Origin of the sequence: Mucilaginibacter sp. OK268 (assembly GCF_900103125.1) — a bacterium.
Taxonomy (GTDB): Bacteria; Bacteroidota; Bacteroidia; order Sphingobacteriales; family Sphingobacteriaceae; genus Mucilaginibacter.
The window spans coordinates 115,343-230,685 of sequence record NZ_FNJV01000003.1; the positions used below are offsets into that span (position 1 = coordinate 115,343).

Annotated in this window: 89 protein-coding genes and 1 other RNA gene (2 of these 90 running past the window's edge); 65 read left to right on the forward strand and 25 right to left on the reverse strand. The window is 40.4% G+C overall.

Annotated elements, in window-relative coordinates; all coding sequences use genetic code 11:
- The 3 genes in view from BLR84_RS10975 to BLR84_RS10985 are tightly spaced (at most 5 nt apart) and all read left to right on the forward strand, a layout consistent with a single transcriptional unit that may run on beyond the window.
- Positions 1-472, forward strand: partial view of a VCBS repeat-containing protein gene (locus BLR84_RS10975; protein WP_176852028.1) — the final stretch only. Its footprint begins 2,804 nt before the window's first position; 472 of the gene's 3,276 nt are visible here — the last part of the coding sequence; the start codon falls outside the window, past its left edge; it ends in the stop codon at positions 470-472.
- The gene (locus BLR84_RS10980; RefSeq protein ID WP_090467883.1) at positions 472-1,809 is read left to right on the forward strand and encodes a vanadium-dependent haloperoxidase; all 1,338 of its coding nucleotides are present in this window, start codon (positions 472-474) and stop codon (positions 1,807-1,809) included. The genes BLR84_RS10975 and BLR84_RS10980 overlap by 1 nt, the downstream gene beginning before the upstream one ends.
- 5 nt (positions 1,810-1,814) lie before the next feature.
- Complete coding sequence (locus tag BLR84_RS10985; protein WP_090467885.1) at positions 1,815-3,365, forward strand: FG-GAP repeat domain-containing protein; 1,551 nt, start codon at positions 1,815-1,817, stop codon at positions 3,363-3,365.
- Positions 3,366-3,489: 124 nt separating this feature from the next.
- On the opposite strand, the gene BLR84_RS10990 is transcribed toward BLR84_RS10985, so the two are convergent.
- The 5 genes from BLR84_RS10990 to BLR84_RS11010 form a co-directional block, all read right to left on the reverse strand.
- Positions 3,490-5,766 carry a GH92 family glycosyl hydrolase gene (locus BLR84_RS10990; RefSeq protein WP_090467887.1) on the reverse strand — a complete coding sequence of 759 codons (2,277 nt, stop codon included), beginning with the start codon at positions 5,764-5,766 and terminating at the stop codon, positions 3,490-3,492.
- 72 nt (positions 5,767-5,838) lie between these two features.
- Positions 5,839-7,941, reverse strand: a complete 2,103-nt coding sequence (locus BLR84_RS10995) for an alpha-L-fucosidase (protein WP_090467889.1) — start codon at positions 7,939-7,941, stop codon at positions 5,839-5,841.
- Between the two features lie 9 nt (positions 7,942-7,950).
- On the reverse strand, positions 7,951-10,245 hold the full coding sequence (locus BLR84_RS11000; RefSeq protein ID WP_255366915.1) for a family 20 glycosylhydrolase: 2,295 nt from the start codon (positions 10,243-10,245) through the stop codon (positions 7,951-7,953).
- 13 nt (positions 10,246-10,258) lie between these two features.
- Complete coding sequence (locus BLR84_RS11005) at positions 10,259-12,940, reverse strand: glycoside hydrolase family 2 protein (RefSeq protein ID WP_090467893.1); 2,682 nt, start codon at positions 12,938-12,940, stop codon at positions 10,259-10,261.
- A gap of 90 nt (positions 12,941-13,030) precedes the next feature.
- The gene (locus BLR84_RS11010) at positions 13,031-14,461 is read right to left on the reverse strand and encodes an alpha-L-fucosidase (RefSeq protein ID WP_090467895.1); all 1,431 of its coding nucleotides are present in this window, start codon (positions 14,459-14,461) and stop codon (positions 13,031-13,033) included.
- A gap of 180 nt (positions 14,462-14,641) precedes the next feature.
- Between BLR84_RS11010 and BLR84_RS11015 the strand changes: the two genes are divergently transcribed.
- The 5 genes from BLR84_RS11015 (at position 14,642) to BLR84_RS11035 (ending at position 22,777) form a co-directional block, all read left to right on the forward strand.
- Positions 14,642-15,289, forward strand: a complete 648-nt coding sequence (locus tag BLR84_RS11015; RefSeq protein WP_176852029.1) for an RNA polymerase sigma-70 factor — start codon at positions 14,642-14,644, stop codon at positions 15,287-15,289.
- Positions 15,290-15,340: 51 nt separating this feature from the next.
- On the forward strand, positions 15,341-16,426 hold the full coding sequence (locus BLR84_RS11020) for a FecR family protein (RefSeq protein WP_143013883.1): 1,086 nt from the start codon (positions 15,341-15,343) through the stop codon (positions 16,424-16,426).
- A 215-nt stretch (positions 16,427-16,641) separates the two neighbouring features.
- Positions 16,642-19,959, forward strand: a complete 3,318-nt coding sequence (locus BLR84_RS11025; RefSeq protein ID WP_218128301.1) for a SusC/RagA family TonB-linked outer membrane protein — start codon at positions 16,642-16,644, stop codon at positions 19,957-19,959.
- Positions 19,960-19,969: 10 nt separating this feature from the next.
- Positions 19,970-22,150, forward strand: coding sequence for a glycoside hydrolase family 3 protein (locus tag BLR84_RS11030; RefSeq protein WP_255366916.1), 2,181 nt, complete (start codon positions 19,970-19,972; stop codon positions 22,148-22,150).
- A gap of 297 nt (positions 22,151-22,447) precedes the next feature.
- On the forward strand, positions 22,448-22,777 hold the full coding sequence (locus tag BLR84_RS11035) for a hypothetical protein (protein WP_090467900.1): 330 nt from the start codon (positions 22,448-22,450) through the stop codon (positions 22,775-22,777).
- A gap of 12 nt (positions 22,778-22,789) precedes the next feature.
- Here BLR84_RS11035 and BLR84_RS11040 read toward each other — a convergent pair whose 3' ends face one another.
- The gene (locus BLR84_RS11040; RefSeq protein WP_090469209.1) at positions 22,790-23,488 is read right to left on the reverse strand and encodes a uracil-DNA glycosylase family protein; all 699 of its coding nucleotides are present in this window, start codon (positions 23,486-23,488) and stop codon (positions 22,790-22,792) included.
- 95 nt (positions 23,489-23,583) lie between these two features.
- Positions 23,584-25,212 carry a carboxylesterase/lipase family protein gene (locus BLR84_RS11045; protein WP_090467901.1) on the reverse strand — a complete coding sequence of 543 codons (1,629 nt, stop codon included), beginning with the start codon at positions 25,210-25,212 and terminating at the stop codon, positions 23,584-23,586.
- A 131-nt stretch (positions 25,213-25,343) separates the two neighbouring features.
- On the opposite strand from BLR84_RS11045, the gene BLR84_RS11050 reads away from it, so the two are divergent.
- The 16 genes from BLR84_RS11050 (at position 25,344) to BLR84_RS11125 (ending at position 42,063) form a co-directional block, all read left to right on the forward strand.
- Positions 25,344-26,075, forward strand: a complete 732-nt coding sequence (locus tag BLR84_RS11050; RefSeq protein ID WP_090467903.1) for an NUDIX hydrolase — start codon at positions 25,344-25,346, stop codon at positions 26,073-26,075.
- Between the two features lie 126 nt (positions 26,076-26,201).
- Positions 26,202-27,056, forward strand: coding sequence for a VOC family protein (locus tag BLR84_RS30365; protein ID WP_255366917.1), 855 nt, complete (start codon positions 26,202-26,204; stop codon positions 27,054-27,056).
- A 77-nt stretch (positions 27,057-27,133) separates the two neighbouring features.
- Positions 27,134-27,358, forward strand: a complete 225-nt coding sequence (locus BLR84_RS30245) for a hypothetical protein (protein ID WP_218128302.1) — start codon at positions 27,134-27,136, stop codon at positions 27,356-27,358.
- Entirely contained in the window at positions 27,346-27,681 is a 336-nt protein-coding gene (locus tag BLR84_RS30250) for a dihydrofolate reductase family protein (protein ID WP_218128303.1), read from the forward strand. Before BLR84_RS30245 ends, BLR84_RS30250 begins: the two co-directional genes overlap by 13 nt.
- 81 nt (positions 27,682-27,762) lie before the next feature.
- Entirely contained in the window at positions 27,763-27,984 is a 222-nt protein-coding gene (locus tag BLR84_RS11070; RefSeq protein ID WP_090469215.1) for a hypothetical protein, read from the forward strand.
- Positions 27,985-28,045: 61 nt separating this feature from the next.
- Positions 28,046-28,438, forward strand: coding sequence for a VOC family protein (locus BLR84_RS11075; RefSeq protein WP_090467904.1), 393 nt, complete (start codon positions 28,046-28,048; stop codon positions 28,436-28,438).
- 467 nt (positions 28,439-28,905) lie between these two features.
- Complete coding sequence (locus BLR84_RS11080) at positions 28,906-29,292, forward strand: response regulator (RefSeq protein ID WP_090467906.1); 387 nt, start codon at positions 28,906-28,908, stop codon at positions 29,290-29,292.
- Positions 29,273-30,361: a sugar transferase gene (locus BLR84_RS11085; protein WP_090467908.1), complete on the forward strand. Its 1,089-nt coding sequence runs from the start codon at positions 29,273-29,275 to the stop codon at positions 30,359-30,361. Before BLR84_RS11080 ends, BLR84_RS11085 begins: the two co-directional genes overlap by 20 nt.
- A gap of 5 nt (positions 30,362-30,366) precedes the next feature.
- Positions 30,367-31,047, forward strand: coding sequence for a TolC family protein (locus tag BLR84_RS11090; RefSeq protein ID WP_090467909.1), 681 nt, complete (start codon positions 30,367-30,369; stop codon positions 31,045-31,047).
- 2 nt (positions 31,048-31,049) lie between these two features.
- Positions 31,050-33,215 (forward strand): exopolysaccharide transport family protein, encoded by a 2,166-nt coding sequence (locus BLR84_RS11095; protein ID WP_090467911.1) that lies wholly within the window; start codon positions 31,050-31,052, stop codon positions 33,213-33,215.
- Between the two features lie 204 nt (positions 33,216-33,419).
- Positions 33,420-34,940 carry an O-antigen ligase family protein gene (locus BLR84_RS11100; RefSeq protein WP_090467913.1) on the forward strand — a complete coding sequence of 507 codons (1,521 nt, stop codon included), beginning with the start codon at positions 33,420-33,422 and terminating at the stop codon, positions 34,938-34,940.
- A gap of 4 nt (positions 34,941-34,944) precedes the next feature.
- Complete coding sequence (locus BLR84_RS30490) at positions 34,945-35,559, forward strand: acyltransferase (protein WP_090467915.1); 615 nt, start codon at positions 34,945-34,947, stop codon at positions 35,557-35,559.
- Between the two features lie 10 nt (positions 35,560-35,569).
- Positions 35,570-36,916: an oligosaccharide flippase family protein gene (locus BLR84_RS11110; protein WP_090467917.1), complete on the forward strand. Its 1,347-nt coding sequence runs from the start codon at positions 35,570-35,572 to the stop codon at positions 36,914-36,916.
- A gap of 2 nt (positions 36,917-36,918) precedes the next feature.
- The gene (locus BLR84_RS11115; protein WP_090467919.1) at positions 36,919-38,130 is read left to right on the forward strand and encodes a glycosyltransferase; all 1,212 of its coding nucleotides are present in this window, start codon (positions 36,919-36,921) and stop codon (positions 38,128-38,130) included.
- Between the two features lie 30 nt (positions 38,131-38,160).
- Positions 38,161-39,348, forward strand: coding sequence for a glycosyltransferase family 2 protein (locus BLR84_RS11120; RefSeq protein WP_090467921.1), 1,188 nt, complete (start codon positions 38,161-38,163; stop codon positions 39,346-39,348).
- A 57-nt stretch (positions 39,349-39,405) separates the two neighbouring features.
- Positions 39,406-42,063, forward strand: a complete 2,658-nt coding sequence (locus BLR84_RS11125; protein WP_090467923.1) for a non-ribosomal peptide synthetase — start codon at positions 39,406-39,408, stop codon at positions 42,061-42,063.
- A 48-nt stretch (positions 42,064-42,111) separates the two neighbouring features.
- Here the strand turns inward: BLR84_RS11125 and BLR84_RS11130 are convergent, their stop codons facing one another.
- On the reverse strand, positions 42,112-43,251 hold the full coding sequence (locus BLR84_RS11130; RefSeq protein ID WP_090467924.1) for an acyltransferase family protein: 1,140 nt from the start codon (positions 43,249-43,251) through the stop codon (positions 42,112-42,114).
- A gap of 224 nt (positions 43,252-43,475) precedes the next feature.
- On the opposite strand from BLR84_RS11130, the gene BLR84_RS11135 reads away from it, so the two are divergent.
- The 5 genes from BLR84_RS11135 (at position 43,476) to BLR84_RS11155 (ending at position 57,233) form a co-directional block, all read left to right on the forward strand.
- Positions 43,476-44,399, forward strand: a complete 924-nt coding sequence (locus BLR84_RS11135) for a glycosyltransferase family 2 protein (RefSeq protein ID WP_090467926.1) — start codon at positions 43,476-43,478, stop codon at positions 44,397-44,399.
- The gene (locus BLR84_RS11140) at positions 44,396-45,568 is read left to right on the forward strand and encodes a glycosyltransferase family 2 protein (protein WP_090467928.1); all 1,173 of its coding nucleotides are present in this window, start codon (positions 44,396-44,398) and stop codon (positions 45,566-45,568) included. The genes BLR84_RS11135 and BLR84_RS11140 overlap by 4 nt, the downstream gene beginning before the upstream one ends.
- Before the next feature lie 224 nt (positions 45,569-45,792).
- Positions 45,793-52,413, forward strand: coding sequence for a type I polyketide synthase (locus tag BLR84_RS11145; protein ID WP_090467930.1), 6,621 nt, complete (start codon positions 45,793-45,795; stop codon positions 52,411-52,413).
- 2 nt (positions 52,414-52,415) lie between these two features.
- Positions 52,416-56,447 (forward strand): non-ribosomal peptide synthetase, encoded by a 4,032-nt coding sequence (locus BLR84_RS11150; RefSeq protein ID WP_218128305.1) that lies wholly within the window; start codon positions 52,416-52,418, stop codon positions 56,445-56,447.
- A gap of 12 nt (positions 56,448-56,459) precedes the next feature.
- Entirely contained in the window at positions 56,460-57,233 is a 774-nt protein-coding gene (locus tag BLR84_RS11155; RefSeq protein WP_090467934.1) for a 4'-phosphopantetheinyl transferase family protein, read from the forward strand.
- Here BLR84_RS11155 and BLR84_RS11160 read toward each other — a convergent pair.
- Positions 57,204-57,929 carry a glycosyltransferase family 2 protein gene (locus BLR84_RS11160; protein ID WP_090467936.1) on the reverse strand — a complete coding sequence of 242 codons (726 nt, stop codon included), beginning with the start codon at positions 57,927-57,929 and terminating at the stop codon, positions 57,204-57,206. The genes BLR84_RS11155 and BLR84_RS11160 overlap by 30 nt on opposite strands.
- 185 nt (positions 57,930-58,114) lie before the next feature.
- Between BLR84_RS11160 and pbpC the strand changes: the two genes are divergently transcribed.
- The 8 genes from pbpC (at position 58,115) to BLR84_RS11195 (ending at position 69,370) form a co-directional block, all read left to right on the forward strand.
- Positions 58,115-60,406 carry a penicillin-binding protein 1C gene (pbpC, locus tag BLR84_RS11165; protein WP_255366918.1) on the forward strand — a complete coding sequence of 764 codons (2,292 nt, stop codon included), beginning with the start codon at positions 58,115-58,117 and terminating at the stop codon, positions 60,404-60,406.
- A gap of 150 nt (positions 60,407-60,556) precedes the next feature.
- On the forward strand, positions 60,557-61,132 hold the full coding sequence (locus tag BLR84_RS11170) for a hypothetical protein (RefSeq protein ID WP_090467940.1): 576 nt from the start codon (positions 60,557-60,559) through the stop codon (positions 61,130-61,132).
- Positions 61,133-61,305: 173 nt separating this feature from the next.
- Positions 61,306-61,893, forward strand: coding sequence for an RNA polymerase sigma factor (locus BLR84_RS11175; protein WP_090467942.1), 588 nt, complete (start codon positions 61,306-61,308; stop codon positions 61,891-61,893).
- The gene (locus tag BLR84_RS11180) at positions 61,890-63,506 is read left to right on the forward strand and encodes an outer membrane beta-barrel protein (RefSeq protein ID WP_090467943.1); all 1,617 of its coding nucleotides are present in this window, start codon (positions 61,890-61,892) and stop codon (positions 63,504-63,506) included. Before BLR84_RS11175 ends, BLR84_RS11180 begins: the two co-directional genes overlap by 4 nt.
- 105 nt (positions 63,507-63,611) lie before the next feature.
- Entirely contained in the window at positions 63,612-64,322 is a 711-nt protein-coding gene (locus BLR84_RS30005; protein WP_176852030.1) for a 3'-5' exonuclease, read from the forward strand.
- Entirely contained in the window at positions 64,323-66,035 is a 1,713-nt protein-coding gene (locus tag BLR84_RS11185; protein ID WP_176852031.1) for an ABC transporter ATP-binding protein, read from the forward strand.
- 134 nt (positions 66,036-66,169) lie between these two features.
- On the forward strand, positions 66,170-68,305 hold the full coding sequence (gene rnr, locus BLR84_RS11190) for a ribonuclease R (protein ID WP_090467945.1): 2,136 nt from the start codon (positions 66,170-66,172) through the stop codon (positions 68,303-68,305).
- A gap of 90 nt (positions 68,306-68,395) precedes the next feature.
- Entirely contained in the window at positions 68,396-69,370 is a 975-nt protein-coding gene (locus BLR84_RS11195; RefSeq protein ID WP_090467946.1) for a polyprenyl synthetase family protein, read from the forward strand.
- 165 nt (positions 69,371-69,535) lie between these two features.
- Here BLR84_RS11195 and BLR84_RS11200 read toward each other — a convergent pair whose 3' ends face one another.
- From BLR84_RS11200 to BLR84_RS11220, 5 genes are all read right to left on the reverse strand, one after another.
- Positions 69,536-70,399, reverse strand: a complete 864-nt coding sequence (locus BLR84_RS11200; RefSeq protein WP_090467948.1) for an EamA family transporter — start codon at positions 70,397-70,399, stop codon at positions 69,536-69,538.
- Positions 70,400-70,603: 204 nt separating this feature from the next.
- Positions 70,604-71,041 (reverse strand): 50S ribosomal protein L27, encoded by a 438-nt coding sequence (gene rpmA / locus BLR84_RS11205; protein WP_090467950.1) that lies wholly within the window; start codon positions 71,039-71,041, stop codon positions 70,604-70,606.
- Between the two features lie 50 nt (positions 71,042-71,091).
- The gene (gene rplU / locus BLR84_RS11210) at positions 71,092-71,400 is read right to left on the reverse strand and encodes a 50S ribosomal protein L21 (protein WP_090467954.1); all 309 of its coding nucleotides are present in this window, start codon (positions 71,398-71,400) and stop codon (positions 71,092-71,094) included.
- Between the two features lie 74 nt (positions 71,401-71,474).
- Positions 71,475-71,978, reverse strand: coding sequence for a hypothetical protein (locus tag BLR84_RS11215; protein ID WP_090467956.1), 504 nt, complete (start codon positions 71,976-71,978; stop codon positions 71,475-71,477).
- A gap of 54 nt (positions 71,979-72,032) precedes the next feature.
- Positions 72,033-73,406, reverse strand: a complete 1,374-nt coding sequence (locus BLR84_RS11220) for a dicarboxylate/amino acid:cation symporter (protein WP_090467958.1) — start codon at positions 73,404-73,406, stop codon at positions 72,033-72,035.
- 118 nt (positions 73,407-73,524) lie between these two features.
- Here BLR84_RS11220 and BLR84_RS11225 point away from each other — a divergent pair, with 118 nt between their 5' ends.
- Genes BLR84_RS11225 through BLR84_RS11240 form a run of 4 tightly spaced genes read left to right on the forward strand, consistent with a single transcriptional unit; the run spans position 73,525 to position 75,711 of the window.
- Positions 73,525-74,052: a hypothetical protein gene (locus BLR84_RS11225; protein ID WP_176852032.1), complete on the forward strand. Its 528-nt coding sequence runs from the start codon at positions 73,525-73,527 to the stop codon at positions 74,050-74,052.
- A 44-nt stretch (positions 74,053-74,096) separates the two neighbouring features.
- The gene (locus BLR84_RS11230; protein ID WP_090467960.1) at positions 74,097-74,594 is read left to right on the forward strand and encodes an RNA polymerase sigma factor; all 498 of its coding nucleotides are present in this window, start codon (positions 74,097-74,099) and stop codon (positions 74,592-74,594) included.
- Positions 74,581-75,171, forward strand: coding sequence for a hypothetical protein (locus BLR84_RS11235; RefSeq protein ID WP_076373348.1), 591 nt, complete (start codon positions 74,581-74,583; stop codon positions 75,169-75,171). Before BLR84_RS11230 ends, BLR84_RS11235 begins: the two co-directional genes overlap by 14 nt.
- Positions 75,172-75,186: 15 nt before the next feature.
- On the forward strand, positions 75,187-75,711 hold the full coding sequence (locus BLR84_RS11240) for a GNAT family N-acetyltransferase (protein WP_090467962.1): 525 nt from the start codon (positions 75,187-75,189) through the stop codon (positions 75,709-75,711).
- 10 nt (positions 75,712-75,721) lie between these two features.
- Here BLR84_RS11240 and BLR84_RS11245 read toward each other — a convergent pair whose 3' ends face one another.
- From BLR84_RS11245 to BLR84_RS11255, 3 genes are read right to left on the reverse strand one after another with little or no spacing between them, the layout of a single operon-like run.
- Entirely contained in the window at positions 75,722-76,420 is a 699-nt protein-coding gene (locus tag BLR84_RS11245) for a LytR/AlgR family response regulator transcription factor (RefSeq protein ID WP_090467964.1), read from the reverse strand.
- Between the two features lie 3 nt (positions 76,421-76,423).
- On the reverse strand, positions 76,424-77,464 hold the full coding sequence (locus tag BLR84_RS11250) for a sensor histidine kinase (protein WP_090467966.1): 1,041 nt from the start codon (positions 77,462-77,464) through the stop codon (positions 76,424-76,426).
- A gap of 18 nt (positions 77,465-77,482) precedes the next feature.
- On the reverse strand, positions 77,483-78,700 hold the full coding sequence (locus tag BLR84_RS11255) for an acyltransferase family protein (protein WP_090467968.1): 1,218 nt from the start codon (positions 78,698-78,700) through the stop codon (positions 77,483-77,485).
- A gap of 364 nt (positions 78,701-79,064) precedes the next feature.
- On the opposite strand from BLR84_RS11255, the gene BLR84_RS11260 reads away from it, so the two are divergent.
- Genes BLR84_RS11260 through BLR84_RS11270 form a run of 3 tightly spaced genes read left to right on the forward strand, consistent with a single transcriptional unit; the run spans position 79,065 to position 81,923 of the window.
- Positions 79,065-81,344 (forward strand): hypothetical protein, encoded by a 2,280-nt coding sequence (locus tag BLR84_RS11260; protein WP_143013884.1) that lies wholly within the window; start codon positions 79,065-79,067, stop codon positions 81,342-81,344.
- Positions 81,341-81,631 carry a DUF1360 domain-containing protein gene (locus BLR84_RS11265; protein ID WP_090467972.1) on the forward strand — a complete coding sequence of 97 codons (291 nt, stop codon included), beginning with the start codon at positions 81,341-81,343 and terminating at the stop codon, positions 81,629-81,631. Before BLR84_RS11260 ends, BLR84_RS11265 begins: the two co-directional genes overlap by 4 nt.
- 4 nt (positions 81,632-81,635) lie before the next feature.
- Positions 81,636-81,923, forward strand: a complete 288-nt coding sequence (locus tag BLR84_RS11270; RefSeq protein ID WP_090467974.1) for a hypothetical protein — start codon at positions 81,636-81,638, stop codon at positions 81,921-81,923.
- 111 nt (positions 81,924-82,034) lie between these two features.
- Here the strand turns inward: BLR84_RS11270 and dinB are convergent, their stop codons facing one another.
- Positions 82,035-83,219 carry a DNA polymerase IV gene (gene dinB, locus BLR84_RS11275; protein WP_090467976.1) on the reverse strand — a complete coding sequence of 395 codons (1,185 nt, stop codon included), beginning with the start codon at positions 83,217-83,219 and terminating at the stop codon, positions 82,035-82,037.
- Positions 83,220-83,340: 121 nt separating this feature from the next.
- Positions 83,341-84,318, reverse strand: coding sequence for a C1 family peptidase (locus BLR84_RS11280; RefSeq protein ID WP_090467978.1), 978 nt, complete (start codon positions 84,316-84,318; stop codon positions 83,341-83,343).
- Between the two features lie 519 nt (positions 84,319-84,837).
- Between BLR84_RS11280 and BLR84_RS11285 the strand changes: the two genes are divergently transcribed.
- The 3 genes from BLR84_RS11285 to ffs all read left to right on the forward strand — a co-directional run bounded on the left by BLR84_RS11285 (position 84,838) and on the right by ffs (position 86,264).
- Positions 84,838-85,467: a 2'-5' RNA ligase family protein gene (locus tag BLR84_RS11285; protein ID WP_090467980.1), complete on the forward strand. Its 630-nt coding sequence runs from the start codon at positions 84,838-84,840 to the stop codon at positions 85,465-85,467.
- 9 nt (positions 85,468-85,476) lie between these two features.
- Complete coding sequence (locus tag BLR84_RS11290) at positions 85,477-86,052, forward strand: 2'-5' RNA ligase family protein (protein WP_090467982.1); 576 nt, start codon at positions 85,477-85,479, stop codon at positions 86,050-86,052.
- Positions 86,053-86,165: 113 nt separating this feature from the next.
- Positions 86,166-86,264, forward strand: an RNA gene (gene ffs, locus BLR84_RS11295) — signal recognition particle sRNA small type.
- A gap of 505 nt (positions 86,265-86,769) precedes the next feature.
- Here ffs and BLR84_RS11300 read toward each other — a convergent pair.
- On the reverse strand, positions 86,770-87,099 hold the full coding sequence (locus BLR84_RS11300; RefSeq protein WP_090467984.1) for a hypothetical protein: 330 nt from the start codon (positions 87,097-87,099) through the stop codon (positions 86,770-86,772).
- A 214-nt stretch (positions 87,100-87,313) separates the two neighbouring features.
- Between BLR84_RS11300 and BLR84_RS11305 the strand changes: the two genes are divergently transcribed.
- The 10 genes from BLR84_RS11305 to BLR84_RS11350 all read left to right on the forward strand — a co-directional run bounded on the left by BLR84_RS11305 (position 87,314) and on the right by BLR84_RS11350 (position 96,068).
- Positions 87,314-88,270, forward strand: a complete 957-nt coding sequence (locus BLR84_RS11305; RefSeq protein WP_090467985.1) for a YpdA family putative bacillithiol disulfide reductase — start codon at positions 87,314-87,316, stop codon at positions 88,268-88,270.
- A gap of 161 nt (positions 88,271-88,431) precedes the next feature.
- Positions 88,432-88,863 (forward strand): hypothetical protein, encoded by a 432-nt coding sequence (locus BLR84_RS11310; protein WP_090467987.1) that lies wholly within the window; start codon positions 88,432-88,434, stop codon positions 88,861-88,863.
- A 734-nt stretch (positions 88,864-89,597) separates the two neighbouring features.
- Complete coding sequence (locus BLR84_RS11315) at positions 89,598-90,245, forward strand: N-acetyltransferase (RefSeq protein ID WP_090467989.1); 648 nt, start codon at positions 89,598-89,600, stop codon at positions 90,243-90,245.
- 82 nt (positions 90,246-90,327) lie between these two features.
- Positions 90,328-91,530: an argininosuccinate synthase gene (gene argG / locus BLR84_RS11320; RefSeq protein ID WP_090467991.1), complete on the forward strand. Its 1,203-nt coding sequence runs from the start codon at positions 90,328-90,330 to the stop codon at positions 91,528-91,530.
- Positions 91,523-91,876, forward strand: coding sequence for a cupin domain-containing protein (locus BLR84_RS11325; protein WP_090467993.1), 354 nt, complete (start codon positions 91,523-91,525; stop codon positions 91,874-91,876). The genes argG and BLR84_RS11325 overlap by 8 nt, the downstream gene beginning before the upstream one ends.
- A complete protein-coding gene (gene argC, locus BLR84_RS11330; protein WP_090467995.1) occupies positions 91,854-92,852 on the forward strand; it encodes an N-acetyl-gamma-glutamyl-phosphate reductase in 999 nt (332 codons plus the stop codon). The genes BLR84_RS11325 and argC overlap by 23 nt, the downstream gene beginning before the upstream one ends.
- Positions 92,853-92,900: 48 nt before the next feature.
- A complete protein-coding gene (locus tag BLR84_RS11335) occupies positions 92,901-93,257 on the forward strand; it encodes a four helix bundle protein (protein WP_090467997.1) in 357 nt (118 codons plus the stop codon).
- A 42-nt stretch (positions 93,258-93,299) separates the two neighbouring features.
- Positions 93,300-94,433 carry an aspartate aminotransferase family protein gene (locus BLR84_RS11340; RefSeq protein WP_090467999.1) on the forward strand — a complete coding sequence of 378 codons (1,134 nt, stop codon included), beginning with the start codon at positions 93,300-93,302 and terminating at the stop codon, positions 94,431-94,433.
- A gap of 23 nt (positions 94,434-94,456) precedes the next feature.
- Positions 94,457-95,404, forward strand: a complete 948-nt coding sequence (locus tag BLR84_RS11345; protein WP_090468001.1) for an N-acetylornithine carbamoyltransferase — start codon at positions 94,457-94,459, stop codon at positions 95,402-95,404.
- A 55-nt stretch (positions 95,405-95,459) separates the two neighbouring features.
- Positions 95,460-96,068: an FMN-binding negative transcriptional regulator gene (locus BLR84_RS11350; RefSeq protein WP_090468003.1), complete on the forward strand. Its 609-nt coding sequence runs from the start codon at positions 95,460-95,462 to the stop codon at positions 96,066-96,068.
- 20 nt (positions 96,069-96,088) lie between these two features.
- Here BLR84_RS11350 and BLR84_RS11355 read toward each other — a convergent pair whose 3' ends face one another.
- Positions 96,089-97,387 (reverse strand): NAD(P)/FAD-dependent oxidoreductase, encoded by a 1,299-nt coding sequence (locus BLR84_RS11355; RefSeq protein WP_090468004.1) that lies wholly within the window; start codon positions 97,385-97,387, stop codon positions 96,089-96,091.
- 203 nt (positions 97,388-97,590) lie between these two features.
- On the opposite strand from BLR84_RS11355, the gene argB reads away from it, so the two are divergent.
- From argB to BLR84_RS11385, 6 genes are all read left to right on the forward strand, one after another.
- On the forward strand, positions 97,591-98,436 hold the full coding sequence (gene argB / locus BLR84_RS11360; protein ID WP_090468006.1) for an acetylglutamate kinase: 846 nt from the start codon (positions 97,591-97,593) through the stop codon (positions 98,434-98,436).
- Entirely contained in the window at positions 98,433-99,251 is an 819-nt protein-coding gene (gene proC, locus BLR84_RS11365; protein WP_090468007.1) for a pyrroline-5-carboxylate reductase, read from the forward strand. The genes argB and proC overlap by 4 nt, the downstream gene beginning before the upstream one ends.
- 185 nt (positions 99,252-99,436) lie before the next feature.
- Complete coding sequence (locus tag BLR84_RS11370) at positions 99,437-100,813, forward strand: aspartate kinase (protein ID WP_090468009.1); 1,377 nt, start codon at positions 99,437-99,439, stop codon at positions 100,811-100,813.
- 327 nt (positions 100,814-101,140) lie between these two features.
- Positions 101,141-103,951 carry a S9 family peptidase gene (locus BLR84_RS11375; RefSeq protein ID WP_090468011.1) on the forward strand — a complete coding sequence of 937 codons (2,811 nt, stop codon included), beginning with the start codon at positions 101,141-101,143 and terminating at the stop codon, positions 103,949-103,951.
- A gap of 162 nt (positions 103,952-104,113) precedes the next feature.
- On the forward strand, positions 104,114-105,292 hold the full coding sequence (locus BLR84_RS11380) for an ankyrin repeat domain-containing protein (RefSeq protein ID WP_090468012.1): 1,179 nt from the start codon (positions 104,114-104,116) through the stop codon (positions 105,290-105,292).
- Between the two features lie 37 nt (positions 105,293-105,329).
- Positions 105,330-106,676, forward strand: coding sequence for an ankyrin repeat domain-containing protein (locus tag BLR84_RS11385; protein ID WP_090468014.1), 1,347 nt, complete (start codon positions 105,330-105,332; stop codon positions 106,674-106,676).
- Between the two features lie 76 nt (positions 106,677-106,752).
- Here the strand turns inward: BLR84_RS11385 and BLR84_RS11390 are convergent, their stop codons facing one another.
- The 3 genes from BLR84_RS11390 to BLR84_RS11400 are packed head-to-tail and all read right to left on the reverse strand — an operon-like array spanning position 106,753 to position 112,257.
- Positions 106,753-108,240, reverse strand: coding sequence for a dihydrolipoamide acetyltransferase family protein (locus BLR84_RS11390; RefSeq protein WP_090468016.1), 1,488 nt, complete (start codon positions 108,238-108,240; stop codon positions 106,753-106,755).
- A 55-nt stretch (positions 108,241-108,295) separates the two neighbouring features.
- Complete coding sequence (locus tag BLR84_RS11395; RefSeq protein ID WP_090468017.1) at positions 108,296-109,531, reverse strand: competence/damage-inducible protein A; 1,236 nt, start codon at positions 109,529-109,531, stop codon at positions 108,296-108,298.
- Between the two features lie 5 nt (positions 109,532-109,536).
- Positions 109,537-112,257: a putative LPS assembly protein LptD gene (locus BLR84_RS11400; RefSeq protein WP_090468019.1), complete on the reverse strand. Its 2,721-nt coding sequence runs from the start codon at positions 112,255-112,257 to the stop codon at positions 109,537-109,539.
- A 67-nt stretch (positions 112,258-112,324) separates the two neighbouring features.
- On the opposite strand from BLR84_RS11400, the gene BLR84_RS11405 reads away from it, so the two are divergent.
- On the forward strand, positions 112,325-113,221 hold the full coding sequence (locus tag BLR84_RS11405; RefSeq protein WP_176852033.1) for an N-acetylmuramoyl-L-alanine amidase family protein: 897 nt from the start codon (positions 112,325-112,327) through the stop codon (positions 113,219-113,221).
- A gap of 92 nt (positions 113,222-113,313) precedes the next feature.
- Positions 113,314-114,258, forward strand: a complete 945-nt coding sequence (locus BLR84_RS11410; protein ID WP_090468022.1) for an MlaD family protein — start codon at positions 113,314-113,316, stop codon at positions 114,256-114,258.
- A gap of 244 nt (positions 114,259-114,502) precedes the next feature.
- Here the strand turns inward: BLR84_RS11410 and BLR84_RS11415 are convergent, their stop codons facing one another.
- On the reverse strand, positions 114,503-115,343 hold the 3' portion of the coding sequence (locus tag BLR84_RS11415) for a ribonuclease Z (protein WP_090468023.1). The gene runs 74 nt beyond the window's last position; 841 of the gene's 915 nt are visible here — the last part of the coding sequence; its start codon lies off the right edge, out of view — the gene reads right to left on this strand; the stop codon is at positions 114,503-114,505.

Below are 115,343 nucleotides of genomic sequence, written 5' to 3' on the forward strand. Positions count from 1 at the left end.
CCAAATGCGTAAAAAGTTCAGCTCATATAAAGCTTACTGTGATGCTACTATGAAGGATATTTTTAGTCCGGATGATCTGGTTAAAGCCACTAAACTCACTGCCGATGAGGTACAAACCAGTTGCTTTTTGAACAGGAATGGCAAATTCGTTAAAATATCGCTACCTATGGAGGCGCAATTTTCTATGGTAACTCAAATAATTGCTACTGACTTTAATCATGATGGCAAAACCGATCTCCTATTGTTAGGAAATCATTCCGATAACCGCCTAAAACTGGGGAGTTTTGATGCCAGTTATGGCTGCCTGTTAACCGGCGACGGCAAAGGTGGTTTCAAATATCAAACACAGTTATCATCAGGAATATCGGTTACAGGGGATGTAAAATCAGCGGTAGCAACCCAAATAGGTGGTTCAAAATACATATTGATAGGTGTATCTGGTCAACCATTACAATTTTATAAAGAAAACTAATGATCAAGAATATATCTATTTTTTTGCTGCTACTGTGCAGTTCAACTTTAGGCTATGCACAAAAGAATAAAAAATCTTTGCCCGATTATTTACAACTGGATAATACCATCAAGGCCATATCAGCAGTAATGATACATGATGTGGTGAACCCACCTGCAGCCGCCCGTTATTATAATTACGTAATGCTGGGTGCCTATAACCTAACTGCTTTAAATAACAAAGAGATTGTCCCACTTGCTGATTTTGTAAAAACCTATAAAGATGATAATCAGCTCAGCATTGAAAAAGGCAAGTACAATTACCAGATAGCAGCCATATACTGCATGCTCGAAACCGGCAAGCAAATGCTCCCTTCAGGCTTTATGCTTCAGGATAATGAGGACAAATACATTAAATTATTAAAAGACAATAAAATAGATGATGATATCATCAAACTATCCATAGCTGCAGCTGCAGAAATGACCGCCAAAGTGATCAAATACTCCAAAGGTGATAATTATAATAAATTAAGTGGCAGGCTGAGATACACCCCTATCAAAGGCGGCAAAAACTGGTACCCTACTCCTCCTACTTATATGGAAGCCGTTGAACCCAACTGGAAAACCATCAGGCCTATGTTGATTGACTCATCCAACGAGTTTGTACCGGTACGGCCAACACCCTTTAGTACCGATAGCACAAGTGAATTTTATAAGCAAGCTTATGATGTTTACAAGGTTTCCAAAAATCCCCCATTGGAGCAGGTTGCTATTGCTAATTTCTGGGATTGTAATCCTTTCGCCGTAACCACTTCTGGCCATATGATGATCGGGTTTAAGAAGATCAGTCCGGGGGGACATTGGATGAATATCGCTGGTATTGTGACAAAAAAAGCTGGTCTAAGCTTTGATCGTTCAGTAACTGTACTTACGCTTGAGGCGGTGACCCTTATGGATGCCTTTATTAGCTGCTGGGACGAGAAATACCGCAGCAATGGAATCCGGCCAGAAACATATATCAACAAGTATATCGACATCACCTGGACACCCTATTTGCAAACCCCACCTTTCCCCGAATACCCAAGTGGTCACGCGGTGCTTTCCAACGCATCGGCAGGAATTTTAACTTATCTGTTAGGTGATAAATTTGCTTATACAGATGATTCTGAAGTCCCCTATGGTGTTGGCCCACGTAGCTTTAAATCTTTCTATGAAGCCGCCGAAGAAGCCTCAATATCCCGGTTTTATGGGGGCATTCATTTTAAGGATGCTATAGTTTTTGGTAACAAACAAGGCCGGCTGGTTGCAGCCAAGGTTATTGAGAAAATAAAAGCTGCAAAAATTACCCGGCAAAATTAATTCATATGAATATAAGAGCGTTTATTTTAATCGGACTTTTTGTTTTAACTGCTCTTATTTGCCTCAATTCCTTTACTACTAAAAGAGATCTGCCACCTAATGATGATGGCAAAATGCTTTTTGAGAGATATTGTACCAACTGCCATATGGCTCCCGATCCGGCCAGTTTAACTAAGGAGATTTGGCAAAACCACGTACTGCCTATTATGGCCAGCCGCATGGGAATTATCTATCCAAACTATGACCCATTAAGAGGATTAAGTGACGAGGAACGGGAGGTTGTAAAAAAAAATCATATCATCCCCGATGAACCTATATTGACTAATAAAGAATATGGTAAGATCGTGAACTATATACTCATTAATGCTCCCGATAGTATATCATTGGATGAAAAAAGGCTGACACGAAACAGTCCCTTAAAACAGTTCGAACGTCAGGATATTCAAATATCAGAAAAGACATCTTCAATGATCACAGGATTGGAGTATAACACTTCAACCAACACCTTATGGATAGGCGATTTTTATAAAAAGGTATATAACTGGCAATATGGTAAGGGCGTGACCCGGATTATCAACAGCAATAGTCCGGTAGTTGATTTTAACTTTTATAAGGGCGATACCTATTTTACAGAGATAGGCAAATTATACCCTACGGAGCTCAGCACTGGATCTTATTCACAATTGAAGGATAGTATAAACTCAACCCTAATTACGTCCTTACATCGACCCGTTCATGCTGAAATTGAAGATCTGGATAATGATGGGGTGCCCGAAATAGTAGTTTGTAATTTCGGCAATAAGATCGGCACGCTTTCATTGTTCAAAAAAGACAAATCAGGAAAATATACCGAAGATATATTAATGCCCCTGGCCGGAGCTATTAAATGTTATATCAAGGATATGGATGGCGATGGTAAAAAAGATATTGTTGCCCTGTTTTCGCAAGGGGATGAAAGTGTTTGGATCTTTTACCAAAAGGATAAATTAAAATTTAAAGCCAAAAGAGTTTTACAATTTCCGCCTAATTACGGTACAACCGATATGGTTTTGGTTGATTATAACCACGATGGCCTTACCGATATTGTTACCGTACATGGCGATAATGCCGATTACTCCAATATACTGAAAGCCTATCACGGCATTCGTCTTAACATCAATCAGGGAAGCGGCGTGTTTCAGGAGAAATTCTTTTACCCGATATATGGCGTTACCAAAGTATTAGCCGAGGATTTTGATAAAGATGGCGATATTGATTTTGCCGCGACGGCATTCTTCCCAGAGTTTGGGAAACTTGTTGATGAATCATTTGTGTACCTGGAGAATACGGATCAGAATAAATTCACCTTTAAATCATACACGCAAAAGAGCGAAGTACCCATAAAAACCTTAACACTTGAAGCTGCGGATGTTGATGGCGATGGAGACCTGGATATTATCACCGGTAACTTTGCTCAAAGCCCCGGTCCTGCCCCTGCAGATCTTGATCAGAAATGGAAATCGGCTAAATATGGTTTGAGTATTTTTTTTAATCAGTTGCACCAACCGAAGAAATAGTATAATTTAAGATATGTCATTGCGAGCGATAGCGTGGCAATCTCCTCGTTTGTTTATAATTAAGTGAGGAGATTGCTTCGTCGTTCCTCCTCGCAATGACATTTTTTAAATTCTAAATGGACTGCTATTTCAACACCGATACTGCTTTGTTCGCATCACCCACACCCCAAACCGTTCCAGGCTTATTACCCATGGTAATTATCAGTTCGCCGCCATTCATGATGTCTTTGTGCGCAAAATAGGTTTTGTTGTAAACCTTGCCATTTAACAGCATCGCATTAATATACTTATTTTGCGGGCCGTTGTTTTTCACCACGATATGGAAGGTTTTATTCCCCTGTAATTTCAATGTAGCCTCATTGATAACCGGGCTACCGAAAACATACAGTCCGTTTGCAGGATTGGCAGAGTAAAAACCAAGCGCCGATAACACATACCATGCCGACATCTGACCAACATCCTCGTTACCAATAATACCATCTGGTTTATCGGTATAAAAATCATCCAGGATATACCTTACTTTTTCGGCAGTTTTCCAGGGCTGACCAGAGTAATCATAAAAATAACTCATCGGATGGCTTGGCTCATTACCATGCGCGTACTGACCGATCAGACCAGACACATCAGGCGATTTAAACTTGCCCATATCACCTTTCGCGATAAATAATGAGTCGAGTTTAATATTGAACTTTGCCTCGCCGCCCAATAAACTGATCAATCCTTCTACGTCTTGTGGTACCAGGAAAGTATATTGCCAACCATTGCCTTCGGTGAAATCACCATGCTCATGGATGGAAATAAACGGACTATATGGTGTGCGCCATGAGTTTTCTGATAAACGACCACGCATAAATCCGGCTTTTGGATCATAATAGTTTTTATAATATTGACCACGTTTGCTGAAGTAGTCGTAATCAGCCTGTTTGCCTAATTTTTTAGCAACCTGTGCTATGCACCAATCGTCAATAGCATATTCCATACCCATAGACACGGATTCTGCAGTACTATCAGCTGGGATATAACCGAGGCTTTTTACAAATTTAATACCACGGGCATCCTGCATGGCGGTGGTCTTCATGGCCTCGTAAGCTAAATTAGCGTCAAAGCCATTGTACCCCTTTAGCAAAGCATCAGCCACAACAGGTACGGCACTATAACCCACCATACAATTGGTTTCGTTGGCCATTAAATGCCATACGGGTAAACTACCCTGCTGCTGATAAATAGCCAGCATAGAGTTGATCATATCATTGGTATGCTCCGGGTGGATAATGGTCGACAATGGGTTATTTGCCCGGTAAGTATCCCATAAAGAGAATGTGGTTACATTATTGAATCCCTGATTTTTATGCACTTTTTTATCTGTTCCCCAGTATTCGCCGTTCACATCATTAAATATTGATGGAGCTATCATGGTATGATAAAAAGCAGTATAGAATTTTTTAAGCTGCGATAAAGAATCTGCTTTAATGGTGATCTTCTGAAGCTGGCTATTCCAGGCTTTATCTGCGTCGACAACCACTTTATTAAAATCCCAACCTGGTATTTCGGTTTTGATGTTTAGCATCGCGTTTTCGGTGCTTACCGGCGATATACCTACTTTTGCATAAACAACCTCGCCTTTGGTGGTGCTGAAGCTGACCACTCCTTTTACTTTAGTTCCTTTTAGTTCTATACCAGCTGCACTTGAAGTACTGTCATATACCGTGAAGGTTTTGATTGGTTTGGAGAATACAGCAGTAAAGTAAATGCGCTGATCAACCGCCCATCCTTTTGAAAAACGATAGCCAACAATGGTGTTTTTGTTAACTTGTTTAATATAAGTTTCCATTGGCCTGTCCCAACCGATACCTTCTTTCAAGTCGATCACGATATGAGCATCTTTTGCAGCCGGGAAGGTATATTTATGCATACCAACCCTGGTGCTTGCAGTAAGCTCTACGCCTATACTGTAACGTTTTAGCTTAACTTTATAATAACCGGGTTTTACCACTTCATCCTGATGACTAAACAGCGAGGTGTAACCGCTCTGCAAATCTTTTATACTGCCCTTAGTTACTTTGATAGGCCCTGTAGTTGGCATAAAGGAAATATCGCCCAGATCGCCTATACCGGTACCGCTCAAATGTGTATGCTGAAAGCCGATAATGGTTGAATCTGATATATGATAGCCCGAGCACCAGTCCCAGCCTTCAGAAATATTGGTTGGCCCTAACTGTACCGCACCAAAAGGTACGCTGGCACCGACAAAAACATGCCCATGAAATCCTGTACCAATATATGGGTCGACATATTGGGTTAAACTACCTGGTTTATTTGCCATAGTGGTTTTATGCACCTGGCTAAAAGCACTTGAACTAAACAATGCCAGCAACCCGGCCAAACAGATTTGTTTTTTCATTGAATGATTGTATAGAAATAGTATTATGGTTTATAATTAGATACAAACATAAACCCAATACTTAATTGTTTATTAATAAACGCTTAATTCGGCAATTGTAATACCATTTCCCGAAATTACGTGCGCTGCCTCAAATTTAAAATACCTGGCTTTAACCGGCTGTTTTAAAATAACCGGCTGTTCTATCAAACTTGCTTTAATATTAGAAAATTCGCCCGCAGCCACTTTTTGCCACTCCTTGCCATCATTACTGGTGTAAAATACATAGCTATCAACAATTCCCTCAAACTGCTTATCCTGGCGTGGCAGATACCCAAAGGCCTTAATTTCTTTAACGCTACCCAGATCAATGCTGATCTGTTGCGGAAAAGATGCACTTTCCTGCTTTAAAGTACTGTAAAGAGAATGGCTATTTTCGTCAATAGCATTTTCGGCATGGTTGTTATTACTTGCATCGATCACCTTCCAGGCGGTTTTAGCATATCCTAATGAAACAAAAGCCGTTTCACTTTGCTGATCTTTTCCTTCAAAGCTACGTGCTTTTATCACTGCATCATCAGTAGCAGTAAAAGAACCTTTATATAATGGTGACTTTAAAGTTGGCTCCTGGCCGTTTAAGGTATAGTGAATAGAATTTACAGGCGCTTCGGTAGTAATGCTTATCTCGCCGCTTTTATTACGGCTGATCTTTGGAGCAGTTAAATGAACAGGCTCTTTATAAATACCAAAATCGCTTAAAGCTATGGCGGCCTGTGAGCCGGTAATGCGTAACCTTAGTTTAGTTGTTGTAATGTTTTGAGTTAGGCGGATAAGACGATTACCTCCGATACTGGTCGCCGAAGCTATTTGCTGCCATTTGCCATTGGTATATGCGTCAACAGCGAGCGAATCGATGCGTTGTCCTAATTTGATATTTTCACGTAACCTGATCACATTAAATGTTTTAGGAGTATGCAGATCAATAATTAGTTGAGGTGTTGTTACTTTATCATCTGTAGCCCAATAGCTATAGCGATCATTATCCAACAAAAACTGCGGGCCGTATTTAATCTTATTCCCACCGCGTACGTTGCTGGCAGTAAACGTTGCTCCTTTTGCCAGGTTTACGGCAAAGGTTTGCTTTAGTAACTGACCAAATTCAGTGAGTGATTTTACATCTATCTCATTAACAATTCCCCGCTGATCAGGAGACAAACCAAGATCAAGCGCGGCATCGCGGCCAACGCTTTTGTAATAGAGATCAAGTAAAGTATAAGGTGATTTTACTCCTCCATCCTGTGTTTTGTGGTAAAACCATCCGGGTCTTAATGATACATCGCATTCAGCGGGCATCCAGTATTTACCGTCGCGGGTGCCTTCTGTACCTTCATAGTCTTTAACATATCCATTTCCAGGTTCTTTGCCTTCGTCCGGAGCATGAGGTGTATAAGTAGCCCAACAGGTTTCACCGGCATGCCCTTCTTCGTTGCCTACCCAACGTACATCGGGGCCCACATCGCCGAATATCACAGCATTGGGTTGTAATTTACGGGTGATGCCCCAGGTGTTTTTCCAATCGTAATAAGTTGAGCGGTCGATCTTGCGGATCTCGCGTTTGCCGCCATAATAGCCATCGCCACCATTGGCGCCGTCATGCCAGGAAATGAACAGTGGGCCATAATGTGTGTATAGTTCCCGCAGTTGTTCCTGGTATATTTTTAAATATTCTGGTGTACCGTAGTTGGGGTTATTCCTGTCCCAAGGCGAACAATAAACACCTAATTTCATGCCCAATTTATCACAGGCCTCACGATATTCTTGCAGTATGTCACCTTTTCCATTTTTGTATGGGCTTTGTGAAATATTGTGTTCTGTTGTTTTGGTTGGCCAAAGGCAAAAACCATCATGGTGTTTTGCTACCACCACAACACCTTTAAATCCGCCTGCTTTGGCCGCAGCAACTATCTGCATGGCACTAAACTGAGATGGATTAAGCAATTTAGGGTCTTCGTCACCATACCCCCACTCCTTGTTGGTATAAGTATCCAAACCATAGTGAATGATACAATACATCCCCATTTCCTGCCAGTTGAGTTGCCCCTGCGTTGGTAAGGGCCCAAACGGTTTAGGTGGGGCCTGACTAAAGCTACGAACGCTAACAATAAATAGTAATACAAACAGAATAATCTTTTTCATTGCTGATATTTAATTTTTAAACCATTCAGCAGGAATATCCTGCCGGGCCGAACCATTTACACTATACTGGAGTTTAAGGGTAAAACCACCGCCACCTTCAATAAAATCAAGCGCGAATGGGTGCAAACCCATTTTTAAGGCTATCTGTCCGCTTCTTTCTTGTGCCGAGTGATTACCGTCGTTATCAACCACCATCGTTGGGCCAATTTTTAATACGGCACCATCATCGGCGGTTAAATAAAAACTATAAATACCATCGGCAAGTATATCTATGTATCCTTTATAAGCGATGCCAAATGATGGAGCCTTTACCGTTGAGGGCACCTCGATGGCAGTAGTTGTAAAAGTGCTATCAACCCTGGCTTTTTTCATCAGGGATGTTTGTTTGAAGTAAGCCTTGTAATATTTGCAATCTAAACCGGGTTTTGTGCTCCTGACTTTTACCGGGCCAAGCATATATTGCTTGGTGTAGTTTAAATTATAAACATCTCCGCGTGTACCATTTGCAGTAAAGGCCGCAACCCGAACCAATTCGTTATTTGTTATACTTAATGCAGATGGCAATTCCCTTGATTTTGTGTCGGGCAAAGACCCATCAGTTGTGTAACGGATAATCAAGGAAGGTAATGGTTTGTTGATGCTTAAGCTCCCCTCATCGGTAAATACATAATTGTTTAATAGTCCGGGAAGGTCGGGTAAGCGATAATTAATATTCATAGCATCCATACGGCTATACTGTTTCACCAGGCGTTTCAGATAAGAATCATATTTACCAGGTTGATTTGTCCAGAGCATTTCGGCAAGGGCAGTGAGGCGCGGCATATACATATAATCTGCCCTTTTTTCTGAGGGTATCATTTCTGTCCAGATATTAGCTTGTGCTCCGATGATAGATTTGGCTTCCCCGGCATTTAAAACCTTAGGGATAGGGTTAAAATGGTATACCTTATCAATCGAATACTGATCAGGCTGATTATCAAAATATAAGGGCTCTCCTGGTGTCATGATCACGGTGTTACCGTTTTTTACTGCTTTTACCGGAGCATCGGGCACCCAGGTGCGCCAATACATAATGATAGCTGTTGGACTGATACCACCTTCGATAATCTCATCCCAGCCGATCAGCTTACGCCCCTTGGAGTTAAAGAATTTCTCCATGCGGTTGATAAAGTAGCTTTGCAAAGCAGGCAGATCTTTGATCCCCTCACGTTCCATTAAAGCTTTACAATCAGCAGATTTACCCCAATCGGTGCGATCAACTTCGTCGCCACCAATATGGATGTATTGCGACGGGAAAATATCCATGATCTCGCTGAACACATTTTGAGCAAATTCATAAGTCGACTCTAATCCAGGGCAAATAGGTTTGGTAAACAATTTACCCCATGAATTTTCGCCATTACAGGTTAAAAAAGGATAGGAATTAATAGCGGCCATCATATGACCGGGCATATCAATTTCGGGGATGATGTCGATATGCCGGACAGCAGCATAGGCCACTATACCCTTCATTTCCTGTTGAGTGTAAAAACCACCATACATGGTTTTACCCTCACGTTGAACAATATGTTCTTTGTCAATGACAAAGTCAGGATTATCCTTAGCTTTTTTGATACAAGCCGAATCCTGGTTATTAAAAGTACGCCAGGCACCTTCTTCGGTTAGCTTCGGGTATTTTTTGATCTCGATGCGCCAACCCTGATCATCAGTCAAGTGCAAGTGAAGTTTATTCATTTTGTAAAGCGCCATCCTGTCGATAAATTTTTTCAGATAAGCTACAGAAAAGAAATGCCGGGAAACATCCAGGTGCATTCCGCGCCAAGCATAGGCCGGTTGATCCTGAATAGTTACAGCAGGTAATACTAAAGTTTTACTTACTCTGCTTTTTTCGACAGAAACTGGTAACAATTGACGAATAGTTTCAATCCCATGAAATATACCGGCCGGGTCTTTAGCAGCAATGATCACCTGCTGTTTATTGATGGTTAACTTATAGGCTTCGGGAGCTGTTAATGAAGCATCGTAAATCAATTTAATAGCACCCGGTTTATCACTTTGGGTTATAGGCAACTTTCTGCCTAAACCTTTTAATAATAACTGATCAAGTTGATTAGCCTCATCAGTAAATGGTTTTGCAGCTAGAATACTGGTTTTGCCACTGATAATAAATGAGCCTTTACCGGCTACCAATTGCGTTGGGTAAGGTATCAATGGAAACCGGGCGGCTGTTTCCTGTGCATTCACAGCAGCAGTACAAGTAAGCATTAACGCAGCCGCCAACAAATATTTTGAAATGGTCTTCATTTTTTTCTTTTTATTATTTGCTGATAGATATTGTTCGTTCAACTACATTCCATCCGCCTATAGTTACAGTGAGATTTCTTTTTGCGCTATTTTTATAATCAATGATTACTTTCTTTTCTTCGCCTGGTAAAACGGTAATATAATTATCGCTGTAAAAAGCAGGTAATACCCGTTGTTTGGTATCCGCATCAGTTAATGACAGCCTGTTAAAAAACGCAAGTGGCCCATTGCCTGTATTAGTTAAGGTTACTTCTACTTTATCAGTACTTAAATATTTAGCCGAAGCACTTAGGTTTCCTTTGGACATACTTTGTAATCCAGAATAATTACCGTTCCCATCAGGTATCCAGTAAATGTTTTCGCTCAGGACTTTCTTATCTTTATCTAATAACTGCAGGCAAAGAAAGGCCCCTTTATCTTTAGCTAATTTATTCATTTCTCCTTTTAGCGATAAATAACGTTTAACCGTGGTTGATGTCACATCTGAGAATACCTGGGTAAGCATCTTTTCTTTGCCATCCATATCATAGGCTTTGGCTACCAGCATCATATTGGTGTGGCTTTTGAAAGTATTGTTAGCTACCATCACCATACCATCAGTAGGGTCATACATAATGTGCAGGGGCTCGCTGCCTTTGTGTAAGCCATACAGGCAAGCATTGGGGTCCAGATAATAATCGTACATCTGCCCGCGCATGGCTGTCCATGGATTTTGGGTTTTCCAGATTATGGTACCGGTGTACCACTCCCACATATGTGAACTAAAACCCTCCATTAGACCACGGTATTGATCGTAATTGACCAATTGGGCTTTGGTTGCAAAATCCTCTACATCTTTTGCTTTGCCGTACTTATCAATAAAGCCATCATAGCCAATATATTTATGATAATCCCAAACAGAATCGGTTTTAGTTTTACCTGTAGCTTCATCATACTCAGGTAATACCATATTTTTAGCCGGGATAAATCTTTTGAGTGATTCATAATCACTTACACCCACAGATCCAACCTCGGAATTAAAAGGATAGGTTTTATGTGCCCAAAAAGTTGATAAAGGTTGTATGCCGTAAGGTCCGTCGCCATTCCCACCCAGTACATTACGTGACATTTCCTCGGAATTGGAATAAGGGATAAACCAACGGGTGTTATCCAATTTAGGCATGATACTATCGCGCAAAGATATCAGCATATCCTCCGGCGGAGTGATCTCATTACCACCACACCAGATAGCCAGTGAAGGGTAATTACGTACCAGCTTTACCTGATCTTCAATTGATTTAAGATATAAATCATGATCATCGGGGTATTTTCTGCGAGTCCATTGATCATCCAGTTTCATCGGATCCGTCCAGCGGCCATTACAATCTCCTGATCCCCACATATCCTGAAAAACCAGCATACCATATCTGTCACAGGCTTCATAAAATTCAGGGCGTTCAATCAACGCACCACCCCAAACCCTGATCAAGTTCAGGTTCATATCCCGGTGAAAGCGCACCTCAGCATCATAACGGGCATCCGAAAAGCGTAACATCTCATCAGATACTATCCAGTTACCGCCTTTAATAAATATTTTCTGGCCGTTGATATTGATCTGCCTGCTCTCGGTACGTGCGTTCCACTCTGTAGTGATCTGCCTTACCCCTACTTTTATTTCGTCCTGGTCTGATACTTTGTTGCCAACAGTTACAAACTGTAGATTCATTGGATAAAGATGCTGTGCACCGTATCCGTTGGGCCACCAGAGCTTGGGATTTCTTAATGAGTAATCATTTAATTGTATTGTTTGTGTCGAATTGGCTTTGAGCGTAACTTTTTTTGAAACGATGTTGCCATCCAAAGTATATTTTAGTTCACCACTAACAGACACATTACTTGCGTTTTGCAAATCTGCAGATACCTGAATAATAGTAGGTTGCTGCGGGCCTCCTGGCTGCCTTACACCCGGTACCAGGGTTACAATGTGCGGGTCTTTAATGCTTACTGCGCCTGTTTTCTCAATAGTTACCTTATCCCAGATACCGGTATTGCGATCTTTTATAGGCTGTATCCAATCCCAACCAGCGGTATATTGAATGCCAACATTACGGGCGATAGTACCATCGCCACCCTGGCCTCCGTTGGGGTTACCTACAACATCCGGAGGGTAAACAATAACAGCGATCCTGTTATTACCATCTTTAGCCATCCATTTGGTAATGTTGTACGACTGACGTAAAAACATACCGGTATGTGGCTTGTCATTTAATTTATGACCATTTAAAAACACATCACAACTGTAATTTACCCCTCTGAAATTCAGATAAACCTGATTATTTCCTATAACCTGCACCTCCTTAAAATCTTTCACAAACCAGTAAGTATAATAATCACGACCGGTTCTGTAAATGTCGGGTATCTGCTCATTGTTCATACCGTAAAACGGGTCGGGCATTTTATGGGCGGCTACCAAACTGGTTAATACCGTGCCTGGCACAACCGCAGGCAGCCATGCGTTTGTATTATAGGTTATGTGTGAAACATCTGTTCCGGCTTCTTTTACATTATTTACCGGGGCGCATTTCCACCCTTCATTTAGTTCATACTTATTTTGAGCATTGGCTGTAATGCTTTGAAAAACAATACAGGATACGAACAATATAACTATTGAGAATTTAAGAGATACAGATTTAACTGCCAGATAAACTTTTTCCATTATTGGGGATGATCGTTTCAAAATTAAACACTGCGATGTATGCAGAGGTATACTAGTTTGGTAATTTGATGTGGTTTTTTGTCCTATTATTTAATACTCCAGTTTAAAACAGGCGGCCTCACTTAAACCGCTGTTTTGTTGTAAACCAGCAGGGATGCTGATCACTACTTCATTATTTTGTTGTTTCCATTTCAGGTTCTGTTTGCTTCCTAACAAAATTACTTTCCGGGGCTTACCGGCTATGATCGAAACAGTTGCAGGCAGTGTTACTTTCTCCTGATCAGATAACATAAAAGCATATATGGCTTTATCATTTTTTGCCTTGGTGTAAAAAATATTACCCGTTGAATATGGAGTAACCGATTTGGAGTTATAAATACCTTCTCCATTTATTTTTATCCAGGCACTTATACCTTTTAGGCGTTCGTAAGCAACAGGATCCCAATCACCATCAGGACCGGGGCCAATGTTCATCAATAAGTTGCCACCGCGCGACACTATTTTAACCAATAACTGTACAATTTGCTGTACCGATTTATAATGATCGCCAGGAACATAGCTCCAGGAGTTCCCCATGGTGATACAGCTTTCCCAGGGATGATCAAGCGGTACTTCAGGTACTTCCTGCTCCGGTGTTGTATAGTTTTCATATTGACCGGATACCGTACGGTCGACAACGATAAGACCTGGTTGTTTTTGTCTGCCCATAGCGGCAATTTTAGGCATATCAATATCCTGATCATATTGAATTCCCTTTTGCCATTCAACAGTAGTATCAATACTGCTTTTAGGACGAACCCATCCTCCATCAAGCCAAAGAATGTCTACCTTTCCATATCCAGTCATCAACTCACCGATCTGATTATAAGTAAAGTCTTTAAATTTTTGCCAACGCTCGGGATGCTTTTTCGGATCATAGTTCACATTTCGATCCTTTGGCGGAAAATATGGCCACCAATAATTCTCCGTATGCCAGTCGGGCTTTGAAAAATAGGCCCCTATCATGAAATTTTCCTTGCGGAAGGCATTAAATACCTCCTTAGTAACATTGCTTCTCGGATTAGTTGAAAAAGGTGTTTTTGCGCTGGTAATTTTATAATCAGTTTCTTTGGTATCAAACATACAAAAACCATCGTGGTGCTTTGTTGTAAATATCACGTATTTCATCCCGGCATCTTTTGCTGCCTGAACCCATTTTTCGGGATTAAACTTCACCGGATTAAATGTAGTTTGCAGGTTTTCATAAGCAGTTTTATAACCGTTATATGTAGCCCCATATGGGCCACGACGTTGAGTCCATCCCTCGTCTTCGGGGCAAATACTCCAACTTTCAACCACGCCCCACTGGCTATAAGTTCCCCAGTGCATAAAAAGCCCGAATTTAAGATCCTGCCATTCAGTTAACTTCTGGTCAACCAATGGATCACCCGGAGCGACGTACTGTTTGGAAACATTATGTTTTTGCGCCATTACAAATGCGCTAAAAAAGCTTAAAACAAGAAACGAAAAGATTTTTTTCATGTTAAATGGAGTTTAATATAATTGACAACAATAATAGGTGTATTGCTTACACTTTTTAAATTTTTTTAATAAATATTGAAACTTTGCCAATAAAATTTCCTTTTTAGCAATTAATGTTTTATTATTGTTACACCGATATTAAGATTTAAATTTAGGTGATTAATTAAAAACTCCCAGGTTTTGAAAGACAGAAAAGTTGATACACTGAACTTGTGGAAACTCATTTGCAACAATGATGATGAAAAAGCTTTTGAGCTTTTATTTCATTTGTTAAATAATTCACTTACTAAATTTTGTATCCTTTATGTTAATCAGCGAGAGATAGCGGAAGAAATTGTATCTGACGTGTTTGTTAAATGCTGGTTAAACCGAAAAACCTTAACCGAGATATTAAACCCTGAGACCTACCTGTTTGTAGCCGTAAAAAACCAGTCCCTAAATCACATTAAAAAATACTCCAGCATCCACCTGGTACAGATAGAAGAAACCAACTCTGTTGAATTTGTAAATACTTACAACCCCCAAAGGGAAATTGAGAATAAGGAATTGATCTTTAGAATGGATAAAGCCATTACCGCCCTCCCTCAGCAATGCCGTATTGTGTTCAGGCTGATCAAAGAGGATGGAATGAAATATAAAGAAGTTGCCGAAATTTTAAATATATCACCGCGTACCGTACAAACACAGCTTTTTAGGGCTGTTAAAAAATTAAGTGTTGTTCTAAATAATTATAATAAATTGAACAACCCTAAAGTACATACAAGCAATATATTCAAGGCATTAAGTGTGGTTATTGGTATTTTGCAACTATTTTTTATAAACTTGTAGGTATTTTATCAAAAATAGTTGTCCACCTATAAAAAGCACGAAATATCAAAAATGGGCAATGATAGATTTATAGAGCTGGTTAGTAAAAAATTAACCAATGAAATCAGCTCTGAAGAAAGCGAAGAGCTTCAGCATTGCTTAAACTCCGACGCGATAAATCGACGCGATTTCGAGTTCCTTAACATTTACTGGAATAGTAACGATACCGAATTTGCAGATAACGCCTTGGCATTTCAAAAAATAAAATCAAAGATCAAAGATCAGGAACCGGAACCTGCCGCAATTTCTGTTTCAAAAAGATCTTATCTATACGTTTGGCGTGCAGCTGCGGCCTTTATCTTACTTGCCGGTTGTTCCTGGCTTTTTTATTCCAGATTTGTTACCCAACACGACAATTCGCTTGCCGCTACCCGAAACATATGGCAAAATAAAAACACTGCAAAGCGGGAGAAATCAACCATAGTACTTACCGATGGTACACGAATCACCCTGAATTCACAAAGTATACTTAAATATCCTGCTGTATTTACAGGTAAAACCCGCGAAGTTTATTTAAGTGGTGAGGCTTTTTTTGATGTGCATAAAGATCATAAACACCCGTTTATTATCCATACGGAAAAAATGAATATTAGGGTATTGGGTACTGCTTTCAACGTAAAATCCTACCCGAATGATCCTCAAAGTGAGACTACGCTTATCAGAGGTACAATAGAAGTTACACTTGATGACAGACCCTCTGACCGTATCATATTAAAGCCAAGTGAAAAACTTATTGTAAAAAATGGTTTATTTAAAACCGTACGCCAAAACGCGGCTAAACTTAGTCCGGCTGAAACCAGTTCAGGCATGCAGTATGTGCTTACTACATTTACCCGACTTCAGCAAGATGATAGTACTGTCATTGAAACTTCGTGGACACAAAATAAATTCATTTTCCGGGACGAGAATTTTTCTACCCTGGCAGGTCGTATGGAAAGATGGTATGGTGTAGACATCAAATTCAAAAATGATGCATTAAAGCTATATCGCTTTAGCGGTATATTTGAAAAGGAAAGTATAAACCAAGCCCTCGATGCATTACGCATGACCGAAGATTTTAATTATAAGATTAAAAACTCAACCATTTATATTTATTAGATTGCCTATGAAGTTAAAGTTTACTTAATATTTAAATGGCTTAGCCAGATGTAACAAATTTCTGAAAAATGGACAATTGTTACATTTTTTTTATATAATTACCTCCACCTGTAAGAGGTTCGGCAGACCTCTATATTCCTTATTAAAATTTATGTAAATTTAAAACACAACGACGGTGTAAAGGCAGATATTGACTATAAAGTCCTTATTGATAAATGAAATTAACTTGTACTTTAATAATATTCTTTAATTTTCTGATCTTAAGTTCCCATGCCCAAACACGTGTAACCATCAATCTGCAATCTGCCGACTTCAGGAAGGTTTTATCAATAATTGAACATCAGAGCAGTTATCATTTTGTTTATAGCGAACGTAAGGTACCGGTAATGAAAAAGGTAACCATTGATGTACAGGGTGAAGATGTTATAAAAGTATTGGATAAGATTTTACTAAATTCTGGCTTTGCCTACACTGAACTGGCCAATCACCTCGTTGTTATAGCTCCTACTACTGAGATTATTAATGTAACTAAGATAAGCGGTCATGTAACCAATGAAAAAGGCGAACCTTTACCTGGTGCCACGGTTATTGTAAAAGGCACAACTGCGGGCACCCCAACAGGAACAGATGGTTTTTTCTTATTTGAAGCTCCGGAACATTCCATCTTAAGGGTCAGTTATGTAGGTTATCAGACAAAAGAGATAAAGGTATCAGGATCCGCCCCATGTGTTATACAATTATCTGTTAGTAATGTACTTAATGAAGTGGTTGTAACCGCGCTTGGTATAAAAAAAGACGAAAAAAAGGTTGGTTATTCTGTGAGCACTATTAGTGGTGATCTGCTTGATAAAGCAAAAGAAAGCAATATTGCCTATTCGCTGGAAGGGCGGGTTGCCGGTTTAAGTATCAGTGGTGTAAATGGTGGGCCGGGTTCATCTGCACGGATATTATTAAGAGGGGTAACCAGTTTTGGCGCAGCCTCACCCCTGTTCATCATCAATGGTATACCTATTGATAATACACAAAGGGGTACTGCTAATGAATGGGGAGGTGCTGATTTTGGTGATGGCATTAGCAATATCAATCCGGATGATGTGGAAAGTTTGACGGTTTTAAAAGGGCAATCCGCTTCGGCATTATATGGGGCCAGAGCTGCTAATGGGGTAATTTTGATCACTACAAAAAGCAGTAAAAAAAACGCCGGTTTTGGAGTCGAGATAAACAGTAATTACCAAATAGACAAGGCAGTTAATACCTTAGATTATCAAACGGTTTATGGACAGGGCGAGAATGGCCTGCGACCACAAAATGTTAATGGTGCCATATCAACAGGTAATTTAGGATGGGGCGAAAAGCTTGATGGTAAACCAACTATTCAGTTTGATGGTAAATATTACCCATACTCAGCTGTAAACGACAACATCAATAAGTTTTACCGTACCGGTTCGTCCAATACAAATACCATTGCATTTAGCGGAGGCGGTGAAAATGGAGGATTCAGGCTTTCGCTGTCAAACCTTACTAATAATTCTATTGTTCGCAGTAGTGGTTTATCTCGTAAAACTGTAAATCTGACTGCTAACCAAAATGTAACTGCAAAACTCAGCGTTAATATTGTGGCCAATTATATTCAGGAATCGTCAAATCTTAAACCAAACTTAAGCGATGGGCCGATGAATGCCAACAATATAGAATACCTTGCCGCTAATGAAAATCAGGCCGCGCTGGCCCCGGGGACAAATGCCGATGGTTCGGAACTACATTGGAATAATGACTCTTTTGTAACTAATCCTTATTTCGCTGTAAATAAATTTGTTAACAATATCAGTCGTCAGCGACTTATTGCTGCTATAGCAACAAAATACAATTTTAATAATTGGCTGTACGCACAGGCAAGGCTAGGTAATGATGTTTTATACGATAAAAGATTATCAATCATACCTACAGGTACTGCTTTTAGTCCCGGGGGAGCCGGTGATATTGACGAACAATCGGAAACTCAACGATCTGAGCTAAATACTGATATACTAATTGGTGCGAAACACGACATCGTCAAAAATCTGCTTAATTTTGATATGTCGGGAGGGGCGAGCTTGCGTAAAAACAGTTATGAATTCACCAAGCTTTTTGGTGGGCCTTTCATTATTCCCTATTTTTATAGTTATGAGAACCTAACTGTAAAAAACAGTACTTATAGTTATAAGAGCAGTGAAACACATTCGGTCTATTATACTGCCGATTTCTCGATCAAAAAATACCTGACTATTAATAATACCGGTAGGTTTGATGCTTACTCTACCCTGCCTGCAGGTCATCGTGGTATATTTACACCATCAATATCAGCAAGTTTTATATTTTCAGAGCTTACGCACCTACCTGCACTTGATTTTGGCAAACTTCGCGTTTCATACGCGCAAACCAGCGGAGAACCTTCCGATACTTATATTACATCCCAATATTATACCATTAACAATTCTGTTAATGGTGTTCCTGCGGCTGGTTTTTCCAGTATCCTTCCTAATTTATTTTTAAAACCTTATACTTTAACCGAAACCGAAGTTGGTATCGATCTTAAATTTCTGAATGGCCGCTTAGGTTTAGATGCTGCTTTTTTTCACCGAAAAACAAGAAATGAAATAATTAAGGGTGATCTGGATATATCATCAGGCTTTGCAACGCGGTTTATTGGTACGGGTTCAACTCAAAATAACGGTATCGAAATTGAATTAAACGGAACCCCATTTAAAACAATCAATTTTGCCTGGGCTCCTTCTTTTAATTTTACCTACGTACAAAATAAGATACTCCAAACCGATGGGACTACCCAATCGTCAAATATCAGCTTTGGAACTTACCGGCCTCTGAATGCGACCACAGCATTAGTTAAAGGTTTACCCGGGCCGCAGATCATGGCAAATGATTATCTGCGCAATGCAAGCGGACAGATCATATTTGATGCCAATGGGCTACCCTTAGCGGGGCCGCGTCTGCCGATGGGAAGCGCAGTGCCTAAAATTTATGGTGGCTTTAACAATAATTTCACGTACAAAAACCTAAACCTTTCTTTCCTGATTGATTACAGGTATGGAAACAAAATATTATCAGCCACAAACTACAACAGCATTTACAGGGGACTGAACAAACTAACACTTGTTGGTCGTGAAGGTGGTGTTGTTGGCGATGGTGTAACGTTATCAGGGGCTAAGAATACGGTATCTGTACCTGCGGAAAATTATTACCAGGCTTTGGCACGAAATATATCCGCACTAAATGTTCTGGATGGTAGTTTTATTAAATTGCGGCAGGTTACTTTTGGATATACTTTTTCAAAAGGTCTTTTAAGAAGCTCTCCTTTTGAAGGTATAACCGTATCTTTAGTGGGTCGCAATCTTTGGACAATCATGAAACATTCAGATAATATCGACCCTGAATCGGGTTTCTCGTCCGACATTAAATATGCAGGTATTGAAGGAGCAAGCCTACCTCCCACTCACACATATGGAATTAACCTTAATATTAAACTCAAAAAGTAATCACAAAAAAATGGCTCCAACCATAAAAAATCTCACAAGATCGTCAGTCGCTATGATGGCTATATTATTCATTAGTGTTGCTACCAAGGCACAACAAAAACTTTTTTATAAAGACGCTTCGCAATCGATTGAAGTAAGAGTAAAAGATCTGTTATCCAGGCTTACACTGGAAGAAAAAATATCCCTTCTCGGTTATCGTAGCCAGGCAGTACCCCGTTTGGGCATACCAGCCTATAACTGGTGGAATGAAGCCCTGCATGGTGTGGCTCGTGCCGGAGAAGCTACTATATTTCCACAGGCCATAGGCATGTCCGCAACGTTCAATGACGATCTTTTAAAACAGGTGTCGACCGCCATATCAACAGAGGCACGTGCCAAATATAACCTGGCTATAGCACAGGACAGGCATCTGCAATATATGGGGCTTACCTTCTGGACACCCAATATCAACATCTTCCGCGATCCGCGCTGGGGTCGTGGTCAGGAAACTTATGGAGAGGATCCGTTTTTAACCGGCCGCATGGGCTCGGCATTTGTTAAGGGCTTACAGGGGGATGATCCGCGTTACCTAAAAGCCTCTGCTACCGCCAAACACTTCGCCGTTCATAGCGGCCCGGAAGCAGACCGCGATCGCTTTGATGCTAAGGTAGATGAAAAAGACCTGCGCGAAACCTATTTATATGCCTTCCACGAGCTGGTAGGTGCCGGAGTGGAATCGGTAATGAGCGCTTATAACAGGGTGAACGGTGTACCCAATTCTATCAACAAAGTATTACTTACCGATATTTTACGTAAGGAATGGGGATTTAAAGGACATGTAGTTACCGATTGCGGCGCGCTTGATGATGTTTATTTGACCCATAAAACTTTACCAACAGCGGTTGAGGTTGCAGCAGCAGCCTTAAAAGCTGGTGTTAATTTAGACTGTTCTTCCATTTTACAAAATGATGGTTTAAAAGCCATTCAGCAAAAATTATTGACCGAGAAAGATGTGGACGTAGCATTAGGACCTATTTTAGGTACAGAATTTAAACTTGGTTTTTATGACGATCCGACACTCAACCCTTATCATGGTTATGGTGTAGATAGTATTCATAATACACAGCATATAGCTCTTGCCCGTAAAGTAGCTCAGCAAAGTATGGTGTTACTTAAAAACGACAAGAATATTTTACCATTGAGCAAAGCCAATGTATCCAGTATTATGGTTGTAGGCCCCAACGCGGCATCTCTTGATGCTATGGTAGCCAATTATCATGGTACAAGCAGTAAGGTTATAAACTTTGTAGAAGGAATCACTGCCGCGGTTAGTAAATCAACCAGGGTTGAATATGACCTGGGGTGTGATTACAAAGATACTACTCATTTTGGCGGTACCTGGGCTGCCGGCAATGCTGATGTCACCATCGCTGTGATCGGATTATCGCCGGTATTAGAAGGTGAAGCCGGCGACGCGTTTTTATCAAACAGTGGTGGCGACAAAAAAGATCTGAGTTTGCCAGCCAGTGAGATCGCATTTATAAAAGCGTTGAGAAAAGGCGTTAAAACCAAGCCCATTATTGCCGTGATTACCGCAGGCAGTGATATTGACGTTTCGGCTATTGAACCTTATGTTGATGCGGTTATATTTGCCTGGTACCCTGGCGAACAAGGTGGTAACGCTCTGGCCGATCTGGTGTTTGGCGATGTTTCCCCTTCGGGTCATTTACCGCTTACATTTTATAAGGATATGAGCAATCTACCAGATTACCAGGATTACAATATGAAAGGTCGTACCTATAGGTATTACGACGGCCCGGTTCAGTATCCCTTTGGGTTTGGTTTAAGCTATACATCATTTGCTTATACCTTGGGTAACAAACCCAAAAACTCCTACAAAAAGGCAGACACGCTATCAGTAACAGTTAATGTAAAAAATACCGGTGAAATGAATGGCGATGAGGTTGTTCAGGCTTATGTTGAATATCCTAAGTTTGAAAGAATGCCGATTAAGGAATTAAAAAGCTTTAAGCGTATCAGCCTGGCAAAAGATGGTGAAGGATCGGTTACGTTAAAAATACCTGTCCGGGATCTGCAAAAATGGGATATGATTACCCACCAATGGAAAATATATCCAGGTAAATATAAATTAGTGCTGGGCAGTAACTCTGCTGACGAAAAAGCAAGCCTCGATTTTAATGTAGCTAAGTAAAATATAGCAAGGTATGATATCCTGAACCGTTTAGGATATCATACCTCATTTACCATGTAAGTCAATGGATCTAATCCCTGAGCATGCTGGACATTTTGTTATAAAAGTGGGTTTACATGGTTTACACTTTTCATGGTTAACATTTATCTATATAATTGAAAATCAAAAAATTATATAAATTTTCTGTCATATTTTGGGTTTACACTGGTAACCATGATGCAACGCACCCCATGTCTTATTTAAGTTTACCAAAACAATTCCATACACCTTTTGTCTATAAACTTAAATCAATATATCATGATTACCAGCGGCGTTACAATCGGGATAAATAAGCAAGATGGTACTCCTATTAACATTGCCATTGATCCGGTAGATGTAAATAAGGCTCAATCTGAAACCCCTAATTCGAGCACTTATAAATTATACAGGGATACCGATAGCGCTAAGACATTTGATAAGGGCTATCTCGGCGCCATAACCCTGGATAGTGCAGACAATAGCTACCAATACTCCGGTGGTACGGAACTTACCGATTTTGAATTGAAACAGTTAGCAGATTTCATCCGCAATTACCATGCTACCGGAAAAGAATTTGATGACCATAATCGGGATATCACTACCAAGTGATATGCTATCCACTTACAAAAGAACTTTATTAAACTCCCGGATATATTTATCAATATAATCTTGTTTTGTTCTTGCCTTGTATTGCATAATGTACCTTGGATGCTCCAGCGCGATGATCTGTTTAAAAAACTGTTTCTCATCGTTTAGTTTTCGTAAAAAAGCTTCATTCTTCCCAGTTCCAAAACAAAAACAAACATCAGTTTCAAAGCCTATCGCTATTTGCTTCTGTATATTTTCTACAATGAACGGATATACCGCCTTTTGTAATGCCGGAGTATCGTAATAGTTATAATTCGTTTCCTTTCCATTGCTGCCAGTAATAGTAAAACCCAGCGGACAAACAGAATGGATATAAAACTGCTCATAGAACTCCGTTATACCCCCAAATGCACCTATCATTTCGTAAACGTACTCTGATGATGGCTCATGTGTCATTGGCCCCTCAAAAGGTATCTGACATTGATTGATCATTCTTTTTGGATCTGTAAATGATACCCCTGTCATACCAGAGCCAAACCTGCCCGGATTAATACCCAATATTAAATGCCGGGGATGGTCATCACTATAGTACTTACGGTAAAACTGGGTAGAAACCTGCATGGCAGGCCCGTTCTCTTTAAACGGGTTCATAATACTGATGCCAGATGGCAATACTCCGGCAAACTCAAGCTGCTGGTTAAAGGAAATTATTCTATCGGCAAACGTGCTCATATTAAGCGCTAACTTATTTAAAAAGAAACGGTATAAAAAATAAAATCCCGGCTCCAATAGGTAACCGGGATCTATAAGAATCAGTTAGTCAATAATTATTTCATATATTCCTTATCCAGGAACAGGTAACGAGCCCGGTTTACTTCGGTTTTAAGCTGACTTACAACGTCAATAGTCATAAATTTCACATGGTCGTTATCCTTAATGGCCTCCCACTTAGGCTGACCATTCCCATTGGGGTTACCCGTTTTTATAAAATTGGCAAAGTAGTTTTCCATGGTGGCGGATACTTTGTAATCCTCAGGCGTCCAGGCATAAACCTTATTACTGGCCAGGTTACCCATCGCATATTCAATTTCTGAAGCATGCGGAGCGCCAACAGCTACAGGTTTAGGAGCTACTGCTTTGGAAGCATCCCCCTTTACTACTCCACCGGCAAGGCCAGGTGTTGCATTACCCATTTGAGCCGTCATGGCAGGCCGTATACGGGCAAACTCATAACGATACACTGGTTTATCGCCTGTTTTTACCTGCAGATCGGCCCATTTCCAGGTACTGTAAACTATAAAACGATCACTGGACAAAGCGGTTGCTGATTTGATCACCTCATCATTTGTTGATGCAGGATATAACTTTAAAGCCTCGTCGGCACGGTCACCGTAAAGTTGTTTTAATACTTTGGTATAATTTTCAAGAGTTGGCGCATCACCTCTGAACAGAAATTGATAAGGTACTTCCGCAGAGTTCCATCCCACCAAAAGAGGTACATGAGCCTGCTCGCCGGCTTCAAAAATTTCAGGTAAGGATTTTGGCAATAAGTAACCATCAATGGTAGCCGAGGTTGCTCCTGCCGAGAAAACAGAATCAAGTAATTGTTTTGCAGGCAAAGCTCTCAATTCGGCTAAAGAATTAGCTTTTAGTCGCACTGCAAAATCTGTTCCTTTTTTCTCGCCCTCAGCCAGTGGAATCGGGTAAAGTGTTGGTTTGATGCCAGCTCCGCTTTCGCCAATGGCACCAGCTATCAGATCTTTTGATAAAGGAGAAGCCATTTGTACCGATACTGAAATTGAACCCGCTGATTCACCGGCAATAGTAACCCGTTTGGGGTCGCCGCCAAATGCCGCGATATTTTTTTGTACCCACAACAAAGCAGCATGCTGATCAAGATACCCATAATTACCTGAGGAATGATTAGGCGATTCTTTGGTTAGCTCCGGGTGGGCAAAAAAACCAAATATCCCCAGCCTGTAATTTACAGTAAGTGCTACAATACCTTTCTTAGCCATACTTTCCCCATCATAACGTGGCTCAGATCCATCGCCTGCCGCTAATCCGCCACCATAAAAATAAACCAATACAGGCAGCTTCTCTTTACTGCCGGTTTTAGCAGGTGTCCAAACATTCAGGTACAAACAATCTTCACTCATGCCGGCAGAACGGAAACCCATATCACCAAATATTGGTTTCTGCATGGGGTTATTACCAAAATGGTCGGCTTTCAATACGCCCTGCCAGTTTTGAGCAGGTTGTGGCTCTTTCCACCGCAGATCACCTACAGGAGGTTGTGCATAAGGAATACCCTTAAATATCAAAATGGGCGAACCGGCCTCTCTTGTCCCCTCCACTACCCCATTCTGCGTGCTTACCTGGTTGCTTGTTTGGGCAAACACTTTTACGGTAACAATTTGTGTAAGCAGCCATACTGCTAATAGCGTTTTCTTCATATTGGTTGCAATTTATAATTGGCTTAAAATGAGTAAGTTTATATTATTGTATCATTTTGTTACAATAATAAATTAAATTTAATTAAGCATCAATTTTTTTGTTAATTGCCTCTTGATTTTTACAATAATAAATGGACAACGAGTTTATTAAGCAAGAAATGAATGTTACCGGCGAAGGCTTTTTACCGGGCCTGGCTATTGATACAGTTATTTTTGGTTTTCATGATGATGAACTCAAAGTCCTGCTCTTGAGCTATAAGCATACAGATTTATATGCACTACCCGGTGGATTTATACATGTTGACGAAGATGTTAACGAAGCTGCTCGCCGCGTTTTGTTTAGCCGTACCGGGCTGATCAATATTTTTCTTGAGCAGTTTTATGTATTTGGCGATAAAAGCCGGCACGATGCTACACCCCTTAAAACCATTATGAAAGCCCGTGGCTTTACGCCCCCCGAAGACCATTGGTTGTTAAAGCGTTTTGTATCTGTTGGTTATTATGCTTTGGTTGATTTTACCAAAGCTATTCCTACACCCGATAGCATATCTGACAGTTGTGATTGGTTTGGTTTGGATAATTTGCCCACCTTAATGCAGGATCACCGGCAAATCATTGGCAAGGCATTACAAACCTTACAAGCTAATCTTGATCATAAACTCATCGGCTTCAATCTCCTGTCAGAAAACTTTACTATGGGTGATCTGCAGCGGCTTTATGAAACCGTTTTGAATAAAAAGTTGATCCGTGCTGCATTTCAGCGTAAAATGCTGGCTTTAGGTATACTGGAACGGCTTGCCAAAAAATGGACCGGAGGGGCTCATAAAGCACCCTATTTGTACCGTTTTGTTGCCAGAGATTAGCATTATGTCATAATCAGCCCCTTAATTGTCGTATTCACCCCTTTCGCATCCTGTTTGATGAAGGTAAATTTGATCTGTCACTAATTCATAAATAACAGACCAACAAATACTTAAATTAAACAGAAGATGATAACAATTAACCCCTATTTGAATTTTGCCGGTAATACGGAAGAAGCGTTTAACTTTTACAGGTCAGTTTTTGGCGGAGAGTTTTTAGCCTTAATACGTTATAAAGATACTTTTGAAGCCGAACGCACACCCGATGCAGATAAGGATAAATTAATGCATGTAGCCTTACCCATGGGTAAGGGAAATGCGTTGATGGGTACCGATGTTTTAGGTCAAATGGCTAATGATCTGGTTCAAAGCAACAGTTTTTATATCTGCATGAACGGCGAGACGCCTGAGGAAACAGAAAAATTATTTAACACCCTTGCTGTTGGTGGCAAAGTTGTTTACCCATTTGATAAAGCGCCGTGGGGCGGTTATTTCGGTCAACTGATAGATCAGTTTGGCATTCAATGGATGGCCGATTCGATGAATACCATCAACCCTTACCTTAATTTTGCAGGCAATACCGAAGATGCATTTAATTTCTACCGCTCTGTTTTTGGCGGTGATTTTTTCATGCTGATCCGTTTCAAGGATAGCCCTGAAGCCGATCACACCCCTAAAGAAGATTTAGATAAACTAATGCATATATCCTTACCCATTGGCGAAGTCGGAAAAGGGAATGTACTCATGGCTACCGATGCTACGGGTAAAATGGGAGAAGGTTTTGAACGCGGTAATAACTGTCACCTTACTATTAACGGGGGTACTGTAGAAGAAACGAGAATATTATTTAATGCGCTTGCAGCCGGTGGAGGAACGGTAGTTTGTCCATTTGATAAAGCGCCCTGGGGAGGCAGTTACTTTGGTATGGTAACCGATCAGTTTGGTGTTCAGTGGATGGCCGATTCTGTCGATGATCAACAATAATATATCTCAAACACCGACAGTTCCAACAATCAAACCAAGGGACAACAATCAACTTCGACAAACAATAAATAAAAATTATGAGCAGAATTATCTTTGACAGCGGAATATCACTTGATGGCTTTTTTGCAGGCGATAACAGAAGTCCAAGCAATCCAATGGGCGGCGTTTCGCCAAATATCCACATGTGGATGTTTAAACAAAAAGCATTTTGGAAACACATCAATATGGAAGGCGGTGAAGAATACGGTGCAGACAGTAAACTAATTGATGATGTTTTTGCAAGGCGGATGTGTATGTTCTGACACACGAAGAACGCGAGCCCTGGGTTCAAAAGGGGACAACAACTTTTTATTTCATCAATGACGGAATACAGAGCGCATTAGAAAAAGCAAGACAATCAGCCAAAGGAAAGGACATAAGAATACAAGGTGGTGCCAATACTATTCAACAATATCTCAATGCAGGTCTTGTGGACGAATTTTTCATTCACATTGCTCCCGTTTTTTTAGGAAGTGGTATCCGGCTGTTTGACGGCATTGACAAAGACAAATATGATCTCCAGATTGTGGAGGTAATACCAGCAGACTTAACAACACACTTGAGATACAAACTGACGAAGAAATAATTGTTTAAGTTATATCACTAGTCCCTTGTGTTTATGCAAGGTTCCATTGAAGCAGGCAATAGCGTATTTAAGAAAGTCAATATGAATGTCGAAGTTTTTAAAACCAATGTAAGCACACGTCGATATGCCAATAAACTGGTCAACCAGATACACAAAGCGTTTACACATTACAATGCAAATTTTGATCTGGACGACTGTGATAAAATATTACGTATTCAATGTACTAAAGGTGTTATTGGATCCAGGAAACTTATCATTTTTTTAAAAGATTATGGTTGCCTGGCGGAAGTTCTACCCGGCTAAAGTTTTAGGCCGTCAAACAAAAAATAATTAATTTACTTATTAATTAATAAATCAGAAGATCATGTTAGATTATAATAGCACATTTAGTAGCTTTTCAGTGGACGATTTATCCCTGGCAAAAGAGTTTTATGGCAAAACCCTTGGTCTCCATATTTACGATGACAAAGAGATGCCTAACCTGCTGAACCTTCAACTAAATGATGGCAACACCATCCTGATCTACCCCAAGCCAAATCACCAGGCAGCTACATTCACTATACTTAATTTCACTGTAAACAACATTGAAAAAACGGTTGATGAGCTAACAAAGCTCGGCGTAAAATTTATCATTTATAATGATGAAAATTTTAAAACTAACGATAAAGGGATCTTAAAAGGCGACGAGCGCGGTCCAACTATAGCCTGGTTTAACGATCCCGCGGGCAATATTTTATCGCTTATTGAGAAGCCTTAAGTAATTACCCTATTTTCTTTTTAATACAAAAGCGTAATTATTGCTTACATACCATATCAACTCATAGTAAATTTATTCCCTAACAGGGAATAAATTCCTCAATTACCCACTTCCGGGTAAAAACAATATACTGTTCAAAAGATGGATCAATACCCATAATGCCTTCTATAAGCATAATATGAGTGTGTTTGCAAATAAAACGGCTTTCCTAAGCTGTGACGGGTATTATTTGCGTACTTTCGGTATAGTAATTGAATATGTATCCAAAATTGAATGTTAGTGCTTAGCTTTTACATTTCATCAATAAAAACAAACACTGGATACCGTTTCAACGTAAACCCGCTTGTTTCTATAGATCATAATAAATAATCCATTCATAGGGATTTAATAAAGGTTCGCTGCACTGATCATTTACAATTAAAACATGTTTACAACTTAATTAATTCAGGTTTTATAAATCTTCAGGAATGAAAAAAACCCTACTTATTGTTGATGACGATTTAAGTATTTTAAAGTTACTCAACTTTATCCTTTCAAAGGATTACGATATAGTTGTTAAAAACAACGGGATTGACGCCTTTGGCTGGCTCGAGGATGGCAACATGCCCGAGTTAATAATTTCCGATCTTCAAATGCCTTATTTTGATGGTCAGTCATTTGTGAAAAATGTCAAGATCAGCGGTTTTTATCGTGATCTGCCCGTGATATTGCTTTCAGCTGCTCACGACCTTGATGAACAAGTAAGTAAAATGCCTTTTAAGGTTGATGCCTGCATTCACAAGCCATTTAAACCCAGCGAATTAAAAACGGCCATTAACCAACTTTTACAAGTTTATGAGTCAACAAACATCTGATTGGAACGAAAATTCAGGTTCCCATGTCAGGATTGCTTACGCAGGCCTGGCGCTAAAAGAGTTGGTTTTTGCCGGTCTTAATGAGAATTTTAAAGTAATTTATAATGATTCCATTGGCCAGTTGGAAGAATATTTAGGTAATCAATCTATTTTGACCGTTCCGGATATTATTTTAATGGAAGTTGACGCCGACGGTGAGTGTTTTAAAATGGTGGAGGAGATCAAGAAAAGCTTTTTACTGCATGGATCGATCATCGTTCTTTTATCATCAATTGATGACAAAAGCCTTAAGCTAAAAGCCATGCAGTTAAAAGTACACGATTTTTATAGTGTGCCCTTCCTGATCGATAACCTGCGCGAGCGTTTAAACTTCCTGGTTACGTTTAAACTGATCAGGCCAAGATTGCTTGAACTTTCTAAAGAAGTAGACACTACTTACAAAATGCCATTCGGCAAGCGTTTAATTGACTTACTTATATCTTGCAGTATGTTATTTGTGTTATCTCCGATATTCCTCATCATTGCTATACTCATTAAATTGGATTCAAAAGGTCCAGTGTTTTATAGAAGCAAACGGGTTGGTACTGGTTATAAAGTATTCGATTTTTATAAATTCAGATCGATGCGCACCGACGCTGACCAGTTGCTGGCAAAATTATCAACAGAAAGTAATCAATACGCATCAGAAACAGGAACTAATAAAGCCGCGTTTGTAAAAATCAAGAACGATCCACGCATTACTAAGCTCGGACAATTTTTACGCAATTCAAGTCTTGATGAGCTGCCTCAGTTGTTTAACATCCTGGTAGGTGATATGTCTGTAGTAGGTAACCGGCCATTGCCAGTTTATGAAGCAGAAATGTTAACTTCAAACGAGTGGTCAATGCGTTTCCTGGGTCCGGCAGGTTTAACCGGTCTTTGGCAGATCAGCAAAAGAGGAAAAGAAGACATGTCTGAGCGTGAAAGAAAAAAATTAGATAATTTTTATGCTCAGAAATATTCTATTTGGTTAGATTTAAGGATTATTATGGGAACTATACCTGCACTATTCCAAAAAGAAAAAGTATAAAACTAATGAACAAAAATATTATAAAGCTTTCCTTTTTATTAATCTTTATCGTTTTTACAAATAATATATACGCCCAGGAATCTTTTATCAAAGATATCTCCTACCCGTATCTCGAAAAACTGATAGCAACTGCAAAGAAAAATTACCCGGAAGTTAAGTTAAGACAAAGCCAGGTTAACGCGGCCAAAAGCAATTACAATGCTACTAAATTCGCATGGCTCGATGGTTTAACGGCATCTTATATCTATAGTCCGCAAAATTCTATTAATCTTTCCACTCCTACTATTTTTAAAGGTTATCAATTAGCCGTATCCCTTAACATAGGTCAGCTACTAAAAAATCCGGCCACAACCAATGCGGCTAAAGAGACGTATAAAGTAGCAGAATATCAGCAAAGCGAATATTTATTAAGCCTTGAGGCCCAGGTAAAACGCTTTTATTTTGCCTATCTGGAAGCACAGGCCGAACTCAGGTTACGATCAAACGCGGTACTTGACGCTGAAGGTGCCGTTAAACAATTAAAATACGCCTTTCAAAAAGGTGAAACTACTTTTCAGATCTATAACGAACAGTTAAACAGTCTTTACAATCAAAACTCATTTAAAGTACAAGCTGAATTGGCCACATTTACAGCGAAAACCAATCTGGAAGAATTATTGGGTACTAAGTTAGAAGAGATTAAATAATAATGGAGATAGCTAAGTTTTTTAAACTTTTACATAAATATAGAAACACCCTCATTATCATTCCGCTGGTAACGGTAATTGGCTCATTTTTTCTGGTTAAAAACCTGCCTAACAATTACATTTCCCATGCGCAGATAGCAACCGGTATTGTTGATGCCTCCAGGCACTTGCTGGATAAAGATGACAATGTAAATGCCCAGGAGCAACAGGTTTTTCGTGAGTTTAGCAACCTGATCGCTATTATGAAACTCAAGAAACTGATCAACCAGGTTTCTTACCAGCTCATGATCCACGATTTGAGCAACCCTACCCCATTCCGTAAATTCAGTAAGGAATTAACCGGATTACATCCTTATGAACGCGATAGAGCCCTGGTCGTATTTAAAAGTAAATTCCAAAGCATGGAACCTTTATCGCTTTATGATAAAGAAGAGGATAAGCTAAATGACATCCTCATATCCATGAAATATGATGAGCGTTCGATCATGAAAGAGCTTACCATAGCACGTGACGAGGATAGCGATTTTATTTCGGTAAGCTTTGATTCAGAAAACCCACAATTATCAGCATTTATAGTCAATACTTTATGTAAACAATTCATTGATTACTATACCCAGAGTGTTAGGCAAAATGAAACAAATGCGGTAAATTTCTTATCCAAATTATTGGAAGAAAAAAAGAACGCTTTAAGTAAAAAAACAGAAGAACTACAGAAATACAAGATACAGAATGGTGTACTTAGTCTTGATGAACAATCTAAGGCTATTTTTGGCCAAATCATGGTTTATAACGACAAAAAGTTACAAGCCGAAAAAGATATTATCTCTTATGATGGGGCTATTAATGCCATTAACAGCAAGTTTCAACCTGGCGATAGGAAATATGTTGAAGCCTCGGTAAGTAAATACAACCAGGCTATTACTGCGACTCAGGATCAGCTTCATATCCTGGAAGACAGGTATGTACGCAGCGGATTTAACCCTCGTTATAAAAACACGATAGATTCTGTTCAAAATGTTCTTACTGCCCAGGTAAACCAATCGTCAGATAAATATCTTACTAATCCTTTGGTAGCCAAGGATGATTTGATCCATCAAAAGTTAACACTTGAAATATCAAGGGACCTGGCCAAATACAGCGTAAAATCAATCGATAATGAGCTGGCCAGCCTTAATGCTAAATTCTCACGCCTGGTACCATTTGACGCTACGGTAAAAACCTATGATTTTGATATTGATATTGCCGGCAAGGAATACCTCGACGTTTTAAACAGGTATAACGAAACTAACCTGAAGTCTAACTTCTCCATCAACCTGAGACAGGTTGAAATTGCTACTCCCGATGTGGCACAACCATCAAAGAAAATATTCCTTATTGCTTTGAGTGTTATATTAAGTGTATTTGCCTGCTTATTTGTACTATTTGTGTTGTTTTATTTGGATAAAAGCATCCAAGATCCGTCAGATCTGGTTAATAAAACACAATTACCTTTATTGGGCTATTTGAACCGCATTAAAGGTGAAAATCTCGACCTGAAAAAACTCTGGGATGTAGAACACCGGGATAAAATGAAGCAATTTAAAGAATTGATCAGATCGATTCGGTTTGAAATTGACCAGGAGTTACAAGGGGATAAAGTTATTGCCATAACCAGTTTAAATGCAACAGAGGGTAAAACCTTATTGGCTATTAGTTTAGCTTACTCTTATTCCATGATCAATAAAAAGGTATTATTGATTGACGGGAATTTTGATAACCCTACCGTTAGTAAAACAGCCTTGCCTGGTGTATATGTTGAGGATTACTTTAAAAATAACCCGCTTAATGCACATGTAGTGAATAGCAGTACAGCTACTGTACTTGGAAATCATGGCGGAGATGTTACCTTATTTGAAATTGGAGATGAAGCCTTTGTAAAAAATCGTTTTGATGATTTTAAGTCAAAGTATGATATTATCATTATTGATACTGCTCCATTAAGCTCTTTAAATAAATCAAAGGAGTGGTTATTGTTCGCCAATAAAACCCTTGCAGTTTTCGAATCGGGTAAAAGCATCACTAACAGCCAAAAGCCGGATATAGCCTATCTGCGTAGCCTTAATCATAAATTCGCGGGGTGGGTACTTAACAAAACCGATTTCAATCAGAAAAAAGAATCAGCATCATAAACCAAAGCCTTTCAGTAGAGGTTAATATTGATGTAAAACTACAATAGCTATGAGGTTGGAACCAAAGAAACAGGAATTTGACCCATTTGAGAATTTAAGTCCCCTGCAAAAAAAAACGCGTAAGGCTGCTATCGTTGTCGCTTTTATTGGATCATTTGCCTGGGTAATTAAAATTCTATTTTTTTAAAACCTTAATAACAGCAAATGCTGAATAGTATCAACAACAGTAATGAAACAAAAACATCACTTTGGAAAAGCATGTTAATACAAAAGCTATCCAACAAAGTGGTGATATTGTTATTGTTGTTAGCTTCGCTACTCTTTAGTTATATCGTGTTTAAATTTGGGATAATTGGAGGTGGTATAGTCTTAACCCTGCTTGTTGGTATTCCCATATTATATGGCATCGTAGCCTATCCTAAATTCGGAATAGCGATCCTTATTTTCGCATCCTTTTTTGTAAACTATGTTTCGGAGATCGTTCCGGAAATAGCCCCCATAGGCACACTGCTTGATGCGATAACGTATTTGCTGATCCTTGGTTTTTTCATTAAACAAAAAAGAGAGCATGATTGGTCGCGCTTTAAAAATCCGATCAGTTATATTATTCTCATCTGGCTGGCATATAACTTTATTGAGGTCATAAACCCATGGGCTACATCAAGGCTTGCCTGGGTATATACTGTGCGTACAGTTGGTTTTATTATGATGATGTACTTTGTATTTGTATATCATATCAGATCTGTTGATTTTATAAAGTTTTTGCTAAAACTATGGCTTGCCTTTTCCTGCATAGCTGCTATATCAGCGTTTCAACAGGAAAATTTTGGTTTTTTCTGGTTTGAAAAAGACTATCTGTATGCAGATCCGTTAAGAGTAAGCCTGCTTTTTATCAATGGACATATGCGTAAATTCGGCATTTTTCCAGATCCTGTTACTTTTTCATATAACATGGTAGTGGCCGCTTTGCTTTGCATCGCTTTAATTATGGGTAACCACAGTTTGCGTAAAAAAATAGCCTTAGGCTTTATGGCAGCGTTTTTCCTTTTCGTGATGCTTTATTCGGGTACCCGGGCCGCTTATGTGCTTGTACCTGCATCACTTCTGATGCTTGCTGTACTAAATTTTAATAAAAAGGTGATGTTATTTGCTGTTACAGCGGGTTTAATGCTTGGCTTTTTAATAGTAATGCCTACTTCAAACCCATTGATCAAACGGTTTCAAACAGCATTTAACCCGTCTGACGATCCATCATACAACGTTAGGGCAGAGAATCAAAAACGAATAAAACCTTACATTTTGTCGCATCCTATTGGTGGTGGACTCGGTTCTGTTGGTGTTTGGGGACGCCGCTTCTCACCAAATTCCGAATTATCAAAATTCCCTCCGGATAGCGGCTATGTGCGTGTCGCGGTTGAGATGGGCTGGATCGGGTTGATTCTTTTTTGCACATTAATATTCATAGCCCTTTATAATGGTATTAATTACTATTACAGGATCAGAAATCCGGAGCTTAAGAATTACTGTATGGCTATGATATTGGTCATCTTTGCCTTCAATATAGGTAACTTCCCACAGCAGGCACTGGTACAATATCCAAGTAATGTTCTATTCTATTTAGCTATAGCCATCATCGTAGCTTGTATGCGTTTAGATAATGAAGAACAGACAAAGATTATAGCCCAGCCACCGCTGAATGAACATAAATTACAGAAATGGAGTTAAGTAAATGGCGTTAGTATCAACAATAAAGTCAAATCCTGGTTTAAAGCGCTTTGTGCACTGGTTAATTGTGCGCAGTGGCGAAGCTAAACCCAGGCTATGGGTACGCTGGTTTGTTAATCCATTTTTTCATAAACGAGGCAAAAGATCAGTTGTAAGGTTTAAAGCACGAATGGACATATTTCCCTTCAACAATTTCTCACTGGGTAACAACAGTATTATTGAAGATTTTGCCACCATCAACAATGGCGTTGGTGATGTTATTATAGGCAACAATTGTGGCATTGGCATCAGTAATGTATTGATAGGCCCCGTGAATCTGGGCAATTACGTGATGCTTGCCCAAAACATTGTGCTTTCCGGGCTTAACCATGGTTATGAAGATATCACTATCCCACCTCGCCTACAAAAAGTAACTACCAAACAGATCACCATTGCCGACAATGTTTGGATAGGCGCAAATAGTGTGGTGACAGCTGGTGTTACCATTGGTAAGCATGCAATCATTGGCGCCGGCAGCGTGGTCACCAAAGATATACCAGAATATAGTGTAGCGGTTGGTAACCCGGCAAAGGTGATCAAAAGATATAACTTCACAACTAACAGCTGGGAAAAAGCGTAACAAATGATACATGGGCTTTTTTAAAAAAGTGATCAACAAACACACGCTTTCTTTAGCCAGTAATGCCATTATGCCGGTATTGGGTATGGCTATACTATCGCTGATGGCTCGTTACCTTTCCAAACCCGATTTTGGCGATTATATCTTTTTCCTCATCGTATTTACCCTGGCTGACACCTTTCGTACCGGCTTCATGCAAACATCGCTCATCAAATTTTACGCGGGCACTGATAAAACGCGGGCAGCCAACATTGCAGGCTCAGCATGGTACCTGGGTTTCATGATCGTGCTGGCATTTGGGATAGGTAATCTGCTGATGTACTTTTTCTACTTCGGTAATAACCCGAATATGTTTATGATCATCAAGTGGTTCAGTGCCATATTTCTTTGCACACTCCCCTCAGCTATAGCCATGTGGACATTACAGGCTGAGGAACGCTTTGATAAATTGTTTCTATTGCAACTGGTAAACCAGGGAGGCTTTTTTATACTGATACTGCTGCTCATCATTTTTCATCGGGCCAGTTTTCAAAATGCACTATATAGTTATCTTATTAACAACATTCTGAGTAGTGTGATCACCATGATTATAGGCTGGTCAAAGGTAAAAACCATCAGCAGCAAAAGCTGGACATCGATCAAAGAGCTGGCTCATTTTGGCAAATTCAGTGTCGGTACTTCCATCAGCTCCTATCTGCTACGCAGTTCGGATACCTTCATCATTAAAATGATGTTTCCATCCGAATTACTGGCCGTTTATTATATCCCTCAGCGCCTCATGGAGATATTTGAGATACCACTCCGGGCATTTATTGCTACGGCCTTGCCTGTGATGTCAGCAGCGGTTCATCGTGACGATAAACGATATGTATCCTACATCATGAAAAAGTATGCAGGTATGCTTACTATCGCACTTATTCCTGTCGCTATAGTTTCATTTATAGCTGCTGATCTGATCATTGGGTTACTTTTTGGCGGTAAATACCAACATTCGGATGCCGGTAACATCTTTCGCATATTTATGTGTTTTGTAATGCTGTTACCTATTGATAGATTTTTTGGAATAACGCTTGATATCATTGGTAAACCACAGTTAAACATGATCAAAGTATTTATTATGCTGGCTGTAAATGTCGCTGGGGATTTCGCGGGTATATTCATCTTCCATAGTCTTTATGGCGTGGCTATTGCTTCTATATTCACGTTTTTTTCGGGGGCGATATTTGGTTATTGGGCCCTTAAAAAGCATCTGGAATTTAAGATCGGGGATATATTTAAACTGGGTTACATCGAGCTCATGGAACTGTTAGGTATATTGTATCAAAAATTGCGCAAGAAAGAATTGAAGCAAGACTAATCATGGAGTTGAAAAACAGGCATATCATTATATTTTCGCAAATGCAGTTTGACGGCCGCCTGGAGTCGACTAATTATACCATGGCCAAACACCTGGCCAAAGACAATTATGTGTATTATGTAGACCGTCCTTTTACCTGGAAAGATTATATCAAGTTCAGAGATACCAAAGCATACAAGATACGAAAGCCGCATTTTTTTTCATCGGCCAATAGTTACATTCAAACCAATATTCCTAACCTAAAAATCATTATTTCTCCCCCGGTGCCTTCCATTAATATGCTTCCTGAAGGTTTGCTGTATCGTATCGCTGTCAAATTCAATGAAGGTATAGTTGCCAGGAGACTTAAAAAGGTAATTAAGAACCTGAATATTAAGGATTATATCTACATCAATTCTTATAACTACACCTACCCTACCTTTCATCAATTGATAAAGCCGGTATTAACCGTTTATCATTGTGTTGATCCACTGGTTGAAGAATACCAGGTCAGACATGGACTGATATCTGAGGATATGGTAGTAAAAAGTGTAGATCTGGTGATTTGCACCAGCAAACAATTAAGAGACAGCAAAAAGAAACTAAACGGTAACTCCTTTTTTATTCCCAACGCTGCAAACATAGCGCACAGCCAAAAAGCGCTTGATCCACTACTACCCGTAGCTGATATCCTATCGGATATCAAAAAGCCGGTTATCGGGTATTTTGGAAATATAGAACGGCGTATTGATTATGATCTGCTCGCTGAAATATTGCAACAAAACCCGGATAAGAACTTTGTTTTTGTGGGGCCTGTTGATATCCATTATTTAGATCATGCTACCTTCAAGGCACCTAATATATCGTTAAAAGGCCCGGTACCCTATGAACAGATGCCAGCCGTATTAAAAGGCTTTGATGTGGCTATTATCCCTTTTAAAAAGGATGAGGTAAGCAATTCTATATTCCCACTAAAACTATTTGAGTATCTGGGCTCTGGACGGCCTGTAGTATCAACCGATTTTAATATTGATCTGCGCGAATTTACAAACGACACTGTAACCTACTGCAGCAATGCCATTGAGTTTTCGGCCGCTTTGGATGCAGCCCTAAATGACACTCCCGACCTGCAGCAAAAAAGACTTGCGGTTGCTGCAGAAAACACTTGGGAACACCGGATTTTGGAGATCAAAAACTTATTGGCATTAAATTTAGATAGAAAGCTTAATAGCTAACTTATATATAACGCCTCTTAGATAACAAACATGGATATTATAAAGCTAATAGCAACGATAATTATGGATGTGCTTTTTATATACCTGGGTGTATATAGCATTTATCTATTTATTTTCTCAGTTGCGGGGAAATTAATACCCATTAAGCAGCCACCAGTTGCTTCTTCGTTAAGTCGGTTTGTAATTTATATCTGCGCTTATAAGGAAGATGAGATTTTATTAAACTCTGCCGCAAGTGCCTTAACTATTGATTATCCTAAAGATCTTTTCCACGTTTGCATTATTGCCGATTCACTTAAACCAGAAACTATCGAAAAACTAAAACAGATGCCTTTGCAGGTGCTGGAGGTTTTTTTTGAGAATAGCACTAAGTCTAAGGCTCTTAACAAGGCCATTGAAAATACAGCTGAAGTTTTTGATGCTGCTATAGTTTTTGACATCGATAACGTAGCCGCACCCGACTATCTGCACCAGATCAATAATTGGTTAAAGGCCGGAGAAAGGGTAATACAAGGCCACCGCGTTGCCAAAAACTCCAATACTTCTGTAGCTGTACTTGATGGTATCAGCGAGGAAGTTAACAATCACATTTTCAGAAAGTCACAATGGTTATTTAAACTATCAGCGGCTATCATTGGTTCTGGTATGGCTTTGGAATATAAGTTATTTACGGAAACCATGAGTAAAATAGACGCTGTGGGTGGTTTTGACAAGGAGATGGGATTAATACTCACCCGGCAAAAAATAAGAGTGGCCTACGCTGAAAAAGCTTTGGTTTATGATGAAAAGGTAAGTAATCCTGAAGTGTTTAAAAAACAACGCAAAAGATGGTTATCTGCTCAGTTCAATCTGTTACGTAAATATGGCAGCAGTGGATTCGGTCAGCTGTTTTTATACGGAAATTTCGATTACTTCAACGAAATATATCAAATGTCTATATTGCCACGGGTATTGATGCTGGGACTGATGCCTTTTATGCTACTGATTTCCTTCCTGCTTCCTGGCGTAGGTCCACACTGGCACCTGTGGCTTGTCGCGACACTTTGTTGTTATATTGGTATTGTTGTTGCTATACCCGGAGAGTTCTTTAACAGGAAACTTTTTAGTGCTGCATTAAAATTGCCGCTGATATTTTTTACCATGTTATTGTTACTGTTTAAATTAAAAGGTGCCAATAAAAAATTTATACATACACCTCACGATCATACTACCGCTTAATTACGTATATAATATTTGAAGTTGATATTAACCGGGTAAATAATTAAAAGTCTCACAATGACCGTTCCTGTAAATACAGATGCTATAAACACACTAAACAATACCCAGGCTCATTATCCGAAGGATAAAGCACTGCATCATCTTATTGCTGAGCGTGCTGCTCAAATACCTAACAGTGTAGCTGTGGTGTTTGAGAATCGTTCACTTACTTTTAAACAGGTAAACGAAGCAGCAAATAAACTGGCCGCCCACTTACTTACATTTAATATAAAAACCGGCGATATTATTGGTTTATCAATCGATCGATCGCCCGAAATGGTTATCGCCCTATTGGCCATTCTTAAAACGGGCGCCGCTTATGTACCGCTTGACCCTGAATATCCAAAAGACAGGGTTGAGTTTATGATGGACGATTCATCGGCCAAAATACTGCTCACTTCTAAAAAGCTTAAAGGACATTTTATTTCAAGTGCTCAGGAGGTGTTAATAGAGGATGCTATTGATAAATTTGACAACTACAGTGCCGCCGATCCTGAAACTGTAGTTACCGGGGATGATCTGGCCTATGTGCTGTTTACATCAGGCTCAACCGGTAAACCTAAAGGCGTACAGATCAAACATCATAACCTGGTGAACTTTCTGCTCAGCATGCAAAAAGAACCTGGCTTAAAAGCCGGCGATAACTTACTTGCTGTTACGACCATTTCTTTTGATATCGCTGGACTCGAAATGTTTTTGCCATTGTTAACTGGTGCTAAACTCATCATCACCGATGCCATTACGGCAAAGGATGGTCGCGCATTGATTGATCTGGTTTCTGACCATCAGATAACCGTAATGCAGGCCACCCCTTATACATGGCGTGTAATGTTAGAGGCCGGCTGGGAAACTAAGTTCCCGCTCAGGATACTTTGCGGCGGCGAAGCGCTCCCAAAAGATCTGATCAATAAACTCATTGCCCGTTGTTCTGAACTTTGGAACATGTATGGCCCTACCGAAACCACGGTATGGTCAACTGTAAAGCACATCACTAATGATGAAGATATTTCTATAGGTAAGCCTATCGATAATACTCAGGTTTATATCCTTGATGAAAAGCTGAATAACTTTACAGATGGCACCATTGGCGAAATATACATCGGTGGTGATGGTGTTGCAAAGGGTTATTTAAATCGTCCAGAACTTACAGACGAACGCTTTGTTGATGATGTTTTCTCCGGTATTCCCGGCAGCAAAATGTACCGTACCGGTGATTTGGGTAAAATACGCGAAGATGGAGAGATCATTTGTCTTGGTCGTATTGATCACCAGGTAAAAGTACGTGGCTACCGCATTGAGCTGGAAGAGATCGAACAAAACCTTTTAAAACAGGACAATGTAAAACAGGCCGTGGTTATAGCCCGTGAAGATACACCCGGTAACCCGCGATTAGTAGGTTATATGATCATCAATAAGCAAAAAAACGACAATGATCTGCGGGCCCAATTTGATACCTGGCAACGGGGCTTACTGGAAGTATTACCCGAATATATGGTTCCGGATGATTTTGTGATCATGGAAACCATACCGATCACCCCTAATGGCAAGATCGATCGTAAAGCTTTACCAAAACCTAACTATAGTAATATACAACGTACAGGCGAAATAGTAGCCCCACGCACAAGTAACGAAAAGTTGGTAGCCGATATCTGGACAGAACTAATGGGGTTGGAAACCATTAGTATTTTTGATAATTTTTTTGAATTGGGCGGTCGCTCCCTGGTGGCTGTCAAGATCATGGCACGCCTGGAACAGGAAACAGGTAAACGCCTGCCGCTGGCTACGCTTTTTGAACATTCTACCGTAGAAAGACTGGCTGCCAGATTGGAGCTTGATGCTACTTCTATCACCTGGGAATCATTAGTTCCGATAAAGCCCAACGGTACAAAAATGCCACTCTACATAGTACATGGCGCTGGCCTGAATGTACTGTTGTTTAACGCGCTCGCCATGAATATGGATGCAGAGCAACCGGTTTACGGCCTTCAGGCCAAAGGACTTAATGGTATTGACGAGCCATTAGATGTGATGGAAGAGATTGCCGCTAATTACATTGCCGAGATCGTGGCTAAAAATCCGGATGGGCCCTATGCCCTTGCGGGTTATTCTTTAGGCGGTATCATTGCTTATGAAATGGCAAAACAACTCATGGCTGTCGGTAAAGAAGTAAAAATGCTGGCCATGTTTGATACCTATGCAGATCTGTCAACTGTCAATGACCCTTTATTGAAGAAGGTGTTTAATAAAGCAACGTTAGTGTTAAAGCAGATAGGTTATAGCCTGGTATTGCTTGCAGAAGACCCTAAACGTACCATTGAGTATAAGAGCCTGATCATTAAACGGAAATTCATTAAGCTTTTCTGGAAAATAGCTCCGGGCAAAGACGAGAAGAAAGAGGGCTTTTTTGCTTATGATAACGAGATAGATGAAGCCAGTGAAAAAGCGCTGCGAAATTATGTTTTAACACCGTTGCCTATCGCCATTGAACTATTCAGAGCAAAAAAGCGCACTTTTTATATGGCTGATTTTAATTTCCTGGGTTGGCGGCCATTTGCACAAAAAGGCGTTCATGTACATGAAATACCCGGTGAACATAACACCATATTTGCCCCACCAAACGACAAGGAGTTTGCCGTGGTATTACAAAACTGCCTTGATCAGGTATCAAAAAACTAAAAATTAACTATACTATTAACTGATCTGTCGCCCAATAATATTAATTTATTATTGGGTGATTTTTTGAAATCGTTTTTTGATCTTCAAAAATGGTTTTTCGTACCCATAATAGGAAGCCGAAGCTAAGGCAATAGTCCCTCCTATTGTTGCTATATAGATCATTATATTTTCGATAAACATACCTTCAGGAGGCAAATACTTTTTAACCAGATACAACACCAGGAATAACACAAACTTGTGCAACAGATATATGCCGTATGAAATTTGGCCGATGTAATCTAAATAACGGTGATTTAAGGAATAGACGCTTGTTTTGGGCTCGCAGAGGTTTACAATAAGCAATGCCGACATAAAGGCTATCAAAACATCTCCATGAGGGATATCATAGTTAATATACAATCCCAGATAAATAATGTAGGTTACCAGCAATAAAACCTGGAACCATTTTTTAAAGATCACATTAAACAATGCTTGAAATTTAAAATCAAATTCCGGGTGTTTTGTATTGTAATAAATAACGGCTATCACCGCCCCTATCATCATATTATCATACCGGGCATAGTACAAAACGGTGTGCAGTATTTGATAAACACGGTTTTCACCAGCCAATTTTCCAAACACCAATTGAATAATTATAATAAGGACAATAAAAAACAACAAAGCATAAAGAATATGCTTCAGCTTTTTGATCCTGAAAAAATGAGGATGGAAAATATAAAACTGCTCTTCGGTACCAATTGACCAAATTGGATCCATAATAGCTGGTAACAGGTTCAAACAAAAAGCAAGATTAGGTAAAAACAATACCGAGAGCCATAATGCCTTGTTTGATCCACCCGGATAAACGAAAAAGCCAAATAAAACTACCAGGAAATACAAGGGCCATATTCGCAAAAGCCTTCGCATGTAGAAGGCTTTAAAGTTAACGGCCTTAAAGTTTTTCTTTTCTTCCAGTAACAGATAAGTTATCAAAAATCCGCTCAGTGAAAAAAAAACGGTTACCCCGATCTTTCCTAAATTAAGTACGTTAAAATGCGGAATACGAGGTATGTTGAAATTAGCCTTGTGTAATTCAATATGCGCTATAACCACCATAAGAGCGGCCAAAGCCCTTATCCCATTTAAATTGGGGAAGTATAATTTGGGGCGGTTTTTACTCAATGAAACTTGTTTCGTTCCATCATCCATAGCTATTCTATATTACAGGTTTAACTTTTAGATAATCTTTTCCATTTAAGAAACAATATTATAAACACCTATGTATCAACGGCGATCACTACAATTATAGCTCCATATTGTAACACATTTAATAATGACAGCCACAGTTCAGATTACACGCTTAACACTGCTATGGCTTAACTTTTGCTAATATTTATTCGTAAACGTATCACAGTCGGCATTAATCATTATACATGAAAAAAGTTTCTATTGTTACTGTAAATTTTAATCAGTCGGCTGTTACTGAAGATTTGCTGGAATCAATAGAAAAATTGAACGGCTACAAAAACATTGAAATTATTGTAGTTGATAATGCAAGTATAGCAAATCCCTTACCAGAGTGGTCTTTAAAATATCCTCACGTAATTTTTATACGTTCAGAAATTAACCTTGGTTTTGCAGGGGGAAATAACCTGGGTATTAAAGCAGCAACTGGCGACTACCTTTTCCTGGTCAATAATGATACTGAATTTACCGTTGGGTTAGTCGAAAAATTAGTTCATGTAATGGACGCTAATCATGAAGTAGGCATCATATCCCCCATGATCAAATATTACAGCGATAAGCAATTGATACAATACGCAGGCTATACGCCAATGAACTATTATACCTGCCGTAATACTTGTATTGGATTAAAACAAAAGGATACAGGTCAGTATGATCATATTACAGGGCCTACCGCCTACTGCCATGGTGCTGCTATGATGATCAGGAAAAAAGCTGCGGATAAAGCCGGATTAATGAGCGAGAATTTTTTTCTGTACTACGAAGAAGTAGATTGGTGCGAGCACATTATCAAAGCCGGATATAAAGCCTGGATTTGTACGGATGCGCTCATCTATCATAAAGAATCAGTTTCTGTAGGTAAAAAAAGCAGGTTAAAGGAGTATTTTATGAACCGTAATCGGATACTTTTTATACGCCGGAATGCCCCTTTTAGTAAAATGCTGATCTTTTATATTTACTTTTTACTTCTTGTAGTGCCACGCAATTTAATAGCTTACCTTAAATCCGGGAACCGCAATTTTATACCCATGCTTTTTAAGGCCATTTGGTGGAATTTTACCCATTCAAAAAACTGTACCGATTTAGGTTATCCCATTAATACCGTCAAATGAAAATCACATTAGCCCTAAGTCTGATCATTGTATTTTACACCTTTGCCGGTTATGGGATACTTTTATATTTCATTATTCGTATTAAAAGGGTATTCAAGGGTATTAAAACGGTAGCCGAAGATCTGGACTACCTGCCTACATGTACACTAGTAGTTGCGGCTTATAACGAAGAGGGTTTTATAAAAGATAAAATAGCCAATACCCTTTTATTAAATTACCCGGCAGGAAAGCTAAACCTGCTTTTTATAACAGATGGCTCGTCAGACGATACGCCAAACATCATAGCTCAACATCCACAGATCCAATTACTGCATCAACCACAGCGGGCTGGTAAAATAGCCGCCATACACCGAGCGATGGAGTTTGTGCATACCGATGCGGTTGTGTTTACTGATGCTAATACATTTTTAAATAAAGATGCTTTAATAAAAATATGCAGGCATTATAGCGATGCCACAGTTGGGGCGGTAGCCGGGGAAAAACGTGTACACTTTGATGAAAATGCGGACGCCAGTGCTGCCGGTGAAGGTTTTTATTGGAAATATGAATCAGCATTAAAAAAATGGGATTCTGAACTTTATTCTGTGGTTGGTGCAGCCGGTGAATTGTTTAGTGTAAGGCGCGCCCTTTATCAACCCGTTCCGGTTGATACCGTACTGGATGACTTTATGATATCTATGCTAATAGCCCAAAAAGGATATCGGATAGTATACGAACCCGAGGCCTATGCTACTGAAACAGCATCAGAAAACGTATCCGAAGAGTTAAAAAGAAAGGTCAGGATAGCTGCCGGGGGTATCCAATCTATTTTGCGTTTAAAAAGCTTATTTAACCCTTTTCCTTATCCAATACTTTCATTTCAATACATCAGTCATCGTGTTTTACGGTGGACAATAACTCCTTTTTTACTGATATTATCATTCGCACTAAATATCATACTAGCGCTTGAACCCGGCGCAACCGGGTGTCAATTGCTTTTACTGGCTCAAATATTGTTTTATGTACTTGCATTGCTAGGCCTTATTATGGAAAAGAAGCAGCTGCGTGTAAAAGTATTATTTATACCATATTATTTTTGTGTGATGAATTATGCGGTCTTAGCCGGTATTATCAGGTATTTTACCAGCAAACAAAGCGCAGTTTGGGAAAAGGTACAGCGTAAACAATAGTTAATATTTAAGTACAGGTTTAATATCAGCCATTAACCAGGTTAAATTATTATCACCATTAATTAAGTACACACTTAATTAATTTTATTTCTTTAAATTAAAATATATAGATATATAAAACTTATAAATCGCTATCTTGAACTGGTTTAAAGTTCCTGCAATTAACTTTAAAAACCTATTAATAAAATGGTCTGGCCAGTGCAGATAGCCATCCTTGTCAACTCATGAATATCAATAACGGCAACGCATCGACAGAGGGTAAAGATCATATATCTCTGATCCACCAGTTATTTGAGCATCAGCTAAATAAAACGCCTGATGCTATTGCTGTTATTTACAACGGCGAAAGTATTACCTATGCCCATTTAAATCTGGCATCAAACAATCTGGCGGCCGTAATTTTAGCTCAAACCCCAGCTTCTGCAATAATTGGCGTAAGCAACCATCGTTGTATAGAAACCATAATTAGTGTATTAGCTATACTCAAAGCAGGTAAAGCTTACTTACCCCTTGACTCTGATTACCCCAAAGACAGGCTTGAACAAATCATAGCAGACTCTGGTATCGATACCTGTATAATCACCAAAACTCAGGAACATTTTTTTGGGGAGTTGCCGATTAATACCCTATTGAGCGATAAAACTTATCCTGAAGTAGATTCACTACCTCTTATAGAAACCCCACTTGGAGCTTATGCACTATATACCTCAGGATCAACAGGTAAACCCAAAGGTGTACTGATGGGGCATGCTGCTTTAGTAAACCTTTTATTATGGCAAAAGGATAACTCTATATCTACAACGGGCACACATACCCTGCAATTTGCTCCGCTTACTTTTGATGTATCATTCCAGGAAATATTTGCCACACTAACCACTGGTGGCACACTGGTACTCATAAACGATGATCTGCGAATCGACCCGGTTCAATTACTACAATATATTGAAACCCAAGCCATAAACCGGATCTTTTTACCTTTTGTAGTGCTTCAGTATTTAACAGAAGCAGCTATTGCCAATAATCATATTCCCGCTTGTTTACAGGAGATCATGACTGCTGGTGAACAGTTAAAAATAACCCCTCAGATCATTAATTTTTTTAAGGCTATACCCGGTTGCATATTATATAATCAATACGGCCCGACCGAAACACATGTAGTAACTCAATTAAAGCTGGATGTCGACGCGTCGCTCTGGCCATTTTTACCCAGCATTGGGATACCGATAGATAATACAAATATCTTTATACTCGATGAAACACTCCACAAAGTACCCGAAGGAGAAACCGGTGAACTTTGTGTAGCTGGTATAAGTTTAGCTGAAGGCTATTTAAATAAACCAGAGCTAACGACCGAAAAATTCATCAACTGGCAGGAAAAAGAATCTCAAACCACCCGTATTTATCGCACCGGCGATCTGGCCCGTTACCTACCAGATGGTAATATTGAATATTTAGGCAGAAAAGATTCCCAGGTAAAGATCAGGGGTAACCGGGTAGAATTGGGCGAGATAGAAGTATTATTAAATCAACTTGAAAATATCAAGCAGGCCGTAGTGATTGCGCAGGAGGATACTTCCGGACAAAAACGGTTATTGGCTTATCTTGTTGCATCCTACGAATTACAAAACACAGATAAGGTACGCCAGCATTTGGAAAACCAACTCCCTGATTTTATGCTCCCCTCGGCTTATATCTGGTTAGATGACTTACCCAAAACCACCAGCGGCAAGGTAGACCGTAAAGCATTGCCCAGCTCTAACTTGCAAAGACCTGCACTTTCCACCTTATATAAAGCGCCATCCACCCCCATCGAGAAAAATATCGCCTCTGTTTGGATGAATTTATTGCAGTTAGATAAGATTGGCTTGGATGATAATTTTTTTCAGCTTGGGGGTAATTCCTTATTAGCCTTAAAAACAATAGCCGAATTAAAACAACAACACAACTACTCAATTGCGATAACCAAACTTTACCAATACCCTACTGTGGCCGGTTTAGCAAGTTTGCTAACTGGTACAAATAAGACAACACTGCTCCCAGTACGTAAGAAAAGCAAAGATAATAACACCAATCGGGATGTGGCGATCATAGGTATGGTCGGCAGATTCCCAGGGGCTAATACTATCGATGAGTTTTGGGAATTATTAGTCGAAGGCCGTGAAACAATCAGCTTTTTCAGTGTTGATGAAATCGATAAAAGTATTCCATCTAATATTAAAAACAACCCTGCTTACGTAAAGGCCCGCGGTATTATTGATGGAGCCGATGAGTTTGACGCTGATTTTTTTGGTTTCAATCCCCGGTCGGCAGAATTAATGGATCCCCAGCATCGCGTGTTTTTAGAAATAGCCTGGGAAGTACTGGAAAAAACCGGGCACCTACCACAAAAATACACTGGCACCGTTGGCGTTTTTGCGGGATGCGGGTATAATACCTACTATGATAACAATGTTTTAACCAATCCTGAGATCGTAGAAAAAACAGGCCATTTCCAGGTAAGATTACTAAACGAAAAAGACTATATAGCTACCCGAACCGCTTATCAACTAAACTTACAGGGGCCTGCGGTAGCCATTTATGCGGCTTGTTCTACATCTTTATTAGCAGTAGCACAAGCGGTAAGCAGTATCCGCGATGGACAATGTTCTGTAGCTATTGCAGGTGCGGCATCTATCACTTCGCCTATAAAAAGCGGACATCTTTACGAAGAAGGGTCGATCATGAGCAGCGATGGTCATTGCCGTCCGTTTGATGCATTGGCAACTGGTACCGTTTTTAGCGATGGTGCTGGCGTTGTTTTATTAAAAAGCATGGAAGATGCCCTACATGATGGCGATACGATTTACGGCGTTATAAAAGGCGTTGGTGTTAATAATGATGGCGCTGTAAAAAGCAGTTTTAGCGGCCCAAGCGCGCAAGGACAAGCAGGTGCTATAGCGATGGCCATCGACGATGCCGGAGTTGACGCCTCTACTATAGGCTATATCGAAGCACACGGAACAGCCACCCCTCTTGGTGATCCTATTGAAATAGAGGGTTTGAACCTTGCCTTTGGCGAGCAAGATAGAAGGCAGTTTTGTGCTATTGGCTCAGTAAAAAGCAATATGGGGCATCTTACCGCGGCTTCTGGTGTAGCCGGTCTTATCAAAACGGTATTGGCCCTTCGCAATAAGCAAATCCCTCCCTCCCTGTTTTATCAGCACATTAACCTCAATATTGATATTGCCGATACTTCATTTTATGTGAACCCGCAATTAAGTCCCTGGGAAAGTAACGATATCAGACGTGCTGGTGTAAGCTCGTTTGGAGTAGGTGGAACTAATGTTCATATGGTTGTAGAAGAGTTCGAAACAGAAGATGTATCGATAGGAACAGATAAACCATGGAAGCTGATCTGTTGGTCGGCAAAAACAGAGACTAGTCTTAATAATTATATTAAAAAACTGGGCAACTATATCTCACAACAACCGGATGTTAATTTAAACGATGTTGCTTATACATTACAAACCACAAGAGCATCATTTAATTTCCGCAGATTTATGTTAGTGGTGGATAATGATGAGTTGTTGGCGAAATTAAATACACCACATCATGACTTTTCGTCTTCCAAAAACTTAAAAACAGAGGCCAGCGGTGTTGTATTTATGTTCCCAGGACAAGGCTCTCAGTACGCAGAAATGGGTGCTGATCTTTATCGGAACGAGCCCATTTTTGCTAACGCGGTAAATGAATGTATAACCTTATTACAAAGCACAATACATGAAAACCTGTTGCAGATCATGTATCCTGCAACATCTGATAGTCAATCGCACGAAAAAATAAAACAAACTTTAAACGCCCAACCCGCCATATTTATCCTGGAATATGCCATGGCCAAATTATGGATGAGCCGGGGCATACAACCCGAGGTATTAATTGGCCATAGTATTGGCGAATTTGTGGCTGCCCATTTAGCCGGGGTATTTAATCTTAAAGACGCCTTGATCATGGTATCTGAAAGGGCCAGATTGGTAAATGGTATGCATAAAGGAAGCATGTTATCAGTAAGATTAGCAGCCGATAAATTGATCGAACTATTACCTGAAGATTTATCTATCGCTGCTATTAACAGCCATAAATTAGGTGTTGTTGCGGGGCCGGATGAATTGATCAATAAATTTGCCGGTGATCTGTCTGAAAAAGGTATCCCAAGCCGTTTGCTGGTAACCAGCCATGCATTCCATTCTTCGATGATGGATGGCGTTATTACCCCATTTGAAACAATAGTAAAATCAATAAAATTAAATGCACCTGTAAAACCAATAGTATCAACCGTAACTGGTAATTGGATGAGCGCTGCAGAAGCTACCGATCCAAATTATTGGGCACAACACCTGCGCAAAACTGTTCGCTTTGCTGATGGCTTGGATACTTTGCTGGAGGATGAAAACAGGCTTTTCCTGGAAGTTGGCCCGGGAAATATATTGGCAACAGTAACCCGTCAGCATACTACAGGCAAAAATATTGCTATCGTACCAGGATTTGAAAAAACGGAGACCCTAAGCGAAGAGTATTCCGTGCTTAAGGCCCAGGCTCAGCTTTGGTTAAACGGAGTAGAGCTTAACTGGGAAGCGGTTTATCAAGGTCAAAGCAGAAAAAAGATCGATTTGCCAACTTACGCGTTTGATCATAAACGATACTGGCTCGAACCGGCCATCATTACCAATAAAGTTGAAACAGTAGCTAATGCTTCGGTACAACAAACAGAAAACATTATCACGCAAACTACGCCAATGAGAAAAGATATTCTGATTAATAAGCTGAAAGAAATATTTGAAGATGCAGCAGGCATCGAAATTGATGCGGCCAACACGGGATTGAGTTTTATTGAAATTGGATTCGATTCCCTTTCGCTGACGCAAATCGCTACGAACCTTAAAAAGACATTTAATATACCCATCACTTTCAGAAAGTTATTTGAAGAGTATAACAGCTTAAACCTGCTGGCATCTTATTTGGATACAAACCTGCCTGCTGATGTATTGAAACCGGAGGTTGTTGCACCGGTAGCAGCATCGCAACAACAAACATTTAGCCCCCTGCCTGTAAATAACGCCGCGGGAAATAATGATTTGATCATCGGGTTAATATCACAGCAATTACAATTGCTTACCAATCAGCTGGCATTGATACAAAACGGTGGAGGTATTCAACAACCTATTCCAGTTCAAAACCATAGTACGTCTGCTATAGCTTCCATAAAACCACAGCAAATCACCTATGAACTTACACCTGAAGAACAGGAAGAGTTGAAAAAACCTTTTGGTGCAACCGCGCGCATTGAAAAGCAAACACTTGAACTAAATGATAAACAAGCGGCATTTTTAAAAGATCTGACGGCTCAATACAATGCCAAAACCGGCGCCAGTAAGTCACAAACACAAAAAGACCGTCCATATATGGCTGATCCACGTGTGGTAAGTGGTTTCAGGCCTTTAACCAAAGAGGTAGTATATCCTTTGGTGGTTAATCGATCTAAAGGCAGCCATGTGTGGGATATTGATGGTAACGAATATATCGACGCTTTGAATGGCTTTGGGTCAAACTTTTTAGGTTATCAAACAGATTACCTGAAGAAAGCAGTTCAGGAGCAAGTTGAAAAGGGTTATGAAATAGGTCCGCAGCATGAACTTGCCGGCGAAGTTTGTAAGCTGATCACCGAGTTTACCAATTTTGATCGTGCCGCTCTTTGTAATACGGGTTCAGAGGCTGTTCTTGGTGCCATGCGCATAGCTCGTACAGTTACAGGCCGGTCGCTTATTGTAGCTTTCAGCGGATCTTATCACGGTATTAATGATGAAGTGATTGTTCGTGGCACCAAAAAATTAAAAACAGTACCAGCCGCGCCGGGTATTATGCCCGAGGTAGTGCAAAATATGTTGATACTTGATTACGGTACCGAAGAATCCTTAAGAATAATAGCCGAACGGGCGCATGAACTGGCAGCCGTATTAGTAGAACCTGTTCAGAGCAGAAGACCGGAGTTTCAGCCAATAGCTTTTTTAAAGAAAGTAAAGGAGATAACCCAACAATCAGGAACCGTTTTAATATTTGATGAAGTGATAACAGGTTTCCGCATGCATCCGGGTGGCGCACAAGCCTTATTTGGCATCAAGGCAGATCTGGGGACTTACGGAAAAGTTATCGGTGGTGGAATGCCTATCGGAGCTATAGCAGGCATCAGCAAGTATATGGATGCTTTAGATGGCGGCAACTGGCAATATGGTGATGACTCAACACCGGAAGCCGGTGTTACTTACTTTGCAGGCACCTTCGTTCGTCATCCTTTAGCACTGGCGGCTGGCCGGGCTTCATTATTATATATGAAAGAACAGGGCCCGGCACTTCAGGAAGGGCTAAACGCACGCACCAAACGATTGGCTGACGCTTTAAACGCCATTTGCGAACAATATGGTATTCCACTATACATACCCTACTTTGGCTCATTATGGAAGATAAAATTCAAATATGAGTTAGCTTACGGCGAGTTGTTATTTACCCTTATGCGCTTAAAAGGCATCCATATCTGGGATCTTTTTCCTTGTTTTTTGACCGCAGCGCATACCGATGAAGAAGTAGAGCAGATCATCAATAAATTTAACGAAAGTGTCGTTGAATTGATAGAAGCCGGCTTTATGCCTTCAGAGAAACCCCAACAGGCAGGTATTTCATCAAATAGACTACCAACTGTCCCTCCTGTTTCAGGCGCAAAACTAGGACGGGATAAAGATGGTAATCCAGGCTGGTTTATCAGTGACGACGAAAATCCGGGAAAGTATTTACAGGTAAAAATTAGCAACAACTGATTTTGGACACCATCTACACATACGATACTATTCCGGTTGAATTCGATCCTTTTGCAGGGCCAGAGTTACTGAGTTTAGCCCGTTCAACGGAATCACAGCTGGAGATCTGGACATCATGCCTTATTGGTGGAGATGAGGCCAACTGTGCTTACAATGAATCATTTTCCCTATTATTTTCGGGTGCATTTAATCAGGATGCCATGTTTGGGGCGCTTCAGGACCTTGCCAACCGGCACGAAGCACTTCGATCTTGCTTTAGTGCCAACGGTAAATACATCTGCATTTATAAAGAGTTAACGCTCGAGATCAATTATCAGAATCTTTCAAATCATTCAGATAAAGAACAGCAGATTCTCATTGATGACCAAAATCAGCATGAGGCTTTAACTCCTTTTAACCTGGTAACAGGCCCATTGTTTAAAACGTCGTTGATCAAATTATCCGACGACAAACATCTTTTGACCTTCATCGCGCATCATATAGTTTGTGATGGATGGTCGATAGGTATTATGATGCAGGATCTTGGAAAACTATATAATGCCTATATCAACAATGAACATTCGCAATTGTCGCCAGCACCACTTTTTAGTGATTACGCAGCTGAGCAATTACTATTTGAACAAACTCCGGAATATAAAAGTACCCAAACTTATTGGCTGGAACAATTCAGCGGCAGTGGTCATACACTAAACATCCCTACCGATTTCCCACGTCCTACCCTGCGTACCTATAAAAGTCACCGTGATGATTTTAATCTGGATAGTGAACTGGCTTTCTCCCTCAAAAAATTGGCTAAAAACAATGGCAGCAGTTTTGTTACTACGTTGTTGGTAGCCTTTGAGATATTTTTGCAACGCTTAACCGGGCAAGATGAGATCATTCTGGGCCTGCCGGCAGCGGGGCAATCAGCTACAGGTAATTACGACTTAGTTGGGCACTGTGTAAACCTGCTTGCCCTAAGAAGCTATCCGAAAGGCGAACTTTCATTTAAAAGCTATTTAAAACAACGCACGTCGGCTATTTTAGATGCCTATGAACATCAGCAGTATACTTTTGGTAGCCTGCTCAAAAACTTAAATATAGCTCGTGATGCTTCCCGGATACCCCTGGTACCGGTAATGTTTAACATTGATATGGGGCTCGACGATGATGTAAGCTTTAATGGCTTGCAACATCAGTTGATAAGCAATCCGCGTGAATACGAAAGCTTCGAGCTATTTGTCAATATCTCCGGGCGCGATGAATCGCTTACATTGGAGTGGTCATATAATACTCAATTATTCAAATCATCAACCATCGCTGGTATGATGGATGATTTTGAATTTTTGCTGGAGCAACTGGTAAATAATCCCGATATACTCATCGCCGATATTCCTCTTAAAAATTCGCAGGAGCTTGTCAACCAGTTAAATACATGGAATAACACGTTTGCTGCTTATCCAAAAGATAAAGGTCTTCATCATTTGATCAGTCAGCGATCACAAGAATTTGGCGATCAGGTGGCTGTAAAATTTGCCGATCGGTCACTTACCTATAAACAGTTAAATGAAAGGGCCAACCAGTTGGCCGCATTACTAATCAATAAGGGAGTTAAAAAAGGAGATAAAGTAGCATTTGTGCTTGATCGTTCGGCACAGTTGGTTGTGGTTATGTTGGGTATCCTGAAAACCGGCGCTGTATACGTACCGGTTGATCCGCAGTTTCCTTTAAACCGCATTGATCACATGCTGACCGATTCTGGTGCCGTGCTACTCATTACATCCGAAGATTATAAGGAGCGCTATCAATCAGCCGCAAAAGAGTTATTGATAGAAAATATATGGCCACAGCTTGATCAATACCCGGTAAGCGATGTGAAGGTTGATGTAAATGGTGACGACCTCGTTTATATACTGTACACATCCGGCTCAACAGGATTACCTAAGGGTGTACAAATAGCTCATCACAACCTGATTAACTTTTTGTATAGCATGCAAAAAGCCCCCGGTATAGCGGCAATAGATAAGCTACTGGCAGTAACTACAGTAAGTTTTGATATATCAGGCCTGGAATTATTTTTACCGTTGATCAGCGGCGCCCAGGTGATCATAGCCAATAGTGCGGAGGCTAAAGATGGTCGCGCTTTGCTGGAGATTATCAGGAAGGAAAATGTTACTATGATGCAGGCCACGCCTTATACCTGGCGCATCATGATCGAGGCTGGCTGGGACTCATCTACCCCAATAAAAGTTATTTGCGGCGGCGAAGCATTACCCAAAGAGCTGGCAGAAAAAATAAGTACCCGTGCAGAAAGCCTGTGGAATGTATACGGGCCTACGGAAACTACAGTATGGTCAACTGTAAAACAAATAAAGGCTGATGATGACAACATCATAACCATTGGCCGTCCCATTGATAATACAGCCATTTATATTTTAGATAAATACCTGAATCCTTTACCGGTTGGAACTGCCGGCGAGATATACATTGGCGGCGATGGCGTTGCTAAAGGCTATTTAAATCAACCTGTATTAACCGCCGAAAAATTCATTGCAGATCCATTTTCTAATAAGCGCGGTAATAAAATATACCGAACAGGTGATATGGGCAAATTCCTGGAAAATGGTGAAATAGAATGCCTTGGCCGTATTGATTCACAGATAAAAATACGTGGTTACCGCATTGAGACGGGTGAGATCGAATATCACCTGGTTAATCAATATAACATTAAAGAAGCCGTAGTTCTGGCTCAACCCGATAAAAATGGGATCGATAAACTGGTGGCCTACGTGGTTACCGACGATAGTTACATGGCGGAGTCTGAAGCAGCTCAAATAAAGAGCTGGAAAATAGCTTTAAAAACAGTGCTGCCAGATTACATGGTACCTGATAACCTGATCATTATTCCGGCTATGCCTTTAACCCCGAATGGTAAAGTAGATAAAAAAGCACTGGCCAATAAGAACAGCCAACTGGCCGAAAGCATTCACCTGTTTATGGCTCCCCGAACAGATGTGGAAAAATTAGTAGCTGATATCTGGTCGGAATTTCTGGAAGTCAAAAACATCGGTATTTATGACAACTTTTTTGAGTTAGGCGGGCATTCACTTATTGCAGTCCAGGTAATGACCCGCATAGAAAAACTCACCGGTAAACGCCTGCCCCTCGCTACCCTTTTTGAAAACTCTACGGTTGAAAAACTGGCATTGATGCTGGAGATGGACGGAAAATCTATCGTATGGGATTCGCTGGTGCCTATTAAACCTTCGGGCAACAAAATGCCCTTGTATATTGTACATGGAGCGGGACTCAATGTATTGCTATTCAATACGCTGGCATCGGGCATGGATGCCGACCAGCCAGTGTACGGTCTGCAAGCTAAGGGTCTTAACGGCATTGATGAGCCCTTAAGTAATATTGTTGATATCGCGGCGCATTATAACGCAGCCATCATGGCGCAAAACCCAACTGGCCCTTATGCACTCGCGGGTTATTCATTCGGGGGCATTATTGCTTTCGAAATGGCTAAGCAGCTTGAAGAACAAGGCAAACAAATAAAAATGCTGGCCATGTTTGACACTTATGCCTACCGATCCCCTCGCTTTGATCCATGGTTGACCATGCAAGTAAAAAGAGGAAAATTTTTCATACGTAAGCTATTATACAATCTTACATTTCCAAATGGTTTTATGAGTACGATGGCGCATACCGGTAAAGTCACAAAACGAGGATTGACCAAATTGTTCTGGAAGCTATTCAAAGACGAAAAGCAGGAAGGTTTTTTCGGTTATGCTAATAAAATTGATGAAATGAATGTACTTGCCGAAAAACTCTATAAATTAGAGGCCCGGAATATTGCCATTGAATTATTCAGAGCTGAGGATCGTACATTTTATTTGGATGATTTTGAGTATCTTGGTTGGAAGCCGTACGCTTTAAAAGGAGTTAACGTTCATAAAATACCTGGTGGGCATAATTCTATTTTTAAAGCACCTAATGATAAAATATTTGCAAGCATATTACAAAACTGCCTAAACAAAGTCGCTCAAAAATAACCATATCTACCTATGTGTTTAATTAAAGTTCATATAAAATACCAGGATGACATTAATTGGCAAAACGGAGCGAATTGCGATTATAAACTAAAAGATGGCCAGGTTGATGTCTGGCGAATCAGGATCAGTTCAAATCTGATATTTATTGATGATTTTTTTAAAGTATTACTGCCCGATGAAATAACAAGGGCCAACCGTTACGTACAAAAAAAAGACAAGCTTCGGTTTGTGGTAAGTCGCGGTGCATTACGTTGTTTATTAAGCAAATATACCAACCAACCAGCTACTACCATTAAATTTGTTATCAGCGCTAATAAGAAACCATACATACACCAGCAAAATTTAAAATATAATGTATCGCATGCCGGTGACTGGGTTTTAATAGCCATATCAAACACCGAAGTTGGTGTTGATACCGAAGAGATAGATCCTTCTTTTAGTTATAAAGAGATCCTTGCTGATTATTTCAGTAAAGATGAGATCAATTACATTGCTCACCAGGGTTCTATCAATAGCTTTTTTTTACTTTGGACACGTAAAGAAGCATTAACCAAAGCAACTGCCATTGGTTTAGATAATAACCTCAAACACATCCCGAGTTTAAACGGCGATCATGAATTAGATGGTGGCATACTTGCCTCACGCGGTAATTGGAAAATGAACAGTTTTAAACCCGACGAAAATAATATGGCAAGCCTGGCCACCGAAATAACAGCCGGGCATATTATGTATTGGGATGTTAACTTTGAAAAGTTTTTACCGGGCTTTAAACAACCCGTACTTTAAGATACAGAATATCGCTCTCACCCCATCTTTCCATCCTATTTTTTTTCCTTCCTCATATGTACGGCCATAATAGGATATACCAACTTCATAGATCCGGATCTTGGGGATCCGTGAAATTTTGATAGTAATCTCCGGCTCAAAGCCAAAACGTTTTTCGGTCAGTTGGATACCTTGTATCATTTGGGTATTAAACAATTTATAACAGGTTTCCATGTCAGTAAGGTTGAGGTTGGAAAACATGTTTGAGGCAAACGTGAGCCACCTGTTGCCTATTGTATGCCAGAAAAATAATATCCGGTGAGGGTTGCTGCCCATAAACCTTGAACCGTAAACAACATCGGCAAAGCCGGCAACTATTGGTTTCAATAGGTCATTATACTCTGCAGGGTCATACTCAAGGTCAGCATCCTGAATAATGAGGTATTCACCTGTCGCTTTTGATATCCCGGTATGCAATGCTGCCCCTTTGCCTTTGTTTACCTCGTGTTTAAAGTATTGTATATTAATATCGGGATTGGCTTGTTGATATGTTGCTATGGCCAGTTCCGTATTGTCCTTTGAACAATCATTCACAATAATGATCTCTTTCTGAATATCATTCGTGAGGTTTACTTCTTTAATTTTATCCAAAATCAAATGTATCGTGTTACCTTCGTTATAAGCGGGAATGATGATTGATAATTTTTGTATTGTCATTATTGTTTTTGTGGTCAAACTATGCTTTGTTATATATTTATACTTCGGTATAAGCCTATTATATCTTTATTGAAAATATTTTAATGCAAGCCGTACTAAAACACGTCAAAATTTATTTAAAAAAACCAAAAGTAATATTTATACTTATATTTCTGACTGTTTTAACCCTGTTGTTTTGGTTTTGTTTGCCCAATCCTCTATTTAAAAGTCCTACATCGTATGTTATTGACGATAGCAATGGGCAGTTGCTCGGCGCATCTATCGCTACAGATGGTCAGTGGCGGTTTCCATACAACGATAGTGTACCCTATAAATTTAAGCGATGTATCGTAGCTTTTGAAGATAAACGCTTTGAACATCACCCTGGTTTTGATCTATTGGCCTTTGGCCGGGCTATCAGGCAAAATATCATCTCAAAAAAGGTAACCAGCGGTGGCAGTACCATCACTATGCAGGTCATCAGGCTGGCAACCAGGCATAAGCGCAATATCTGGAATAAGCTTTTAGAAATATTCATGGCTTTGCGATTGGAGCTTACACACAGCAAAAGTGAAGTATTGGCCCTTTATACCAGTAATGCTCCTTTTGGTACCAATGTAATAGGTTTGGATGCCGCCTCATGGCGATATTTTGGCCGGGGTCCGGATAAATTATCATGGGGAGAAATGGCAGCGATGGCCGTTCTGCCCAACTCACCATCACTGGTGCATCCTGGCAGGAATAGACTTATACTACTCAAAAAACGAAATTCACTCCTCCAACGCCTCTATAAACAAGGCATTATAGATAGCACCACAAGGACATTAGCCGAGCTGGAGCCAGTACCTGATCGCCCGGTACCTTTACCTCAACAGGCCCCGCATTTACTTCAACGTTTTAAAAACGACCATCAGCATCATCCTGAAGGCGATACCTGGTTACAAACAAGTATAAACTCGGCGTTGCAAGAGCAGGTTAATGATATTTTAGAGCAGCATCACCAGGTTTTAAAAGCTAATGATATTAATAACATTGCTGCTATTGTTTTAGATGTGGAAACCGGTGCTACCCTCGCTTATGCCGGTAATATAGCGCACCGCGAAGATCCGCAGATGGAAAGTGATGTAGATGTAATTGACGCCCCACGCAGCCCTGGCAGTACACTAAAACCCTTGTTATATGCATCTATGCTGCACAGTGGTTTGATATTACCCAATAGTCTGCTACCTGATGTACCTACACTGATCGCAGGTTATCACCCGGAAAATTTTGATCTGGGATATGATGGTGCTGTACCGGCATCCCGCGCGTTATCCCGATCTTTAAATGTGCCTGCTGTAAAAATGCTGCAGCAGTTTAAATATGAGCGTTTTTATGATTTTCTGCAAAGAGCAGGTATCACAACCCTAACAAAACCAGCCGATCATTATGGCCTGTCGCTAATATTGGGTGGCGGCGAAAATACCCTGTGGGAGTTAAGCGGAGCCTATGCCGATATGGCCAGGGTGCTTAATCATTATAACCGATATCATGGTCAATATAACCCGGCTGATTATCATAGTCCTGTTTATAGCATATCTCAAAAAGTTGTAAAACCAGATCTGGAAAAGGCTGGTTTGTTAGATGCGGCATCCATATACTATACTTTTCAAGCGATGGAAGAGGTAATGCGACCAGGTGAAGAAATGCTATGGCAACAGTTCAGCTCCACCCAGCGTGTGGCCTGGAAAACGGGTACCAGCTTTGGTTTTCGGGATGGATGGGCCATAGGTATTACTCCCCGGTATGTCGTTGGCGTATGGGTTGGTAATACAGATGGCGAAGGCAGACCCGGGTTAACCGGCATTAATACCGCTGCTCCTGCCCTGTTTGAGATCTTCAGATTATTACCCGTATCGCGCGACTGGTTTGAAATGCCAGCAAGCGAAATGGTCAAAATAAAAGTATGCCATCAAAGCGGCTATCGCGCCGGGCAGTATTGCGATAATACCGATGACATGCTGGTACCCCGATCAGGGCTCAAGGCCCCGGTTTGCCCCTATCATAAATTGATACACCTATCTGCCGATGGTCGGTACCAGGTGAACGGCAATTGCGAATCGCCGGATAATATCGTCAATAAAAAATGGTTTGTGCTGCCGCCATCTATGGAATACTACTACAAAGCAAGGGATTATCAATACCATGTATTGCCGCCGTTTCGGCCAGGCTGTACCCAGGCAGAGAATAGTAATGCGATGGAGGTCATATACCCAAAGGATGACGCTAAAATATATGTCCCCCTTGAAGCTGATGGCAGCCGGGGCCGGATGATCTGTAACGCGGCGCACCGCGTTCCGGGTATGAAAATATTTTGGCACCTGGATGATCAATACGTTGGCGAAACACAGGACTTTCATCAAATGTCACTCAATCCGCCTCCTGGCAAACATATCCTTACCCTGGTTGATGGCAACGGGAATACGATCAGCATAGGCTTTGAGATACTAAGCAAATGACATTCAAGAAATAGACGTATTTAACGAGAACCTGACAACATGCTTCAGGTTAAAAATTTATTTTCATAAAAACTTTAACACATACCCAACATTTACTCTGCTTGATGCGATGATGCAATAAAGAAATATTAATTTATTAATCCATCAAAAATGAAAAACCTAACTTATGTTGTGCTTGCATTGCTTTTAGCTGTTGCTGTGATTGCTAGCTGTAAGAAATCCGAAAATCCAATTGCATCAAATGAAAAGTCGAATGCTCGCAAAGTAACTGACACGATTCCAACCCCTCCCACTCCTCCAAAAGACACCACAAAGCTTGTTCCCCTTACCGGCGATAAGATAACTCTGCATGCGGGTCTGTACAAAAGCAGTCATAGTGATACCAGCTACGTCTATTTTGTTGCTCAAACCGCAAACTTGTATTGTGCAAATAGTGAGATTAATTTTAATAATAGCCTTGATGTTAATAATAACTTCAGCATCGATTTACTTAATGCACAAGTGCCGATAACTTGCAAGGGGGCTACCGGAACAATATCATCAAGCACAATCGTTTTTTGGCAAAACAATCAAAACCCCTATTTAGTAAGTGGTAGTTATCCGATCAAGGTAACCTTAAACGGTAATATTTATACCGGAAGCATAAATATATCACCTACAACCATCACCTTCAATTGGAATTATACTTCGGGAGTATTAATAACGCCAACACAAATTGCCAGGTAACATTTAGTTTATTAAACTTTTCGAACGAAGACCAACTGGCTATAACTGGTTGGTCTTCATTTAAAAAGCCCGTATATTATACCCGCATAAAAAAAATATTTTTTTTTAACCCAACGTTTGATGATTTATATACGAAGAGGCTCTTACAAACACTTTAAGTGCTAATTTTTTGAATGGATCTATCCAAAAAGCAGGCAGAAGAGCTGATAAAAAGATGTATTGATAACGATCGCACGGGGCAGGAAGCCTTGTATAAGTTATTTCATGCCGAAATGCTGCGTGTATGCTATAGTTATTTACCTGATCAAGAACTCGCCAAGGAAGCCTTTAACACAGGCTTTTTAAAGGTTTTTCAATCGGTAAAAAACTTTGATATTGAAAAAGGTGAATTAGGCGGGTGGATTAGAAAAATCATGATCTATACCTCAATAGACCTTTGTCGTAAAGAACTGAAATTTAATACTGTAAGCGCCAAAGTGCACGACGAGGATGATTATTTTATATCTCCGTCGGTTTTAGAAAAACTATACTTTGAAGATATTCTGCAAAATATCAGAATCTTACCTTTTGCCACACAAACTGTTTTCAATTTATCAGTATTGGATGGTTTTACACACAAAGAAATAAGCGAACAATTAAATATAAGTGAGGGAACATCGCGCTGGCATTTAGCCGAAGCTAAAAGAAAATTAAGAGAATTACTAGACCCATTGGTAACAAACAATGATCGGCCGAAAGAAAGGAGTGAAAAAACAAAATGAAAAGCTCATTAAACAAACTCAATCTTTGGCAAAAAAAGAGAAATGAATTACCAATTAAGGATGAGCCGCAAAATGATTGGTTAGCCATGCAAAGCCTGTTGGATCTGCATTTACCATCTGTACCTGTTGTTCCTAAAAAAGTACCGGCATCATCAAAAGTCTTAAAAGTTGTTAAAGCCTTAAAGGCTATTAAAGGCTCGTCGTTATTATTCACAACATTAACTGCAGCGGCCTGTGCCAGTTTAGTTATTTATTCCGTTCATAAAAAACACCAGCAACATACCAAAATCGAGCATAAAAAACACAAGGAAATAAAGTCCAATGGTAATTTATCAAACACGCTTATTATTGATTCCCTGAACCTAACAGACAGCATTAGTAATAAAAAAGATAGCTTATCCGCATTAAATTCACCCACAACAGGTAAGGATACTGCTATTGTTATTCAACACCGTACTTCACCAACAGTCAAAAACAATATCAATAATAAAAACTTAGTAGTAGTTACCAATAGTGTTAATCAAACTATTGCCGGAAGCAACAATAAAAAGCATCCTGCTTTAATAAGTTATAATAATCAGAAAGCGATGCAAAACGCGGTTATAGCAAATGGATACGCAAAAACCAACACCGCACTTTTACTGCAAGGCGTAAATCCAGGTTCGCAATTAAATATAATGACCGGTCTGGTTAATTTTCCATTTAATGGAGGTGTTGTAATCACTCCAACCAATGGCGATGGCCATCAATCATTAATAAACAGTATTGATAGTGTTCAAAAGAATAATGACAAATATATCATACAACCTTCCCAAACATCATTTTTAAACTCCGGTACAATTACCGGACAAAATACAGTAGGAATTAATAAAAATACTGGAAAAACAAATAAACAGGCTGCGGCTCGGTTCAAAGGTCCACAAAAATTCAAGAAAGAAAAACCTACATCCAACAGTAACAACTTGCTTCCCTCAGATTTAGATTGGGGTATTTTAATCGGTGTAAACTCATCAGGTAGTTTTACTCCAAAAGATCAGAATGCAAATATTTACGGCAATTTGCCTGTTGATATATATTTAGGGTTATTTGCCACTTATCATTTTAATGATAAATGGTCTGTAAATACACAGATCAGGGTTTTGAACCCGCAAAACTTAAACAGCTCATTTAGCCATACAGTAGATGTAAACGAAAGCAAAAAAGATTCGGCTAAAGTACTGGCCATAACCGATTCCAGAAAAGCATATTTTTTGAGCATCCCGATCTATTTGGTTTATAAGATCAACAATAATATTAGCTTAAAAGGAGGCCCTGTTATCAATATCCCTGTAAAGCAAATTACTAACAGTACTTCTTTACAACCAGGTTTAAAACTGGATACGGCCTATAACATTAAAGTTTCAAACCAGTTAAAAGCTATAAAGTATGATCAAAAAATAAACTTAGGTATATCAGGAGGGGTAAGTCTTCAATATAAACGTTTAATTTTAGAGGCAACTTATTTAAAGAGTTTAAGTAGTTATAATGTCATTTCTGATTTTGGTAATTATAAATCAAATAAGGGTACCGTACAAATCACTATAGGTTTACAGCTAAACAGAATCAAACTTTAGTTTATATTGGCAAGAATCAGATTTGAGTAATATTGTTCACAATTAATACAACTCATCAGTCAAAACCTAAACATTCATTATATTGCCTTGCAAATTTTAGTTACAATGCTTGAACAATACGACCTGCATAACTTAATGGTAATTGATATTGAAACCGTTCCCCAGTACAGTTCACATGACCAGGTACCAGAACATCTCCAAAAGCTTTGGGAGCGTAAGAGCCAAAACCTTCGTAAGGATGAAAGTGCTGAGGAGTTTTACAAAAGCGCGGGTATCTGGGCCGAGTTTGGCAAGATCATTTGTATATCAGTCGGGATATTTACGGGTGGTAAAGATGCTGGTTTAAGGGTAAAATCATTTGCCGGTCATGACGAAAAAGATCTGCTCAGCCGCTTTTCGGCGTTATTGTTCAGTCAGCCGCCAAATCTGGTTTTATGCGCGCATAATGGTAAAGAGTTTGATTTTCCCTACATCTGTCGCAGGTTGCTGCTCAACGGTCTACCGTTTCCTCCTCAATTACAAATAGCCGGTAAAAAGCCATGGGAAGTTGTACATCTGGACACCATGGAGCTTTGGAAATTTGGCGATTACAAAAACTATACTTCACTCAACCTGCTTACAGCTATTTTTGATATCCCAACCCCCAAAGATGATATTGATGGCAGTATGGTTGGCGATGTTTACTGGAACCTGAATCAGCTTGACCGTATATCCACCTATTGCCAAAAAGATGTAATAGCTACAGCACAACTACTCAGGCGCTATCGCGGTGAGGAGTTGATAAAAGATGAATTAATTACCATAATAGGTCAATAAATGCTGCAGGTAAACAATCTTTCGGTAGGTTTTAAAACAGCCAATGGTTTATTTAAAGCGGTAAAAAACATATCATTTAGTTTAAAAAAAGGTGAAACCATAGGTATTGTGGGAGAATCCGGTTCTGGTAAATCGGTTACATCACTCGCGCTGATGCGTTTATTGAATACCGATCAAACTGTGGTTAACGGCGAGGTATTATTAAACGATACTAGGTTGTTTGATTTACCAGAAGCCGATATGCGCCACATTCGGGGCAATCGCATAGCCATGATTTTCCAGGAGCCCATGACCTCGCTTAACCCCGTGCTCACCTGTGGCTTTCAGCTTACCGAAGCTATAAAACTTCATTTGGGCCTGAGCAATGCCGAAGCTAAACAGAAAACTATTGAACTGTTTAATGAAGTGCAACTCCCGCGCCCTGAGGCCATATTTGACAGTTATCCGCATCAAATATCCGGTGGACAAAAGCAAAGGGTGATGATAGCCATGGCGCTGTCATGCAATCCGGAGATACTGATTGCCGATGAACCAACTACAGCTTTGGATGTAACTGTTCAAAAAGCCATCATCGAGCTGTTGTTAAACCTAAAAAGTACACGTTGCCGCAGTCTGATATTTATATCGCATGATCTAGGCGTGATCAAAGAAATTGCTGACAGGGTTGTGGTGATGTATAAAGGGCAGATCGTTGAAGAGGCCACTGTAACCGACCTCTTCAACAACCCACAACACGCCTATACTAAGGGTTTATTGGCTTGCAGGCCATCCCCTGATCAGCATTTAAAAAAACTACCCGTTATTGCCGATTTTTTTGATGCTAACGGCGCCTCAGATACCAGATCGGCAACTATCGAAAGCATCCGCGCAAAATACAGTTATGCCGAAACAGAAATGGCCGATCGTAAGAAGAGCCTTTATCAACAACAGCCTTTATTAAAAATTGATAAACTATCTACCTGGTTTCCTATCAACCCAGGCATATTGGGCCCATCCGGACAGGTGGTAAAAGCGGTAAATAACGTAAGTCTGGCGGTTTATCCAGGCGAAACACTGGGCCTGGTAGGCGAATCAGGTTGCGGCAAAACCACCCTGGGTCGAACCATTTTACGATTAATTGAACCCACCTCGGGTAATGTAAGCTTTGAAGGTACAGACTTGGGTAGTTTAAAAAAAGATGCTTTGCGTGAGGTCCGCCGGGATATCCAGATCATTTTTCAAGACCCCTACTCCTCTTTAAATCCACGATTAACCGTCGGACAGTCATTAATGGAGCCCTTACAAGTGCACCAGTTTTATGGCAACGATACCAAACGTAAACAACGAGTGCTGGAGCTATTACAACGGGTAAATCTTTTACCAGAGCATTTTAACCGCTATCCGCATGAGTTTTCCGGCGGACAAAGGCAGCGGATAGTTATCGCGCGTGCTTTGGCCCTGCAACCCAAATTCATTATTTGTGATGAGTCGGTATCGGCGCTGGATGTATCGGTGCAGGCACAGGTGCTTAATCTGATCCGTGAGCTTCAGGAAGAATTTAAGCTTACCTATATCTTTATTTCGCATGATCTGGCCGTTATCAAACATATATCAGATCGTATGGTGGTTATGAACAAGGGCGAGATCGTTGAAACCGGTTATCCTGATGACATTTATTACCATCCGCAGCAGGATTATACCAAACGCTTGATCGCATCTATTCCGCAAAGTTGATTTTGGGGAGCAAGGAACAAGGACAGAAAGAACAAAGAAAAAATCCTTACTCCATGCTCCCCAAATCTTTGTTCCCAGAAAACTCCCCCATCTGCTAATGCCCAAATTGCGTATCTTTGACCAAATACTTATGTATGTCTAAAAAGAAAAATAATTCTTCCATAGTTCAGGTACTCACTCAAATGGTGCTTGATATATTTGAACAAAACGGTAATACACCACTAAACTATAAACAGGTTTCTGCCAAGCTAAATGTTCGCGACCCGGAAGCCCGCGAAATCATATTTGAAATATTAAAAGACGAAGCCAAAAAATCGGTACTAAAAGAACTTTCGCCCGGTAAATTTCAACTCCTGGAGTTAAAAACATTTATCGAGGGTAAAGTCGATCTCACCAATGATGGCTCGGCCTTTATTGTTACTGATGACGAATTTGAAAGCGATATTTTCATAGCCCCCCGTAAACTACGCAATGCTTTAAATGGCGACCGTGTTAAAGTATATGTATACGCCAAAAGCAAAGGTAAACGCAAAGAAGGTGAAGTGATTGAGATCATCCAAAGGGCTAAAATGGAGTTTACCGGTATTGTAAAATTATCGGAACGCTTCGCGTTTTTTATCCCCGATGATCGTAAAATGATGCATGACATCTTTATCCCTATCAGCGAACTGAATGGCGCTAAAAATGGGATAAAAGCAGTTGCAGAAATCACGGATTGGCCCGTAGAGGCTAAGAACCCGATAGGTCGCATCAAACATGTACTGGGAGCCCAGGGCGAGAATGATACGGAAATGAATGCCATACTTGCCGAGTATGGGTTCCCGCTTTCTTTCCCTGCCGAAGTGGAGCACGAAGCAGAAGCGATCTCTGATGTTATCTCAGAGCATGAAATAGCCAAAAGACGCGATTTTAGAAATATTACCACTTTTACTATCGACCCATTTGATGCCAAAGATTTTGACGATGCTTTATCATTTAAACAACTGGATAATGGCAACTATGAAATAGGTGTCCACATTGCTGATGTATCTCACTACATCGCACCAGACTCAGCCTTAGATAAAGAAGCACTTGAACGTGCTACCTCGGTTTACTTGGTCGACAGGGTAATACCCATGCTGCCCGAACGTTTATCAAACGGACTTTGTTCATTGCGGCCTAAAGAAGAAAAACTATGCTTTTCGGCTGTGTTTGAGCTGGATGAAAATGCCTATATCATAAACGAATGGTATGGTAAAACCATCATCTACTCAGACAGGCGCTTTACCTATGAGGAAGTACAGGAAGTGATCGAAAACAAGGCAGGCGATTTTGTAGAGGAAATATTAAAACTTAATGCATTGGCTTACAAATTGCGTGAGCGCAAATTCAAGAACGGGGCTATCAGCTTTGAAGCAACCGAAATTAAATTTAAGCTGGATGAACACGGTAAACCAACCGGCGTTTATGTAAAAGAACGTAAGGATGCACATAAGCTTATTGAAGACTTTATGCTCCTGGCTAACCGCAAAGTAGCCGAATATGTAAGCAAACTAGGTAAAGGAAAACATAAATACACCTTTGTATACCGTGCGCACGACTCTCCCAAGCCTGATGCGCTGGCCAATTTTGCGCAATTTGCTGCTCGCTTTGGTTATAAAGTAAATACCAAATCAGACAAGGAGACGGCCAAATCACTCAACTTTCTGATGGAAGATGTGGAAGGTAAAAAAGAGCAAAATGTACTTACACAGCTGGCTATCAGGTCAATGGCTAAGGCTATTTATACCACTAAAACCAGCAGCCACTACGGGCTGGCCTTTGATCATTATACGCATTTCACCTCTCCTATCCGTCGCTACCCAGACGTTATGGTGCACAGGCTTTTGTTTCATTATTTGCACGGCGGGCAATCAGCCAACGCCGAGCATTATGAAAAACTATGTTCACATAGCTCGCAAATGGAAAAGAAAGCCGCAGATGCCGAGCGTGCTTCCATTAAATACAAACAGGCAGAATATTTGAAAGACCAGGTGGGCAATATGTTTACCGGTATTATATCGGGCGTTACTGAATGGGGTATGTATGTGGAGATCATTGAGAATAAGTGCGAAGGCATGATCCGCTTGCGCGATATATCTGATGATTTTTATACTTTAGACGAGAAAAACTACGCCATTATTGGTCAGCGTAAAAAGAAGATATACCAACTGGGTGATGAGGTACAGATCAGAGTGAAAAATGTTGACCTGACCAAAAAACAGATTGACTTTTCATTAGTACAAGATTGATGTATTGGTGAGTGGTTAATTGAGTTAGATTAGGTTGAATGGTTTAAAACATAATTAACTCAATAACCACTCAACCACTTAACTAAAAGAATGAAGCAACTTACTGATTTGCAGGCATTGATAAACGAAGCCATTGATAAACTCAACTTCCCTCAACATCCTGCAGACTTATATGAACCTATAAGTTATATACTGGCACTGGGTGGCAAGCGCCTCAGGCCGGCACTCTTACTCATGGCCTGCGACCTTTTTGGCGGCGAAGTGGAAAGTGCAGTTCAACCAGCACTGGCCATCGAGGTTTTCCATAACTTCACCCTGATGCACGACGACATCATGGATAACGCGCCCCTGCGCCGCGGACAGGTAACGGTGCATGAAAAATGGAACGCCAATGTGGCTATTCTTTCAGGCGATGCCATGATGGTAGAATCGAACAAGCTGATGATGCACGTTCCCGACGCTATTTTACGCCGGGTGATGGATGTTTTTAACGAAACAGCTACTGGTGTATGCGAGGGGCAACAGATTGATATGAGCTTTGAACAGCGTAGCAATGTGGTCATTGACGAATACCTGAACATGATACGCCTTAAAACCGCTGTATTGTTAGGAGGCACACTTAAAATAGGCGCCATTATAGGTGGGGCAGCCCTGGCAGACGCACAGTTACTATATGATTTTGGCGTGAACCTGGGTATAGCCTTTCAATTACAGGACGACATACTGGATGTTTATGGCGACCCGGACAAATTTGGAAAACAGGTTGGTGGCGATATCATATCCAACAAAAAAACTTATCTCCTCATCAAAGCCCTTGAATTGGCCAAAGACCACCAGGCGCATGAGCTGAACAATTGGTTAACCATGCAACTGTTTGATGTACCAGAGAAGGTAACTGCTGTTACAGGCATCTACAATGAGCTACAGATAAGAAAATACGCCGAAGAAGCCATGCACACCTATGCCGACAAAGCGTTTAAAGCATTGGACAATATTAACCTCCCAGAAGAGCGCAGGCAATACCTGCGTCTGTTTGCTGATAGTTTATTGGTAAGGGAGTATTGAACCAACCTTGTTTCCGCTTTGGGTCATGCCGAATTTATTTCGGCACCCCATAAGTAAGATGTTCAGAACGCTGGTTAAATGTCCCGTGGGATCCTGAAACAAGGTCAGGATGACAGGAAATTCATATCAAAAAGCCCTGATCAAATTGATCAGGGCTTTTTGATATCAGGATTCCGGCACAGGATTTTTTGTTTTCATAGTTGCTCCCGCACTCGCTATAATGATCAGTGCTACTGCTAACCATTCATTCAAAGAGAGGTATTCGTGAAGAAAAACAAGACCGGAAAGTGCCGCGACAGCGGGCTCTAGGCTCATTAAGATACTGAATGTTTTTGCAGGAATTCTGCGCAATGCGCTCATCTCTAAAGTAAAGGGAATTGCACTTGAGAGTAAGGCCAAAAGAAAGCCAGATAACAACATATGAGGTCTGAAATGGGTTAACAATCCATTGCCTATAGCCACTGGTAATACCACGGCTGAAGCGAAAATCATACCGATACTCACGGCTTTACCGCCGTCCATTATTTTTGAGATACGTCCGCCCAGGACAATGTAACCCGCCCACAATGCACCGGCAAGTAAGGCAAGGAGAACACCGATAATATCTAAGCCGTTATTGCTCCACGGTGCAATAAGGGCTATTCCTACCGCCGCCAGAATTACCCATAAAAAATCTATGATCCGTTTAGAGCCGGTCATGGCAAGCACCAGCGGCCCAATAAACTCCAGGGCAACACCCAATGCTAGAGGTATACGGGCAATAGCCATGTAAAAAATAATATTCATCGCTCCTAACGTTAAACCATACCAGACCACAGCTTTCCATTGCGTATTGGACAGACTTTTTAGGTTGGGACGGTTAAAAACAATCAGGATAATAGCAGAAAAAACGATTCTTAATGCAGAAGTTGAAGCAGCACCCAATACCGGAAAGATGCCTTTAGCAATTGCGGCACCGCCTTGAACACTTATAATAGATAATAATACAGCAGGCACCGCCGGGATTTCGAACCCCTTCTTATTCTTCATTTAAAAATGTTTAGTGATAAAAGTAAAGGATTTGACCCGCAACGATGTCAAGTTTGTGTAAGTTCAACAATTGAAATAATCTTAAAGCGGGTTACATCAGTAAACTAACGGATAAAAGCACACGAGTAATCACGTGATAGCATAAAAAAAGACCCTGATCAAATTGATCAGGGCCCTTTTTAATATCTGTTAAACTAACCGAGATTACTCAGCTGGTGTAGCTTCTTCAGTATCAGCTGCTGCTTCTTTCTTAGCTTTTGGAGCCGCTGCTTTTTTTGCTTTTGGAGCTGCTTCAGCAACTTCAACTTCGGCAACTGGTGCTTCAACTGCTTTCTTTTCTGCTTTTACTTTAGGTGCAGGAGCTGCAACTTCAGCAACCGGTGCTGCTGCAACCGGAACTACAGAAACGTATGAACGGTTATCAGCTTTTTTTCTGAACACTACGTGTCCATCAGCTAATGCAAATAAAGTATGATCTTTACCAATACCTACGTTAACACCAGGATTGTGTTTGGTACCACGCTGACGTACGATGATGTTACCTGCAATTGCTGGCTGACCACCGAATATTTTGATACCTAAACGTTTGCTATGCGACTCACGGCCGTTTCTGGAACTACCGGCCCCTTTTTTGTGTGCCATTTCTAATATTTTTTATGGAATTGACTAGCAACTCCAGGTTTAAACTTTAATTATAATGTAATACCAGTGATCTCGATCTTGGTAAATTGCTGACGGTGACCGTTTTTCTTTTTGTAACCTTTTCTTCTTTTCTTTTTGAAGATAATTACTTTATCACCTTTTAAATGAGACACGATCTTAGCTGATACTTTAGCACCTTTCAAATCAGAACCTAATTTGAATTTACCTTCGTTTTCTGCTAACAATACACTGTCAAATTCAATACTAGCGCCCTCATCGCCTTGTAGTCTGTGTACAAAGATCTGCTGGTCTTTTGCAACTTTGAATTGCTGTCCGGCTATACTTACTATTGCGTACATGTTTGTTAATTATTGTTTTAAAATTCGAGGTGCAAATATAGGGATTGATTATTAAATAAACAACACCATCTATTTTATTTTTTAAGTCTTTCCTCTGCGGTATATAAACTTTGCTGAATTTCTTTGATCAATGTTTTATTGGCATCAATCAATCTGATGTCGCCTACGAAGCTACTATCGTACACTACGCGCTTGCTTTTTTTCTTGTATTTAAATTCAATAATATAGCGTATCGATCTATTTTTACCCTTAGTGCTATCTGCCAGCTCTTTTACCGGAAAATCCCAGAAACCTAGGTCGGCAGCCTTGTGGTGCAAATAAAGCAGGTCATCGCTGGTTAAACGCAGGTGCATTTTCACTAAGGAGTCTTGTTTGTTTACATATTGATAATCGCCTGTTTTGGAATCATATTTATTGATCAGGCTATCCACAGGCCCAAATTGTATGGTCATGGAATCAAAATCAGAGAAACGATATGGCGCGTTTTTGATCATCATGCCATAATAATAAAAGCAGTATGCCAAAAATGGCACTATAATAGTAAGCGCAAAAAATATTTTCTTGGAACGATCAGACATGGAATTAATTATTGAATTATTTTGCTAATAAGCTGCAATTTTAAAGATAATTCCCTAATTATCCAGTTCCCCTTCCCATTTACTTACTACCGCGGCAGCCATAGCATTACCTAATACGTTGGTTGCTGACCGGCCCATGTCTAACAATGGGTCAATACCGATCAATAAAAACAAGCCGGCTTCGGGGATATTGAACATAGATAACGTTGCTGCAATAACCACCAGCGATGCCCTTGGCACCCCGGCCACACCCTTACTGGTCAACATTAATACCAGCAGCATAGACAACTGATGACCAAATGATAAATGAATATCATAGGATTGTGCCAGAAACAAGGAGGCAAAAGTCATGTACATCATGGAGCCATCCAGATTAAATGAGTAACCCAGCGGCAGCACAAAACTTACAATTTTGTTGCTGCAGCCAAAATTCTCCAGCTCCAGCAATACTTTAGGATAAGCAGCCTCACTGGTTGATGTACTGAAAGCTATGAGCATAGCATCCTTTATACGGCCTATTAGTTTAAACACCGGCTTTTTCAACACTATAAAGCCAACCAGTATAATAATGAGCCAAAGCATCACCAATGAAAAATAAAACTCACTTATAAAAATGCCGTAGGTTGATAATACCCCGAGGCCTTGTTTAGCTATTACGGCTGTGATAGCCCCGAAAACAGCCAATGGGGCTACTTTCATCACATAACCTGTAATTTTTAATATCACATGAGCTATGGCATCCATGGCTTTGATCACAATCTTTCCCTGCTCGCCGATGGCAGCTGTCGCTACACCAAAAAACATGGCGAATACAACGATCTGTAAGATCTCATTATTGGCCATGGCCTCAAAAATACTTCTGGGAAAAACGTGGCCTACAAAGTCAATAAACGACAAGGCCGTTTTCTTGATACCTGTGCTTAAATGACTATCGGGCAATGGCAGGTGCATGGCTTTGCCAGGTTGAAACAGGTTAACCAATAACATCCCTAATAATAAAGACACTAATGTAGCGCTCACAAACCATAACATGGTTTTGCCTCCAATGCGTCCCACCGCTTTGATATCGCCTACTTTGGCTACACCGACTACCAGTGTGGTAAAAACTAGCGGAGCCACGATCATCTTAATCAGTCTTAAAAATATTTCACTTAAAATGGAAAAACCTTCCAGTTTATCCTCGCGAATAGAATTGTTATCTTTACTGATCTTTAATTGTTGTACTTTTTGTGCCTGTAGCGCGATGTGCTCGGCAGCAGTAGTATCGTTTAATAAAACCAATTTGGTGTTAATGGTTTTAATATTAGCATCGGCCGTATTAATTTTTACGTTGATGGCATTAATTACGCTTACATTATAAATGTAGCCGGTTATTACACCTAATACAAGGGCGATAAAGATGTAGAGTGTCAGGTTATTTTTTGGCATAAAACTTATTGCAGGGCGCTAAACTACAAAAATTAATAATTTTAATAGTATCAGGTATCAAGATACAACACTTATATAAATCTTGATACTTGATACTAAAACTTGATACCAAATTACTATGAGTATTACCACTTACGGTTTACAGCATATAAAAAAAGAAACGCAGCACCTGTCGCAGGATCAGTTAACAGAATTATTGCTCCGCCTGGCACGTTATAAAAAGGAGAATAAGGAGTTACTGGCCTATTTACTATTTGAAGCCCATGACGAAGCTGCTTTTATTGAAAAAGTAAAGGGCGAAGCGGGTTTTATGTTCAGCCAGTTATCGGCCCTGAGCTACCATGCAGCAAAAGGCATGCGTAAAATTTTAAGGTTATTGAGCAAGTACACTAAATTTGCAGGCTCCAAAGAAGTGGAGATTGAATTACTATTGAATTTTTGTGTTAACTACCTGGAATATGCCGACAGGCGCACCACATATAAACCTATCAGGCTAATATTAACGCGGCAGGTAGAAAAGATAAGAGGCCTGATAGGAAAACTGCATGAGGACCTGCAATTTGACTACCTGGAGAGTTATAATACCTTACTTGATGATGCCGAAAAAAAACTGGTTTGGTTTAAAAAGAATGATTATCAGTTGTAACATATAGCCTTTACATTAATCTAACAATAAAAATCTATTAACGCGTGGCCAACAAAGAAGCAGCATTCAAGCAAATATATGAAGCTAATTCTAAAAAGATATTCCATTTATGCTATGGTTACACCGGCGATGATGATGCCGCGAACGACCTGCTACAGGAAACTTTTTTAAAAGTTTGGCAAAATTTAGAGAAGTTTCGCAACCAGGCCATGATTTCAACCTGGATATACCGCATTGCAGTAAATACTTGTTTAACCTACTTACGATCAGAAAAAAGACAGGCTAAAGATGAGTTAACCCCTCTGATAGCCGAAACCAAAAGAGAAGACCTATCGGATAAAAACGAACAGGTGGCTTTGCTGTACAAGTGTATCTCCAAGTTGGAGGAGTCAGAAAGAATTATAATAACCATGGTGCTTGACGAAGTGCCATACCCCGAAATAGCAGATATTTCGGGTATATCAGAAGGAAACCTGAGGGTGAAGATTTATCGTATAAAACAAAAATTAACAGAATTATTTAACCAGTATGAAAGACTTTGATCATTTGATGTCGGTTTGGCAGGGACAGCCAAAACCAGATCAACTTTCAGTGGATGATGTGCTGAAACAGGTAAAGAAGGGAATCCGAAGCATAACTACCAAGTTATACTGGACAATTGTGGCCATGGTAGCAATAGCAGCATTTGCATTTATTGTTACTTTTTTCCTGGCCTTTAAATCGTGGATAACCACCGTTGGTATTTTAATAGTGCTGGTCACTATGCTCATGTACCTATCGCTGGTGGTAAGACACTACCATATTTTGAGTAAGCGCGATGCAACTCAAAACCCCTCCGAGTACCTTGATAGCCTGAAGGCCTACCAAAAAACAAGAACAAAAATTATCGGCTGGTTCTACTACATTTACATACTGCTTATCAGCGCCGGCCTGGCACTCTACTTCGCCGAAGTATTATCAACCTCCTCCCTCCTTTTTAAACTCATCACTTACGGTTCAATAATTATCTGGTTTTTATTCACTACCTTTTATTTAAAACCGCGCATGTTTAAAAACGAGGAAGAGAAACTTAACCTGATGATCGATCGCCTGGTGCGCCTGAAAGAACAATTTGATTAAGCCTTTATTAATTTGATGTCAGACCAAAATATCATTATACAAAAAGCAACTATAGCTGATGCTGATACCCTGTTAACCTTTGGCAGGGAAACTTTTTTTGACTTCTTTGCCCATTTGAATACGCCAGAGGATATGGAGTCGTATGCCTCAAATGCTTTTACTCCTCAACGGATACGGGCCGAATTGAACAACCCAGATTCGCACTTTTATTTTGCCATACTTAACGGCCACATCACGGGGTATATCAAAATAAACCTTGATGCGGCGCAAACCGATCTACAGGACGGTAATGCCCTTGAAGTAGAGCGCATTTATGTTTCGGCCGAATACCACGGTAAAAAGATCGGTCACGAATTATTAGATTTCGCTTTTCAAATGGCAAAGGACAAAGGCCTGCAATATGTTTGGCTGGGCGTTTGGGAGCATAATCAAAAAGCTTTAAGCTTTTATGAAAAACATGGCTTTAAAGTATTTGGCAGTCACCCCTTTATGTTAGGTAGCGATAAGCAAACCGACCTGCTAATGAAGAAAGAGCTATAGTTATAACCCTCTATCTTTGATTAACTAACGAAAACATCACCTGCTCTCTTAATTGTCTGCTTATAGGTACCTGGTGGTGATTGATGTGAAGCATATTACCCTCGATGGCTGTGATTTTTTGAGTAGCCACGATAAAGGATTTGTGGGTTTGTAAAAAGCCCTGTTGAGGTAGTTTCTCCATCAATGCTTTTAACGTACTATGGGTAATGATCCTTCTGCCCGGAAAATGTATTTCTACATAGTTCTCCATTCCTTTAATGTATAACACATCGCTAAACACCACTTTTTCCAGCTTCCCTTCACATTTTACAAACAGGTAATCAGCTGTTTTGATATTACTGCTACGCAATTCAAAATAATCCTTAGCCTTAAAAGCGGCTTTCATAAATCGCTCAAATGGTATTGGCTTGAGCAAATAGTCCAGTACGTCAAGATCAAATCCATCGGTAGCGTATTCTTTAAAAGCTGTTGTGAAGATCACCTTAGGTGGATCGGGTAACGATTTGATAAAATCAACCCCGGTTAGGTGCGGCATCTGTATATCCAAAAATAAAAGATCCACCGGTTGCTGGGCCAATATTGCCCCCAGCTCCATGGCATCCTCACATTGGGCTTTCAGGTCAAAAAAGCCTGCTTTTTTCACATAACCCTCCAGTCCTTTCCGGGCAAAGGGCTCATCATCGGTAATAATACAACTGATCTGGCTCATGTTCTAAAATTCTAACTCTAATTGTGCAATATAACTATCGGCTTCGCCACCAGCTATCAGGCGATGTTTGTTTGGGTAAAGTAACTCCAAACGCCTTTTTAAGTTTTCGTGCCCGATGCCGCTAAAGTTGCCTGCTACCTTCATGGTCGCAGGTACATCATTATATACTTTAAATAACAGACCTTTTTCATTGATATAAGCTGAAATATCAATTTTATAACCGCCACCAATATATTTAAAAGCATTCTCCACCAAGGGGAGCAAAAGTAAAGGATACACCAGCTGGTCGGCAAGCCCTTCATCAAAAAACACCGTCAAACGCATTTTCTGGCTGGCCCTTATCTTTTGTAGCTGAATATAGTCTTGCAGATATTCCAGTTCCTGTTTAATAGCTACTTGTTGCTGCTGATCATAAAGCTGATACCTCAGCAAACTCGAAAACAGTTCTGTGCTTTTTTTAGCACCAGCCACGTCTTCATCCATCTGAAAATAAATGGTATTAAGCGCGTTGAACAAAAAATGCGGATGATATTGTGCTTTCAGAAACTTCAGCTCAGTTTCCAGGTGATCATTGGTTAATTTTTCCAATTGCATTTTATTATTTACATAGGCCTTTAACCAGGTTCTGCTGCGTGCAATACCGTAATAAACAATAGCGTACAAAGTGGGTATCATATTAATATCGGCTACATCTGCCCAGGGAATTAGCTCTATGCCCTGCTTTATGTGCAGGATTATAACCATTGGAACAAATACAACGTTTACCAATACCAGGTCTGCACATACTAATATGATGAGTTCCCGTACTACGCCCCGATAGGATAACTGCATTGGCCAGCGCCTGTCATAGTATCTGAAAAGCCATTCAAAAAGATTGATAGCCGAATAGCCTACCAATATCGAACAGACCATTTCAATGCCATTGATATAAAAATCCCTTTCCCAAAAACGCTGGCCAATATCGGTATCATGCAATAGCCTGACCGTAAAATATACCAGTAAACCATATAACGCAGGAAAAATATATTTCCGGAAAAATTTCATAAGGTTAAGTTATAAATTTCAGGTAGAAAGTGTTACAACGGCCCGTATTTCTTCTGTTGGTGCCTCTATCACCGGTTTGGGTTTGTCCTTAGGTTTCATGCCGAACAAGAACCGGGTTAAAGCATAAGGGCGTATCAGTAAATGATAGGTTAACACGGTTACAAAAAAGGTGATCCCAACGGTATAAATATATTTGGACAGGATACTTTCATTAGGCGTTTGTACTATATAATACACCACCAGCACGATCACCGTTTGGTGTAATATATAAAATGGGTACACCGCTTGGTTCAGATAGTTTAACACCTTATGGCTACGGTTAAAGTAATGTTTACCATAGCCCACCAACGCCAATACCCATCCCCATGCTATGACAGGCCTCAACGCTGTAAAAGCATATGAAAATAGTATATGATGGAAGGGCCAATTTTCATGCTGCGGCTCTATTTTATTCCACCTCATAACTTCCCACATCATCAGGCTTAAAAAACCTATAGTTAAGGCAAATCGGCGGTTACGTTCCAGGCTATCCATCAGTTTAGGCTGCGTAATACATATAAAACCCACTAAAACAAAAAACAGCCAGTAAACAAAGTAGCAACCATCGTGGATAAGATCATTTGTTTCGGGTAGCTGCCAGCTGGTAAAAGTAAACCAGATGATACCGGGCAGCATTAACAGGTACACCCATTTACCCTGAGCTAACGCAGCCAGTTTCTGCTTAAATCCATCACTTTTGGGCGAGATCAACCAGGCAAACATGGGTGCAAATATCAGATCGTAAATAAACAGGTAGGCAATAAACCACAAGTGGTGCCAACTGAAACTACCGCCCTTTGGATATGGTACAAAATTAAATACACTCGGATACCAATCCCAAAAACCGCCTTTATAACCATGTACCAACCGCTCCATAAAGATCTGCGGCGGAACGATAATGAACATGCCTACCAAAAGCGGAATAAACAAACGGCGAAAACGCAGGCCAATAAAGCTTAGAGTCGACCGGCGCTGCATCATATAATAACTCACCGTGCCTGATATAAAAAAGAGCAGCGGCATCCGGAAAAGGTGTAAAAAATGATTTGATTCCATCAGAAGGTTGCTGGTTTGGGCGTTTTTGATATGCCAGTCATCTTCGGCAACAAAGGGCATAGCCGAATGAAAAAACAATACACCTACAATTGACAGTATTCTTAACCAGTCCAGATAGCTTTGACGTTGTGTGGTTTCCATGATGTTTTCTTTTTTATTCAAAAGAAGTCACCTCGCACAATCTAATAAAATCAGTTTGACCAATGGTATTTACCCTTTGACCAATGGTAAAAAAGACGAGAACACCTCACTTCTTTGACGTTGATACCACACGCATTTCGGGTAAAACTACTTGCCATATCGCGTATAAATACTAACCTGATTCTTGTAACGTGCACCTAATTTTACATCAGCCTAAGTGTATTAACATTTTATGAATAATAACACAACCGCGAGCGAATGCCGGCCCTAACAGCATCCCTGTCGCTTCAGTACCAATTAGTAATAAGCAGTGGAGTAAGCCGAAAATCCGAACCAAGAGTAAGCTCAATTAAAACCAATAGCTATGATAATTGCAATGCAAGGTAACTGGACAGTTACCGTAAAATCAAAAGGGGCCGCTTTTCCACAGCGTTTTGTGGTTCAGGGGGCTACATCAGCCAATGGCACTCATCCGGGCACACCAGGTACTTCTGTTTTTGTAACCGGGGCTCAATGGTCTATTACCATTCAAAACGATCCGGGTACAGGATTCCAGGCATCAGAAACCAAACTCACCTTTCCGCACCAAGTAGGGAGCAATTATGTTTTTGATATCCAATCGAACGATGCGGGTAATGATACCGACTTTGACGACCTGGTGCTTACTTGTTCTGCCCCGGTAAATATTAACGATTTTATTGTTTATGGTAATGTAACGCTTTACAGCGGCTCGTGCATTTTTAATCCCTGCCGAAGGTTCCCATATGTGATCGATACCTATCCGGGACTGTTACAGGCATTAAAAAATCCTTTACTCAAGGATTATATCAATAAGTATTATCCTGAGCGTATACCCGGCCCGGTTAACCCACCCGATCCGGCACCATACTTTAAACCGATAGTTTTTGACCTCACCAACGAAGCCACACAAGCTAATACCGCGTTACAGTATACCCGAAGTGCTCCTGTGGAAACAAAAAGAAATCTCAAAGCGGCGGATGAAAGCGTTTCTCCATTCGCGGCCAGTAATTTTCAGTTGGTATCTTCTACCCCTGCTGTAGCTTCCAAACAAATATTGGCACAATCGGCAGAAAATATTTCACTGGCTAAAAATATCGGTGGTTTGTACAGATATTGCTTAAGCGGACCTGGTTCCAATTTAACCCTCACCTTTGAAGAGTACGACCGTACGGGTTCCGAATTGCTCGGCGGTGCTTACACTGGTACCGGCGACAGGCGCTTACTGGGTGATACCATTACCGACATGAACGGAAATTATATCTTCCGTTTTAGTTTTGATATGACCTTCCCGGGTTTGGAAGATGCATCGGACGTTGGCCCGGGCGAAGATATCAACACGGTATTGTACCCGGATGTTATCGTAAAAGTAACAGGGTATTCGCCTTACCAGGTGTTGTTTGAAAGCGCACCTTACTACAACATTCAAAACCTGAGAAGAATCGACCTGTGTTTACCTGAATCCACCGTACACGTTTCATCAGCCTGCTTTAATGGCAACCTCATCGGCAGTTTGGGCAATGTTTTCCTTGGTGGTAACCAAAACACTTTAGCTTCCACATCAGCTACCTCATTACGTCGTTATGGCGATTCTAATTACCTGGAATCGAACGGGGTAATATCGGTTAACAGTTCACTTGCCGGCTTTCATGTAGAATGCGCCGCCTGGAATGGTACTATCGATATGCGTGGCTGTATGTATGATGCTTCCAAAACCGCTGTCGATAACAAGGTCAGGTGGTACACTATCCGGGTTAATCGTGCAGGAACATCGGGCTGGACTTATGTAAGTCAGAATTATAAGCATCCCAAATTCTCCAAACGCAACCTGCCTAATTATATCGGCGACGATGTAGGTCCGTTTTATCCGGCTGTGGGCGGCACCTTAAATGGTGTGGTTCCGGCTTATATGAACATCCAACGACAAATATTTGTAGATGGTATTGACTGGGAGTTTTCCAACTTCGACCGTTATATGCAATTGAACACCGCGCTTTATGATGTCATAGCGGGCATAACCACCCCTGGAACATTTTATGTGCGGGTTGATGGCTATGATGCCGCGGGCGCTCATGTAAGCAACGCTACCGACCTTATCGCTCTTTATATCCATAATAAAGGTCTGCAATTCCAGATGACAGGCGCCAGCTTCAATGATTCAACCATTGTAAGCGGAGGTTGCGGATTGTACCGTCTCACTGATGCTCAAATGAAAACACCAATCGTATTTTCATTTGAAGTCAATGACCCATACGGCTTTGTGAACGCTTATAGTCTGGGCATGGGAAGATGTCCAGGAACAGCGCTCGACTTGAATGCCAACATCGAGGGCGACTTTACCATTACCGGGTCACATACATTTCCGGGAGGGTCAAATCCGGCAAATGTTCATGATGCCTGTCCTGGCTACAAAGGCACGCAGGACGATTACAGCAATCCTGGCCTGGTGAGCGTAGAGATACAACCTACCCTTGCTGGTGATGGCTGGATCAAAACCGGCGAGTATTTTACTATTTATTCTTTTGGTTTAACCGCCAGCCAACGGGTTACCAATGGGTATAACACCGGTACCTCAAGTCCTAATCCTATCAGTTCACAAATCATGATGGAACGTCTTAATCCATGACAGATGTTAACGTCACCGGTTTTATAATTTGCACGCTGGCCATTTGGCGCATCTCGCATTTATTTTCACAGGAAGATGGGCCATTTGATATCGTGATCAAATTCAGAAAGCTTTTCGGGCAGGGTTTCTTCGGAGACCTGCTCGACTGCTTTTACTGCCTCAGTATGTGGGTGGCCATACCTTTTGCCGTTTTGCTTTGCAGCCAATGGTTACAGGGTATCATCACCTGGCTGGCACTCTCGGGAGCGGCCTGCCTGCTATTTAAATTAACCGACAAAAAAGAATAATGATATGAATTGCTGCGGAAAAAAAAGACAAGCCTGGCTGGCGGAAGAAAAAAACACCAAAAGCCAACCAACTGTGGAAGTGCATGCGCAAAAAGCACCTACAGACCAGCCCACCCGTTGGTTCGAATACAGGGGTAATAACCAATTGACCATAAAAGGTATTGGCACCGGGACACCATACCACTTCAAATTTAAAGGTGACAAACTACCTGTTGACTACCGCGATTCCTTCGCTTTTATGGCCGAAAGGGAGCTTAAAGTTACAAGTGCGGATCAAGAATCAAGATATTAGAGTCAAGAATCAAGGCAAAAAGTATTTATTGTTGATATGCCTAAATACCCCTTAACCTATCGCAGGTTATGATTTTCTTGGTTCTTGACTCTAATATCTTGATTCTCATTATCAGCCTTTCATAAATGGGTTAAAATTGCGTGTGCCTATTTCCATGCCGGCGGCGCGGCACACGGTTTTATCGCCAAACTTAAAATTGATCTTATCCATAGCCTGATAAAGCCTGATCTGCTCTTCATTATCCTCAAATAAGTTGATCTGGTAACTGCCGGTACAAAGGTCACTCAGCCTTACGCCTATCAACCTGATAGGCCGGTACTGGTTCCAGGCTTTTTTGAGCAGGTTTTTAACACCGGGGATCAGGATATGCTCGGCCGCGGTAAGCGGTATTTTTTGCTGCTGGGTATGGGTCTCAAAATTAGCATAACGGATCTTGATGGCCATGCAGGAGGATAGTTTATTCTCCCGGCGTAGTTTACCCGATAATTCTTCGGTCATAGATACCAGTATATTTTCAAGCGTACGCTGATCGTTCACATTGCTGAAAAATGTATGCTCGGTAGATATCGATTTGCGGTCGCTGTGCGGTACGATCTCACTGTGATCGATACCATGGGCCTTTTCCCATAAATATTTACCAGCCTTGCCAAAAACGGCCTCCAGGAAACGAATATTGGTTCGTTGCAGATCGCCGATCTTTTCAATGCCATACTGATACATTTTCTGACAGGTACTTTCACCCAGGCCCGGTATTTTACTAATAGGCAATGGCGCTAAAAAAGCCATTTCCTCCCCATGTTTAATGTATAACTGCCCGTTGGGTTTGGCCTGGTTGGTGGCCATTTTCGCTACGGTTTTACCCGATGCCATACCAAAGGAAATAGGTAAACCTGTTTCGCGGATCACTTTCTGGCGCAGATTGGTAGCTATCTGGTAACAATCATGAAAGCGCTCCATACCCGTCAAATCGATATAAAACTCATCTACGGATGTTTTTTGATAAAGGGGCACTGAGTCATGGATAATCTGGGTAACCTCGCGTGAGGCCTCAGAATAGCGGCCATGACTGCCATGAAGCACAATAGCATGCGGACAAAGCTTTACCGCCTGCCGGGTGGGCATAGCCGAGTGTACACCATACGCACGCGCCTCATAGCTGCATGAGGATACCACTCCCCTGTCAACCGAGCCGCCAATGATCACCGCCTTGCCTATCAGGCTGGGGTCAAACTTGCGCTCAACCGATACAAAGAAGGAATCAAGGTCGATATGTACAATATGCCGCTTAACATCCATGTACAAAAATACTAATATTTTTAGTAATTTATAAAATTAAAAAAGGTGGTTCTGTATAAGAACCACCTTTTGAATTAACTACCAAACGAAGGTGTCGATACTAATAATATTTTACTAAAGATTAAAGAGACAGATAATAAAGATCTCCGCTCGTTACAATATTAGTGTTGCTGAATACGGTATATGGCATATAGAAAAAGCCCTTATTTCCCCAGCTGCTACCCCATGAATTTTGAACAAGGAATGCTTTTTTTGTATCATCATATCCAATGATCGGAACGGCATGGCCTCCCATTACTTTAGCTCCGCTAACAATAGCACCGCCACTGGTTAAAGGATTGTAGGTATAACTTGAGGTATTTAGCGCCTCAAAATAAGGATAACCTGCCGATGCATTATCATACACGGTAAAACCCATCATTACAGGTATGTTGGCCCTTAAACAAGTTTTAACAGCGGCTGTATCACCTGGATTAATATAGGTGTAATTACTTATTTTATAATTCAGCGCGGTTGAAATTGCTGTTGAAGTTGGCTTGGTTTTGTAAGCTGCTGTTGTTGTTGCAGCCGGGTTTGGGTAAAGCATTAAAGCCTCGGTTGTTATTCCGTACTTTGTTAGCGCCTGGCCAATATTAACCATGTTAGCTCCGGGATCGGCATTTATTCTATAACCTTCAATATTTACCCTTTCTTCATAATACAGAAAAGCAGGGCTCAGCAATGTAGGAAATGATCCATATTTATACTTATACGCAATTTCATAAGCTTCGGTCCCGCAAAAACCAGTACATGAACCTATTTGCCCCTGATCTCTGATGTCGGGGGTTGTTAAGGTAACTACTGGAGGTGCCGGGGTAGATACAGCATTCAAATTAAATTTTGATCTGAATGCTTCCATTGAAAACTTAGGCACACTTTCATATTCTGCTTTTGATGTAGGCAATAACCCATATACATGTGAGCCTGGTTGTGTTGATGCATTTACATCCGGTTCCTGCGATTTTACCGGATTAATTTTTTCGGATTTAGAACATCCGTAAAGCATAAACATGGCTAGTAGGCCAATTAGAAGTGATTTTTCATTAAGGTTTGTTTTCATTTTGTTTGGTTTTATTTTTCGTTAGTAGTTAATTTAAATTTACTGTCAAATTGACATTAATAATATATCCGTGAACAATATATTAAAAAAATATTCAAAATAATAGTATGATTAAAAAAAAGTTTAGTATTTATATAATAATAAATTAAAATATAATTTATAAAATATTTATTTAATTATTGATTAATAATACAGATGTATTTAATTTATATTTCACTTAACAGGTACTTAATTGGCTTATTTTATCTTACTTATGGATAAAATCCATTTTATTACGTGTTACCTATACCCAACTCATTTTAATAATACTTTGACCATTACAGAATTCTGAAGTTGAAAACCAGGGATAGGTATAAACTTAATAAAGCCGTATCCCTACAACTTATCATCCGCAAATAGCTATTTCATAAAGGTTATTGATAAAAAAAACTCCTGAATACAGGTTCCCTGGATTAGTTTAACAAAATTACCATTTTACTAAAAATATTAGTATTTTTGATTCATCAAAAACCGGCCGTTATGTATATGTACGAAGACTATTTATTCCTGCTTTCGCCTCCTGAAGCTATTAAGCAGGAAATTGCCCGTTATAAAAAGGCTTCGGCTAAATTAATTGGCAATTATAAAAGTGTGAATTCACCGGCACATATTTCTGTTCATCACCTGGAACGGCAGAAACCCTTCATGGAAGAAACCAACCTGAATCGGATAAAAAAAAGTCTGAATGAGCTGCCGCCTGCTTTATTACACGTGGATGGATTTAAATACTTCCAGCATCTGCATAACCGGATGACCATTTATGCTCACATCAGGGTCACTCCTGCTGTTGATGAGTGGTTTACACAGCTTAAAAGGGTACTCAAGATCCGCAAAACCATTGTTCCGCATATTACCGTGACCCGGGATATTGCCGGATCTGATTTTGAACGCTTGTGGCCAAACTTCCGCCATAAAAAACTGGTAGAACCATTTTGGGTAAATGAGCTCATTATGCTCAAACGCGAAACATTTGCGCATGAACCGCAATGGCAGCCTTTTAATGTCTTTGAATTTAAGAACAAAAAAGCTGTAGCCAATACCGCGGAGGCTATCCTTCACAAACAGGCCGCCGCGGATAACCATATCCAGGATCAGATAAATCTATTTTAAACCAACGTCATGAACAACAAAGATTATCTTACCGTTATTTCCGCGCCGGAGCACGTGGATAAAAAAGTTGGCTCGTTTAAACAGGAATGCGTAAAACGCATCGGAAAATTTCCGGGGATGTACGCGCAGGCACATATTACTATCGAATCATTCAGGGATGAGGTACACCAGCTTACACTAAAACCGCTGTTGCTTACCCCTTTTTATGAAATGGTGGGCTTTAAAGTCAGAACCATACCACAGCATAAACTCCGGATCAATGGGTTCGACTTTTTTAAGCATGGCCCCAATTTAAGGACGATATATGCCCGGGTTGATCTGGATAAAACCACCGAAGACTGGTTTAACCAGGTTAAAGGCGCCTTAAGAATGAAAACCCGGAGAATTACGCCGCACCTCACCATTGCCCGGAATATACCGGTAGCCTCCTTTAATAAATTATGGCCTTATTTTCAGGAAATGGAATACCGGGATGCCTTTTTGGCTGATTGCTTAACCATATTGGAAAAGGAAGTGGATAACAAAAACGACCGCTATAAAGTGCATAAAACGATCCCTTTTAGCAAAAAAATACTAGCCGCTTAACCCGTGTTTATACCAATTGGCGGCGCAACGAGGGCTAATCACCTAAACGATAATCAATTATCTTTTTTAACAATTTATTAACCATAAGCAAACCTTTTTCTATATTTGCGCCGGGGTAAGTCTTTTACGGCCAGCTCCTCTTGAACTCCCCCAGGGTGGGAACACAGCAAGGGTAGAGAGTTGAGCGGCGCGATAAAAGTAGCTTACCCTTTTTTATGCCCTAAATTTTGATCGAGCCACCTGCGCACCGTCGATTGACAAATATCGAACACCGGATGACCAATATCGAATAACGAAATTTACTTCAGCATCCACATCTACCACAACTAAACCGGCTGTCATCCTGAGCATAGCGAAGGATCTTCTTCAATATGCCTGATGTACAACAGATGCTTCACTCCGTTCAGCATGACAAAAGGCAATTAGCTAGATATAAAACAAAACTGTCATCTCGAACGAGGTGCGAGGAAAGGTCTTTTACGCGGGATTGTCCGAACCTGGCTTCTTTGGATTAAAGTATTCCCACGATTTAGAAAAGAATCCTGTGATCCCAAAAATCTGTTTAATCCCGGTTCAGAAAAAATATTACCGCCACCGCAGGTTTCCAACCCGCGGTGATCATGGTTTCAGCTTTTAGCTGAACGTATAAGCCGGAGGCTTTAACCATGCCTCCCACAAGATACGCTAAGCTAATCTCGCTGGAGCAAGAAAGACATATTAGTACCAGCAAGATCCGGCAAAATGCAATAATGCTCCTCCCGAAGTGAGCCGAAAGTTGACGTCTATCAAATGCGCGCTGGTATATGTACCCGTCCAGCTATATACTAAACTAACATCATTTTGATTATTGTCTGTTTTATATAGCTTATAAACGCTGCCACCGCCAGGAGCAGATCCGTACGCGTCATACTCTTGCCCGTTGACTGTGAAATAGCCAATTTGAAATAAATCTGGTTTTCTTTTATAATCCCTCGTTAAATCGTTCTTATTAGTAAAAGAAGTAAGAAAAAGAAAAAGTGCTGATAGTACTAAAAGTCTACTTTTCATATTTTTCAAGGTTAGTTAATAGATAATACGCTATCAAATATATTCATTTAAATATAATTGATAAGCATATTTAGCTTATGATCTGTGTTATCAACGCATCACACATTTTACTGAAGCTTATGTTTTTTGGGTAATATCACTTCGATATCCGGCATTCAAAATTCATTATTCGATATTACTTCCTGCAAAACCCTAAACTGCCTATCTTCGCAACATGCTCGATATACTCATTATAGGTGGTGGCCCCATTGGTTTAGCTTGCGGTTTGGCCGCTCAAAAAGCCGGTTTAAGCTTTGTTATTATTGAAAAAGGCTGCCTGGTTAATTCGCTGTATAATTACCCATCAACCATGACCTTTTTTTCTACTTCAGAAAAGCTGGAGATCGGTGGGGTACCTTTTGTAACCGTGCACAATAAACCAACCCGTGCCGATGCTTTGGAGTATTATCGTAGAGTGGCGCTTTCCAATCATTTACCCATCAACCTGTTTGAGGAAGTAACTAATGTTGCCCCACAAAACGGAGCATATACTATAACTACCAGCAAAGCTACTTATGAGGCTAAAAGGGTGATCCTTTCCACCGGTTTTTATGATATAGCGGTTAATCTGGATATTCCGGGCGAAGATTTGCCCAAGGTAAAACACTATTACCAGGATCCGCATTTTTATGCCCTGCAAAAGGTGGTAGTGGTAGGATCCAGCAACTCGGCTATTGATGTGGCATTGGAAACCTATCGTAAAGGTGCCGAAGTTACTTTAGTGATCCGTGGCAGCGAGGTAAGCAGCCGGGTAAAATACTGGGTACGGCCCGATATCATCAACCGGATTAAGGAAGGCAGCATCAAAGCTTATTTCAATTCCAACCTGCAGGCCATTCGCCAATACGAGGTAAATATCCAAACCCCCGATGGCCTGGTAACCATCCCCAATGATTATGTAATGGCCATGACAGGCTACAAACCTAATTTTGATTTCCTCCGGAAGTTGGGCATTGTACTGTCCGAAGATAAATTCATCCCCCAATACAACCCCGAAACCATGGAGACCAACCTGCCCGGCCTTTACCTGGCCGGTGTAGTTTGTGGTGGTTTAGATACTCACCTGTGGTTTATCGAAAACTCGCGTATCCACGCCGATATGATCATCAATGGCATTGTAAACAAACGCTGATCAGACATCTATCTTCCCGTAACACATATCATCTGAATAATTTATCTATTCATTATCAGATAGTTATTACTTTTAATTTTATTAAATAGTACTATGTATTGCATATTACTATTTAAAGCACGTATCTTTATTTCAGTTTTAAACCACATAAAGCAAAAACCATGAAATCAACCATTATTGCACTGCTACTGTTATTGGCCTGCAGTACCGTGTGCCTGGCACAATGCGACAAAAAATTAAGCCTGATAACTTCAAAAACAGAACACCTGGATGGTAGTAATAACCTGGAGCGGGCTGTCGATGAGCAAACCGTTATCGAGATAATCGACAAAAAAATATCAGTTAATATTGAAAACGGAAAGCAAACCCTTACGGGAACCATCAAATCAAACACCTGCGATTGGAAAACGCCATTTAAGGAAGGAAAATCGGTGATCAACACCACTATCAGCGATGAAGACGGGGGCGGCGAAAAAGATTATGTGCTCACCATTGAAGGCAAGGACGGAAAAGTTACCCTCACTGCCGAAAGCGTACAAGACCCCGACAGAAAACTGAGATTTGTTCTGGATAAGTTTGAAGAAAAGAAATAACCCCCAATTTTAAAAGCTCTATTACCATCCCTACCTCCGCAGGGAAGCAAGCTTTGAAAAGACAAAAAATTTGAGTATATTTATATAATTGCCAGCCCGGTTCTCCTTTATTCAGAGAACCGGGCTGTTTAGTTAAAGGACAAAACAGATCAAAAACAGACCGTTTTTCATTTAGTTATTTAACAGTCAGCTATTTAATACTTTTTAAACCTTTCAAAACCCATCAAAAATTTGTTAAAAAGTGTTAAAACGGCATTAAAATTTAGTTAAATGGGGTAAAAGTCACACGTTTTTACCCTGTTTTTGATTAAAAATTGTTAAAATTTAAGGTTTAAAAAGTCTGCGGTTATGGTATCCGATCATCAGTATTTTATAACTCATAAAAAACGGAATATAATCTTATCGTTATTAAATCATTTTTTTCTTGCATAAGTAAAAATTTATGCAATAATTTGCACCCAAATTAAAAACACAGTAATACCACAAAAAAATGAATCTACAAAGCTTAAATAAGCCCGCAATAAGAGCAACATTTGCTCCGGCTGCCGCTGCTTTGGTTTCAACTGTTTTTTTATGCTGCCCTCCCCGACGAAGGCCCTATATGCCACGGGTTTGAATTGATTTCCTGTAACAAAACCCCTCGAAAGAAGAAAGTGTTTAAACTTATTCTTTTAAAAACCATCTAATTATTAAGGCCTTAAAAGCCAATTAATTTAACGGTAATATCTATTTTAATGACCATACAAGATTTTGATATTCAGGTTGCTACTGCACAACATGTAGACTATGCACCTCAAATATGTGTTGAAATGGCCGAATCGGCCAAAGCCCGGGGCACAGGTATAGCCCAGCGTTCCCCGGAGTACGTAGCCAATAAAATGCTGGAAGGGAAAGCGGTTATAGCCCTGCACAAGGATGGTACCTGGGCCGGTTTTTGCTATATTGAAACCTGGAGCCACGGCGATTTTGTGGCTAATTCCGGTCTTATTGTTAATCCGCAATTTCGTAAAGCTGGGCTGGCAAAAGCCATTAAACACCGTATTTTCCAGCTTTCCAGAACTAAATATCCCGAGGCTAAAATATTCGGCTTAACCACCGGTCTGGCCGTAATGAAGATCAATTCCGAACTGGGATATGAACCCGTTACCTACTCAGAGCTTACCCAGGACGAGAATTTTTGGGCCGGCTGCAAAAGCTGTGTTAATTACGACATTTTGATGAGCAAGGAGCGTAAGAACTGCATGTGCACCGCCATGCTGTTTGACCCTGCCGAAAAACAAAAGCAGGACGAAGAAAAAATGAAAAGGATCACCCACAAAGCTACTCTGTTGGAGCGTATTGAAAATGCCATCAAGAAAAGAATAGGGCAAGATCACGATTAAAATAAATCTATAAAACAAATACATATAAATTGAAAAGAAAAAGCTTTAAGCCTTCCGCTTTTAGCTTTAAGCTCAAAAAAAGATGAAGAAAAAAGTAGTATTAGCGTATAGCGGAGGTTTAGACACCTCATTTTGCTGTATTTATTTAACACAGGATCTTGGTTACGAAGTTCACTCCGTTATTGTAAACACCGGTGGCTTTAGCGACGAAGAATTAAAAGGAGTTGAAGAACGTGCCTACAAAATGGGCGTTACCTCGCACCACGTGGTTGATGAAACCAAGAACTTTTATAATACCTGTGTTCGCTTTTTGATTTATGGTAATGTTTTAAAAAATAACACCTATCCCCTTTCGGTAAGTGCCGAGCGGGTAAGCCAGGCTACAGCTATAGCTAACTATGCCAAAGAAATAGGTGCCGAATATGTAGCACATGGCAGTACCGGCGCCGGTAATGATCAGGTACGTTTTGATATGATCTTCAACATCCTGGTACCAGAAGTGCAGATCATCACCCCTATCCGCGACTTAAAACTGAGCCGCGAGGAAGAGATCGACTACCTGAAAAAACACGGTGTTGATATGAACTTTGAAAAAGCGAAGTACTCTATCAATAAAGGTATCTGGGGAACATCGGTAGGTGGTAAAGAAACCCTTACTTCTAACTTAGGATTACCAGAAGAAGCATGGCCTACCCAGGTTACCGAATCGGGGGTAAAAAACCTGGAGCTTGTTTTTGAAAAAGGTGAATTGGTGGGTATCGATAAAGAAAGATATGATCATCCAACAAAAGCTATCCAGGCTTTACAAGCTATTGCGCAGCCTTATGGCATTGGCAGGGATATTCACGTGGGCGATACCATCATCGGCATTAAAGGTCGTGTAGGCTTTGAAGCCGCTGCGCCAATGGTGATTATCAAGGCTCACCATACTTTGGAGAAACATGTATTGACCAAATGGCAGCTGACCTGGAAAGATCAATTATCTACTTTCTACGGCAACTGGCTGCATGAAGGACAATTCCACGATCCTATTATGCGTAATATGGAAGCTTTCTTAAGCGATACCCAGCAAAACGTAAGCGGCAAGGTATTTGTACAACTGTATCCGTATCGCTTCCAGGTAATAGGTATCGAGTCGGAACACGACCTGATGTCGAACAAATTTGGCAGCTATGGCGAAATGAATAATTCATGGTCTGGCGAGGATGTAAAAGGGTTTTCTAAAATATTTGGCAACCAGGTCATGATCTATCACAAGGTTAATAATCAATCACAGAATGATTAATACAGCTTTTTCAAAAGGCGAATGTTTAAAGCATTATAATTGGGGTGATGACTGTCACGGCTGGACTTTTATTGATACCGAGGCATTGTCTGTTAAACAGGAATTAATGCCGCCGGATACAGCCGAGCAGTTGCATTATCACGAAAAAGCTACACAGGTATTCTTTATTTTAAAAGGCAGGGCCACATTCACCATCGACGGTAATGTGACCGAATTAAAGCCCGAACAAGGAATAGAGATTTTGCCTGGTCAAAAGCACTTTATAAGTAATAATGACCGGAGCGACCTGGAGTTTATTTTATATTCTTATCCATCAACCAACCATGACAGGATTAACATCAAATAAAGTACGTGCGGGAATTATAGGTGGTGCAGGATATACTGGCGGCGAAATGTTGCGTATACTGATCAACCATCCCGATGTGGAGATAGCTTTTGTAAACAGCAATAGCAATACGGGTAATTACGTTTACGAAGTTCATACCGATCTTTTTGGTGAAACGAATCTGCGTTTTACCGGTGAATTGTCATTTGCCATCGATGTGCTTTTCCTGTGTGTTGGTCATGGCGATGCTAAGAAATTCCTGGAGTCAACTGTTATTCCGGATCACATCAAGATAATCGATCTGAGCCAGGATTTTAGGCTAAGTCAAAGTTCAAAGTTTAAGAATAAAAGCTTTGTATACGGATTACCAGAGTTAAATCGCGAAGCCATAAAAACGGCTGATAATATTGCTAATCCGGGTTGCTTTGCTACCTGTTTGCAATTAGGCTTATTACCCTTGGCCTCAAAAGGTATATTAAATAATGAGGTACATGTGGCGGCGACAACCGGTTCAACCGGTGCGGGCCAAAGTTTAGCTCCTACTTCTCACTTCACCTGGCGTAATGATAACCTATCTGTTTATAAAGCTTTTAACCATCAGCATTTAAATGAAATAGGTCAGTCGTTAAAACAATTACAGGGCGATTTCAATAAAGCTATCAACTTTATACCCTATCGCGGCGATTTTACCCGTGGCATAATCGCTTCGATGTATACAGAAAGTGACTTGAATGAAGAGAAAGCTTTGGAGTTGTATAAAAACTACTATGAAGGGCACCCTTTTACTCATATAACCAATCGCAATATCGACTTGAAACAGATCGTGAATACCAACAAGTGTTTTATTCAGGTGAGTAAACACGAGGGCAAACTATTAATCATCAGCATACTGGATAATTTACTTAAAGGCGCCTCTGGCCAGGCAGTACAAAACATGAATTTGTTATTTGGCTTAGATGAGCGCGCAGGGCTACGACTTAAGGCGACCGCTTTTTAAGCTAAAAGTAGAAGGCTTAAAGCTAAAAGCTGTTGCCCCAATAAAAATATGAGGGATTATAAAAAATACGAAGTATGGAAAAAAGCGCATGAACTTAATATGTTCATCTACTTAACATTACTTCCTAAATTCCCGAAAAGTGAACAATTTGATTTGATGAGTCAAACTAAGCGGGCCTCTTATTCCCTTCCACTTAATATAGTGGAAGGATGCGGAAGAAATACAGAAGTTGATTTTGCACGCTTCTTAGATCAGGCCTTAGGATCTGCACATGAGTTAGAATATTGCTGCTTAATGTGTCGGGATTTGTCATATGTTGACGAACAATTGTATCAGCAAACAAATACAATAATTAACGAAGTAAAAGCCATGCTGATTGGCCTTATTAAAACACTAAGGAAGTAAAAAGCTTTTCGCTTTCAGCCTTCCGCTTTTAGCTTAAATAATATGAATTTATTCGACGTATATCCTGTTAACCCCATAAATATAGTAAGAGGCCAGGGCAGCCTGGTTTATGATAACCACGATAAAGAGTATCTGGATATGTATGGTGGCCATGCGGTAATATCTATCGGTCATACTCATCCGCACTATGTAAAACGGTTGGAAGATCAGCTTCATCAATTGGGTTTTTATTCTAACTCTATCGAGATCCCTATTCAAAAAGAACTGGCAACTAAATTAGGTAAAGTATCCGGCAAAGATGATTACCAGTTATTTATGTGCAACTCAGGTGCCGAAGCCAATGAGAATGCTTTAAAACTGGCCTCGTTTTACAATGGAAAGAAGAAAGCGATCGCTTTTAGAAAAGCGTTTCATGGTCGTACCTCTTTGGCGGTTGCTGTTACTGATAATCCCAAGATCGTAGCCCCTATAAATGAGACAGACAATGTAATATTTTTACCATGGGCTGATGAAACTGCTTTGGAGCAAGCTTTTGCGGATCACGGAAACGAAATATCATCCGTTATTATTGAAGGTATACAAGGTGTTGGCGGTATACAGGTAGCTCCGGAAAGTTTCCTGCAAAAGATCCGTTCATTGTGCGATCAGCATAACGCGGTTTTCATAGCCGATTCTGTTCAATGTGGTTATGGGCGTACCGGTAAGTTCTTCTCGCAGGATTTTGCCGGTGTTAATGCCGATATCTACAGCATGGCAAAAGGCATGGGTAATGGTTTCCCGGTTGGTGGCATCATTATCTCACCAAAAATACAACCCGCTTATGGTATGTTGGGCACCACCTTTGGCGGCAACCATTTGGCTTGCGCGGCCGGTTTAGCCGTATTGGAAGTGATGGAGCAGGACAACCTGATGCAAAACGCGGCAACCATTGGCGAATACCTGATCAAGGAGCTTAATAAACTGGAGCAAGTTAAAGAAGTACGTGGCCGGGGCCTGATGATCGGTATTGAATTACCAGAGGAGCTATCAAACGCGCGTAAAGACCTTTTATTTAAACACCATATTTTTACAGGCGAAGCTAAACCAAATGTGGTAAGGTTGTTACCTGCTTTAAATTTGACCAAAGCACATGCCGACAGATTTTTAGAGGCTTTTGTAAATGTTTTAAACCAATAATTCGCTATTAAATATCCGGGCTAATGAAACTATTCTCTTCTGTAAATGATGTTGCTGATATCAATGCTCTTGTAAAGGAGGCCTTGAAGCTTAAACAAAATCCGTACGCCAACCAGGATCTGGGTAAAAATAAAACCCTGGCATTGATATTTTTAAACCCAAGTCTCCGCACCCGTATGAGCACCCAAAAGGCAGCCCTTAACCTTGGGATGAACGTGATGGTGCTTAATATTGATAAGGAAGGATGGGCTTTAGAGCTCCGTGACGGCGTGATCATGGATGGCAGCACAGTAGAGCATATCCGCGAAGCCGCGGGTGTTATGGGGCAGTATGCAGACATTATTGGCGTACGCTCATTTCCGGGTTTAAGGAACCGCGAGGAAGATTATAGCGAGATGATATTCAACAAGTTCGTAGCTTTTTGTAAAGTACCTGTGGTAAGTCTGGAATCAGCCACACGTCACCCCCTGCAAAGTTTGGCTGATCTGATCACTATTGAAGAATTAAAAACAACTGCCCGCCCCAAAGTGGTATTGACCTGGGCGCCACATATCAAACCATTGCCTCAGGCTGTACCCAACTCGTTCGCAGAGTGGATGTGCAAAGCCGATGTTGATTTTACCATTGCCCAACCCAAAGGTTATGAGCTCTGTGCCGATTTTACACAGGGAGCAAACATTACTTATGACCAGGACGAAGCATTAACCGGAGCCGATTTTATCTATGTAAAAAACTGGTCGGCCTATGAGCCATATGGCAATATCCTGGGTAAAAACGAGGAATGGATGCTGACTAACGAAAAGCTAAAGATCACCAATGATGCCAAAGTAATGCACTGTCTACCTGTACGCCGTAATCTGGAGCTATCAGACGAGATACTGGACGGCCCCAACTCGGTAGTAGTTCATGAGGCCGGTAACCGGGTTTGGGCTGCCCAGGCAGTATTAAAACAAATGCTGGAAAGCTTGTAAGATGAGTTGGTTCAGATGTCTTGTATCTTGGATCCCATAATCTTGATTCTTTATTATGTACATCCCATCATTCAACAAATTCGAAAACGAGCAAGAAGCTATCAGCTTTATGCAACGTTACAGTTTTGCCACTATAATTACATCTGTTGATGATATACCGGTTGCTACTCACTTACCATTTATAATAGAACAACGCGATGATAAGCTGGTCTTATCATCGCATTTTGCTAAAGCCAATCCACAGGCTACAGAAATAGCAGGCAAAAATGCACTGGTGATATTTACCGAACCTCATGCCTATATATCACCCGCTAACTACGAAAAGGAAACAAATGTACCCACCTGGAACTATCTGGCAGTACATACCTATGGTAAAGTGACTTTACTCAACGAAACTGCAGATCTGCTTGCTCGTACTATCAACAACTATGAAGCGAATTACCTTCAACAATGGAATAACCTGTCCGACGACTATAAGCAAAAAATGATGAAAGGGATTGTAGGATTTGAAATTATAGTAGATGACCTGCAAGCCAAAAAGAAGCTAAGTCAAAATCGCAGTGAGCAGGAAAAAGAAAACATCATCAATACTTTAAGTAAAAGTACAAATACCACTGAAAATGAGATAGCTGAATACATGAAGCTCACTAAATCCAAACAGTAATTTTCTCCTGATAAGCAATCTTACTTTGGCTCAGGATCAATTGCCCGGGTCTTAATATCAAAGTAACGGATGATGAGGCGGTTATCACTATTCTTGGTAAAGTAAGATATGGCCCAGCTAAAAAATATGGTTCCCTTATTGGTAAAGCCTGCCAATGACATAATGTGCACTACACCCCATATCAGCCAGGCAATAAATCCCTGCAGATGAATTTTGCCGATATCTGCCACAGCTTTATTCCGGCCAATCGTAGCCAATGATCCTTTATCGTTATATTTAAAGGGCACAGTGGCTTCGTTATTAATCAAACGAACCAGGTTATTTGCCAGGTGTCTCCCCTGTTGAATGGCCACCTGAGCCACACCGGGATGCCCATTTGGTGTATCAGTTGTAATTACTGCCGATACATCACCTATCGCAAAAATATTAGCATAGCCATTTACCCGGCCAATTCCATCCGTTTGGATACGATTGCCTTTGGTGATAGAAGTCTCAGGCATTCCTTCGGGAACCTCTCCTTTTACACCCGCGGCCCACAAAACGTTACGGGTTAATATCGTAGTACCATCGTCAATTTTCAGTTCGGTACCATTATAACTTTGCACATGCACGCTGTTAAATATGGTTACGTCCATATCCAACAGGAATTTTTTAGCTTTTGCAGATGCACCTGGTGAAAACGAAGCAAGTAATTCGGCTTTACCCTCAACCAGGTAAACCTTCATACTATGTTTGCGCAGGCCATGATAATCTTTCATCAATATCAGCTGGCGCATTTCGGCCAAAGCCCCTGAAAGTTCAACGCCGGTTGGGCCGCCTCCTACTACCACAAAGGTCATTAAAGCCGCCTTCTCTTCAGGGTCTTTAGCTATTAATGACATCTCCAGGTTTTGCAGTATCAAGCTGCGCAGGTTAAGCGCTTCAGGAATATTTTTCATAGGCATAGCAAAATGCTCTATTTCCTTATTACCAAAAAAGTTGGTGTTTGACCCCGTGGCAATGATCAGGTAATCATAGTAAATAGTACCTATATTAGTAGTGAGTGTATTATTTTCCGGATTTACACGCTCCACTTCGGCCAGTGCAAACCTAAAGTTATCTTGTTTGGTAAATATCCTTCTGATAGGGAAACCGATTGAATCAGCAGCTATACCGCCGGCAGCCACCTGGTAAAGTAAAGGCTGAAAAGTGTGATAATTATGCTTATCCAGCAAAAGCACATCTACAGGCGCCTTTTTTAGATTTTTGGCTAATTCCAGGCCTCCAAATCCTCCTCCTACAATAACTACGCGGGGTTTAGTACTTTTCTTTTGATCCATAGGAAAACTTCATAGCAAGTTTAATGCCTTAAAATTTCAATATTACTAATTATTTCATAATCAAATTGTAAAGTTACATAGATAATACTTTAATCATTTTTTAACATTTTTTGAATAAAATACACTATAAATTCATATTTTTAGCAGATTCCTGTTTAATTTAATAGGAATTTAACATCAAGACGGTTATATTACTATTAATAATGGGTAAAATTGATACGGTTTCAGTAAATTCTACACAGTTACAAGAAAATAAAAGCTTGTACATCATAAAAATAGGAGGAAACGTAATTGATAACTCCGAAAATCTGTATCATTTTCTAAAAGATTTTGAAGGATTGGATGGTTTTAAAATATTAGTACACGGCGGAGGCAAAGTTGCTACTCAAATTGCCGAAGAATTAGGCATCGAAGCTAAGATGGTAGATGGCAGGCGCATTACCGATATTGAAACGCTGAGAGTGGTTACTATGGTGTATGGAGGCCTGATCAATAAAAACATAGTAGCACAACTACAGCGCTTCGGCAACAACGCTATTGGCCTTACCGGGGCCGATGGTAATTTTATACGGGCCAAAAAACGCCCTGTAAAAACCATTGATTATGGTTTTGTAGGCGATATTGATGAAAATTCCATTAATCCGGAAAATATAAGTCGCTTAATGCAGGCGGGCTTTACCCCTGTTTTTTGCGCGTTGACGCATGATGGTGAGGGTCAGTTATTAAATACCAATGCCGATACTATTGCCTCGGCGCTGGCGGTATCGCTTTCATCATTATATGAAACTACGCTTATTTATTGCTTTGAGAAAAAAGGCGTGCTTCAGGATATTGATGATGAAGACTCGCTGATCAGGGAGATCGATCCGGTACGTTACGAAGAACTAAAGATCCAGCGTATTATACACAGCGGCATGTTGCCCAAACTTGATAACGCTTTTACCGCCATTGCATGTGGCGTAAAGGCAGTGATCATAGGCAAATCTGACGACCTGGGACAATTAAAAGAAAATAAACCATTTGGAACACGTTTAAGTAAAAACGCATGAATTCATCACAGCATTTAGCCATTTTAGGCTCTGGTAACATCGGGCTGTCATTAGCCAAAGGGTTGGTAAAAGCAAATATTTGCAAGCCCCAGCAAATTTCCCTCACACGCCGGAATGTATCGGCCCTGGCAGAGTACGCCCAATTGGGGTACCATACTACCGACAATAATACCAAAGCGGTAAAAAAAGCGGATATTATTGTTTTAGCGGTATTGCCCCAACAGCTTAATAAACTGCTGGATGAAATAAGGCCTGCTATAAAAGCCGAAAAACAGTTGATCATTTCTGTAATATCCGGAGTTACGTGTAATGATATCCGCCAGCAACTTGATTTAAATGTGCAGGTAATAAGAGCCATGCCTAATACGGCTATCGCTATTGGCCATTCCATGACCTGTATTGCTACAGATAATGGCACCAATAAAAATATAAACCTGGTAAAATCTCTTTTTGATACGGTGGGTATGAGTATTCAGATCAATGAAGAGCTCATGACATCGGCAACCGCGCTTTGTGCCTGTGGTATCGCGTTCTTCCTGCGTTCTATCCGCGCTGCCTCACAAGGTGGTACCGAAATAGGTTTTCATGCGCACGATGCTTTAAAAATGGCCGCTCAGACTGCCAAAGGAGCAGCCGACCTGCTGCTGCAACTATCGTCGCATCCAGAGCAGGAGATCGATAAGGTTACCTCACCAAGCGGATGTACTATTGCAGGTTTAAATGAAATGGAGCACAACGGCTTCAGTTCGGCCATGATCAAAGGCATCAAACTTTCGGCCGAAAAGGCAGGCGACCTTTACAAGAAGGACGAATAAGTATTTCGCAAACATTCTTTTATTTTGATAACCGGTGTATCAATATGATATACCGGCTTAAATAACACATATAATACAATAATCTAAAAACCAATCCCTTAAACGCGCCATATCAACTAAAAAGCCATTATTTTGCAGATGGTACAGTTTTGGCACTCATGCGCTAAAAGCGTTTATTCTTAAAAATGTTAACAGTCGAAAAAATCGGCGGCACTTCTATGACCGCCTTAAATGATGTCATCAAAAACATTATCCTATTTGAACGTTCCGGGCAACAATTGTACAATCGCATCTTTGTCGTATCGGCCTTTTCGGGGGTAACCAACCTCCTGCTCGAAAACAAAAAAACCGGTGCGCCGGGTGTTTATCATAAACTGGCTACTTATAAAGATTTTCACAAACCACTTAAGGCCCTGATCGTAAAACTAAAACAGATCAATAAAAGCTATGAGAGCCTGGGACTGAATATCGCCGAGGCCGATAAATTTATTGAGCAACGCCTTAAGGATGCACAAACCTACCTGGAAAACATAGCTAATATCCTGGCTTCGGGTTATGTAAATAAAGACGATGTTTTGCTGGCTGCCCGCGAGATCCTGGCATCTATCGGTGAAAGCCATTCGGCTTTTAACTTTACCAATATCCTGCAAAATATGGGTATCAATGCCACATTTGTTGACCTGAGCGGCTTTCATGACCACCGTTCTTTCACCATTGACCAGCGCATTAAGAAAGATCTGCAACATATTGATTTTGGGAGTACGATCACTATTGTAACCGGTTACACCAAAGGTACAGAAGGTATCATGCGGGAATTTGACAGGGGCTATTCTGAGGTTACTTTTAGTAAAATAGCCGTGGCTGTTAAACCACAGGAAGCCATCATTCATAAAGAATATCACCTGTGTACCGCCGATCCTGAACTGGTTGGTGTGGAGAATTGCTTCCCTGTGGGTAATACCAATTATGATGTGGCCGATCAGCTGGCAGATGTGGGCATGGAAGCTATCCACCCCAAAGCATCAAAACCATTGGAGATACATGATATCGATCTTCGCATCAAAAACACCTTTCAGCCGGAGCATCCGGGCACACTGATAACCCGCGAATATATCTGCGACAAAAAACGGGTGGAAGTAATTACAGGTACGGAAAGAGTGATGATGATCGATATTTACGACCCATCGATGGTGGGTAACGTAGGTACCGATTTCCATATCATGCAGCTGTTCTATAAATTCGGGGTGAGCTATACTTTTAAGGCCACCAGCGCCAATAGTATCTCGATAGTGATATGGGATAAGGATTTTAATAAAAAGCTGATACAGGAGCTTGAAAACGATTATGAAAAAGTAACTGTAGAAAAAATGGCTATGGTTTGTCTCATCGGTTCCAATATGGATCAACCCGGTTTGCTGGCCAAATCAGCAACAGCGCTGGCTCAAAAAGGTATCAATATCAAGAGCTGTGGTTTTGCCTTACGCAAGGTCAACATCCAGTTCCTGATAGCACGTGAAGATTTTAAAGAAGCTATCAAGGCTTTGAATAAGGCGATGATATAAATTTTACAGTTCCCTCAGGGTCCTCTGTAAGATATGCTGAGGTATAAAAGTGGGTTTACACTTTTAAGGCACTATATGGCATAAATTACACTTAAATAATTGAAAATCAATTATTTAAAATCATGTTAACCATAAAAAGTGTAAACCATGTAAACCCACTTTTTGTCCACCCCAGTCTCTCGCAGAGGCCCCTAAGCTATAGACTGCCTTATGCCCTATCGCCTTACGCTTTAGGCCTTCTGCTTTCAGCTTTATTGTAACTTTCCTGTATCTAAACTTTTATAAATGCCCTGTTTTTAGCATATTTAACCTTTACTTAAGTTCCTTATGCGTAAAACCCTACTCCTGCTATTTTCATTTTTCATTTTTCTTAATGTATCAGCTCAAAAAGCGACCAAAAAACCTTTAGACAATTCCGTTTTTGATGGATGGCAAAGCATCAGCAACCAACACATCAGCAATAATGGTAAATGGATATTTTATGTAGTAAAACTACAGCAGGGAGATGCCGAGTTGGTGATCACCAATACTGCTAACACCAGTAAGATAAGAATCCCCCGTGCAGACACTGCCAGTTTTAGTAACGACTCCAAATTTGTTACCTTCCTGATCCGGCCATTTTATAAAACCATTCGTGAAGCCAAAATTAAAAAGAAAAAACAGGCGGATTTTCCCAAAGATACGCTGGGTATTATTGCACTGAGTTCACAATCTATTAGCAAAGTGCCTGCTATCCGCTCGTTTAAGCTCTCGACAAATGCTTCTGTTGTAGCTTACTTAGCCAGCGCTGATACCATTAAAAAAACACTACCCAACGATACCTCAAAAAAGGCCGTAAGTGCAACCATAGCCCCCGCAACACATGAAGGTGCCGATTTAACCATAAACAAGTTAGGCACCAGTACAACCCGAACATTCAAATACGTAACCGATTATCAGGTAAGTAAAAACGGAAAACTATTGGCATTTGCCGTTACAGCGCCCACAAAACAGAAAGATATTAAATCGGGTATGTATGTTTATGATATTGATAAAAACGTTCTCAAGACCGTAAGCACAGGTCGTGGTAATTACCGCAATATCACTATTGATGATGAAGGCAAACAACTGGCTTTCACAGCAGAGAAGAACCCCGAGAAAGCACTGGTTAAGCCATTTAAGCTTTATTACTATACCAGTAGCCGCGACAGCGCGGTAATTATAGCAGAGGCCGGATCAAAAAGCCTTCCGCAACAATGGGCCGTAAGCGGCGATGGCAAAGTTTATTTTAGCAAAAGCGGCAGCAACCTGTTTTTTGGAACAGCTCCTACCCCCAAACCTGCTGATACTACTATTGTAGATTTTGAAGTGGCCAAACTGGACATCTGGAATTACAAAGATGATTACCTGCAGCCACAACAGTTAAAAAATCTGCAAACAGAACTAAAACGTAGTTACCTGGCCGTTATAAAACCCAACGAGGCAGAACCGAAGCCATTACAATTAGGTAGTAAGGCCATACCGGAAGTATTGGTTGCTGAAAATAAAGATGCCCGTTACGTTTTAGGAGTAACTGATACAGGTGCCCGCGTACAAGCCCAATGGCAAGGCAGCACCAAACAACAGGCTATTTTGATCGATACTAAAAGTGGCAATAAACGACTTATTAACGCAAGTTCGAGGGCCAGGTACCGGATATCTCCCGATGGTAAATATGTGATCTGGTTTGATCTGGAACAGCAAAATTGGTTCTGTTATACCATTGCCAATGGTCAAAAAAGTAATCTAACAGCTACCATTGGAACAAAAATGGGCGACGAGCTAAATGACGTCCCTGATTATGCCTCGGATTATGGCCTTGTCGGCTGGCTACAGGGCGATAAGGCAGTTTTAATATATGACCGGTATGATATCTGGAAAATAGACCCGGCTACAGGTGCTGTTACCAACTTTACCAATGGCATCGGTCGCAAAAACAAATTTATTATCCGGTATGATGCTACCGACCCAGAGCAGAAATTTATTCCACTAAAACAGCTAATGTGGTTGCAAACACAAAATGAGGCAAATAAGCAATGGGGATATTACACTAAGTATCCGGAAAGCAGCTCAGTTCCGGAAAAGGTAAACATGATACCAATGAGCTATGGCGATCTGTTAAAAGCTAAAAATGCCAACACTTACATTTACACCAAAGCTAGCTATGAATTACCTCCTGATCTCTACGTATCAGCCGACTTAAAAAAAGAAACCAAACTAAGTGATATTAATCCGCAGCAAGCAGAATACAACTGGGGAACAACCTCACTGGTTAAATGGACGACTCCCAAGGGTTATCGCTCAGAGGGTATTTTGTATAAGCCCGAAGATTTTGACCCGGCTAAAAAGTATCCGATGATCGTATATTTTTATGAGAAGCTATCCGAGGGCCTTTTTAACTATGTTGCTCCGGCTCCTACTCCATCGCGCTTGCCGATATCGTTTTTTGTAAGCAATGGCTATTTAGTTTTTGCACCCAATATCAGTTATCAAACCGGGCATCCGGGAGCATCTGCGGTTGAATATATCAATTCAGGTGTCGAATCGCTTAAAAAGAACTCCTGGGTTGATGCCACACATATTGGTATCCAGGGACAAAGCTGGGGAGGATATCAGGTAGCCTACCTCATCACACAAACCAATATGTATGCTGCCGCCTGGGCTGGTGCACCTGTAGCTAATATGACATCAGCTTACGGAGGCATACGTTGGGAATCGGGTGTAAACAGACAATTTCAATATGAAAGAACACAAAGCCGTATTGGCGCAACTTTATGGGAAAAACCAGAGCTGTATATAGAAAATTCACCTTTATTTCAGCTGCCTAAAGTACAAACACCCGTAATGATCATGAGCAATGATGCTGATGGCGCTGTACCATGGTACCAGGGAATAGAAATGTTTACTGCCCTGCGCCGCCTGGGTAAACCTGTTTGGCTTTTGCAATACAATGGCGAAGCACATAACCTGGTACTGAGACAAAATCGCAAGGACATCACCATACGCGAGCAACAGTTTTTTGATCATTTTTTGAAAGGTGCACCAATCCCGGTTTGGATGGCTAAAGGGGTGCCTGCTGTTGACAAAGGGAAAGACTGGGGCTTTGAATTAGTAAAATAAATAGTCTTTACCCGCTTTAATTAATTATCAAATTATTATCAGCACACGGCTACAATTTGGTATAAAAATAGTCTTTACCCGCTTTAATTAATTATCAAATTATTATCAGCACACGGCTACAATTTGGTATAAATATTGAAGCAATGGTAGAAAACTGAATTTATGCTGGAACAAATGCTTCAATCTGGCGACTATGCCGCTGCCCTGGAATCAATAAAAAATGGTGAAAAACGCTCAAAAACGATCTTCGACTTTAATAGATCACAAATTTTCGACAAACTGTTAAGGGATAAACAATTTGAAATACTGAACTATTTTGTAAAAGATAAAACCATAGAAACAGACATTTATGAGTACGATAGTTTTGATAAAAGCATCTTTGCAAGTATAATTCGGAATTTATCAGACGAAAGCGAATCCAATGATTTCTTCAGGGATTTCATGACCAAATTTGATAATATTAACGATGAAGTTGCGACCAAAACGCTGTTGAGTTATTTTTTTGAAAATGCCGCAAAATTGGAGCACATCAAAATTTTAATTGAAGCAGGTTGTAGCATCAACTTTAAAAATAACGCGGAAGAAAATTTGCTCCATCAGGTTATTAACGCCTATTCAAGGGAACCTGAACTTTCATTAGCTTATTTATCCTTGCTTATTGATGAAGGTCTGGATATCAATGAAGCTAATATTGTCAGAAAAACACCGTTGATTGCTGCCTTCGAACGCAATAAAAAAGAATATATCGATCTATTACTGCAAAACGGTGCCGATCCTAATCATGTAGACAAAGATGGCAATACCGCTTTTTTCTATGCCGTGGCCCATCAACTTAATTTAGACTTGTACAACAAACTGCGTGAATATGATAGTCCACAATTTGACTTGTTAAACAGAAATCAGGTAAGCCTACTGTTTGAATATATGCGGATGATGAACAGTCCATCGGAAAGCATGCTTGAGTTATTATCCAAACTGATCAATGATGGAGCGGATCTGTATCATGAAAGCTTCTATTATCAAAGTCCTACCATTCCTATTAATCTGATCGCCGAAAAAGACCCCGCCGTTTTACAAACAATTATTGATACCGGGGCCTTAGACATTAACCGGCAAGATAATGAAGGCAATACCCTGCTACATAAAGTTTGTGCTTATAACGTTAATTACGAGGAGCGAAAGGCCAAAGAAACTTATAGAAAAGTAAAATTACTGCTTGAAAATGGTGCAGATCCCAGTATAACCAATAACAAAGATCAAAGCGCTTTAATCCTTGCATCTGACGATAACCTGAAGATTAAAACGGTTGAACTATTGATGAAAAACCAACAGAATGCTTAATCGCAAACAATCTTTGAACCATTAAATCTACCTAAATATGTCCATGTCCTTTATCATAGCCTGCGAAAGCGGGAAAAGAAAAATTGCCGAACTTTTATTACAGAACAAAGAGGTTGATGTAAAATATACCGACGAAAAAGGCCGTACCGCTTTGCATTATGCAGCACATCAGGGTTTTTTGGATCTGGTTAAAATATTAATTGAAGAAGGCGCTGTTCTGGATTATGAAGACCATGCGGGTGAAACACCTTTTTATTTTGCCTTACTACAGAAACAAAAACAAACAGCCCTCTATCTTCTGGACAAGGGCGCCAAAACGTCAATTAAAGATTTTAAAGGAAACAGCTTATTACATTTAACAGCCATAAACGGGCAAATAGAAATTTTAGAAAGGCTTGTAGAAGTAGATACTGACGTAGATATAGAAAATAACGCCGCCGAAACACCATTATTGGTGGCCGCAGGCTGGCGTAACAGGGAAATCGTAAAACTGTTATTGAGCAAGGGAGCCAATATAAACACTACTGATAAATTGGGCAATTTGCCATTGCTGTATGCGGCAAAATCAAAAAATATACCTATGGTGGAGCTTTTGCTTGATAATGGAGCTAATATTAATCACGTGAACCATGCCGGGGAATCGGCACTTTTAATTAGTTGTTATGATAGCAACCGCATGCTCACTAAATTATTGGTAGATAGAGGGGCCGATGTTTTTGTAGCCTCAAAAAATGGGTTATCCCCTATCTGGTATGCTTGCGCAAACAACCAAAAAGAGATTGTTGAACTATTTTTGATTAATGGAGTTGATGTAAATTATGCCAAACCACTAAATGATAATACCGATTCCATGTACTCATACCTCGATTGGGTTGAAACTGCCAATAACCTGGCCTCGGATAGTAATTTTTCATTAAGCAACACCTACAATTACGGAGGCGAAGCCCTGTTACATGTAGCTGCCAAAAGCGGACATTTAAGCATGATCAAATTATTATTAGATAAAGGCGCCCAAATCAATGTGCAGGATGAAAGTGGCAACAGCGCCTTGCATTATGCAGCTGCCAACGGCAAAAAAGACATGGTAAAGTTATTGCTCGAAAACAATGCTGATGCTTCTATCGTAAATACTAAAGAGCAAAAAGCAATTGATTATTCGAATATTAAAGGCTATAATGAAATCACAGAGCTTCTTTTAAAGAGTAGTCCGGCCAATGGTACAAATCCAGGTTTCGTTAAAGCACAAGAACCGGTTTTAACAACTCCTAAAAATGATATGGCGGGCAAGAAACAAGCCCTCTTAGATCTAAAAGAGTTATTAGATGCAGGTATTCTTTCGCAGGAAGAATTTGACGGTGAGAAGGCTAAAATATTAAAGGGATAATATCTATATATTTAGATTTTCAACAAACAGAAAAGCCGGGCAATACCCGGCTTTTCTGTTATTTATATAAGTTTAATTATATCGCTCTGTTCGGATCCCATTGCTCCAGGTAATCGGCAACACGGCGTACAAATGATCCACCTAAAGCACCATCAACCACACGGTGGTCATAGGACAATGACAGGAACATCATGTGACGGATAGCGATCATATCACCTTCCTTTGTTTCGATAACCGCTGGCTTTTTCCTGATAGCGCCTACAGCCAGTATAGCTACCTGTGGCTGATTAATAATAGGCGTACCCATTACGTTACCAAATGAACCTACGTTAGTAATGGTAAAAGTACCATCTTTTACATCATCGGGTTGCAACTTGCCAATGCGGGCCCTGTTGGCCAGGTCATTCACTGCTTTGGTAATGCCCAATAAGTTTAGCTCGTCGGCTTTTTTAATTACAGGTACTATAAGGTTACCACTTGGTAAAGCTGTAGCCATACTAATATTAATAGCCGCCTTTTTAATGATCTGGGTACCATTTACGGTAATATTGATCATTGGGTAATCTTTGATAGCCTTTACAACAGCCTCGATAAAAATAGGTGTAAAAGTTATTTTTTCGCCTTCGCGTTTTTCAAAGCTACTCTTAACCTTCTCACGCCATAATACCAGATTGGTTACATCGGCCTCAACAAACGAAGTAACATGTGGCGAGGTTTGCTTGCTCATGACCATATGATCGGCAATTAAACGGCGCATCCTGTCCATTTCAATAACCTCATCTGCACCAGACACTGAAGTGGCCAACTTTTGCGGCTCCCCAGCTTTAGCTGGTTCAGCAGCAGATGTTCCAGTTACAACTGGAGGAGGTGTATAAGTACCCGCAGAAGCTGCTACAGGAGCATTAAATGATACCGGAGCTTGTTCTTGTATCGGCTCTTCTACTTTTTGAGCAATAGATGGCTTCTGCTTATGTTGCAGATAGCTTAAAAGGTCATCTTTGGTTAAGCGTCCATCAGAACCACTTCCAGGAATCTTGTCCAGTTCGTCGGTACTGATCCCCTCCTGACCGGCTATATTTCGTACTAATGGAGAGTAAAAACGCCCTTCACTTTTAAATACAGGGGCCTCGGCAGAAATATTCTTTTTCTCCAGTTGATCCAGGCCTGGTATGGCTAAGGATTCAGGCGAAACAGATGATTCTTCATTTTGCACTGTTTTTGCAACAGGATCTGGTGTTGGTATATGTGCCGATTCTTCGGGTGTTTTTTGTTCTTCTACAGGTTGTACAGCTGCTGGCGTTTCAGCTTCGTTTGCATCAGGCTCACCGGTTTCAATAATAGCGATAACCGATCCTACCTGAACAACATCGTTCTCTTTGTAAAGTTGCTCAAGGAGTTTACCAGCCACGGGAGACGGAACATCAGAATCAACTTTATCTGTTGCTATCTCCATTACTGCTTCATCTGCGTCTATATGATCTCCTGGATTTTTTGTCCATTTAATTATAGTTGCTTCTGCAACACTCTCACCCATTTTTGGCAATAATAGTTGGTATTTGGCCATTCTAAAATTATAGTTTCTCTCCCAAAATTAGGAATTTCGATCAGTACTTTACAATTTATGTGAGTAAAGTATTCAACATTGATAACGCAGTTACCGCGCTCCTTTCAATGTTTTGACGACGTTTATTACCGAATGTGTATTTCTTTATTAACATTTTTTGATTGCCGGCAACCGCAATCCACACAGTACCAACAGGTTTAGTTTCAGTACCTCCATCGGGGCCGGCAATACCTGTGATCGCGATAGCAAAATCCGATTTGAAATTTTTCAGAGCACCCTCCACCATTTCTTTTACGGTTTGTTCACTTACAGCGCCAAAATTCACCAGAGTTTCATGTTTTACTCCCAAAACACTCTCTTTTAGCTCGTAAGCATAAGTCACCCCACCACCTAAAAACACCAACGAAGAACCGGGATGCTGAGTAAATAAATGTGATAAATAACCACCTGTGCAGCTTTCGGCGACAGATAAGGTAAGTCCCTGGACTTCCATTTTATCTAATATTGCTTTTTCAAGAGCTATATCCTCATCTATTACAAAAGCCGCACCTATACGTTCAATTATCCTTTTGGCAAATTGGTCTACCTGTTCCTGTAAACCTGTTTCATGTTCACCAAACGCGCTTAGACGTAAACGTACCATACCTAATTTAGGCAGATAAGCCAGCTTGATGTGCGCGGGAAGATCATTTTCAATATCCGCTATACGCTCGGCTAAAAAAGATTCACCTTCGCCTACGGTCAAAATGGTTTTATGAATAATAACAGGCAGTTTAAATAACTCTTTTATCTGAGGCAACACCCGCTCTGTCATCATATACATCATCTCGAAAGGCACTCCCGGCATAGATATATAGGTAACTTTATTTTCATAAAACCACATGCCTGGCGCCGTGCCGTTTTGATTAAAGATCACCTTGCAATTAGCCGGAACATATGCCTGTAAGCGGTTCACCTCCAATAACGGGCGATTGTAACGAGCAAAAATATCCTTTACATGCTCCAATGTTTCCGGATCCTCCACCAGTTCAACATTAAAATATTCTGCTAATGTTCTTTTAGTGATGTCATCCTTGGTTGGCCCCAGTCCCCCGGTTATAAAAACAATATCTACCCGATTGGCGGCCTCAGCCAAAGCTTTCAGGATGTGTTCACGATCATCAGATACTGAAGATATTTGTTTTACACGTATGCCAATTTGGTTTAGTTCGGTGGCCATCCAGGCCGAATTTGTATCTACAATTTGACCTATAAGTATTTCGTCGCCTATAGTAATAATTTCTGCCAGCATTTCAATTAGTAAAAAGTTCCACTGTTGGTATAATCATTTCGCTTGCTCAGTTTCAGATCCTGCAATATAGTTGATTTTACCTTCAACGTAACATTATATGACTTCAAATAGCCAAAAGGAATCCATTGAACAGAAAGATCCCAGCAGTGCAGGTCGCGGTAAATCGAAAATGATGTAGCGCTGCCCAATTTCCCTGCTTTGATGTCATAATTGGTTGAATATTGCACTTTCCATTTAGGCGAAACATTCACATCACCACTTATCTGAACCGTGTTGCTCGTTGTAACCGTGTTTAGTGAATTGGTGTAACTGTAACTATAGTTAAAATTAATATTCCATGGTACATTAAAATCAACATAAGCATTCGGATCGCTGTTCACCAAAGCTAAACGCTGGGATTGGGTTGGTGTAAGATTAGCCAAACCGTTTACCGCGCCCGGGGTACCGCGTGCAGCAGCTTTTGTTGAGTTTAAACTGCCGCTCATAGATATACCTACGTTTGACAATTGCGGAAACTTGCCATCTTGCCAGGTGTAGCGGTTTATCGGAACCGCATATCGCTTGATAACGTTGTTTTCTATAGAATCACGGATAGATGTAACATACGGGTTAAAGCTGCCCTGGAAACTAATGCTGAGTTTTTGATTAAAAATAGCAGTATGCCCCGAAAACGTAATAGGCGAAAGCTTCATCGAATCGGCTGCGAAATTGTAAAAGGTTGAAAATGACAAACCTTGCAAAATAGTTATCTTTCGATCTGTGCCGGATGTATCTGTACTCTTCGCCTTTACTTTGGCTTCAATAGTGTTATCTAAGCTAAAATTAAGACCCGCTTGTTTGCCAGGTGAAGGCCCGCCATAAACAGCGCCATCAAAAATAGAATATTTCTGTGAAGCATAAGGATAGGGTATAGTCGCACTACTTACCGCTGTTTTATAATATCCAAAACTTGGATCAGAAAAGTCAGGGCGGTAACCAAAGCTGATAGCAGGTGTCATTACGTGCCTGATAGCCTTTAAATTTCCATGTTTAAAATTGATCTGTCCGTACAATTTGGTAGACAAACCGGTACTTACACTGTATTCACCAGAGCGTTTAAAACCGGCTACAGTATCGGTGATCAATTGATCAGAATTACTGATACTTCCGCGTTCAAACCTTTTAGTTATACTTTGAAAATACCAACGCTCGGTATAGTTAATGCTGCTATTAAACTGAAAGTATTTCAACACGTTGAGGCCTAAGCTCACTGGTATCTGATGCTGAAAACCGTTTTGTAAGCGTTTTGACAGGGTTTCGCTTTTAAAGAGTTCAGCCTCCGGGATATTATTTACCTTATTGGTGGCCGTCATGTTATAGCTTACGGTAATTTTCTGATACCATTTTTGCTCGCCAACCCTATCTTTGGAATCAAAGGGGTTTATAGACGACATACCGAAGGCCACAGTAGGCAGCTCCAGCGTAATGGTTTTTGTGTCTATCTGCTGGCTATGGGACAAACCTACACTTAAATTGAATGGTGTGCCGGCCCAGGTTTTGCCGTAGGATATACTTGAACGTAAACTACTTGTAGCAATAGTATTTACATTGGTAGTTCCCCTTGTATTTCTGAAAAATCCAGAGGTACCCGCATTTACCGACGCGCTGAAAGTAGAACCAGGGTTAGCGTTGGGATCCTGAGAGTGTGTCCAGTCAATATGGACGTCTTTTGTGGATGGATCACCGGGTAAGCCATAGTTATGCGATCCAAAACTTAAGGCAAGATTACCGGTATATTTATATCGTTTTAAATAACGCATAACACTATTTAACTCATACGATCCTTTGGAATACACGGTAGCTGTTGTGGTTAGATCTATATAATCATTAAACCCTAAATAATATCCAAAGTTGGAGAGTTTAAATCCAAGCTGTTGATCCTCGCCAAAAGTAGGTAGTATAACGCCGGATGTTCGTTGGTTGGGTTTCGGAAAAAAGCCAAACGGAATAGCTAATGGTAAAGGTATTCCCTCGATCTCAAGATATGCCGGACCGGAAATTATCCTGTTTTTTTCGCCAATACCGCGGGTTATCACAATACCAAAGTGGGTTTCGGGGTATGGCAGATCGCAGGTACTGAATATAACGTTACGATAGGCTACTTCGGTTTCATTCAGTTTTTTTGCCTGTCCGCCTGATATAAAATTACCATCCTGCTCAGATGCCGGGTTATACAATTTCCCCTTCTTTGTTTCATAGTTAAACAACAGTGAGTCTGAGGATACCGGTTTTTCGCTTTTTTGTTTAGATATAGGTCGGCCTATATAGCGGTGCGTTCGCGGATCAATACTTCCACGGGCGAATATGACGTGATTTTTTTGGTCAACCCGGATAAAATCGGCATCGAGTTCAAAATCTTCATAAGTAACACGGGCACGGCCATATAAATATAAAATATCATGTTCGTTATCTACATGGGTAGAATCTTCAGCAACAGCCTTTACTTCAGACTGTATATCACCTTTCTTTTGAGTGGTATCAGTTTTGGCAGCGGTGTTTTTGGCTGATGAGCTACGTGTGTTTTTTTTACCTTTAAGCAGTTTCTTGTCCTTAATGGTATCCAGTTTTATAATAGTATCTCTAACAGGTTTGCTGCTATAGCCTTTATATGTATTTTTGCTTTCGGCAGAAAACACATTCACCGTTAAAATAATTGCAAACAGAAAAAAGAAGGTTGTGGATTTCAAAATTGATTATGAATAGTATTTTTGCAGATAAAGTTAACAGCGTTCAAAAATAATGAAAAATAGGGCATTGAAAAGATTGATTTATAGTTTCTCGGTATTGCTAGCATTCCTTTCATATTTTCCGGTCACATCTTATGGTTTTATAAAAAAAGATACGGTTATAAATAACACTGGTTTCAAGATCAAAACTATTATTATTGATGCCGGCCACGGAGGTAAACCTTCCAGTAGTGTAGGTCACTTTTCACATGGCGCATCAGGCGAATATTCTACTGAAAGGAATGTAACGCTTGCAATTGCGTTAAAATTGCAAAAAGCCGTAGAAAAAGATATGTCGGGTGTAAAAGCAGTACTTACACGTAGTAACGAAGATGATGTTTCCTTTGAAAGACGTGCTGAAATAGCCAACGAGAATAAAGGAGATGTTTTTATTTCGATACATTGTAATTCTTTATCGGATAGACGCGTAAGCAGAAGAGTAGGCACCAAACATCATAAACCGGTTTATAAAACAAGTTTAGTTCCCGATCGTTCAGGTAAGGGTGTGTTGTTATTGGTTTATGCATTAAAGCGTACAAGGGAGGCAGAAAATGAGATCAAAAGGAACCAGGTTGAAGGTGAGTCGGAACTTGATGGAGGAGCTTTAGACCCTAACGACCCAATAACTATTATTTTAACAAACGAGTATAAAAGAAAATTCAGGCAGCAAAGTATAAATCTGGCTACATTGCTTAACAAAGAGTTTGTTGAAACAGACGGCAGGCCAAGTGAAGGCATAAGAGACCAGAGTATTTATGTATTATGTCATAGTTCTATGCCATCTGTTTTGGTAGAAACCGGGTATATTAATAATCCCGATGATGAGGCTTATTTAAATTCAGAGGATGGACAAAATACAATTGTCAATTCTATTGTACGGGCTTTAACCAATTTTAAAAATGAGGTTGAGCAGGTTTCAAAGTAATATAAATAGCTTTACCTGTTCTATAAATCAAATAAAAGTAACATCAACAAATCAAAATAGAAAAACAATTTTAACCCGAAAACCACTACTTAATGAAAATCTCAAACGAAACAAAAATAGGGGCCCTTACAGCTATAGCTATTACTATATTGATATTAGGATATAGCTTTTTGCGCGGTAATGATGTTTTTTCGGGTTCAAACAAATATTACGCGGTTTACAGAAGTGTAGAAGGCCTTGCTTTAGCCAAGCCGGTATTGGTTAACGGGTTTCAGATAGGACGCGTATCCAGCATGAAATTGCAGCCCGATGGACATACTATTGTAGAGTTTAAGATCGACCCGGATTATGTTATACCAAATAACACTTTGGCTAAATTGTCAAGTACAGATCTTTTAGGTAGTAAAGCCATTGTTTTTGAACTGGGCAATAGCAAAGTAGCCGCCGAAGATAAAGACACCTTAAAAGCTGATATACAGGGAAGCCTGGCCGAAAGCCTGCAACCTATACAGAAAAAAGCCGAAATGCTGATATCCAAAATGGATTCGTCGCTGGCGGCTATCAATAAAATATTAAACCCTAACTTCCAGAAAAATGTAGATCGCAGCTTTATGAGCATTGCCAATTCATTGCAAACGTTGGAGGGAACTACTAAAAAGATAGATAACCTGGTAGCTTCACAATCTGGTCATATCAACGGCATTCTGACTAACGCCGAAGAGGTATCCGGAAGTTTGAAAACCAGTACTACCCATTTAAACGGCATGACCGCGAACTTTGAAAAGGTGAGTAATGATATCGCATCCGCGAATATTAAACAGACTTTAGACAATGCCAATAAGGCCATGGCCGATCTACAGGCGACCATTGCCAAGATCAACAACGGCCAGGGTTCATTAGGTTTATTGATGAATGACGACAAGATGTACAAAAACCTTACTGATGCATCTAATAACCTGAATAACCTGTTCATTGATCTGAAAGCACATCCAAAACGTTATGTAAGCTTCTCGGTTTTTGGCGGTAAAAAAGACTAATTTTTAGAATCAAGAGATTAGCGTCAGGAATCAAGACTGCGAATACTCATCTAAAAGTGGGTTTACATGGTTTACATTTTTTATGGTTTACATTTATTTATATAATTGATAATCAATGTTTTAAATAAAAAAATCACAAAAAAATGGGTTTACAGTGTAAACCATCCCAACAAAAAAAGCAAACGATGTTCGTTTGCTTTTTTTGTTATATCCGGTCTTGATTCCTGACGCTAATCTCTTGCCTCTATTCGATAGCGAATGTCTTCCCTTCAATAGCCAGTTCTGTTTCCGGGAAAACACTTCTGGCTTCATCAAGCAATTCATTTAGCGTTTTATACCTGGCCGAGAAATGGCCGATCAGTAATTTGTGCGCATTGGTCTTTAAGGCAATTTCGCCTGCCTGTAAAGCTGTGGTATGGTGTGTTTCCTTTGCCCTATCAAGCATATCATTTAAAAATGTGGCTTCATGATAAAGCAGCGTAGCGTTACTGATCTGTTCAAAATATTGCTCGTTATAAAGCGTATCTGAGCAATAGGCATATGATTTTGGAGCCTGAGAATCGGTAGTTAAGGTATCATTCTTATACACCTTGCCACTTGCCGAAGTATAATCATTTCCCCTTTTTAAAGCGGTGTAATACTCTACCGGAACATTCAAATCTTCCAGTTTTTCTTTTATCAGCTTGCGTAAACGCTTTTTCTCTTTAAAAAGGAAGCCGGTACAGGCAATACGGTGATCAAGTGGAATGGTTTCTATAATAACATCACTATTATTGACGATCACTTCAGATTTCTGCGCATCAATAGCCGTAAATTCCAACGGGAATTGCAACGTTGTTTCTGAATATTTAAACTGCAGGTCTATAATTTCTTTGAGATGGGCTGGGCCAAAAAGATAAAGGGCTTTTTTACGTCCGTTTAGGTGCATAGACGATAATAACCCTACCAATCCAAGATAATGATCGCCGTGAAGATGACTAATGAATATATGATCAATGCGACTGGCCTTAATATCAAAACGCAGCATCTGCTGCTGGGTGCCTTCGCCACAATCAATTAAATATAGGCGCTCATTGATATTAAGC

Excerpts from the sequence above, each read along its gene's own strand:
- BLR84_RS10980 (WP_090467883.1), top strand. The coding sequence starts at position 472 with ATGATCAAGAATATATCTATTTTTTTGCTGCTACTGTGCAGTTCAACT.
- BLR84_RS10985 (WP_090467885.1), top strand. The coding sequence starts at position 1,815 with ATGAATATAAGAGCGTTTATTTTAATCGGACTTTTTGTTTTAACTGCT.
- BLR84_RS10990 (WP_090467887.1), bottom strand. The coding sequence starts at position 5,766 with ATGAAAAAACAAATCTGTTTGGCCGGGTTGCTGGCATTGTTTAGTTCA.
- BLR84_RS10995 (WP_090467889.1), bottom strand. The coding sequence starts at position 7,941 with ATGAAAAAGATTATTCTGTTTGTATTACTATTTATTGTTAGCGTTCGT.
- BLR84_RS11000 (WP_255366915.1), bottom strand. The coding sequence starts at position 10,245 with ATGAAGACCATTTCAAAATATTTGTTGGCGGCTGCGTTAATGCTTACT.
- BLR84_RS11005 (WP_090467893.1), bottom strand. The coding sequence starts at position 12,940 with ATGGAAAAAGTTTATCTGGCAGTTAAATCTGTATCTCTTAAATTCTCA.
- BLR84_RS11010 (WP_090467895.1), bottom strand. The coding sequence starts at position 14,461 with ATGAAAAAAATCTTTTCGTTTCTTGTTTTAAGCTTTTTTAGCGCATTT.
- BLR84_RS11020 (WP_143013883.1), top strand. The coding sequence starts at position 15,341 with ATGGGCAATGATAGATTTATAGAGCTGGTTAGTAAAAAATTAACCAAT.
- BLR84_RS11025 (WP_218128301.1), top strand. The coding sequence starts at position 16,642 with ATGAAATTAACTTGTACTTTAATAATATTCTTTAATTTTCTGATCTTA.
- BLR84_RS11030 (WP_255366916.1), top strand. The coding sequence starts at position 19,970 with ATGGCTCCAACCATAAAAAATCTCACAAGATCGTCAGTCGCTATGATG.
- BLR84_RS11035 (WP_090467900.1), top strand. The coding sequence starts at position 22,448 with ATGATTACCAGCGGCGTTACAATCGGGATAAATAAGCAAGATGGTACT.
- BLR84_RS11040 (WP_090469209.1), bottom strand. The coding sequence starts at position 23,488 with ATGAGCACGTTTGCCGATAGAATAATTTCCTTTAACCAGCAGCTTGAG.
- BLR84_RS11045 (WP_090467901.1), bottom strand. The coding sequence starts at position 25,212 with ATGAAGAAAACGCTATTAGCAGTATGGCTGCTTACACAAATTGTTACC.
- BLR84_RS11050 (WP_090467903.1), top strand. The coding sequence starts at position 25,344 with ATGGACAACGAGTTTATTAAGCAAGAAATGAATGTTACCGGCGAAGGC.
- BLR84_RS30365 (WP_255366917.1), top strand. The coding sequence starts at position 26,202 with ATGATAACAATTAACCCCTATTTGAATTTTGCCGGTAATACGGAAGAA.
- BLR84_RS30245 (WP_218128302.1), top strand. The coding sequence starts at position 27,134 with ATGAGCAGAATTATCTTTGACAGCGGAATATCACTTGATGGCTTTTTT.
- BLR84_RS11070 (WP_090469215.1), top strand. The coding sequence starts at position 27,763 with ATGAATGTCGAAGTTTTTAAAACCAATGTAAGCACACGTCGATATGCC.
- BLR84_RS11075 (WP_090467904.1), top strand. The coding sequence starts at position 28,046 with ATGTTAGATTATAATAGCACATTTAGTAGCTTTTCAGTGGACGATTTA.
- BLR84_RS11080 (WP_090467906.1), top strand. The coding sequence starts at position 28,906 with ATGAAAAAAACCCTACTTATTGTTGATGACGATTTAAGTATTTTAAAG.
- BLR84_RS11085 (WP_090467908.1), top strand. The coding sequence starts at position 29,273 with ATGAGTCAACAAACATCTGATTGGAACGAAAATTCAGGTTCCCATGTC.
- BLR84_RS11090 (WP_090467909.1), top strand. The coding sequence starts at position 30,367 with ATGAACAAAAATATTATAAAGCTTTCCTTTTTATTAATCTTTATCGTT.
- BLR84_RS11095 (WP_090467911.1), top strand. The coding sequence starts at position 31,050 with ATGGAGATAGCTAAGTTTTTTAAACTTTTACATAAATATAGAAACACC.
- BLR84_RS11100 (WP_090467913.1), top strand. The coding sequence starts at position 33,420 with ATGCTGAATAGTATCAACAACAGTAATGAAACAAAAACATCACTTTGG.
- BLR84_RS30490 (WP_090467915.1), top strand. The coding sequence starts at position 34,945 with ATGGCGTTAGTATCAACAATAAAGTCAAATCCTGGTTTAAAGCGCTTT.
- BLR84_RS11110 (WP_090467917.1), top strand. The coding sequence starts at position 35,570 with ATGGGCTTTTTTAAAAAAGTGATCAACAAACACACGCTTTCTTTAGCC.
- BLR84_RS11115 (WP_090467919.1), top strand. The coding sequence starts at position 36,919 with ATGGAGTTGAAAAACAGGCATATCATTATATTTTCGCAAATGCAGTTT.
- BLR84_RS11120 (WP_090467921.1), top strand. The coding sequence starts at position 38,161 with ATGGATATTATAAAGCTAATAGCAACGATAATTATGGATGTGCTTTTT.
- BLR84_RS11125 (WP_090467923.1), top strand. The coding sequence starts at position 39,406 with ATGACCGTTCCTGTAAATACAGATGCTATAAACACACTAAACAATACC.
- BLR84_RS11130 (WP_090467924.1), bottom strand. The coding sequence starts at position 43,251 with ATGGATGATGGAACGAAACAAGTTTCATTGAGTAAAAACCGCCCCAAA.
- BLR84_RS11135 (WP_090467926.1), top strand. The coding sequence starts at position 43,476 with ATGAAAAAAGTTTCTATTGTTACTGTAAATTTTAATCAGTCGGCTGTT.
- BLR84_RS11140 (WP_090467928.1), top strand. The coding sequence starts at position 44,396 with ATGAAAATCACATTAGCCCTAAGTCTGATCATTGTATTTTACACCTTT.
- BLR84_RS11145 (WP_090467930.1), top strand. The coding sequence starts at position 45,793 with ATGAATATCAATAACGGCAACGCATCGACAGAGGGTAAAGATCATATA.
- BLR84_RS11155 (WP_090467934.1), top strand. The coding sequence starts at position 56,460 with ATGTGTTTAATTAAAGTTCATATAAAATACCAGGATGACATTAATTGG.
- BLR84_RS11160 (WP_090467936.1), bottom strand. The coding sequence starts at position 57,929 with ATGACAATACAAAAATTATCAATCATCATTCCCGCTTATAACGAAGGT.
- BLR84_RS11170 (WP_090467940.1), top strand. The coding sequence starts at position 60,557 with ATGAAAAACCTAACTTATGTTGTGCTTGCATTGCTTTTAGCTGTTGCT.
- BLR84_RS11175 (WP_090467942.1), top strand. The coding sequence starts at position 61,306 with ATGGATCTATCCAAAAAGCAGGCAGAAGAGCTGATAAAAAGATGTATT.
- BLR84_RS11180 (WP_090467943.1), top strand. The coding sequence starts at position 61,890 with ATGAAAAGCTCATTAAACAAACTCAATCTTTGGCAAAAAAAGAGAAAT.
- BLR84_RS30005 (WP_176852030.1), top strand. The coding sequence starts at position 63,612 with ATGCTTGAACAATACGACCTGCATAACTTAATGGTAATTGATATTGAA.
- BLR84_RS11185 (WP_176852031.1), top strand. The coding sequence starts at position 64,323 with ATGCTGCAGGTAAACAATCTTTCGGTAGGTTTTAAAACAGCCAATGGT.
- rnr (WP_090467945.1), top strand. The coding sequence starts at position 66,170 with ATGTCTAAAAAGAAAAATAATTCTTCCATAGTTCAGGTACTCACTCAA.
- BLR84_RS11195 (WP_090467946.1), top strand. The coding sequence starts at position 68,396 with ATGAAGCAACTTACTGATTTGCAGGCATTGATAAACGAAGCCATTGAT.
- BLR84_RS11200 (WP_090467948.1), bottom strand. The coding sequence starts at position 70,399 with ATGAAGAATAAGAAGGGGTTCGAAATCCCGGCGGTGCCTGCTGTATTA.
- rpmA (WP_090467950.1), bottom strand. The coding sequence starts at position 71,041 with ATGGCACACAAAAAAGGGGCCGGTAGTTCCAGAAACGGCCGTGAGTCG.
- rplU (WP_090467954.1), bottom strand. The coding sequence starts at position 71,400 with ATGTACGCAATAGTAAGTATAGCCGGACAGCAATTCAAAGTTGCAAAA.
- BLR84_RS11215 (WP_090467956.1), bottom strand. The coding sequence starts at position 71,978 with ATGTCTGATCGTTCCAAGAAAATATTTTTTGCGCTTACTATTATAGTG.
- BLR84_RS11220 (WP_090467958.1), bottom strand. The coding sequence starts at position 73,406 with ATGCCAAAAAATAACCTGACACTCTACATCTTTATCGCCCTTGTATTA.
- BLR84_RS11225 (WP_176852032.1), top strand. The coding sequence starts at position 73,525 with ATGAGTATTACCACTTACGGTTTACAGCATATAAAAAAAGAAACGCAG.
- BLR84_RS11235 (WP_076373348.1), top strand. The coding sequence starts at position 74,581 with ATGAAAGACTTTGATCATTTGATGTCGGTTTGGCAGGGACAGCCAAAA.
- BLR84_RS11240 (WP_090467962.1), top strand. The coding sequence starts at position 75,187 with ATGTCAGACCAAAATATCATTATACAAAAAGCAACTATAGCTGATGCT.
- BLR84_RS11245 (WP_090467964.1), bottom strand. The coding sequence starts at position 76,420 with ATGAGCCAGATCAGTTGTATTATTACCGATGATGAGCCCTTTGCCCGG.
- BLR84_RS11250 (WP_090467966.1), bottom strand. The coding sequence starts at position 77,464 with ATGAAATTTTTCCGGAAATATATTTTTCCTGCGTTATATGGTTTACTG.
- BLR84_RS11255 (WP_090467968.1), bottom strand. The coding sequence starts at position 78,700 with ATGGAAACCACACAACGTCAAAGCTATCTGGACTGGTTAAGAATACTG.
- BLR84_RS11260 (WP_143013884.1), top strand. The coding sequence starts at position 79,065 with ATGATAATTGCAATGCAAGGTAACTGGACAGTTACCGTAAAATCAAAA.
- BLR84_RS11265 (WP_090467972.1), top strand. The coding sequence starts at position 81,341 with ATGACAGATGTTAACGTCACCGGTTTTATAATTTGCACGCTGGCCATT.
- BLR84_RS11270 (WP_090467974.1), top strand. The coding sequence starts at position 81,636 with ATGAATTGCTGCGGAAAAAAAAGACAAGCCTGGCTGGCGGAAGAAAAA.
- dinB (WP_090467976.1), bottom strand. The coding sequence starts at position 83,219 with ATGGATGTTAAGCGGCATATTGTACATATCGACCTTGATTCCTTCTTT.
- BLR84_RS11280 (WP_090467978.1), bottom strand. The coding sequence starts at position 84,318 with ATGAAAACAAACCTTAATGAAAAATCACTTCTAATTGGCCTACTAGCC.
- BLR84_RS11285 (WP_090467980.1), top strand. The coding sequence starts at position 84,838 with ATGTATATGTACGAAGACTATTTATTCCTGCTTTCGCCTCCTGAAGCT.
- BLR84_RS11290 (WP_090467982.1), top strand. The coding sequence starts at position 85,477 with ATGAACAACAAAGATTATCTTACCGTTATTTCCGCGCCGGAGCACGTG.
- BLR84_RS11300 (WP_090467984.1), bottom strand. The coding sequence starts at position 87,099 with ATGAAAAGTAGACTTTTAGTACTATCAGCACTTTTTCTTTTTCTTACT.
- BLR84_RS11305 (WP_090467985.1), top strand. The coding sequence starts at position 87,314 with ATGCTCGATATACTCATTATAGGTGGTGGCCCCATTGGTTTAGCTTGC.
- BLR84_RS11310 (WP_090467987.1), top strand. The coding sequence starts at position 88,432 with ATGAAATCAACCATTATTGCACTGCTACTGTTATTGGCCTGCAGTACC.
- BLR84_RS11315 (WP_090467989.1), top strand. The coding sequence starts at position 89,598 with ATGACCATACAAGATTTTGATATTCAGGTTGCTACTGCACAACATGTA.
- argG (WP_090467991.1), top strand. The coding sequence starts at position 90,328 with ATGAAGAAAAAAGTAGTATTAGCGTATAGCGGAGGTTTAGACACCTCA.
- BLR84_RS11325 (WP_090467993.1), top strand. The coding sequence starts at position 91,523 with ATGATTAATACAGCTTTTTCAAAAGGCGAATGTTTAAAGCATTATAAT.
- argC (WP_090467995.1), top strand. The coding sequence starts at position 91,854 with ATGACAGGATTAACATCAAATAAAGTACGTGCGGGAATTATAGGTGGT.
- BLR84_RS11335 (WP_090467997.1), top strand. The coding sequence starts at position 92,901 with ATGAGGGATTATAAAAAATACGAAGTATGGAAAAAAGCGCATGAACTT.
- BLR84_RS11340 (WP_090467999.1), top strand. The coding sequence starts at position 93,300 with ATGAATTTATTCGACGTATATCCTGTTAACCCCATAAATATAGTAAGA.
- BLR84_RS11345 (WP_090468001.1), top strand. The coding sequence starts at position 94,457 with ATGAAACTATTCTCTTCTGTAAATGATGTTGCTGATATCAATGCTCTT.
- BLR84_RS11350 (WP_090468003.1), top strand. The coding sequence starts at position 95,460 with ATGTACATCCCATCATTCAACAAATTCGAAAACGAGCAAGAAGCTATC.
- BLR84_RS11355 (WP_090468004.1), bottom strand. The coding sequence starts at position 97,387 with ATGGATCAAAAGAAAAGTACTAAACCCCGCGTAGTTATTGTAGGAGGA.
- argB (WP_090468006.1), top strand. The coding sequence starts at position 97,591 with ATGGGTAAAATTGATACGGTTTCAGTAAATTCTACACAGTTACAAGAA.
- proC (WP_090468007.1), top strand. The coding sequence starts at position 98,433 with ATGAATTCATCACAGCATTTAGCCATTTTAGGCTCTGGTAACATCGGG.
- BLR84_RS11370 (WP_090468009.1), top strand. The coding sequence starts at position 99,437 with ATGTTAACAGTCGAAAAAATCGGCGGCACTTCTATGACCGCCTTAAAT.
- BLR84_RS11375 (WP_090468011.1), top strand. The coding sequence starts at position 101,141 with ATGCGTAAAACCCTACTCCTGCTATTTTCATTTTTCATTTTTCTTAAT.
- BLR84_RS11380 (WP_090468012.1), top strand. The coding sequence starts at position 104,114 with ATGCTGGAACAAATGCTTCAATCTGGCGACTATGCCGCTGCCCTGGAA.
- BLR84_RS11385 (WP_090468014.1), top strand. The coding sequence starts at position 105,330 with ATGTCCATGTCCTTTATCATAGCCTGCGAAAGCGGGAAAAGAAAAATT.
- BLR84_RS11390 (WP_090468016.1), bottom strand. The coding sequence starts at position 108,240 with ATGGCCAAATACCAACTATTATTGCCAAAAATGGGTGAGAGTGTTGCA.
- BLR84_RS11395 (WP_090468017.1), bottom strand. The coding sequence starts at position 109,531 with ATGCTGGCAGAAATTATTACTATAGGCGACGAAATACTTATAGGTCAA.
- BLR84_RS11410 (WP_090468022.1), top strand. The coding sequence starts at position 113,314 with ATGAAAATCTCAAACGAAACAAAAATAGGGGCCCTTACAGCTATAGCT.